The sequence below is a fragment of the Bacillus sp. DX3.1 genome (assembly GCF_030292155.1).
In the GTDB taxonomy this organism is placed as follows: domain Bacteria; phylum Bacillota; class Bacilli; order Bacillales; family Bacillaceae_G; genus Bacillus_A.
The window spans coordinates 4053629-4168971 of record NZ_CP128153.1; the positions used below are offsets into that span (position 1 = coordinate 4053629).

General features: G+C 37.6%; 113 protein-coding genes, 1 pseudogene and 6 other annotated features (2 of these 120 running past the window's edge). Of the genes and pseudogenes, 21 read left to right on the top strand and 93 right to left on the bottom strand.

The window, feature by feature from the left end; all coding sequences use genetic code 11:
• A protein-coding gene (locus tag QRE67_RS20345; protein WP_286122018.1) for an alpha/beta fold hydrolase crosses the window boundary here: on the top strand, positions 1-138 show its final stretch. Its footprint begins 744 nt before the window's first position; 138 of the gene's 882 nt are visible here — the last part of the coding sequence; its start codon lies beyond the left edge, outside the window; it ends in the stop codon at positions 136-138.
• A gap of 41 nt (positions 139-179) precedes the next feature.
• On the opposite strand, the gene QRE67_RS20350 is transcribed toward QRE67_RS20345, so the two are convergent.
• Positions 180-680: a DoxX family protein gene (locus tag QRE67_RS20350; protein WP_286122019.1), complete on the bottom strand. Its 501-nt coding sequence runs from the start codon at positions 678-680 to the stop codon at positions 180-182.
• Between the two features lie 262 nt (positions 681-942).
• Positions 943-1116: pseudogene (locus tag QRE67_RS20355) on the bottom strand (delta-aminolevulinic acid dehydratase); the annotation flags it as partial.
• Positions 1117-1376: 260 nt separating this feature from the next.
• Between QRE67_RS20355 and QRE67_RS20360 the strand changes: the two are divergent.
• The gene (locus tag QRE67_RS20360; protein ID WP_286122020.1) at positions 1377-1499 is read left to right on the top strand and encodes a DUF4023 domain-containing protein; all 123 of its coding nucleotides are present in this window, start codon (positions 1377-1379) and stop codon (positions 1497-1499) included.
• Positions 1500-1610: 111 nt separating this feature from the next.
• On the opposite strand, the gene QRE67_RS20365 is transcribed toward QRE67_RS20360, so the two are convergent.
• On the bottom strand, positions 1611-2846 hold the full coding sequence (locus QRE67_RS20365) for a TolB family protein (RefSeq protein WP_286122021.1): 1236 nt from the start codon (positions 2844-2846) through the stop codon (positions 1611-1613).
• A 393-nt stretch (positions 2847-3239) separates the two neighbouring features.
• Positions 3240-3468 (top strand) — a binding site (T-box leader).
• A gap of 50 nt (positions 3469-3518) precedes the next feature.
• Positions 3519-3745, top strand: a binding site (T-box leader).
• A gap of 160 nt (positions 3746-3905) precedes the next feature.
• On the opposite strand from QRE67_RS20365, the gene QRE67_RS20370 reads away from it, so the two are divergent.
• Both QRE67_RS20370 and QRE67_RS20375 read left to right on the top strand, forming a co-directional pair.
• Entirely contained in the window at positions 3906-5663 is a 1758-nt protein-coding gene (locus tag QRE67_RS20370) for an aromatic amino acid hydroxylase (protein WP_286122022.1), read from the top strand.
• Positions 5641-5955, top strand: coding sequence for a 4a-hydroxytetrahydrobiopterin dehydratase (locus QRE67_RS20375; RefSeq protein ID WP_286125339.1), 315 nt, complete (start codon positions 5641-5643; stop codon positions 5953-5955). The genes QRE67_RS20370 and QRE67_RS20375 overlap by 23 nt, the downstream gene beginning before the upstream one ends.
• Positions 5956-5972: 17 nt before the next feature.
• Here the strand turns inward: QRE67_RS20375 and QRE67_RS20380 are convergent, their stop codons facing one another.
• Both QRE67_RS20380 and QRE67_RS20385 read right to left on the bottom strand, forming a co-directional pair.
• Positions 5973-6830 carry a VOC family protein gene (locus tag QRE67_RS20380; RefSeq protein ID WP_286122023.1) on the bottom strand — a complete coding sequence of 286 codons (858 nt, stop codon included), beginning with the start codon at positions 6828-6830 and terminating at the stop codon, positions 5973-5975.
• A gap of 21 nt (positions 6831-6851) precedes the next feature.
• A complete protein-coding gene (locus QRE67_RS20385) occupies positions 6852-7256 on the bottom strand; it encodes a DoxX family protein (RefSeq protein WP_286122024.1) in 405 nt (134 codons plus the stop codon).
• Between the two features lie 157 nt (positions 7257-7413).
• Between QRE67_RS20385 and QRE67_RS20390 the strand changes: the two genes are divergently transcribed.
• The gene (locus tag QRE67_RS20390; protein ID WP_286122025.1) at positions 7414-7959 is read left to right on the top strand and encodes a helix-turn-helix domain-containing protein; all 546 of its coding nucleotides are present in this window, start codon (positions 7414-7416) and stop codon (positions 7957-7959) included.
• A 151-nt stretch (positions 7960-8110) separates the two neighbouring features.
• Here QRE67_RS20390 and QRE67_RS20395 read toward each other — a convergent pair whose 3' ends face one another.
• Positions 8111-8488: a MaoC family dehydratase gene (locus tag QRE67_RS20395; RefSeq protein ID WP_286122026.1), complete on the bottom strand. Its 378-nt coding sequence runs from the start codon at positions 8486-8488 to the stop codon at positions 8111-8113.
• 213 nt (positions 8489-8701) lie between these two features.
• Positions 8702-9160: a GNAT family N-acetyltransferase gene (locus tag QRE67_RS20400; RefSeq protein ID WP_286122027.1), complete on the bottom strand. Its 459-nt coding sequence runs from the start codon at positions 9158-9160 to the stop codon at positions 8702-8704.
• A 163-nt stretch (positions 9161-9323) separates the two neighbouring features.
• Here QRE67_RS20400 and QRE67_RS20405 point away from each other — a divergent pair, with 163 nt between their 5' ends.
• Entirely contained in the window at positions 9324-9998 is a 675-nt protein-coding gene (locus QRE67_RS20405; RefSeq protein ID WP_286122028.1) for a CPBP family intramembrane glutamic endopeptidase, read from the top strand.
• A gap of 11 nt (positions 9999-10009) precedes the next feature.
• On the opposite strand, the gene QRE67_RS20410 is transcribed toward QRE67_RS20405, so the two are convergent.
• Both QRE67_RS20410 and QRE67_RS20415 read right to left on the bottom strand, forming a co-directional pair.
• Positions 10010-10516: a GNAT family N-acetyltransferase gene (locus tag QRE67_RS20410; protein WP_286122029.1), complete on the bottom strand. Its 507-nt coding sequence runs from the start codon at positions 10514-10516 to the stop codon at positions 10010-10012.
• A gap of 4 nt (positions 10517-10520) precedes the next feature.
• Positions 10521-11540: a LacI family DNA-binding transcriptional regulator gene (locus QRE67_RS20415; RefSeq protein WP_286122030.1), complete on the bottom strand. Its 1020-nt coding sequence runs from the start codon at positions 11538-11540 to the stop codon at positions 10521-10523.
• Between the two features lie 59 nt (positions 11541-11599).
• On the opposite strand from QRE67_RS20415, the gene QRE67_RS20420 reads away from it, so the two are divergent.
• Entirely contained in the window at positions 11600-12355 is a 756-nt protein-coding gene (locus QRE67_RS20420) for an HAD family hydrolase (protein WP_286122031.1), read from the top strand.
• A gap of 172 nt (positions 12356-12527) precedes the next feature.
• On the opposite strand, the gene QRE67_RS20425 is transcribed toward QRE67_RS20420, so the two are convergent.
• The 10 genes from QRE67_RS20425 to QRE67_RS20470 all read right to left on the bottom strand — a co-directional run bounded on the left by QRE67_RS20425 (position 12528) and on the right by QRE67_RS20470 (position 22758).
• Entirely contained in the window at positions 12528-12923 is a 396-nt protein-coding gene (locus tag QRE67_RS20425) for an ankyrin repeat domain-containing protein (protein WP_286122032.1), read from the bottom strand.
• Complete coding sequence (fpuC, locus tag QRE67_RS20430) at positions 12890-13708, bottom strand: petrobactin ABC transporter ATP-binding protein FpuC (RefSeq protein ID WP_286122033.1); 819 nt, start codon at positions 13706-13708, stop codon at positions 12890-12892. The genes QRE67_RS20425 and fpuC overlap by 34 nt, the downstream gene beginning before the upstream one ends.
• On the bottom strand, positions 13695-14723 hold the full coding sequence (locus QRE67_RS20435) for a FecCD family ABC transporter permease (protein ID WP_286125340.1): 1029 nt from the start codon (positions 14721-14723) through the stop codon (positions 13695-13697). The genes fpuC and QRE67_RS20435 overlap by 14 nt, the downstream gene beginning before the upstream one ends.
• Before the next feature lie 5 nt (positions 14724-14728).
• Entirely contained in the window at positions 14729-15676 is a 948-nt protein-coding gene (locus QRE67_RS20440) for a helical backbone metal receptor (RefSeq protein WP_286122034.1), read from the bottom strand.
• 165 nt (positions 15677-15841) lie between these two features.
• Positions 15842-16069, bottom strand: a complete 228-nt coding sequence (locus tag QRE67_RS20445) for a YrhC family protein (RefSeq protein ID WP_286122035.1) — start codon at positions 16067-16069, stop codon at positions 15842-15844.
• Between the two features lie 127 nt (positions 16070-16196).
• Positions 16197-18800: a bifunctional acetaldehyde-CoA/alcohol dehydrogenase gene (gene adhE, locus QRE67_RS20450; RefSeq protein WP_286122036.1), complete on the bottom strand. Its 2604-nt coding sequence runs from the start codon at positions 18798-18800 to the stop codon at positions 16197-16199.
• A gap of 466 nt (positions 18801-19266) precedes the next feature.
• Positions 19267-20400: a bifunctional cystathionine gamma-lyase/homocysteine desulfhydrase gene (locus QRE67_RS20455; RefSeq protein WP_286122037.1), complete on the bottom strand. Its 1134-nt coding sequence runs from the start codon at positions 20398-20400 to the stop codon at positions 19267-19269.
• A 3-nt stretch (positions 20401-20403) separates the two neighbouring features.
• Positions 20404-21327 carry an O-acetylserine dependent cystathionine beta-synthase gene (locus QRE67_RS20460; RefSeq protein ID WP_286122038.1) on the bottom strand — a complete coding sequence of 308 codons (924 nt, stop codon included), beginning with the start codon at positions 21325-21327 and terminating at the stop codon, positions 20404-20406.
• An 82-nt stretch (positions 21328-21409) separates the two neighbouring features.
• The gene (gene mtnN, locus QRE67_RS20465) at positions 21410-22105 is read right to left on the bottom strand and encodes a 5'-methylthioadenosine/S-adenosylhomocysteine nucleosidase (protein WP_286122039.1); all 696 of its coding nucleotides are present in this window, start codon (positions 22103-22105) and stop codon (positions 21410-21412) included.
• Between the two features lie 14 nt (positions 22106-22119).
• Positions 22120-22758, bottom strand: a complete 639-nt coding sequence (locus QRE67_RS20470; RefSeq protein ID WP_286122040.1) for a class I SAM-dependent DNA methyltransferase — start codon at positions 22756-22758, stop codon at positions 22120-22122.
• Positions 22759-22893: 135 nt separating this feature from the next.
• Here QRE67_RS20470 and QRE67_RS20475 point away from each other — a divergent pair, with 135 nt between their 5' ends.
• A complete protein-coding gene (locus tag QRE67_RS20475; RefSeq protein WP_286122041.1) occupies positions 22894-23109 on the top strand; it encodes a YrzA family protein in 216 nt (71 codons plus the stop codon).
• A 31-nt stretch (positions 23110-23140) separates the two neighbouring features.
• Here the strand turns inward: QRE67_RS20475 and QRE67_RS20480 are convergent, their stop codons facing one another.
• Entirely contained in the window at positions 23141-23770 is a 630-nt protein-coding gene (locus QRE67_RS20480) for a YrrS family protein (RefSeq protein WP_286122042.1), read from the bottom strand.
• Positions 23771-23984: 214 nt separating this feature from the next.
• A complete protein-coding gene (locus tag QRE67_RS20485) occupies positions 23985-25748 on the bottom strand; it encodes a peptidoglycan D,D-transpeptidase FtsI family protein (RefSeq protein ID WP_286122043.1) in 1764 nt (587 codons plus the stop codon).
• 113 nt (positions 25749-25861) lie between these two features.
• Here QRE67_RS20485 and QRE67_RS20490 point away from each other — a divergent pair, with 113 nt between their 5' ends.
• Positions 25862-26143 carry a hypothetical protein gene (locus tag QRE67_RS20490; RefSeq protein ID WP_286122044.1) on the top strand — a complete coding sequence of 94 codons (282 nt, stop codon included), beginning with the start codon at positions 25862-25864 and terminating at the stop codon, positions 26141-26143.
• Positions 26144-26181: 38 nt separating this feature from the next.
• On the opposite strand, the gene greA is transcribed toward QRE67_RS20490, so the two are convergent.
• From greA to QRE67_RS20545, 11 genes are all read right to left on the bottom strand, one after another.
• On the bottom strand, positions 26182-26658 hold the full coding sequence (gene greA / locus QRE67_RS20495; RefSeq protein WP_286122045.1) for a transcription elongation factor GreA: 477 nt from the start codon (positions 26656-26658) through the stop codon (positions 26182-26184).
• Positions 26659-27017: 359 nt separating this feature from the next.
• Positions 27018-27656, bottom strand: coding sequence for a uridine kinase (gene udk, locus QRE67_RS20500; RefSeq protein WP_286122046.1), 639 nt, complete (start codon positions 27654-27656; stop codon positions 27018-27020).
• A 17-nt stretch (positions 27657-27673) separates the two neighbouring features.
• Positions 27674-28954, bottom strand: coding sequence for a peptidase U32 family protein (locus QRE67_RS20505; RefSeq protein ID WP_286122047.1), 1281 nt, complete (start codon positions 28952-28954; stop codon positions 27674-27676).
• 17 nt (positions 28955-28971) lie between these two features.
• Positions 28972-29901, bottom strand: coding sequence for a peptidase U32 family protein (locus QRE67_RS20510; protein WP_286122048.1), 930 nt, complete (start codon positions 29899-29901; stop codon positions 28972-28974).
• Positions 29902-29907: 6 nt separating this feature from the next.
• Positions 29908-30549 (bottom strand): O-methyltransferase, encoded by a 642-nt coding sequence (locus QRE67_RS20515; RefSeq protein ID WP_286122049.1) that lies wholly within the window; start codon positions 30547-30549, stop codon positions 29908-29910.
• Positions 30550-30762: 213 nt separating this feature from the next.
• Complete coding sequence (gene mltG / locus QRE67_RS20520; protein ID WP_286122050.1) at positions 30763-31833, bottom strand: endolytic transglycosylase MltG; 1071 nt, start codon at positions 31831-31833, stop codon at positions 30763-30765.
• A gap of 223 nt (positions 31834-32056) precedes the next feature.
• Positions 32057-32341 (bottom strand): DUF1292 domain-containing protein, encoded by a 285-nt coding sequence (locus tag QRE67_RS20525; RefSeq protein ID WP_033672679.1) that lies wholly within the window; start codon positions 32339-32341, stop codon positions 32057-32059.
• 12 nt (positions 32342-32353) lie between these two features.
• A complete protein-coding gene (ruvX, locus tag QRE67_RS20530) occupies positions 32354-32767 on the bottom strand; it encodes a Holliday junction resolvase RuvX (RefSeq protein WP_286122051.1) in 414 nt (137 codons plus the stop codon).
• Between the two features lie 3 nt (positions 32768-32770).
• A complete protein-coding gene (locus QRE67_RS20535; protein ID WP_033672681.1) occupies positions 32771-33037 on the bottom strand; it encodes an IreB family regulatory phosphoprotein in 267 nt (88 codons plus the stop codon).
• A gap of 76 nt (positions 33038-33113) precedes the next feature.
• A complete protein-coding gene (gene alaS, locus QRE67_RS20540; RefSeq protein WP_286122052.1) occupies positions 33114-35756 on the bottom strand; it encodes an alanine--tRNA ligase in 2643 nt (880 codons plus the stop codon).
• Between the two features lie 54 nt (positions 35757-35810).
• Positions 35811-36028 (bottom strand) — a binding site (T-box leader).
• A gap of 37 nt (positions 36029-36065) precedes the next feature.
• A complete protein-coding gene (locus QRE67_RS20545) occupies positions 36066-37124 on the bottom strand; it encodes an AI-2E family transporter (RefSeq protein WP_286122053.1) in 1059 nt (352 codons plus the stop codon).
• Positions 37125-37309: 185 nt separating this feature from the next.
• On the opposite strand from QRE67_RS20545, the gene QRE67_RS20550 reads away from it, so the two are divergent.
• Complete coding sequence (locus QRE67_RS20550) at positions 37310-37522, top strand: hypothetical protein (protein WP_286122054.1); 213 nt, start codon at positions 37310-37312, stop codon at positions 37520-37522.
• A gap of 79 nt (positions 37523-37601) precedes the next feature.
• On the opposite strand, the gene QRE67_RS20555 is transcribed toward QRE67_RS20550, so the two are convergent.
• The 7 genes from QRE67_RS20555 to cymR all read right to left on the bottom strand — a co-directional run bounded on the left by QRE67_RS20555 (position 37602) and on the right by cymR (position 44442).
• Positions 37602-37730, bottom strand: a complete 129-nt coding sequence (locus tag QRE67_RS20555) for a YrzQ family protein (RefSeq protein WP_286122055.1) — start codon at positions 37728-37730, stop codon at positions 37602-37604.
• A gap of 18 nt (positions 37731-37748) precedes the next feature.
• Complete coding sequence (locus QRE67_RS20560) at positions 37749-37937, bottom strand: YrzR-like zinc ribbon domain (RefSeq protein WP_286122056.1); 189 nt, start codon at positions 37935-37937, stop codon at positions 37749-37751.
• A gap of 406 nt (positions 37938-38343) precedes the next feature.
• Positions 38344-40680, bottom strand: coding sequence for an SF1B family DNA helicase RecD2 (gene recD2 / locus QRE67_RS20565; protein ID WP_286122057.1), 2337 nt, complete (start codon positions 40678-40680; stop codon positions 38344-38346).
• Between the two features lie 102 nt (positions 40681-40782).
• Positions 40783-41442 (bottom strand): tetratricopeptide repeat protein, encoded by a 660-nt coding sequence (locus QRE67_RS20570; protein ID WP_286122058.1) that lies wholly within the window; start codon positions 41440-41442, stop codon positions 40783-40785.
• A gap of 270 nt (positions 41443-41712) precedes the next feature.
• A complete protein-coding gene (gene mnmA / locus QRE67_RS20575) occupies positions 41713-42828 on the bottom strand; it encodes a tRNA 2-thiouridine(34) synthase MnmA (protein ID WP_286125341.1) in 1116 nt (371 codons plus the stop codon).
• A 16-nt stretch (positions 42829-42844) separates the two neighbouring features.
• Positions 42845-43990 (bottom strand): cysteine desulfurase family protein, encoded by a 1146-nt coding sequence (locus tag QRE67_RS20580; RefSeq protein ID WP_286125342.1) that lies wholly within the window; start codon positions 43988-43990, stop codon positions 42845-42847.
• Between the two features lie 35 nt (positions 43991-44025).
• Complete coding sequence (gene cymR / locus QRE67_RS20585; RefSeq protein ID WP_286122059.1) at positions 44026-44442, bottom strand: cysteine metabolism transcriptional regulator CymR; 417 nt, start codon at positions 44440-44442, stop codon at positions 44026-44028.
• A gap of 458 nt (positions 44443-44900) precedes the next feature.
• Between cymR and QRE67_RS20590 the strand changes: the two genes are divergently transcribed.
• The 3 genes from QRE67_RS20590 to QRE67_RS20600 all read left to right on the top strand — a co-directional run bounded on the left by QRE67_RS20590 (position 44901) and on the right by QRE67_RS20600 (position 47196).
• The gene (locus tag QRE67_RS20590; RefSeq protein WP_286122060.1) at positions 44901-46187 is read left to right on the top strand and encodes a replication-associated recombination protein A; all 1287 of its coding nucleotides are present in this window, start codon (positions 44901-44903) and stop codon (positions 46185-46187) included.
• A 38-nt stretch (positions 46188-46225) separates the two neighbouring features.
• Entirely contained in the window at positions 46226-46867 is a 642-nt protein-coding gene (locus tag QRE67_RS20595; protein ID WP_286122061.1) for an RsfA family transcriptional regulator, read from the top strand.
• Positions 46868-46974: 107 nt separating this feature from the next.
• Positions 46975-47196 (top strand): DUF3947 family protein, encoded by a 222-nt coding sequence (locus tag QRE67_RS20600; RefSeq protein WP_286122062.1) that lies wholly within the window; start codon positions 46975-46977, stop codon positions 47194-47196.
• A 439-nt stretch (positions 47197-47635) separates the two neighbouring features.
• Here QRE67_RS20600 and QRE67_RS20605 read toward each other — a convergent pair whose 3' ends face one another.
• Both QRE67_RS20605 and QRE67_RS20610 read right to left on the bottom strand, forming a co-directional pair.
• A complete protein-coding gene (locus QRE67_RS20605; protein ID WP_286122063.1) occupies positions 47636-48052 on the bottom strand; it encodes a hypothetical protein in 417 nt (138 codons plus the stop codon).
• 142 nt (positions 48053-48194) lie between these two features.
• A complete protein-coding gene (locus QRE67_RS20610) occupies positions 48195-48962 on the bottom strand; it encodes a tRNA threonylcarbamoyladenosine dehydratase (RefSeq protein WP_286122064.1) in 768 nt (255 codons plus the stop codon).
• Between the two features lie 233 nt (positions 48963-49195).
• Between QRE67_RS20610 and QRE67_RS20615 the strand changes: the two genes are divergently transcribed.
• Positions 49196-50683, top strand: coding sequence for a peptide MFS transporter (locus QRE67_RS20615; protein ID WP_286125343.1), 1488 nt, complete (start codon positions 49196-49198; stop codon positions 50681-50683).
• A gap of 146 nt (positions 50684-50829) precedes the next feature.
• Here QRE67_RS20615 and aspS read toward each other — a convergent pair whose 3' ends face one another.
• The 10 genes from aspS to QRE67_RS20665 form a co-directional block, all read right to left on the bottom strand.
• Entirely contained in the window at positions 50830-52605 is a 1776-nt protein-coding gene (gene aspS, locus QRE67_RS20620) for an aspartate--tRNA ligase (protein WP_286122065.1), read from the bottom strand.
• Positions 52606-52617: 12 nt separating this feature from the next.
• Complete coding sequence (hisS, locus tag QRE67_RS20625) at positions 52618-53889, bottom strand: histidine--tRNA ligase (protein WP_286122066.1); 1272 nt, start codon at positions 53887-53889, stop codon at positions 52618-52620.
• Positions 53890-53957: 68 nt separating this feature from the next.
• Positions 53958-54187, bottom strand: a binding site (T-box leader).
• Between the two features lie 54 nt (positions 54188-54241).
• On the bottom strand, positions 54242-54418 hold the full coding sequence (locus QRE67_RS20630) for a hypothetical protein (protein ID WP_001242606.1): 177 nt from the start codon (positions 54416-54418) through the stop codon (positions 54242-54244).
• A 145-nt stretch (positions 54419-54563) separates the two neighbouring features.
• Positions 54564-55004: a D-aminoacyl-tRNA deacylase gene (gene dtd, locus QRE67_RS20635; RefSeq protein ID WP_286122067.1), complete on the bottom strand. Its 441-nt coding sequence runs from the start codon at positions 55002-55004 to the stop codon at positions 54564-54566.
• 17 nt (positions 55005-55021) lie between these two features.
• A complete protein-coding gene (gene relA / locus QRE67_RS20640) occupies positions 55022-57208 on the bottom strand; it encodes a GTP diphosphokinase (protein ID WP_286122068.1) in 2187 nt (728 codons plus the stop codon).
• Between the two features lie 215 nt (positions 57209-57423).
• Complete coding sequence (locus QRE67_RS20645; protein WP_286122069.1) at positions 57424-57936, bottom strand: adenine phosphoribosyltransferase; 513 nt, start codon at positions 57934-57936, stop codon at positions 57424-57426.
• 60 nt (positions 57937-57996) lie between these two features.
• On the bottom strand, positions 57997-60324 hold the full coding sequence (gene recJ, locus QRE67_RS20650) for a single-stranded-DNA-specific exonuclease RecJ (RefSeq protein ID WP_286122070.1): 2328 nt from the start codon (positions 60322-60324) through the stop codon (positions 57997-57999).
• Positions 60325-60477: 153 nt separating this feature from the next.
• Positions 60478-61371, bottom strand: coding sequence for a cation diffusion facilitator family transporter (locus tag QRE67_RS20655; protein ID WP_286122071.1), 894 nt, complete (start codon positions 61369-61371; stop codon positions 60478-60480).
• A 256-nt stretch (positions 61372-61627) separates the two neighbouring features.
• Entirely contained in the window at positions 61628-63892 is a 2265-nt protein-coding gene (secDF, locus tag QRE67_RS20660) for a protein translocase subunit SecDF (RefSeq protein ID WP_286122072.1), read from the bottom strand.
• A 443-nt stretch (positions 63893-64335) separates the two neighbouring features.
• Positions 64336-64620 (bottom strand): post-transcriptional regulator, encoded by a 285-nt coding sequence (locus QRE67_RS20665; protein WP_286125344.1) that lies wholly within the window; start codon positions 64618-64620, stop codon positions 64336-64338.
• A 289-nt stretch (positions 64621-64909) separates the two neighbouring features.
• Here QRE67_RS20665 and spoVB point away from each other — a divergent pair, with 289 nt between their 5' ends.
• On the top strand, positions 64910-66469 hold the full coding sequence (gene spoVB / locus QRE67_RS20670; RefSeq protein WP_286122073.1) for a stage V sporulation protein B: 1560 nt from the start codon (positions 64910-64912) through the stop codon (positions 66467-66469).
• Positions 66470-66667: 198 nt separating this feature from the next.
• Here the strand turns inward: spoVB and QRE67_RS20675 are convergent, their stop codons facing one another.
• On the bottom strand, positions 66668-67324 hold the full coding sequence (locus QRE67_RS20675; protein WP_286122074.1) for a DUF421 domain-containing protein: 657 nt from the start codon (positions 67322-67324) through the stop codon (positions 66668-66670).
• Between the two features lie 114 nt (positions 67325-67438).
• Between QRE67_RS20675 and QRE67_RS20680 the strand changes: the two genes are divergently transcribed.
• Positions 67439-67822 (top strand): TIGR04086 family membrane protein, encoded by a 384-nt coding sequence (locus QRE67_RS20680; protein WP_286125345.1) that lies wholly within the window; start codon positions 67439-67441, stop codon positions 67820-67822.
• A gap of 31 nt (positions 67823-67853) precedes the next feature.
• On the opposite strand, the gene yajC is transcribed toward QRE67_RS20680, so the two are convergent.
• Genes yajC through ruvA form a run of 6 tightly spaced genes read right to left on the bottom strand, consistent with a single transcriptional unit; the run spans position 67854 to position 72188 of the window.
• A complete protein-coding gene (gene yajC, locus QRE67_RS20685; protein ID WP_286122075.1) occupies positions 67854-68114 on the bottom strand; it encodes a preprotein translocase subunit YajC in 261 nt (86 codons plus the stop codon).
• A 27-nt stretch (positions 68115-68141) separates the two neighbouring features.
• Entirely contained in the window at positions 68142-69281 is a 1140-nt protein-coding gene (gene tgt, locus QRE67_RS20690) for a tRNA guanosine(34) transglycosylase Tgt (protein ID WP_286122076.1), read from the bottom strand.
• A 14-nt stretch (positions 69282-69295) separates the two neighbouring features.
• Complete coding sequence (queA, locus tag QRE67_RS20695; RefSeq protein WP_286122077.1) at positions 69296-70348, bottom strand: tRNA preQ1(34) S-adenosylmethionine ribosyltransferase-isomerase QueA; 1053 nt, start codon at positions 70346-70348, stop codon at positions 69296-69298.
• Positions 70349-70366: 18 nt separating this feature from the next.
• Positions 70367-70567, bottom strand: a complete 201-nt coding sequence (locus QRE67_RS20700; protein WP_286122078.1) for a DUF2905 domain-containing protein — start codon at positions 70565-70567, stop codon at positions 70367-70369.
• Positions 70564-71565 (bottom strand): Holliday junction branch migration DNA helicase RuvB, encoded by a 1002-nt coding sequence (ruvB, locus tag QRE67_RS20705; RefSeq protein ID WP_286122079.1) that lies wholly within the window; start codon positions 71563-71565, stop codon positions 70564-70566. Before ruvB ends, QRE67_RS20700 begins: the two co-directional genes overlap by 4 nt.
• Before the next feature lie 5 nt (positions 71566-71570).
• Positions 71571-72188, bottom strand: a complete 618-nt coding sequence (gene ruvA / locus QRE67_RS20710; RefSeq protein ID WP_286122080.1) for a Holliday junction DNA helicase RuvA — start codon at positions 72186-72188, stop codon at positions 71571-71573.
• A gap of 190 nt (positions 72189-72378) precedes the next feature.
• Here ruvA and QRE67_RS20715 point away from each other — a divergent pair, with 190 nt between their 5' ends.
• Entirely contained in the window at positions 72379-73323 is a 945-nt protein-coding gene (locus tag QRE67_RS20715; RefSeq protein ID WP_286122081.1) for an iron-hydroxamate ABC transporter substrate-binding protein, read from the top strand.
• A 12-nt stretch (positions 73324-73335) separates the two neighbouring features.
• On the opposite strand, the gene QRE67_RS20720 is transcribed toward QRE67_RS20715, so the two are convergent.
• From QRE67_RS20720 to nadB, 7 genes are all read right to left on the bottom strand, one after another.
• Positions 73336-73866, bottom strand: coding sequence for a BofC C-terminal domain-containing protein (locus tag QRE67_RS20720; RefSeq protein WP_286122082.1), 531 nt, complete (start codon positions 73864-73866; stop codon positions 73336-73338).
• A 501-nt stretch (positions 73867-74367) separates the two neighbouring features.
• Positions 74368-74619 (bottom strand): YebC/PmpR family DNA-binding transcriptional regulator, encoded by a 252-nt coding sequence (locus QRE67_RS20725; protein ID WP_483298691.1) that lies wholly within the window; start codon positions 74617-74619, stop codon positions 74368-74370.
• A 96-nt stretch (positions 74620-74715) separates the two neighbouring features.
• On the bottom strand, positions 74716-75429 hold the full coding sequence (locus tag QRE67_RS20730; RefSeq protein ID WP_286122083.1) for a YhcN/YlaJ family sporulation lipoprotein: 714 nt from the start codon (positions 75427-75429) through the stop codon (positions 74716-74718).
• Positions 75430-75571: 142 nt separating this feature from the next.
• Complete coding sequence (gene safA / locus QRE67_RS20735) at positions 75572-77698, bottom strand: SafA/ExsA family spore coat assembly protein (RefSeq protein WP_286122084.1); 2127 nt, start codon at positions 77696-77698, stop codon at positions 75572-75574.
• Between the two features lie 324 nt (positions 77699-78022).
• On the bottom strand, positions 78023-79129 hold the full coding sequence (gene nadA / locus QRE67_RS20740; protein WP_286122085.1) for a quinolinate synthase NadA: 1107 nt from the start codon (positions 79127-79129) through the stop codon (positions 78023-78025).
• An 18-nt stretch (positions 79130-79147) separates the two neighbouring features.
• Complete coding sequence (gene nadC, locus QRE67_RS20745) at positions 79148-79981, bottom strand: carboxylating nicotinate-nucleotide diphosphorylase (protein WP_286122086.1); 834 nt, start codon at positions 79979-79981, stop codon at positions 79148-79150.
• 21 nt (positions 79982-80002) lie between these two features.
• The gene (gene nadB, locus QRE67_RS20750) at positions 80003-81529 is read right to left on the bottom strand and encodes an L-aspartate oxidase (RefSeq protein WP_286122087.1); all 1527 of its coding nucleotides are present in this window, start codon (positions 81527-81529) and stop codon (positions 80003-80005) included.
• Positions 81530-81774: 245 nt separating this feature from the next.
• On the opposite strand from nadB, the gene QRE67_RS20755 reads away from it, so the two are divergent.
• From QRE67_RS20755 to QRE67_RS20765, 3 genes are all read left to right on the top strand, one after another.
• Positions 81775-82914 carry an IscS subfamily cysteine desulfurase gene (locus QRE67_RS20755; protein ID WP_286122088.1) on the top strand — a complete coding sequence of 380 codons (1140 nt, stop codon included), beginning with the start codon at positions 81775-81777 and terminating at the stop codon, positions 82912-82914.
• Positions 82914-83456 (top strand): transcription repressor NadR, encoded by a 543-nt coding sequence (locus tag QRE67_RS20760; RefSeq protein WP_286122089.1) that lies wholly within the window; start codon positions 82914-82916, stop codon positions 83454-83456. Before QRE67_RS20755 ends, QRE67_RS20760 begins: the two co-directional genes overlap by 1 nt.
• A gap of 90 nt (positions 83457-83546) precedes the next feature.
• Positions 83547-84194 (top strand): MOSC domain-containing protein, encoded by a 648-nt coding sequence (locus QRE67_RS20765; protein WP_286122090.1) that lies wholly within the window; start codon positions 83547-83549, stop codon positions 84192-84194.
• Positions 84195-84238: 44 nt separating this feature from the next.
• On the opposite strand, the gene pheA is transcribed toward QRE67_RS20765, so the two are convergent.
• From pheA to QRE67_RS20885, 24 genes are all read right to left on the bottom strand, one after another.
• A complete protein-coding gene (gene pheA, locus QRE67_RS20770) occupies positions 84239-85093 on the bottom strand; it encodes a prephenate dehydratase (RefSeq protein ID WP_286122091.1) in 855 nt (284 codons plus the stop codon).
• Positions 85094-85186: 93 nt separating this feature from the next.
• On the bottom strand, positions 85187-87100 hold the full coding sequence (locus QRE67_RS20775; protein ID WP_286122092.1) for an ABC transporter permease: 1914 nt from the start codon (positions 87098-87100) through the stop codon (positions 85187-85189).
• A 50-nt stretch (positions 87101-87150) separates the two neighbouring features.
• Positions 87151-89064, bottom strand: coding sequence for an ABC transporter permease (locus QRE67_RS20780; RefSeq protein WP_286122093.1), 1914 nt, complete (start codon positions 89062-89064; stop codon positions 87151-87153).
• A complete protein-coding gene (locus tag QRE67_RS20785) occupies positions 89039-89815 on the bottom strand; it encodes an ABC transporter ATP-binding protein (protein ID WP_286122094.1) in 777 nt (258 codons plus the stop codon). Before QRE67_RS20785 ends, QRE67_RS20780 begins: the two co-directional genes overlap by 26 nt.
• Positions 89816-89908: 93 nt before the next feature.
• A complete protein-coding gene (locus QRE67_RS20790; RefSeq protein WP_286122095.1) occupies positions 89909-90991 on the bottom strand; it encodes a sensor histidine kinase in 1083 nt (360 codons plus the stop codon).
• Entirely contained in the window at positions 90981-91688 is a 708-nt protein-coding gene (locus QRE67_RS20795) for a response regulator transcription factor (RefSeq protein WP_286122096.1), read from the bottom strand. The genes QRE67_RS20790 and QRE67_RS20795 overlap by 11 nt, the downstream gene beginning before the upstream one ends.
• Positions 91689-91857: 169 nt before the next feature.
• Positions 91858-93144, bottom strand: a complete 1287-nt coding sequence (obgE, locus tag QRE67_RS20800) for a GTPase ObgE (RefSeq protein ID WP_286122097.1) — start codon at positions 93142-93144, stop codon at positions 91858-91860.
• Positions 93144-93692: a Spo0B C-terminal domain-containing protein gene (locus tag QRE67_RS20805; protein WP_286122098.1), complete on the bottom strand. Its 549-nt coding sequence runs from the start codon at positions 93690-93692 to the stop codon at positions 93144-93146. The genes obgE and QRE67_RS20805 overlap by 1 nt, the downstream gene beginning before the upstream one ends.
• 64 nt (positions 93693-93756) lie before the next feature.
• Positions 93757-94047: a 50S ribosomal protein L27 gene (rpmA, locus tag QRE67_RS20810; protein WP_286122099.1), complete on the bottom strand. Its 291-nt coding sequence runs from the start codon at positions 94045-94047 to the stop codon at positions 93757-93759.
• A gap of 3 nt (positions 94048-94050) precedes the next feature.
• Positions 94051-94395, bottom strand: coding sequence for a ribosomal-processing cysteine protease Prp (locus tag QRE67_RS20815; RefSeq protein WP_286122100.1), 345 nt, complete (start codon positions 94393-94395; stop codon positions 94051-94053).
• 11 nt (positions 94396-94406) lie between these two features.
• Positions 94407-94715, bottom strand: coding sequence for a 50S ribosomal protein L21 (rplU, locus tag QRE67_RS20820; RefSeq protein WP_003200848.1), 309 nt, complete (start codon positions 94713-94715; stop codon positions 94407-94409).
• 14 nt (positions 94716-94729) lie between these two features.
• Positions 94730-94807: a sequence feature (ribosomal protein L21 leader region), on the bottom strand.
• A 73-nt stretch (positions 94808-94880) separates the two neighbouring features.
• Positions 94881-96272 (bottom strand): Rne/Rng family ribonuclease, encoded by a 1392-nt coding sequence (locus QRE67_RS20825; RefSeq protein ID WP_286122101.1) that lies wholly within the window; start codon positions 96270-96272, stop codon positions 94881-94883.
• A gap of 61 nt (positions 96273-96333) precedes the next feature.
• Complete coding sequence (locus tag QRE67_RS20830) at positions 96334-97194, bottom strand: M50 family metallopeptidase (protein WP_286122102.1); 861 nt, start codon at positions 97192-97194, stop codon at positions 96334-96336.
• Positions 97187-97930: a M23 family metallopeptidase gene (locus tag QRE67_RS20835; RefSeq protein WP_286122103.1), complete on the bottom strand. Its 744-nt coding sequence runs from the start codon at positions 97928-97930 to the stop codon at positions 97187-97189. The genes QRE67_RS20830 and QRE67_RS20835 overlap by 8 nt, the downstream gene beginning before the upstream one ends.
• 294 nt (positions 97931-98224) lie before the next feature.
• A complete protein-coding gene (gene minD, locus QRE67_RS20840) occupies positions 98225-99022 on the bottom strand; it encodes a septum site-determining protein MinD (protein ID WP_286122104.1) in 798 nt (265 codons plus the stop codon).
• Between the two features lie 2 nt (positions 99023-99024).
• On the bottom strand, positions 99025-99711 hold the full coding sequence (gene minC, locus QRE67_RS20845; protein ID WP_286122105.1) for a septum site-determining protein MinC: 687 nt from the start codon (positions 99709-99711) through the stop codon (positions 99025-99027).
• 35 nt (positions 99712-99746) lie between these two features.
• A complete protein-coding gene (gene mreD / locus QRE67_RS20850) occupies positions 99747-100289 on the bottom strand; it encodes a rod shape-determining protein MreD (RefSeq protein WP_286122106.1) in 543 nt (180 codons plus the stop codon).
• A gap of 13 nt (positions 100290-100302) precedes the next feature.
• Positions 100303-101157 carry a rod shape-determining protein MreC gene (gene mreC / locus QRE67_RS20855; protein ID WP_286122107.1) on the bottom strand — a complete coding sequence of 285 codons (855 nt, stop codon included), beginning with the start codon at positions 101155-101157 and terminating at the stop codon, positions 100303-100305.
• A 41-nt stretch (positions 101158-101198) separates the two neighbouring features.
• On the bottom strand, positions 101199-102215 hold the full coding sequence (mreB, locus tag QRE67_RS20860; protein WP_286122108.1) for a cell shape-determining protein MreB: 1017 nt from the start codon (positions 102213-102215) through the stop codon (positions 101199-101201).
• A gap of 159 nt (positions 102216-102374) precedes the next feature.
• Positions 102375-103052, bottom strand: a complete 678-nt coding sequence (gene radC, locus QRE67_RS20865) for a RadC family protein (protein WP_286122109.1) — start codon at positions 103050-103052, stop codon at positions 102375-102377.
• A gap of 47 nt (positions 103053-103099) precedes the next feature.
• Complete coding sequence (locus QRE67_RS20870) at positions 103100-103675, bottom strand: Maf family protein (RefSeq protein ID WP_286122110.1); 576 nt, start codon at positions 103673-103675, stop codon at positions 103100-103102.
• 382 nt (positions 103676-104057) lie between these two features.
• Positions 104058-105020, bottom strand: coding sequence for a stage II sporulation protein B (locus QRE67_RS20875; RefSeq protein WP_286122111.1), 963 nt, complete (start codon positions 105018-105020; stop codon positions 104058-104060).
• 159 nt (positions 105021-105179) lie between these two features.
• Positions 105180-106487 (bottom strand): bifunctional folylpolyglutamate synthase/dihydrofolate synthase, encoded by a 1308-nt coding sequence (locus tag QRE67_RS20880; RefSeq protein ID WP_286122112.1) that lies wholly within the window; start codon positions 106485-106487, stop codon positions 105180-105182.
• A 104-nt stretch (positions 106488-106591) separates the two neighbouring features.
• Complete coding sequence (locus QRE67_RS20885; protein ID WP_286122113.1) at positions 106592-109234, bottom strand: valine--tRNA ligase; 2643 nt, start codon at positions 109232-109234, stop codon at positions 106592-106594.
• Between the two features lie 37 nt (positions 109235-109271).
• Positions 109272-109503: a binding site (T-box leader), on the bottom strand.
• Positions 109504-110087: 584 nt separating this feature from the next.
• Here QRE67_RS20885 and QRE67_RS20890 point away from each other — a divergent pair.
• The gene (locus QRE67_RS20890) at positions 110088-110282 is read left to right on the top strand and encodes a YszA family small membrane protein (RefSeq protein WP_286122114.1); all 195 of its coding nucleotides are present in this window, start codon (positions 110088-110090) and stop codon (positions 110280-110282) included.
• Between the two features lie 26 nt (positions 110283-110308).
• Here QRE67_RS20890 and ysxE read toward each other — a convergent pair whose 3' ends face one another.
• The 4 genes from ysxE to hemL all read right to left on the bottom strand — a co-directional run.
• A complete protein-coding gene (gene ysxE, locus QRE67_RS20895; RefSeq protein ID WP_286122115.1) occupies positions 110309-111337 on the bottom strand; it encodes a spore coat protein YsxE in 1029 nt (342 codons plus the stop codon).
• 296 nt (positions 111338-111633) lie between these two features.
• On the bottom strand, positions 111634-112641 hold the full coding sequence (gene spoVID / locus QRE67_RS20900; RefSeq protein WP_286122116.1) for a stage VI sporulation protein D: 1008 nt from the start codon (positions 112639-112641) through the stop codon (positions 111634-111636).
• A gap of 169 nt (positions 112642-112810) precedes the next feature.
• Entirely contained in the window at positions 112811-114193 is a 1383-nt protein-coding gene (locus QRE67_RS20905) for an IS1182 family transposase (RefSeq protein WP_286120780.1), read from the bottom strand.
• Positions 114194-114315: 122 nt separating this feature from the next.
• Positions 114316-115343: the 3' portion of a glutamate-1-semialdehyde 2,1-aminomutase gene (gene hemL, locus QRE67_RS20910; protein ID WP_286122117.1), read on the bottom strand. It continues 262 nt past the right edge of the window; 1028 of the gene's 1290 nt are visible here — the last part of the coding sequence; the start codon falls outside the window, past its right edge — the gene reads right to left on this strand; the stop codon is at positions 114316-114318.

Below are 115343 nucleotides of genomic sequence, written 5' to 3' on the forward strand. Positions count from 1 at the left end.
TATCACCAGTTCTTAAAAAACAGCACCTTCCATATTATAGAAAAGGGCTATCACGCTCCATTTCGTCAGGAACCGAAAGAATTTATGGGATATGTGAAAGAATTCTTTGAAAAAAATCCGATTCAAACAACGAAGTAATAAAAACGGGTATCTCACCTTCGAGATACCCGTTTTATATATTAAGCAGCTTGTTTCTGTTGTTTTTGACTTTTTGATCCTAATAATTTAGGTACAATCCAGCCATCGATTCCAAGTTTTCCTGCGTTCATACCAGCAACGAGAATAAACATGGACAAGATAACCATTTGTGGGTTCACACCTATAGACCCACTAAACAGATAGGAGAAGTTCATTACAAGGCCAAAAAAGACAGCTGTTTTTGTTAAACAACCTACAATTAAACCTATTCCGACTAAAATTTCTCCCCATGTTACTAAAAAGTTAAACAACTCGACGTTTGGAATAGCAAAGTCTTGTAAAAATGATGCCCACCAAGATTGCACTGCTGGTTGTGCTCCTTTTGACTTTTCAATAGCTCCTTGTAAATACCCTGTCGCGTCAAATCCATTTCCTTTTAGTTTACCGATCCCTGCCATCAGCCACTTATATCCAAGATAAATACGTAAGACCGCTAATACAACCGAAACTGCTTTGTTTTCTCTCAAAAATTGAATAACCATATATTCCTCCTAAAATTGTAATCAAGTTAGTTACAGGTTTATAATAACATTAGTTACTAATTTTCCATTCGTTAATTATGAATATTTCGTGACAATTACACAGAATGTTTTAAACTAATAATTTTATAGTTACTTTCATTATCCCATAAAAACTTGAACATATCATATCACAATTGAAAATGACTTTCACTAATGTTTTTGTAAAAAATTTGTGTGGTCAATATGAAACGCATTTACCCTATATTCGAATAAGCACGTTTTTTCACTTTGTATATAATTGAAATGTTTCTGTTTCAGCATCTAACAATTTTTCTTCTTGGAACGTATCTTGAATTGGTTCTTCATGGTTTATCAGTCCATAAAACAAACGTATCGCAAACATAAGCGCAGCATTTCCATCTACATAATTTGTTGAGCCTATATATACTTTTGCACCACCCTCTTTTGATAAAGTGAAACTTTAATCAGTGGGGGTTTTCTTCATCCCCCACTGATTATCAGCCCTCACCAATCGGGCTTTTACGGGCAGTTGATCCCCCACCTAACTTCTTTGTTTCTCTCTGAATCTTGAGGTGGGGGCATTACTGCCCGTTAATGCGGGATAAATATTGAATCGAGCTTTATTTTAACTCATGATTTTCCTCTGAAATGGTTATAGTAACAAAGGATAAAAAGATAATTGAGGAGGATTCATCAATGAGTAACTCAAACGATTTTTTAGACAAATTACACGAGAAACAAGAAAAAGATGAAAAAAACAGACAACATCAAGGTAGAGGAAATCCAGGTAAAAAGAAACCAAATAAAACGCACAAATAAAGTGCCATCGCAGTAAAGAAAAACACCCCTTGTTTCCACTTGGATACAAAGAGGTGTTTTTTTGAGTACAAAAGTGTTTTATCTCTAAAAATAAAGAACTATAATTCCTATCTATTCTTGTATAGAAACAACATCCTCCCAATCAAATTTCTCATAATATCCCACTGGTGCATCTATATTTTCAATCCATTTCTTCGCTTTCGAGCCATCCCCATTCGCAACCCACATATCCGCTTGTTTACGATCAGAACGCATCCATGTCAGCTGATTTTCACGTTTTATATAGAGCGGATTGTAATCTCCATATTTTTTTGGAGGAGTTGTAATTTGACGTTGTCGATTTGTTTGAATATTTACTTGGTATAAAGAAGGTAATGACCTTTTTTCTTGTTCGTTGGACCACTCCATCTCCTTCGCCCTTGAAAGTGTAATAAGCTCATCACTATGCCATGTGAAATCCCAATCGACATACCCTTTTGGAGTAAAGGTATCTTGCTGAAGAACAGGTAACTCTTTTACTTTCAAATGCTTATTTTCTATCGCAAATCTTCCGCTTCCCTCGATGTAAGCTAGTACATTTTTCAATGGATCCCATTGAAACCATTTCTGATTTAGCAGCATTTCATCCACCATTTCAAAGCGACTTCCATCTGCTTTCAAAAGACAAAGTGTATTACTATCCGCCGACCATGAAGCAGTTGGAACCGCTAAAAATGCAATCCATTTCTGATTTTGAGACCACTTAAATCCGCTTGCAACATAAGCTAGAAAAGAATCATGTTCGCTCGGCAATGAGTACAGGTGCTTCATTTTATGCGGATCCATCTCAGCATCAACTTGTACTTCATATAGCTGCGCTCCTGTCCATCCTGTCGGAAGTAAATGAGCATTAGACGATACCAAAAATTTCTTTCCATCCGGATACCATGCATAATCTCCGACACCTGATGATACATTTTCAAAGGTTGCATTGTTTTTTTCGGCATCAAATATGTTTAATGTGCCGGTAAATTCAAATGCAATTGTATTTTCTTTCGGTGACCATTGGTAATTGGTCGCTTCCTCTTGAAATGGAATAATCCTTTTCCCATCAGCCACTCGGTACAACTCGAGCCGCTGTTTTTCTTCCCCTTTGGTATATGCAATCCATTTTCCATCGTGTGACCATTTTGGTTTTGCTATGTATTCCCCTTTTGTTATTTGTTGTTCTTTCCCGCCTATCTTTATCCAAAGGTCATGATTACGAATAAAGGCGACTTTAAGTTGCTTACTCTCCGCAGCGCCAATTGATATCATAAGAAAAAATAAAAATATAGATACGCAACAACTAGCCATAATTTTTTTCACTATATAATCCCACCCTGCTCATTTTTCATAGCATTCCTCGAATTAAATCCACCATATACAAATTTCATTAAAATCCAACAAAATATCATTTTGATTTACGATATTCCCCAAGAAATTTTTAAAACATTTTAAATCCCGAGAAGATTACATGGAATTTTGTCGAATTTATGATGTAATTAGCATCCATTTTGTTTTTGCTAGAACAAATACGAGAAAATTAGCGATACATTTTGAGACAGTTGGTACATGATAGTAAGGGGTGTTTCGGTGAAAAAAACTACATCATCATTACCGCATAATAATTCTCCCACTAATTAAAGTTTCACTTTCACTGTTGACAACTTTTAATTAATAGTTTTATAATACAAAACATAGTTTAGTTGAACGAATTATATATCGGCTTTGAAGGAATCCTAGTAGCGACTTATATCCCTGACTCAGAGAACTGGTGGTTGGTGCAAATCAGTACATATACAAGCGTGAATTACAATTCTGGAGCTTCTTTCCCGTAGTGCAAGTATGCATGAAGAGAAAGACGGATCTTTCCGTTATCTTAAAGTGAGTGGTAAACAATTTTTCTGTTTACAAGTAGGGTGGTACCGCGATTTTTATCGTCCCTATCGGATTTTCCGATAGGGGCTTTTTTGCGTCCTCCCCTTTTAAACAATTTCATATTACGCGTTGAAAGAATCGCAGTAGTAACTTATATCCCTGTTTCAGAGAGCTGATGGTTGGTGTGAATCAGTACATATACAAGTGCGAATTACAATTCTGGAGCTTCTTTTTCGTAGTGCTGCATGGCATGAAGGAAAAGACGGATTTTTCCGTTATCAGTAACTGAGAAGTAAGCAAATTCTTGCTTACAAGTAGGGTGGTACCGCGATTTTTTCGCCCCTATCGGGTTTCCGATAGGGGCTTTTTCTGTTTCTCACGCAAAAAATGTTAAATAATTCCGAATCTTGTGATAAAATTTTATAAACGCTTACAATTATGAAAGGAGGTGATATATGCCATAAGAAACGTCACAATTTTTTACAGATAAAAAAGGAGGATATATCCATGACAAAGAAAACAGAAATTCCATCCCATTTAAAACAATTTGTATCCACGCAGCATTACGATCAATATACACCAGTTAATCACGCTGTGTGGCGTTACATTATGAGACAAAATCATAGCTTTTTAAAAGATGTTGCTCATCCAGCCTATGTAAACGGACTACAATCATCTGGTATTAATATAGATGCAATTCCAAAGGTTGAAGAAATGAATGAATGCCTAGCACCAAGCGGCTGGGGCGCAGTAACGATTGACGGACTTATTCCTGGCGTAGCATTTTTTGATTTCCAAGGACATGGTTTATTACCGATTGCAACAGATATTCGTAAAGTAGAAAACATCGAGTATACACCGGCACCCGATATCGTTCATGAAGCAGCTGGCCATGCGCCGATTTTGCTTGATTCTACATATGCAAAATATGTAAAACGATTTGGACAAATCGGAGCGAAAGCATTCTCAACAAAAGAGGAACACGATGCTTTTGAAGCTGTACGTACGTTAACAATTGTGAAAGAAAGCCCTACTTCTACACCTGAAGAAGTGGCAGCTGCTGAAAACGAAGTAATCGAAAAACAAAAACTTGTTTCTGGCTTATCAGAAGCAGAACAAATTTCTCGTCTTTTCTGGTGGACAGTAGAATACGGATTAATTGGAGATATAGATAACCCAAAAATTTACGGCGCTGGTCTTCTTTCCTCCGTTGGTGAAAGCAAACATTGCTTAACAGAAGCTGTAGAAAAAGTTCCATTTTCAATCGAAGCTTGTACAAAAACAACTTATGATGTTACAAAGATGCAACCTCAGCTATTTGTATGCAATTCATTTGAAGAATTAACAGAGGCACTTGAAAACTTCTCTGAAACAATGGCTTTCAAAACAGGTGGTACAGAAGGATTAGAAAAAGCGATTCGTTCTGAAAACAACGCAACAGCTGAGCTGAATAGTGGATTGCAAATTACAGGAACATTCGCAGAAACCATTCAAAATGATGCTGGTGAAGTCATTTATATGAAAACAAATACGCCGACAGCATTAGCCCTAAATAATAAACAATTACCGAATCACTCTACATCTGTACATCAAGATGGCTTTGGTACACCAGTTGGTTTACTGAAAGGTAATGTGGCATTAGAGGATTGTACAGAAGAAGAGTTGCAATCATTAGGTGTCATCATTGGTAATGGTGCTGAACTTTCCTTTACAAGTGGTGTTCATGTAAAAGGAACCGTAACAGACATCGTGAAGAACGATGAGAAGATTGCCCTTATCTCATTTACAGATTGTACAGTTGTTTGCAAAGATCGTTTATTATTTGATGCTTCATGGGGTGCATTTGATATGGCAGTTGGTTCAAACATCACTTCCGTATTCCCTGGTGCAGCAGATGCAGCCGCATTCTTCGGGGTGGATGAAGAGGTAGAAGAAATACCTGTACCACTTACATTAACTGAGCTTGATCGAATGTATCAAACAGTTCGCGACATTCGAAATGAAGGCGTGTTACAAGATTCACACGTAGAACAATTAGTAGCAATTCAAGAGGTACTAAAAAAATTCTATACAAAAGAATGGTTGCTTCGCCTTGAAATTTTAGAATTACTTTTAGAGCATAACAAAGGACATGAAACATCTGCTGCATTATTACAACAGCTCTCAAATTTTACAGAAAATGAATCTGTAAAACGTCTAATTAACAACGGTCTTTCTTTACTTCCAATAAAGGATGTGAAGAATAATGCAACGACTAACCGATGAAGAAGTACAAGAAGAATTAATGAAGTTGGATAAATGGACAGTGAAAGATGAAAAATGGATTGAAAGAAAATATATGTTTTCCGACTACTTAAAAGGTGTCGAATTTGTCTCTGAAGCCGCCAAACTATCAGAAGAACATAATCACCACCCATTTATCCTTATCCAGTATAAAGCAGTTATTATTACTTTGTCATCATGGAATGCAAAAGGCTTAACAAAACTTGATTTTGAGCTTGCAAGACAATTTAATGAACTCTTTTTACAAAATGAAAAAGCGATTATAAGAAAATAAAAAAGAGAAGCCTTTATTTAGGCTTCTCCTTTTGTAATTAAGTGAATACAGTGACCAAACGGGTCCTCGACTTGCAATATTCCATCTTTGTACATAGCAACTTTGCCAATATATTTTAAGCTTTCATACACTTGCTCTTTTTGTTTTTCATCTGCTAGTACAATTGTGAAATATTTCAAACCAATGGAACTTGGCATTTGCGGCGGTACACCTTCACCCTGCCACGTGTTTAAACCAATATGGTGATGATATCCACCAGCTGACACAAATAATGCACCATTACGAGCTGGTATGGTTACTTCAAATCCAAGACCATCCACATAAAAACGTCTTGCTTCTTCTAAATCAGCTACATGGAAATGAACATGTCCCATTACTGTACCACTTGGGAATCCATTCCATGCACTTCCTTGTTGTAATAATCCTTCACCATCTAATGGGTTACTAACAAACGGAAACTCTCCCTTTTCATCACGCCACACTTCTCTTTGACGATCGTGATAAATTTCAATTCCATTTCCATCTGGATCAGACAAATAAATCGCTTCACTAAAGTAATGATCTGCCCCACCATGTAACGGATACACTTTCTGCACAAGATGAAGAAGAATGTTTGCTAAATCTTGTCTGCTTGGTAATAAGATTGCATAATGATATAAACCCGTGCGGCCTCTTTGTTTTGGAAGAGCATTTTCTTTCTCCTCTATTATAAGAAGCGGTTCATTATCTTCACTACCAAACGTAACGATCGTTTCCTCTTCTTTGATCACTTTCATTCGTAGTACATCCGTGTAAAACGCCAGTGACTTCTTTATATTCGATACGTGTAGATGAACAACGCCGAGTGTTGTATTGGGATGAAGTTGAAAGCTCATATTGTTATACCCTCATTTATATTAGTCTTTTTTCAATACAGTTGCTTTTAAGAAACGATCTACAAATCCTTCAGCTTTCACAACGAATAAGTAAAGACCCATTGCTAATAATGCAAGTTCTAACTCAAATCCAGGATTTTTTCCATCTCCTAGTAAACCTGCTGACCATTTTACTTTTACAATTGCTCCAATCATAACTAATGCAAATAATAATCCAATATATCTTACACCTAAACCGACAATTAATAATAGACCTCCGACTAATTCTACTGTTGCTACGCCGTAGGCAAGACCACCTGGTAAACCGATACTTGTAAACCATCCTGCAATATTATCAATGCCTGATTGAAACTTTGTTAAACCGTGCATAAAGAATGTTACCCCTAACACGATACGAATAATTAAATTACCAATATGTTGATTCATTTTTGTCTCTCCTTTATAGTTTTGTTATATAAAACTTTTATTAACATTACAAAACATACAATAAATTTTTTTATTCGTCAATTCATTTTTCTTGAGAAAAAATGAAAAATATTTGCTATGATACAAATAGTTGTCTACAAAAAGGAGCATGATTCGTATGAATATCGGTTCTGCAATACGTGAAATTCGTCAACGCAGAGGCATAACAATTGCTCAAATTTGTGAAGGAACAGGACTTTCTAAAGGTTTTATGAGCCAGGTCGAAAATAATAAGACATCCCCATCCATCTCAACTTTAGAAACAATTGCTAATTTCTTAAACGTTCCCCTTCCTTATTTGTTACTTGAGCAAAAAGATCGCATGAAAATTATTAAAAAAGAAGAACGAAAATACAGTGTGTATGGAAAAGATGAGCAAAGGATTGAACATGTCGCTGAGCAAGGTGGCCTTCGTTTATCTTTAGTAGAAATCCCAGTCGGTTTTCCAAAAGAAAATACACCAGGTGCTCACGAAGGTGAAGAATGTCATCTTGTTTTACGTGGAAAATTAGAAGTACAGCATGGAGAAGATATCGCAATTGTTGAAGAAGGAGATTCTTTTTCCTGGAGCGCATGCGTGCCACATATTGTACGTAATATCGGCGATGAGCCTGCATTATTACTCATCTCCAGTCATGCAGAAAATCGCAAACGTGTATATTAAAAAGCATTGCAAACAATATGTTTGCAATGCTTTTTTTATTTTGCGCAAAAGTTATATTATATATAAACAATATAAAATGAAACTTTAATCAGCTCGCAAATAGCCGGATAAAAATCTTGTTTTGAAAAAATATCAAAAAAAGGTTCAACAATTACTCACGTATAATTCCATGACTTGTTCCTACTAATACCTCTTTCCCCTTTTGATTCCGATAAACTGACTGTATAGCTACTTTTTTATATCTCTCCATTTGTTCAACACTTGTAAGGGTTAACTCACAAGTAATTGTATCCCCTGTAAAAACCGGCCTAATAAACTCACTTCCTAGCTCTCTTGCTATGTAATGTAAATCCCCACCAATTTTCGTTCCTATACTTGCAGTTAATAAACCATGCACCATTAAGCGTCCTTGCTCATCATGTTCCATATGGTGTCTTCCTTTATCACCTGTGAGATGAGCAAATTCGAGCACCTCTTCTTCTGTAAAAGTTCTTTCATACTTAAACGTATCCCCTACTTTTATATTCATGTTATCCCCCTCTTTAATTTCTGAATTTTCTTTATAATCATACCATACCAAAAAAATAAAATGAATCATGATTCATTTTATTTTCTAGTTATTCTCTCTTTCGCAACTCACTACTTCTTTTTTATACAGTAAAAATATCATCTTTCTATGAGCAAAAAAGGACCTGCCAACACTGGCAGCCCCTTTTTATAGTCTCTCTCATATCAATTACAGTTATCGATGCCCCTCTTTTCTTGCTTCACTATAACCGTAATAAGCACAAGTTCCATTTAATGATAGATCTCGTACTTCAAAACCACAACTACGATAAAAGTCAAAGTTATTTGCTGATGTATGAGCAAACCAATCTCCATGCGGCAGTTTCTGCATACAAAGAGAAACAAGCTTTTTCCCTAAACCTTTTCCCCTATATTCACACTTTACGACCAAGTCCATAATATTTGCAGCCATCACACGATCTGAAATGACTCGAACCATTGCTATCATTTCTTCCTCATCCCAAATCGTAAAAGCCCATGTTGAATTTTCAAACGCAATGGTAAATTTTTCGATTTGCCAAGACGGAATTGGCTGATTGCTCCAGCCTGCATCTTCAAATAAGCTTTTAATTGCATACGCTGGTACACCTGTTGTTCCTTCACGAATAATAAGACCGTTATGGTAAATATACATCCAATTCCCCCTTTTATTGTTATATAATATTCTTCAGTAGTTAAATTTTACCTTTTGATAGGAGAAAAAGATGGACAAATTTCTATTCCTACTTTCTTTTACACTACTCATGATTACTGTTCAAACCAATAATGTACTACTTTTTAGTTTATAGATTATTACATTGCTTCTACTACTTAAAAAGAAAACCTATCATCAATTTGTATGGATTACTCTATTATTCGGAACTGGATTTTCCCTCTATTTATTTGCGATGAGCTATGTTTCATTTTCTTCGAGAGAACTAACAACTATTGTTAAACGTCTTTGTTTACTTCTAGTTTTTATACCAATTTTCATAGATGGTCTCTTACGTAAGTATCCCTACTCTCTCTATTGGAATCGACCACACTGGAACAATACTCTTTCTATGCCATTCATCTGGAGCGGACCTCATAGAGTGAAAATTCCGGTGTTTCTCATCATCGCGATTTCTATCAACATCATCACATTTATACCGTTCCTATTTCAAAAAGGACTTCCTTATATGCAACATATTTTGTTATTTGCTCTTTTGTTTTCTATTGTCAACGGCATGTTAGAAGAATGTATTTGGAGAGGAATATTACTGCATTACTTTTCAAATCAGTTTGGTGAAAAATGGGCTGTTATACTCACGAGTATTGGCTTTGGCTTACAGCATTACTCCTTAGGTTTTTCGTGGCTGATATGTATTGCATTCATTCTAGCTGGCGTATTTTACGGTGGAATTGTTGTGAAATCAAATAGTATCATTCCAGCTATTATATGGCATGTAGCTCTAAATATATTAATGGTATGTAGTGGACTAATTCTGTAAAAGAGTAGGTTTTATCCTGTTCTTTTAATGGCATATACAAGAACATCTATGCCATGAAACGATGCTGTTTTTTCATAAGTCATTCCTGTTTTTCTAGCAACAAAAATAGAAGCTGGATGATCTGGATTGATAAGAGAAATAAGCTTATTTAGCCTTAATGCTTGAAAGCCATAATCTCGAAAAGCTGTCGCCGCTTCCTTTGCATAACCATTACCCCAGTATTGTGGAAGCAACCAGTATCCTATTTCAATTTCTTCCTTTCCATCTACTTGTTGCCGCACAAGCCCAGCATGACCAATCGGTGTGCCTGTATCCTTTTCGATCGTGAGAAATAAACCTAGGCCGTTTTTATAACTAGGAAAGACCCAGCTTTCAAGACTTTTTTTGCATTGTGTATATGTTTTAGGGGTCCCAGTTCCAATGTAGCGCATAACTTTCTCGTTTCCCCATAAAGAAGCGTAAAAATCTAAATCATCCATTGTATATTTACGAAATTGTAACCGGTCTGTATGAAACATATTTCTACTCCCTTCTCGTAGATTTCCTTTCTATAACTGAAATAGGCAATTGTATACGTTGTACAGGTTCTCCTTGTAATTGTTTATGCAATAATACTATGGAATTCTTGGCCATACCTTTAATAGAAGTATGTATTGTCGTTATATTCGGATTAATAATCATCGAAAGTTCTTGATTATCAAATCCTATAACACCAAAATCTTGAGGAATAGTAATTTTCAATCTTTGTGCCTCCATAATAATTCCAGCAGCTATTTCATCACTGCCTGTAAAGATTGCATCTGGAGTATTTTGTATAGAGTGGATGGTTTGTATTACCTTCTTTCCGTCCTTCAATCCATAGCAATTTGGAAATATCCATTCTTTCTGGATCTGTAGACCGTACTCATTTAAAGCTCGTTTATATCCTTGATATCTCTGTCTTTGCGCTTTACTTTTTAATGTATCGTAACAAAAACCTATACGTATATATCCATTTTCTAAAAGGTGCTTGGTTCCTATATACCCTGCCAACTCTTCATCGAATTGCACAGTGGATACAATCTCTGTTTCAACATGTTCATTACAGATAACAATTGCTCCTGAATCTATTGCATGTTCTATTTCCTTTATTGGTAAAGAAAGTGTAGTAAAAATAAGCCCGTCTAACTTCTTCGTCCTGATATATTGTAAAAAGTCTCTTTCTCTCTCAACTTCATAATTGGATTGCAAGATCACAACATCATAACAATCTACTTTTAAAATATCACTTAACTCTTGAATTAACTGACTAAAAAAGGGGTGATGTAAATTTGGTACAACTACACCAATTAAATTTGTTTGCAGACGACGTAGATCTTTCGCCGTTGCCACAGGTACATAATTCTTTTCATCAATAATCGCCTGCACTCTTTCCCTTAATTCGGAACGTACATACGGATGATGATTAATTACACGAGAAACGGTTGCTTTAGAAACTCCTGCTAATTTGGCGATATCTTCGATTGTGGAAATTTCAACTCTCCTCCTTGACCTGTAATGCATTTCAGAATGTACAGTGTATGGTAAGTTTTACATCCATTATAAACGAGGTGACATGAAATATGGGGAAAATTCAAATTTCAGGAGAAATTATTGAAACAATGGCAATTGCCTTTGATAAAGATGGTACATTATTTCAAGCTATTCCATTTTGGCAGGAAATTGATAGACTACGAAAACGGAAATTCTTACAGATTGTTGGTGAAGAACATCAGCTACTTTGGGAAAAAGCGGTTGGATTTGTTCCTCCTAACCAAGTTGATTTTAAAGGTCTATTAGCAGTTGCATCTGAAGAAGATGAAATTATTGTTGTCGCGAGCCTCTTCTATCAAATTACAAAATACCCATGGCATCATTGTAAAGAACTTGCCACGACTATTTTTAAGAATAGTAATGAACAGTTATGCATTACAGAAGCTTTTCATCCTATTGAAGGGGCGGCTGAATGTATATATTCCTTACAAAAAGAAGAAATATATACAGGTATCCTCACCTCAGACAATAAAGTGCGAACAAAAAAATGTATTGATTTACTTAACATACCATCTCTTCATTTTCTCTTGACTCCAGAAGATGTAGAAAACGGAAAGCCTCATCCAGAAATGATTATAAAAGCGTGTAAGCAACTTGATATTAGGCCAAATGAATTAGTGATGATTGGGGATACTGTTGTAGATGTACAGATGGCCAAAGAGGCCGGAAGTATTGCTGTAGGTATTGCAAATCATGAACATGCCATAGAGGAACTAACACCTTATGCAGATTTTATTATTACAGCTTACAGTGATATACAAATTTCAACGAAAAAAAAGCAGTAAACAAAAGCCTGTCTACTGCATCCATATCATAACTAGTATAAAGAAAACTACAATTGAGGGGGGTGTAGGATTTTCAATTATATACTAGGTATTTATCCCGTTCTAACGGGCGGTAAACCTTCCAATCTTCCAAGTGGAAGGTTTACCGCACATACGAACCATTTGCGGTAATTCATGTTAGGGCGGCTAAATACTCGAAAACGAGCTGCGCTTCTTCACCGCCCATTCTTGCATGTTGAAGAAGAGGAATACCATGTGGGCCAGATGCATGCAACGCTTCTGGTTGTACCACTAAAATCGCTTGAACAATTTCAAGTTCTCCAAGCATTGCCGCTGCAAAAACATCCATACGTGCTCCTTTTTCTAATAAATAAAGGACAATATCTCTACGGCCTACATGTGCTGCGGCTCCTAAAGCACTCTCCCAGTCTGCACCGCTCCAATTATAAGAAGCATGCAGCAAACTCGGGTGTTCGTCTAAAAGCTCCTGGACCTTCTCTAAATCCCCATGAGCTGCCATCACAAATTCTCTTACTAATTCATTGGTAATACGTTCCTCTGTTTGCATCGCTCTTCTCCTTTTTCACAAATTCGTTTTGGAGTAAAAAATGGTTTTTCGCTTCCCTGAAAAATGTCGACCTCAATGCCAAAGACATGCTGAAACATTTGATGACATAAAACGCATTCTGGTACTCCATCATATTGAATTTCCCCTTGCTTTAAAACAAGCAAACGGTCACTATATTGAGCTGCTTGGTTAATATCATGAAGAACCATTACAATCGTCATACCAAATTCTTCATTTAATCGCTTGACGAGTTCCATTACTTCTAACTGATGGACAATATCTAAAAAGGTTGTCGGCTCATCTAACAATAAGACATTTGTACGTTGCGCCAATGTCATTGCAATCCAGGCACGCTGCCGCTCTCCACCCGATAAAGAATGTAAGAGACGATGTTCATATCCTTCTAACTTCGTTACACCTAATGCCCATTCCACAATATCTTCATCTTCTTTTCCAAAACGACTATTCCATGATTTATGAGGCTGCCTTCCAAACTCTACTAATTCCCGGACTGTTAAATCTAGCTGATGATCATGCATTTGTGGTAACATTGCTAACTTCTTCGCAACATCTGCGCTTTTCATACCATGAATGTTTTTTCCATCCAAAATAATTTCACCCGTACCAGGATCAAGTAATCTCGCTATTAAACGTAATAGTGTCGACTTACCTGAACCATTTGGACCAATTAAACTAATTATTTCACCAGCTTTAATATATACATTTATGTTTTGAATTTGAAATCGCTCTGAATGCGCATAAGACACCTCTTTAACGGAAAGCACTTTGTTTTCCTCCTCTCTGAATTAAATATAAGAAGAATGGACCGCCTAAGAAGGATAATAAAATTCCAACAGGTAATTCAATCGGATCGAACCAGCTTCTAGCAATTGCATCAGCAAAAACAAGTAACACTCCACCGCCTAAGCAAGAGAGAGGCAGTAAACATCGATAATCATTTCCGACTAATAGACGTAACATATGGGGAACAACAAGTCCAACAAATCCAATAAGTCCAGAAACACTTACCGCGATTCCGGCTAGTAGTGTACTTACTACGATTAAGAAAAAACGACTACGTTCTACGTTGTGCCCAAGTAACTTGGCCATTTCATCCCCAAGCATAAGAACACGAATATGTTTAATACCAAAGAAAGCTAAAATAATAGCGAAGATTGCATAATAAATAATCATATTAAAATGTGCCCAACTTACACCACTAATTCCGCCTGCCAGCCATGGTAATACAGATTGTACTTTATCACTATGAAGTAGCATTAATGCTGAAGTTGCAGCACCAATCAATGCATTTATCGAAACACCGACTAATACAATGCGTGAAGGCGGCGCTCCCTTTTGCCATGATAAAGCGTAAATCACCATCGCTGTAATAAATGCTCCTAAAAATGCTCCAAGTGGTAGGAATGCCATGTGCTGCGGAAATAAAATCATAATCACAATGGCAACGAGTCCCGCTCCTGAGGAAACTCCGATAATTCCGGGATCAGCGAGTGGGTTTCGCATAACCCCTTGCAATAAAGATCCGGATGCTGCTAAGCATGTCCCTACAATAAACCCAATGAGTACACGTGGGATACGCAGATCCCATACAATCCGGTGTACTGTTGAATTTTCATCTTGTATACCTGTTATAATGTCTTGCAATGAATAGGATAAACTCCCTGCAATGAGTCCATAAAAAAGGGCAAGGACGGTTAGTACAACTAAACTCACCGTCAATATCCATCTTTTCTTTGCAAAAGGATGTGCCTTTTCTTTTACTACTGCATTACTCTGCATGTTCATCATTTCCTTACATCTTGTATACTTTTATACATAAAGTCCATCGCTTCAGTTACTTTGGTTCCAGGATTTGAACCAAATAAATCTGGTGGTAAAATAACGACGCGGTTTTGTTTCACTGCTTCTAAGTTTTTCCACGCCTCGTTTTTCATCATTTCCCCTTCAAATGCTTTTTTCACGCCTGCAGGGTCACCATGTGTAATTAAGAAAATAACATCTGGATTTGCTTCAATAATACGTTCTACACTTAGCTGTGCATATTGCGGATACTCTTTCATTTTTGGGAATTCAGCAGCGATATTTTTCCCGCCCGTTTTCTCTAAAATGTCACCTGATAAAGAATTCGGCAATGCCGCTAAATATGTACCTGGTGCTCCGTATACTAGCAATGCTTTTGCATCGCTCTTTTTCTCGTATTTTTTCATTTGATCATCAATTTTTTGATTTAATTCTTTTGATTTATCTTCTTTTTGCAGTAATGTTCCGTATATATCGATACTCTTCTGAATATCTTTTACAGAATTTGCTGAGGAAATCATCACCTTTGTTCCCTGTCCCTCAACTGTTGGAATACTTTTCTGAAACCCGTTATTGGCCACAAGAAGATCCGGTTTTAAACTAGCAATTTGTTCAAAGTTTGGTTGATGAGCATTCCCAATTACTTGCGCCTTCTTTAAATCGTCTGGGAGTGTTAATTTCGTATCTGGACGACCGACAATTTTACCACCTAATTCATGAATGATATCCATATCTCCTACGCTCAAGGTAGCAAAGCTGTTAGGCGTCCTGTCAAATGTTACTTTTCTGCCTGAGAAGTCGGTAATCTCGATTTGTTTTTTTCCTTTGTCTGTTTTTGTTGCAGACGCTTTTTCGTTGTCTTTTGCATTGCAACCGATTAACAAGAAAAAAACAGATAGAATCGCTGTAAACAGCGTTATATATTTTTTCATTCCCTCACCTCTAATTGATAATAATAATCATTAACTACTATTCCACTTTAATTGATAAAGATTATCATTGTCAATATAAATCGCATACATTTTCTCAAAATTTTACTTATACTAAAAAACGCTACAAAAAGGTATACTCTTTTCGTAGCGTTTTATCTAGCAATCTTATTCATATTCGTTCTCCTCTAACTGATCACGCAACACTTTTACACGTTTGAAAAAGAAAAATGACACACCTAAAAATAAAACAATGGCGCTCATCATGGCAAATAATTGTGGTGTTTCTCTTCCCTCATTTGGAATCAGTAACCCAATCATTAAAAATGAGCCTAGTGCAAGAAGAACTTGACCGAAGCGAATATAGTCTGCTATTTTCTGCTGTAATTCTTTCATACATCTACCACTCCTCCTTCTCACTGTATCATATTCTAATAGTTTCAGAGGCAAGTAAATACAGCCAATGAGGGAGAAGTTTTCCAAAGTAAAAAGAGCCGCATTTCTAGCGGCTCTTTCTCATTCATTACACACCTTTGTATGCCTGCATGTATACTTCTTTTAGCTCTGAAATAAGTGGTAATTTCGGATTTGCAGTTGTACATTGATCTTCAAATGCGCGTTCAGCCAACGTACCAACAACTGCTTCAAATGTTTCTTGCTCTACACCTTGTCCAGCAATACTCATATTAATATTTAATTCTTTTCCCAGTGCAATAATGGCTTGCACTAATGATTCCACACCTTCTGCCACTGTGCTTGCTGGAAGTCCAAGCATTCTCGCAATATGTGCATAACGTTCATCTGCAATAAAGTGCTCATATTTTGGGAACAATGCATGTTTTCTCGGTTTAATTGCATTATAACGGATTACATGCGGCATTAAAATGGCATTTGCACGACCGTGCGGAATATGAAACTCCGGTCCGAGTTTATGTGCCAAGCTATGGTTAATGCCAAGAAAAGCATTGGCAAATGCCATTCCAGCAATCGCTGAAGCGTTATGCATTTTCTCACGTGCCTCTTCATCATTTCCATCCTTGTATGCTCTTGGTAAATATTTAAATACGAGATCAATCGCTTTTAACGCCAAACCATCTGTATAATCATTTGCCATAATAGACACGTACGCTTCAATCGCATGTGTTAACACATCCATTCCAGTGTCTGCTGTTACATGCGGTGGTACCGTCATGACAAATTGCGGGTCAACAATTGCCACGTCTGGTGTTAGTTCATAATCGGCAAGCGGATATTTTATATTGTTCTTTTTATCTGTAATAACCGCAAATGGAGTTACTTCTGAACCTGTTCCTGATGTAGTTGGAATCGCAACAAATTGCGCTTTATTTCCAAGTTTCGGATATTTACATGTACGCTTTCTTATATCTAAAAATTTTTGCTTTATCCCAAAGAATGTTGTTTCTGGATGTTCATAGAACAACCACATTCCTTTTGCTGCATCCATCGCTGATCCACCACCAAGAGCAATAATAACGTCCGGTTTAAAGCTTCGCATCATGTCTGCCCCTTTAAATACGGTTTCATCTGACGGATCTGGTTCTACTTCAAAGAACACCTCTACTTTTACATCATTCATATGTTGACGTAAATAATGCGTTACTGTATCAACATAGCCATGCTCTACCATGCCAGGGTCTGTTACAATGAATGCTCGCGAAATGTTTGGCATATTTGCTAAATACCCTGTTGCATGTTTTTCAAAATAAATTTTGGGCGGCAGTTTAAACCACTGCATATTCTTTTTTCTACTTGCTAGCCTTTTTATATTAAGTAAGTGAGTTGCCGTCACATTTTGAGAAACAGAATTCTTCCCATATGATCCGCATCCAAGTGTAAGCGATGGAATGAACGCATTGTATATATCACCAATTCCCCCTTGTGATGACGGAGCATTCACGATAAGACGACATGCTTTCATACGTAAACCAAATTGTTTTTGTACTTCTTTATTAGTTGAATGAATGACTGCGGAATGTCCTAGACCACCAAGATCCAACATTCCTTCACAATGCTGAAATCCTTCTTCTAAGGAATTTGCTTTTACACAAGCTAATACTGGGCTTAATTTTTCACGAGATAGCGGATAGTCTGCACCCACTCCTTCGATTTCAGCAACGAGCATTTTTGTATCTTCTGGTACTGTAATTCCCACTAATGCCGCAATGTAATGAGCGGATTTCCCAACGATATCGCTATTCACTGCACATGTATTCTCATTGATTACAAGTTTCTCTAATTTCCCCATCTCGTCCTGCGCTACAAAGTAACAATTATTTGCTATCATTTCTTTCTTCACGTCATTGTAGATTTCTTTGTCTACAATAATTGCTTGCTCAGAAGCACAAATCATACCGTTATCAAATGTTTTGGATAAAATTAAATCATTTACAGCACGTTTTACATGTGCTGATTTCTCTATATAACAAGGTACATTCCCAGGTCCTACTCCTAAAGCTGGTTTACCAGTAGAATAAGCTGATTTCACCATTCCTGCGCCTCCCGTTGCCAGAACAAGTGCTACACCTTCATGATTCATTAATTGCTTCGTAGCCTCAACAGAAGGTTTTTCAATCCATTGAATACAGTTCTCTGGCGCGCCTACCTTCACTGCCGCATCACGTAACGTTTTAGCTGCTGCAATCGAACAGTTTTGTGCAGAAGGATGAAACGCGAAAATAATTGGGTTTCTTGTTTTCATTGCGATTAACGCTTTAAACATCGTTGTCGAAGTTGGATTCGTTACTGGTGTTACCCCAGCAACTACACCGACTGGTTCTGCAATTTCTATTATTTCTTCATGAGGATCTTCATGAATGATTCCTACTGTTTTGTCTTTTTTCATACTATGCCAAATGTATTCAGTGGCAAAAATATTTTTGATGCATTTGTCTTCATATACACCGCGGCCTGTTTCCTCAACAGCCATTTTCGCAAGTGGCATATGTTGATCTACACCCGCAAGTGCCATTTCATGTACAATGTTGTCAATTTGCTCTTGTGTAAAACTCTCTAATGCTTGTAAAGCTTCCTGACCGTTCTTCACCAACGTATCAATCATTTCTGTTACTTCTTGCATTTCATTTACAACTTTTTCTTTGACTACCATGTAAATTCCTCCTATTCTGCTTTAGGGACTAATTAAGCCCCTTAGGGTCTTAATTGGTCCCTATTAGCTGAAAAAAAATAGAACTATCTTTTCTACATGAATCCCATTGTTTGTGAAACTTTTCACATATTTATGTGTGAAGTATTATTTCATGTTTTCAATATACACGAAATATTTTCATTTGTGTGTGTCTAATTTGTGAAATGCTTCACAAACATCTAAAATATAATAATGGAAAAAGCACCGCTCCATTCAGCAGTGCCTTTTCTATATAAATCCATTTTGATTTTTCGACATACAGCCGCGGCTATAGATAACAAAAGGTGACCTTCTCTTTGTTTTCACTTGGCACGGGGCAGGAAAAGGATCTGACCGCTTCTATGCATGGCCAGATGCTCTCTCCCACCGAAAAAGAAGGGTTTTATGTCGGTTTTTAATTTGTATTTATATAGCAGTGCTTTTTCTATTAAGCTAACGCTTGTGCTAAATCTTCAATCAAGTCTTCTCCATCTTCAATACCGACAGAAATACGAATCAATGTATCTGTAATCCCTAGTTCTTTTCGGCGATCTGCTGGAATAGATGCGTGCGTCATTTGAGCTGGGATAGAAATTAGGCTTTCTACAGCTCCTAAACTTTCAGCAAGTGTAAAGTACTGTAATTTCTCAAGTAGATAATTTAACGTTTCTTCACTATCGACATCAAATGAAATAATTGCACCATATCCGTTTGCTTGTTCTGTTGCTAATGCATGATTTGGATGCGTTCCAAGACCTGGATAGTACACTTTGTTTACTTTTGGATGATTGTTTAAAAACTCAGCAATCGCACGCGCATTTGCCTCATTTTCTTCCATTCGTATTCCTAATGTTCGTAAACCACGTAATAATAAAAAGCTATCCTGTGGTCCAAGAATACCGCCTGTTGAATTTTGAATAAAATGAAGTTCTTCTGCTAGCTCTGCGCTATTTACAACAGCTAATCCAGCAACAACATCGCTGTGGCCACCTAAATATTTCGTTGCACTGTGAAGTACAATATCTGCTCCTAAAGAAATTGGCGTCTGCCAATATGGGGTCATGAATGTATTATCAATAATTGTTAATAAACCTTTTTCTTTTGCAAATGTAGAAATTTGTTTAATATCTGTAATTTTTAACAATGGATTTGTTGGTGTTTCTGCAAAAATGGCTTTTGTATTTGGACGAACGGCTTCCGCTATTTCTTCTAAGTTTGTCGTATCTACAAATGTATGTTCAATACCAAAGCGATTTAATACTTTCGTTATCACACGATACGTACCGCCATATACATCATCTGTTAATATGACATGGTCTCCTTTTGAAAACAACATGATCACTGCTGTAATAGCAGCCATTCCTGACCCAAAAGCAAATCCAGCATGACCGTTTTCTAGCACGGCAATCATTTCTTCAAGTGCTGCACGCGTTGGATTTCCTGTACGTGAATATTCATATCCTTTATGCTTGCCAACTGCTTCTTGTTTGTACGTACTTGTTTGATAAATTGGTACATTTACAGATCCAGTTGAAGGTTCTCCTATGCGAATACCATGAATTAACTTTGTTTTTGCTCTCATTTTTTATTCCCATCCTTTGTATATATGTTTACTTAAATAACGTTCACTACTATCCGGAAAAATGGTCACGATATTTGTACCTGGTTTTGCTTTTTCCGCTTCTAATAAACTGGCATGAAACGCGGATCCTGAAGAACTACCTACAAGAAGCCCTTCCTTCTGAGCCAACTGTTTTACACGCGAAAATGCATCTCGGTCAGCAATCGTATGAATTTCATCAAAATAGGATGGTTTTAAAAATGGTGGTATAAATTCAAGACCAATTCCTTCTGTTTCATGTGAACCAGCTTCACCACCGTTTAAAATAGATCCCTCAGGTTCTACGATAACCGTCTTAATCGCACTATTTTGTTCTTTTAAATAAGATGCAGTCCCCATAAATGTTCCACCTGTGCCAGCACCTGCTACAAATATATGAATGTCTCCATTCAACGCTTCCCATAATTCTGGACCTAGCGTCTTATAGTAAGCCCGTGGGTTTGCTTCATTTGCAAACTGACTTGGCGAATATGAATTGGGAATCTCTTTTCTCAGTTCCTCTGCCTTAGCAATTGCGCCTGTCATTCCTTTTACAGTTGGTGTATGCACAATTGTTGCACCGAGTGCTTTCATCAGCTCTTGCTTTTCAATACTAAACTTTTCTGGGACACAAACGATAACATGTAAATCATGCTCTAATGCCGCAAGTGCCAGTCCAATTCCAGTATTTCCTGCTGTCGGCTCAATGATGGTGCCACCTGGTTTGATAAGCCCTTTCGAGAGTGCATCTTCAATCAATTCTCTCCCTAAGCGATCCTTCACACTTCCGCCTGGATTATAAAATTCAAGCTTAGCAAATAAACGAACGCCCTCTGGAAGTGAAAAACGAGTAATTTCTACGATCGGCGTATTTCCGATCAGTTCATGAACTCCACGATACACCTTCATCGTGTTTTCCCCCTTACTTGCCAATAAAGAAAAGGCAACTGTATGTATTTTCTTTATATGAGACAGTTGCCTTTTTGTTACATTACTTTAACTCTTCTAATACTTTTACAATGAAGTTTGTAGAATGAAGCGCTGCTTGATCTAAAAATTGATCGAAAGAAACATCTGATTCTTTACCAGCAATATCCGAAAGTGCGCGAATAATTACAAATGGCACTTTATACTGGTAGCATACTTGTGCAACTGCCGCTGCTTCCATTTCAACTGCATAAAGATTTTCAAATTTCTCACGGATCGCAGCAACGCGGTTTGGATCGCTCATGAATGAATCGCCTGTTGCAATCATGCCTTTCACAACTTGAATCTTTTCTTCGGTCTGCATGCATTTTTCTGCTAATGCAACTAGTTCTTCATCTGCCGTAAATCCTGCTGGCATTCCTGGCACTTGACCATATTCATAATCAAATGCAGTTACATCCACATCATGATGACGAACTTCTGTTGAGATAACAACATCCCCAACATTTAAAGATTGGTGGAATCCACCAGCTGAACCTGTATTAATTACTTTTTCAGGTTGATATCTCTCTAATAAAATTGTCGTTGACATAGCTGCATTCACTTTACCAATACCAGACTTCAGCAAGATTACTTCATGTCCCGCTAATGTCCCTTTCGTAAATTCACAGCCTGCAACAGTTTCTGTTTCTGCATGTTCTAGTTTGTCACGTAAAATACGTACTTCTTCTTCCATTGCTCCAATTACAGCAATTCTCAATCTAATCCCTCTTTCTATTGCTTAGTTGCCTCCATTACCCAAACGAAATGATTCAATCTCGTAAATGTTACATGGAAGCCATTGTTTTCAAAAATAGATTGCATGATCGGAATACGTGTATAGTATTCTGTCTGCAAATCATTCGCTAACTGATGAAAACCTCTTTCTTTTGCAGTTTCAACAGTTTTATCATATGCTTCTTGATCTGCAAATATCGTATCAGCAAACACTATTTTACCACCTTTGTTTAGCAATTGACTATACTTCGCAATTGCTACGTCTTTTTCTTCATCTGTTAGATGATGAAATGCATAGGTGCTCACAATTGTATCAATAGAATTGGGAACATCAAAATTGAGAAAATCACCTTCTGTAATTGAAAATTCTTTCGGAAGCTTTTCTTTTGCAATCGTGCGCATTTCACGCGACGGCTCTATACCGTAAACGTTGCGCCCAGCAAGTAATAGTTTGTTTGTTAAATTGCCGGTACCAACACCAAATTCTAATACATTTCCAAATGATTTGTTTACTACATCCTCTAAAATCTCCTCATAATGGACGAAAACTTCTTTATATTGTATATCTTCGCCTTGTACGAATGAATCGTACGTATGAGCCCATTCGTCAAATAAACCATTAAATTCTGTACCCATATGAATTCCCCTTTTTCTTATCGGTTTTATCAGTATAATATGCTCTCTTTACAAAAATGTCAATTGAAATGCAAATGGTATTTCCTTCTTTTCTTTGTTACACTTAACTAGATTATGCAGAAAGGGGCGGTCTTCGTGTCATTTACCTTTGAAATGTTAGAAGATAAAGTAGAATTTTTCGAAGCATCAGACTTAGTTTCTTTAGAAAAAAAAATTAATGAACAAGTCGACAATAACAAAGCACTTATGCTAGAAGTTCATCACATTTCTCATCAAATGGTTATGGATCCTGAGAGCAAAAGACCCTATTATAGTGCAGTTGTTCATTTCAAATTGAAAAAAATGCGCTAAAAAAGAGAGAGGTTGTAATAACCTCTCTCTTTTAGTTTAGAGTTTGAACAAGTGTTGGCTTCCAACCCTCATTTTCTACCCAATCAATATTTACATAATATCTTTTACCGCTTTGTTTATCTTGTACATTACCATATGCTTTTTGTTGACCGTTATTACCAATACGGTGAATGACCAATTGTTCTACTGGAACCTCAATTGCAGAGGAAATCGCTTGTTTCATCTCATTCCAATCTGCTGTTCCTTGTTGAAATGTCATTGCTGGTGACGCACCTTGTTCTGTACCAATTGGCTTCCAAGAAGGCTTTGTGTAAGCTTCAGTTGCTTTTGGTTGTGTTTTTTCAGCCGCTACTTTTTCATTTGCCTTTGCTTCTTCTTCAGCCTTTTTCTTTTCTTCTTCTTTCTTCTGCTCTTCTAATTTCGCCTGTTCTTCTTGCTTAGCTTCTTCTTTGTTTTCTGTTTTCGCAGCTTCTTTAGTTTTCGTTGTTTGCTGCGATACTTTCTTTTTTGGAGAAGACGCTTGCTCTGGTGCATCAGAAGTAAATATTAACTGATATGCTACAACAATTACTGTTAATAATACAATAGCAATTGCAATATTTAAAACACCGTTTTGACGACGTTTTTGTTGTTTCTTTTGGAATCTAGATCCTCCTGCCATTCTTCAAACCTCCATGCAGTTTTTTCTACTTGCTATTGTAACATTAAATGCAAGAAGGTTGAACTATTACCGCGATATTTTCATGAAATGAAAAAATCTAGTAATATTTATTGCCTTTAAAAGATCGTAGATGCCCTATTTCAAATGATAACAATGAAAGAAATGAAGTGCTTGCACTCGATTATACAGGGATACAGGCCTAATGATGGCAATATTACTTCATGTCGTTCTCCCACTGAGCAATATCTTGTACAAATTCTTTGAAAATTGGCGTTACAATATTTTGTTCACTATTTGTTTCTATATCGACAACAACTAAAGCATATCGCGGGTTTTCATACGGAAAATAACCAGCAAACCAGCGATTTACCCGGTTTTCTTTCCCAGTTTGTGCCGTTCCGGATTTTCCAGCAACTGATAACGGTAATGATTGAAAAGAAATTCCCGTTCCATGTTCCATCGTTACAACTTTTCTCAATAACCCTTGTATTTTTTTCACTGTACGATATGAAACTCTTTTTCCTGCTAATGTATGATCTTCAAAACGATATAAAGTTGTTCCATTTTTATACCGAATTTCTTTGACCGCTTTTATTTCTTTCTTCTCTCCACCCCTTGCAATAGTCGCCATCATGTTTGCAATAGCCAATGGCGATAATCGTACATCTTTTTGACCAATTGCCGTTTGAGCAATTGCTTTTTGACTTCTGCTATTCTCTTTATCCTTCCAAACTACCGATTCTTTTTCTTCTGGTAATTGTTTAAATGAAGAAGTATGAAAGACAGTTCCCTTCCAACCAACCGTTTTACCTGCCCCTAGAGCCTCTGTATAGGTCTCTATTACTCCCTTATCCCTTTTCATCAATTCATTACCAAGCACAGCAAATGTTCGATTACAGCTTCTTACAAAGCTCTCTGTAAAGGTTCGCTTCCCCATCATTATTTCTGCTTTATTCTCTCCATATGGATCCGTATCACAGTCGAACATACGATGAGGGTAAACAAGATCATAATCAATTGCTGCAGCTGCAATAACGGTTTTAAACACAGAACCTGGAAAATGCGGTGTAAGCATTTGATTTTCCAACCTTTGTTTATATGACTGGTTGTCATTCATCTGCACAGAGGGTTTGCTCACCATTGCTACTATTTCATTCGTTTTTACATCAAGTAGTAGCAGCCCCCCTTTTTTTAATTTGTATTTCTGTACAACCTCTTCCGCCTTTTTTTGCAACGTCTTCTCTATCGTCGTTTGGACTGTCACTGGATAAAATGGATTAGCAGGAGACGTATATTTAACCCGCTTTCCAAAAATCGGTTCTCCCTGTCGATCCACATGATATAGTAACTTCGCTTCCCCATCTGCAACTAAAAACTCATCAAATGATTGCTGTAATCCAGAAATTCCAATCGGTGTTTTGCTTGCAAATTGTTTTATTTCTCCATATCTTTTTTCAAATTCCTTTTCGTTTTCTCCCGCTACGCCAATCAGATGCTCTGCTATATTCGGTGTTTGTTTCATTTTCATTTCGGTTGCTACAATACCTAAAATGTCGGAACGATTCACTTTTTCCATCTGTTCTTTTGTTAATTTATATGGCTTTTCACCTTGTTGAAATATAAGTGGCTTACTTCTACTATCTTGTATTTGTTTCTTTATCTCTCGCTGTGATACACCAATCATATGTGCAACCTGCTCTAGTATTTCGTTTTTCGTTTGTAAAAATGGAAACACAATTAAAGCTGGATATCTTTCTTCTCCCAGCTCTTCTCCATTCCGATCAATAAAATGTCCCCGTCCATCATCTACGACAACAGCCTGTGTGCGCTGAGTAACACTTCTTTCAATCAAATTAATATGCTTATCTGTAAATGATTCGGTGGCGATCAGCTGAATTTGTACGAGTCTACCGAGTAAAATAAGCATCATACATGAAAAAACTAGCAAGGTGATAATAATTCGTTGCTTCATCTTCATAAAAAACACCTCGTCTTTCAGTTTGGACGAGATGTGATTCTTTTTATACAGAAATGTTTTCCTTTTTTATTCCTTCAAAATACACTACCTACTATAATGGATGAAAAAGAGAGGTGAAGTGGTTGTTATATAATCAACTGATGGAACAGGTTGTTTTCTTTACTCCTTTTATTTTTATTATCATCTTCCTTATTCTTTCCTTCAAAATATCCTATAGGAGACGATTTATTCCTGGACTTTCCTTATTACTTCTTACTTTCATATCTTTTATTTGCATCGCACCTTTTGCTTACCAAGAAGGAATTGCTTATATTATCGTATTTTATGTACTCTTATTATTTTTCGGTGGCATTCTAATTCTTGTCGCTGTTTTGTTTCGAAAACAAAACAAATAAAAAAAGTTCCTTCATACGAATATGAAGGAACTTTTTTATTATTTTACAGAGACGATCTCAACTTGCATTTCTCCGCCTGGTGTTTGAATCGCTACTTTTTCACCAATTTGCTTACCAAGTAAGCTTTTGGCGATTGGAGAGTCATTAGAAATTTTACCTTCAAATGGATCTGCTTCCGCACTACCAACGATTGTATAAGCTTCTTCTTCTCCACCTGGTAATTCTTTAAAAATAACTGTTTTACCTAATGTTACGACTGTCGAAGCTTCACCGTTATCTTCGATGATAACTGCGTTACGAATCATATTTTCTAGCTGTGTAATGCGACCTTCTACGAATGCTTGCTCATCTTTCGCTGCGTCGTACTCAGAGTTCTCAGAAAGGTCACCGAAGCTACGCGCAATTTTAATACGCTCTACAACTTCTTTACGTCTTACTGTTTTTAATTGTTCAACTTCATGCTCTAACTTTTGTTTCCCCTCAAGTGTCATAGGGTATGTTTTTTCTGTTGCCATGTTTTCCACTCCTTTTATATACCAATCCCCCGAAAAAAAGAGGAGTTCAATATGAAAACTCCTCCGCCTTATCATATAGCGGAGGTTTCTAGCGCAATGACACTAGTGGAGTTGTCACATACAACCCCGTATTTTCCCAATTCTTCCTTATCCCGTAAAAGCCCGATTAGTTCAACTAACCACCAATGGGGAATGTAGAAACTCCCCCACTGGTGGAAGTTTCACTTTATATAAAGAAGATATGTATGGAAAGTTGATATAAATATGCCCTCACCTATAGAAAGGTGAGGTTGCATGTTTCATTGTATTCGATAGGAAGGGAAAAAATCCCTTCCTATCGTATATCTTTTACTATGCTATTACAAATTCACTTTTTGTTCAAGAATTGTTGCAATTTTTGTGACCATAATATCGATAGCAACATGATTTTGTCCACCTTCTGGGATAATAATATCCGCGAATTTCTTCGAAGGCTCAATGAATTGATTATGCATTGGACGCACAACATTTACATATTGTTCAATAACGGAATCCATTGTACGGCCGCGTTCTTTAATATCGCGTTGCATACGACGTAAAATTCGAAGGTCAGCATCTGTATCAACAAACACTTTAATATCCATTAAATCACAAAGGCGTTGATCTTCTAAAATAAGAATACCTTCTAAAATAATTACATCTTTTGGCTCAACTGGAATAACTTCTTCTGAACGTGTATGCAATGTATAGTCGTACACTGGTTTTTCAATTGGATCATATGCAAGCAATTGATTTAAATGCTCGATTAACAAATCATTATCAAATGCTAATGGATGATCGTAATTTGTTTTTAAACGCTCTTCCATCGGTAAATGATCTTGATTTTTATAATAATAATCTTGTTCCAAAATTAAAATCGAATGACCTTGAAACTGATCAAAGATTGCTTTTGTTACACTTGTTTTACCAGATCCTGAACCACCAGCAATTCCAATTACAACAGGCTTGTTCGTCCCCATTCAACTACCACTCTTTCTTATTGAAGTATGCTTTTTCGCATCATGTTGTTCACATACACTGGTTGATCCACTTTGAATTTCACGATCTGCAACGGATGTCTTGCTGCATCTAATTCGTTTCCATCCTCATCCCAAATTTTTTCCACCGTTTGTGTAAAGTTTTCTATTTCTGGTCCAAAGAACTCGACTTCATGACCTGGTTTGAAGTAGTTACGCTGTTGAATTGTTACAATGCCTGTTTCTTCATTATAATCTAACACTAAACCAGCAAAATCATACGTTGTTTTCTTACTATGATTTCCATACATTTGTTCTTGATATCCAGGAACTCCCTCAAAGAATGCAGGAGCTGTATCACGATTTGCACATTTATCAAGCTCGTCTAACCATTCTTGTTGGAACTCGAAATTATCTGGATCTGCACAATACGCGTCAATCACTTTGCGGTATACAGTTGCAACAGTTGCAACGTAGTGAATGGATTTCATGCGTCCTTCAACTTTCAAGCTGTCAATCCCAATTTCAATCATTTTCGGAATAGATAGTATAAGGTTTAAATCTTTTGGACTCATTGCAAAATGAGCATCATCTTCCTCAAATAAAGGCAGTTCTTGTGCGTCTTTATGTTGTGATACAGTTTGAATTAAGTCATAATCCCAGCGACAAGACTGACAACAACCACCACGGTTAGAGTCACGTGCTGTCATATGGTTACTTAACGTACATCTTCCGGAATACGCAATACACATCGCACCATGGACGAACGCTTCAATTTCAACATCGACTTTTTCTTTAATTTCTTTCATTTCTTCATAGCTTGCTTCACGAGCTAATACAAGACGATGTAATCCTTCTTCTTTCCAATACTGAGCAGCTTTCCAGTTGGACAACGATTGTTGTGTACTTAAATGCACTTCAACAGACGGAGCCACACGTTTACACGTCTCAATAATAAGAGGATCTGCAACGATGATACCTGTTACACCTGCTTTTTCAATTCCTCTTAAATAGTCTTCTAGTCCATCCGTATTTTCATTATGCGCAAAGATATTTGTTGTGACATATATTTTCGCACCATACTTTTTTGCAAATGTAACGCCTTCTGCCATTTCTTCTAGCGTAAAGTTACCTGCATTCGAACGAAGACCAAATTCTTGTCCACCTAAATATACAGCATCTGCACCATAATGGATAGCTACTTTTAATTTTTCTAAGTTACCTGCAGGGATTAACAACTCAGGTTTTTTCACAATAACACGTTTTCCATCTATTACACGTGAAATTTCTTTTACTGTCATTTCCTACACCCTCCTTTTTAATAAACCGTTTCTTTAAAGAAGAATCCAGTATCTAAGGGACGATTAACCGGTTGGATTTCTTCAATTTCTTTATATAAATCGTCTTTTACGTCATCATACGCTTCACGATCTTCTACACATAAATCAATAGCCTTACGATATTTTTCTGTCACTTCAATAATATATTCGGAGCTTTTTAACACACCGTCAATTTTCAAGCTATCAATTTCGGCATCGATTAGCTCTTCTAACTCCTCGATAAAGCAAATATCATTTGGGCTCATAATATGAGTGCCATTTTCGTCTTCAAAAATTGGATATTTATTATTACGTTCTGGATCGTGTAAGAACATGTTCTCTTCATACTTTTTCTTTTCAATTTCCATATTGCGATCTTGATATTCAAAGTAATTTCCTACTAATGAACGTTTTGATTGGAACATACATGTCATGCCGTGGATTTGTACTTCTAGCTCCACTTCCGCATGCTCCTTTAACTCAACAATTTCATCTAAGCTTAATTCACGTGCAAGCACAGCACGCTTTGCACCTTTACGGCCCCAATAGTTACATGTAAACCAGTTTGTTGCTGTCGTTTCTGTATTCCAATGCATTTGCATATTCGGTGCTACTTCACGCACAGTCATTAACACGGCTGGATCTCCAAATACAATTGCATCTACATGCACTTCTTGTAAAAATGCAACATAATCTTTTAAGGCTTCCACTTTCTCATTATGGAACATAGCGTTCATTGCTACATATACCTTCATATCATTCTCATGCGCAATGTGTACCGCTTGCTTCACATCTTCACGAGAGAACTCCCCTGCTAAACGTAAGCCGAACTTTTGCTCACCGATCATCACTGCATTTGCTCCTGCTTTTGCAAGAGGTTCAATGTCCGCCACCACTCTTGGCGTTACTAACAATTCAGGTTTTTTCATAATGCGTCACCCTCTCTTTTTACTTACTGCTACTCCATCACCAATTGGGAAAATAGTTGTATCATATCCTTCATGGTTCATAAGCCATTCGTTATACGTCTTAATACGACGAATCAAACCACGCGTACGTCTATTTTCAATCTTCTCTTTTGTCGTTACAAGCCCATGATACATGACGTTATCTGAAATAATAACACCACCCGGATTTAATAACGGCTCATATAAATCAAAAAAGCGACGATATTGTCCTTTTGCTGCATCAATAAAAATAACATCAAATGTTCCATGAGTTTTCACTTGTTCACCCGTTTCTAACGCATCTCCATAAATAACTGAGATACGTTCTTTTACAGAAGAACGATTTATATATTCAAGTGCTTTTTCATATCGATCTACATTCCGCTCTACTGTTACAATGCGAGAATTTGGAATAGCCTGCATCATACGAATACTGGAATAACCAATGGCCGTTCCAAGCTCTAGTATGCTTTTCGGTCCAATTAATCGTAAAAATTGCAACATAAATTCCATTCCCAGACGATCCATAATCGGCACATGATTTTCACTTGCATAATGTTCCATTTCAAGAATAAGTTCATCTTTCGGATCAATAAATGATAGTAAGTATTCGTTAACTGCATCCTCCATAAATGGTCCTCCTTATTTACATGGAGAAGTGCCTCTATGACGCGTCAAGCCTTGTCTCTTCACACATAGAATGCAATAAAAATACAAGCCCGCTCACCCTTAGCTTGTACGTCCCGTTTTGATATTAAAAACGATTCTTCTGCCAGTTTTTAACCCGATATATTTTATCACAAAAAAGAGGGATATGCGAATCTTTTCGCTTCCCTCCCATTTTCATTTCTTTTGTGTAATATGTTTTTGTTTTAATGCATTATGCTCTTCTAACGTTTTTGCATAATATACTTCACCACTTGGTGCAGCTAAGAAATAATAATAGTCTGTTTTTTCAGGTTCTAATGCCGCTTGCACAGAATTTTTACCAGAATTGGCAATTGGTCCAACTGGTAACCCTTTTACAACATATGTATTATATGGAGAATCTACTTTTAAATCCGCATATAATACACGCTCTTTATGTTTTCCGAGCGCATATAACACCGTCGGATCTGTTTGTAATGGCATTCCTTTTACTAAACGATTATAAAATACACTGGATATTTTTTTTCGGTCCGTGTAACCTGTCGCCTCTTCCTCAATTAAAGAAGATAACGTTAATAATTGATGAACATCCCATTGTTTTTCTTTCATTTTTTGTTCATTTTCAACAATTAACTTATTTGTTTTTTCAAGCATCGGCGTCACAATTTCTTCTAAAGTCATCTCTTTTTTATAAAAAGAATACGTTGCCGGATATAAATAACCTTCTAACGGATATTTAATATTGATATCGAAAATTTTGTTCGTTAATAATACCGGATATTTTTGCTGCAACTTTTGTACAAATGTCTTATCGTTTAATTGGCGAACAACATCATCTTTATTCCATTTCAGTTCCTTCGCAATGATTTCTGCAATTTCAACAACTTGTGCGCCTTCTTTAATTGTTAATTTATAAGCAACCGGACGGTGCACATTACCAGATGACATTTCTCTCATTACTTCATCCACATTCATAGATGGATGTAACAAGTATGTACCAGCTTGTAAATTTCTAGATTTAGCTTTTGCATAAAGGCTAAATACTGTCCCGTTCTTCACAATCCCTTTTTCTTCAAGAACCTCTCCAATTTTACTCGTAGATGATCCTTTCGGAATCTCTACTTCAATTTCTTTTTTATTTCCAATATCAAACGGTTTTAATGCTGATGAGATATAAGCATAGATAGAACCGCAGACTACGAGTAGCGCAATAATTACGATTAAAAACCTTTTTCTGCGCTTCTTCTTTCCTTGATTAGCTACCAAAATTCTTTCCTCCTTATTCAATTGTAGACCGTATATACGTACTCTATACAGCAACCTACAAAATCATAGCAACTACATCTATACCTGATAGACGGTTTTTCTGTTTTTTCTACAATCCGTCTTATTATACTATAAATAATTACGCCTTTTCGACAATAAATCTGTCATGGTGTGTTTAAATACAAAAAAATGAACTGCATTCGCAGTCCATCTTTTCGGAAGATTATTCTTGGCCTTCTTCTTCTTCAGCAAGCGTGTTAAACATTTCTTGTACCATTTCCCACTCTTCTTCAGATTCGATTGGAAGTAATGTTCCACCAGATTCTTCTTCATTTTGCTCAAAAGCCATTGCATCATAAATTTGTTCGCCATCTTCGTCAACTTCACCGATTGGAGAGAAGACTACATAAGATTTTTTGCCGAATTTTTCAGCATCAAATGTGAAAATAATTTCACATAAATGTTCGTTACCTTTTTCGTCAACAATTGTAATTTGATTTTCTTCCATTTTGGTCACCTCTTATTTACTATCTAAGTATCCTTGTAAAATCACGACAGCTGCCATCTTATCAATGACCTGCTTTCGTTTTTTCCGGCTAACATCAGCCGAAATGAGCAGACGTTCGGCTGCCATTGTTGACAGACGCTCGTCCCACATTACAATTTCTAATTGTAACAGCTCATGTAGGTTTTCTGCAAATTGCTGACAAGCTTCGCCACGTGGACCAATCGTACCATTCATATTCTTTGGCAATCCTACTACTATCTTGTCCACATTGTACTGTTTTACTAACTCAGTAATCCGATCAAAACCAAACTGACCTCGTTCTTCATTAATTTTAATCGTTTCCAAGCCTTGCGCTGTCCAGCCCATTTCATCACTGACTGCAACACCGACTGTTTTTGTACCAACATCTAAACCTAATATACGCATAAATTACTCCTCACGATGATGTTTCAAGTAGGACTTCACAAGTTCTTCAATTAATTCATCACGTTCTAGCTTACGAATAATATTGCGTGCATCTTTATGACGAGGTATGTATGCTGGGTCTCCACTTAATAAATAACCGACAATTTGGTTGATCGGATTATATCCTTTTTCTTGAAGTGCATCATACACAGTTAAAAGTACATCATTCACATGGACACTCTGTTTTTCATCTTGGAAGTTAAACTTCATTGTTTTATCAAAACCGTCCATTTCAAGCACCTCACTTTAGTAGTAAGTATAGGGAGAAGAACTTCTCCTCTCCCTACCATTGTACACTACTCTCTCTTTATTTTGAAACAGATTTAACGTACTCTTCTACAAATGCTAGTGCATCATCAACTTGCGCTGGGTTTTTACCACCAGCTTGTGCCATATCAGGACGGCCACCGCCACCACCGCCACAGCGAGATGCTACTTCTTTGACAAGTTTACCAGCATGGTAACCTTTTTCAATTAAGTCTTTCGTTACACCAGCAAGAATATTCACTTTATCATCATTTACAGCTGCTAATACAACAACTGCAGACTCTAATTTAGTTTTCAAGTCATCCATCATTGTACGTAAATTATTCATATCTGCAACATTTACTTTCGTTGCGAGTACATTAATACCATCTACTGTTAGAACTGTATCTGTTAAGTTTCCAGCTTCGATATTGCTTAGTTTTGCTGCAAGAGATTCATTCTCTTTTTGAAGCTGTTTCACTTCAGCAAATAGACCGTCTACTCTTGTTAAAATATCTTTCGGATTTGTTTTCATTTTGTTTGCTGCTTCTTTTAATAAACCAACTTGCTCATTCATTAGTTCGTATGCAGCTTTTCCTGTTACTGCCTCAATACGGCGTGTTCCAGCTCCAATACCAGACTCAGCAACAATTTTGAAAATCCCGATAGAAGATGTGTTATCAACGTGACAACCACCGCAAAGCTCTAAGCTGTAATCGCCTACTCGTACGACGCGAACAACATCACCATATTTTTCACCAAATAGTGCCATTGCACCCATTTCTTTTGCTTCTGCAATTGCTTTTTGAGAAATTTCAACAGCAATGCTTTCCCATATTTTTTCGTTTACGATACGCTCAATTTTTTCAAGTTCGTCAGGTTGTACTTGACCGAAGTGAGAGAAGTCAAAGCGTAAACGTTCTGTCGTTACAAGAGAACCTGCCTGGTTTACATGCGTGCCAAGTGTATCTTTTAACGCTTGGTGCAGAAGATGAGTTGCTGTATGGTTTTTCACAACGCCACTACGATTTTGCGTATCGATAATAGCTTTTACCGCTGCATCTTTCGTTAATGTTCCTTCTTCCACAGCAACTTTGTGTAAGTTTTGACCATTTGGTGCTTTTTGTACGTCTTTCACAAGTACTTTCACACCATCTGCAAGAAGGTAACCACGGTCTGCGATTTGTCCGCCGCTCTCAGCATAGAATGGTGTTACATCTAACATTAATTGTCCTTCTTCACCCGCTTGTAAACTATCTGTGTACTCACCATTTTTCACAAGTGCAATGACATTACTTTCTGTTGCTACCGTGCCATAACCAACGAATTCGCTCGCTACTTTAATCTCACCAAGTACGCCACCTTGCACTTGCATGGAATCTACATCTTGACGAGCAGCACGTGCACGTTCACGTTGTTTTTCCATCTCTGTTTCAAATCCTGCATGGTCAACTGTCATCTCAGCTTCTTCTGCATATTCTTCTGTTAATTCAATCGGGAAACCGTATGTGTCGTATAAACGGAATGCATCTGCTCCAGAAATTACAGTTGAGTTTTCTTCTTTTGCTTTTGCAATTACTTCTGCTAAAATTGCTTCGCCATCATGAAGTGTTTCGTGGAAACGTTCTTCTTCATTTTTCACAACGCGTGCAATGAAATCTTTCTTTTCAAGAACTTCTGGATAAAAGTCTTTCATTACTTCTCCAACTACTGGTACTAACTCATACATAAATGGACGGTTAATGTTTAGTTTCTTCGCATAACGTACAGCACGGCGTAATAAACGACGTAATACATACCCGCGGCCTTCGTTAGAAGGAAGAGCACCATCACCAACAGCAAACGTCACAGTACGGATATGGTCAGCGATTACTTTAAATGCCATATCTTTTTCTACATCACCATCCCGATATTTTTCACCAGAGATTGATTCTGTCGCACCGATCATTGGCATAAATAAGTCTGTGTCAAAGTTTGTTGGCACGTCTTGAACGATAGATGTCATACGCTCTAGACCCATCCCTGTATCAATGTTTTTCTTTGGAAGCGGTGTATATGTACCGTCAGGGTTATGGTTAAATTGTGAGAACACAAGGTTCCATACTTCTAAGTAACGCTCGTTTTCTCCGCCTGGGAATAATTCTGGGTCGCTTGGATCATTTCCGTAAGCTTCTCCGCGATCGTAGAAAATTTCTGTATTCGGTCCACTTGGGCCTTCACCGATATCCCAGAAGTTTTCTTCTAAACGAATAATACGTTCTTTCGGTACTCCCATCTTCTCGTTCCAAATTTGGAACGCTTCTTCATCTTCTGGATGAATCGTTACGGATAGCAGTTCTTTATCGAAGCCAATCCATTTGTCACTCGTTAAAAATTCCCAAGCCCATGTGATTGCTTCTTCTTTAAAATAGTCACCAATTGAGAAGTTGCCTAACATTTCAAAGAACGTATGGTGACGAGCCGTTTTCCCTACATTTTCAATATCGTTTGTACGAATTGATTTTTGTGCATTTGTAATACGTGGGTTTTGCGGAATAACACGACCGTCAAAATATTTTTTCAGTGTCGCTACACCACTGTTAATCCATAAAAGAGATGGATCCTCATGTGGAACTAATGATGCGCTTGGTTCAATTGCATGTCCTTTTTCTTGGAAAAAGTCTAAAAACATTTGACGAATTTGTGCTCCTGTTAACTGTTTCATCTATATTTCCTCCTTTAAGAAATTCCATAAAAAACAAAAAACTCCCGTCCCTATAGAAGGGACGAGAGTTAACTCGCGATACCACCCTAATTATGAACCGAGCTATACATTCTCGATTCATCACCTCATGGTGCCGTAACGTGGCAAGACGGCAGGGATTAGCTGCTCTCAGGACTAGCGTTCTGTCACCCTTCATTTAAAGCTTCTCTCAGCCTATGGAAGCCTCTCTCTAAAAATGGGCTGTAACATACTCGTTCCGTCATCAATTTATACTATATGCAAAAATTGTAGCGAATCCGTTTCCATTTGTCAATGTTTCCAAAGCGGCTTTATATGAACGACAATTGTACGAACTACCGCTAAAATAGGAACTGATAGTAAAAGCCCCACGATTCCCCCTATCTCCCCCCCAACAAGGAGAGCAAGCATAATAACAACAGGGTGCATACGCAATGACTTTCCAACAATATAAGGAGACAAAATATTACTTTCAACAAATTGCAAAATCGCCAGGGCAATGCCAGCCTTAATCAACAGATTCGTTGATACCGTCGCGGCAATCATTAACGTTGGAATCGCTCCTAGAATTGGTCCAAAGTACGGGATAATATCAGTTACACCAATAATAATGCCAAGCAATAGTGGATATTTCATACCAATAAACCAAAATGAAAGAGCAGACATCCCCCCTAACACTAAGCAAACGAATAACTGACCGCGAATATAATTCCCAAGTGATTTATCAATTTCTTTTGCCAATAGCTGGCCATCACTCCGCCATTTACTAGGAACTAGCTTCCAAAAGATATGATAAAATTCCTCATAATCTTTCAGTATGTAAAATACAATGAACGGAATTAAGAAAATAAGAAGAAGCGAATCAAGCACACCACGTGCTGTGCTCATCACTTTATTTAATAGCGCTTGAATTTTCATTTCAATACCAACAAATATTTGTTTTACTTTTTCATGAATAAACGCTGGGAAATTTTCCGTCTGTTCTGAAACCCCATCGAGCCACGAATCATACATTTTCATAAATTGCGGAAATTGCTCATTGATTTCTTGCAGTTGCGCAATCACAATTGGTGTCCCTTTATAAATTCCATAACCAATGCCGCCAAAGAAAAGAAGATAAATAAGCAAGATAGCAATTGTGCGCGGCATCCCTTTTTTATGTAACTTTTCAATTAAAGGATGCAGTAAATAGGCAATAAAACAGGCAATAAAAAATGGTGTAATCGCTACTTTAAACACAAATAAAATAGGTCCCCACAGCGGTTTGATTTTTAAAAAGACAAACAAACAAAGAAATAATAACAACAACAAACCTAATCGATAAATCCAAATAATTTTAAGATTCTTCAACAGAAAAACCTCCTCTACCCTTATTGTGAAAAGAAATAGAGCAGGTTATGTGTAAAAATTTAAAAAACCTCACCGTACTAAAATATTTTCATACAGACCATACTGTTTTTAAGATGAATACATATACTTAACTTAATCAGGACAAGCACTTGGACGATACAGCAACTAAAGTGAGGAGGAACAAAATGGTTTGGTTCATGCTAAGTCTTTCAGCACTTTGTATGATATTAGAATGGATTTGTATCGGATTTGGTATTTGGAAGGGATTCTTTATTCAATCTTCACGAAAAGAACGTGCCAAACAACTTTGGTACTATGGGATATTAGGACTTGGCTGCTATGGACTTTCTCATCTTTTCTCTGAAATTGGACTTTTTTATCTCTATACAGCCACGTAAAAAACTCCCAAAAATAAGGGAGTTTTTTTATTTTAACAAGGCATCCTCCACTAATGAAGGTTTCACTTTACCGTAATAATTATAAATAGGACTTAATCATTTTACGTGCTCTTTTTGTATTTCGCTTTGAAAAAACATCTTGTTTACGTGCATATTGATATGCCGCAGCTCCAATACCTAATGCGATTAATGATGAACGTATATTCAAGGTAAATCCCCCTTTTGATTATCCGATTGTCCGTTCATTCTCATCAAATAAATCATCGAGAGAACTGAGCGAACCATCTTCTTCCACTTGATGCGTATGGATTTTCCCCTTTAAAACCGATAATTCAATAAAGCAGTTCCAGCAATAAAATTGGTTGACACCTATTTTTCCAATGTCTTTTCCTTTGCAATTTGGACAACTGAACATATGGCGTTCATCTCCTTACAATCTCCCGTATTCTATTCGCCATTATGTCCAAACTGCATTCATTTATACATGCTAAAGAACCTCATTACACCTTCCTCGCCCTAGTTCTAAGAAGCAACTTCTACTAACGATAAGAACTCAATTAGCGAACGGCAACCATAGCTATCTATATAAATACAAATTAAAAAACCGACATAAACCCCTTCTTTTCAGGCGGGAGAGAGCATCCGGCCATGCATAAAAGCGGTCAGATCCTTTTCCTGCCCAGACATAGTGAAAACAAAGAGAGAAAACGAGTGCAGGTCACCTCTTGTTATCCATAGCCGCGGCTTATATGTCGAAAAATCAAAATGGATTTATATAGAGGTTTCCGCAATTGAAAGTCTCACTATATAATTTCACCTCGCTACATAAAATCATACGGTGAAATGTTTTCCACATCCATTTCCTCACCATTTATCGTCTCCACTTGCACTTGCCCTTGCGTTCCTTGCAAACGATCGCACAGCGTCGTTTGTCGAAGCGCATCATCTAGACGATTCACACCAGATCGAAAGGCAGGTTCTTCCCCGCAAATAATTAAAAACTTTTTGCTTCTTGTAATACCCGTATAGATTAAATTACGGCGAAGCATACGATAATAACTCTTTACAATCGGCATGATAACAATTGGGAACTCACTTCCCTGTGACTTATGAATGGAACAGCAATACGCGTGAGTAATTTGGTTTAAATCCGGCTTTATATACGTCACTTCAATGCCATCAAACGAAACGACCACCATATCTTGCTGCTCTACATTTTCTTTCGCATAAAACACAGAGACAATTTCTCCTATATCACCGTTAAACACTTGGCTTTCCGGTTGATTCACAAGCTGCAGTACTTTATCTCCCACGCGGTACACGACATCACCGTAGGCAATTTCTCTGCTTTTTTCTTTCTTCGGGTTAAATACTTCTTGCAATGCTTCATTTAACACATTAATACCAGCTGGACCACGATACATCGGGGCCAATACTTGTACATCACGCGCACTAAAGCCTTTTACCTTTGCGCTTTCACACACTTGCTTTACAACTTCAACGATTTGCGTCCCTGTACATCCAATAAATGAACGATCTTTTTTATTTTGCGCCAAATCAGGTGGTAATGTTCCCTTTTTTATCGCATGGGCAAGCTGAATAACGGAGGATCCTTCTGCTTGGCGATAGATTTCCGTCAGCTTAACGGTCGGAATCACCCCTGCTTCTAATAAATCCTTCAGCACTTGCCCAGGTCCTACAGACGGGAGCTGATCTTCGTCACCTACGACAATGACTTGAATCGTAGATGGCAATGATTTGAATAACTGATTCGCAAGCCAAATATCAACCATCGAAAACTCATCAATGATGAGCAATTTCCCTTGCACTGGATCATTCTCATTGCGCTGAAACGATCCTTCTGGTGTCCACCCAAGTAAACGGTGAATCGTGCAAGCTGGAAGTCCTGTAGACTCACTCATTCGTTTTGCTGCTCGTCCTGTCGGCGCTGTTAACAAAATAGGAAACGGATTATCATCACTATAATCTTTCGGATTTAAAGATAGTCCGTGAAGAGATGCATACATCTCAACAATCCCTTTAATAACCGTTGTCTTTCCTGTTCCTGGTCCACCTGTTAACAGCATCATCGGTTTATGAAGAGCCGTTTGAATCGCCTCTTGCTGAAGGGGGGCGTACTGTACACTAAACTGCTCTTCAATTTTGCCTAACGTCAATAATAGCTCTGATTCTGGAAATGAGGGTTCCTCTTCTTGATCCATGAGACGACGAACCGATGTAACAACACCTTTTTCAGAATAAAATAAAGAAGCCAAATAAATACGGTCTTCTTCTACGATTATTTTCCCTTCGCCTTGCATCATTTCTACACATTGTAAAATATCTTCTTCAGTAACTGCTCCATCTTGATGATTTAAAAGTCCAATCGTTTCTTGAACGAGCTGTCCTTTTTCCATAAATACATGACCTTCTTGCAGCGAAACGTGTTCTAACGTATAGAAACATCCCGCACGTACACGATCGCTATGATTACCGGACTTTCCAAGTGCCTTTCCGATATCATCGGCTCGTCCAAAACCAATCCCATCTACTTCTTCAATAAGCTGATACGGATTATTTCGAATTACCTCAAGCGTCATCTCTTTATACGTTTGATAAATTTTAATGGAAAGTTTCGTACCGAACCCATAGCCATTTAAAAAGCTCATCACCTTTTCAAGGCCTTGGTGCTCGATGATTGTATCGTATATTTCTTGTGCTTTTTGCTTATTTACAACGCCTTCTAACGCTGCAGGATCATCCATAATTTTTGAAATGGCATGTTCCCCAAGATGATCCACAATCTTTTCGGCTGTTCTTTTCCCAATCCCTTTAAATAAATCGCTCGCTAAGTATTGCACCATTCCTGTTTTTGTTTGCGGTAGTTCTTTTTTAAACGTTTCAACTTGATATTGTTTCCCGTACTTTGGGTGATCTTTAAAATGACCTGTTAACGTAAACACTTCATCTTCATGCATACGGGGAAAGTGACCGTTTATCATCACTTTTTTTTCGTCGTATGTTTCATTCGTTTCAATGACTTTCATACTGACAACGGAATAGAGGTTTTCTTCGTTGTGGAAAATGGTGTGAAGAACTTGCGCTTTTATAAATTTTTGCTCTTCCTCAAACAAATCCATTGCATGTTGATTTCCCATACTTCCTCTCCTTTCCGGTTTCTCTCACTCTAACGAGCAGTACAGCCCCCACCTCTCTACTTAACATTAGATGAGGGGTAACTGCGCGTTAAGGTACAATTTCTATTCGCCTTCTTGCTCTAATAAACGAATGCCATTCCCTGCTAAAAAGTGATCTGGTTGAATTTCAGTTGCCTTCTTAAATAAAGCAAGTGCTTTCTCATTATTTTCTTCAAACACATACGCTACACCTAAATTGTAGTACGCATCTGCATGTTCTTCGTCCATCTGTAATACCTTTTCAAAGTAAGGTTTTGCCTCTTGAATATGCTCTAGTCTTGCAAAACATAACCCACATTGGAATAAGGCTTCAACATCCGTCTCATTTAGTTCAACTGCTCTTTGTAAAAATGGCAGAGCAAGGCGATCGTTCCCAAGCTCTATGTAGGTAATTCCTAGCATAAATGAAACATCCGCTGTATGCAGCCCAACTTGCATTGCTTGTTCAAATACTTCTTTTGCTTCTGCAAATTTTTCTTGCTGATAATATATATTTCCTAATCCATAATAGGCAGCAGCGGACTTTTCATCTAATTCAATCGCACGTTTATAAAATACAATTGCACGCTCACTGTCTCCAAGTGCATCTAATAAATTTGCAAAGTTTACATATCCAAGTGCATCTTTTGGATTTTCTTCAATTGCTTCTGTAAAATTTTTAGCTGCTTCTTCCCAATTTCCTTCTTGCATATATTGAATGCCTATTTCAAGCTTATTTGACATGTTCTTCACCTCTATACGAATTATAACAAAGAATCTATTTTCACAGCGAACAAAAATTCGCGTTTATTAAAAAGAAACCTCTGACCGATACGAGGCAGAGGTTTTTCTTTCTTATCGTGTATGTTCAAAAAGGAGGATAAAGAGAGCCGAGCAGTTCGAGGCACGGAAGCCAGAAGGATACGGAGTGTAGCTCGAACTACATGAGTACCGGACTGGCAACGTAACGAAGAAATGCGACAGCTATCTTTACCGGACTTTTTGAACTTCCTCTTATCCTAAATAATCAAGTTTCTTACCATTACTGTATACTTCATCAATCGTTGCACCACCTAAGCATTCATCTCCATCATAGAAGACAACTGCTTGTCCTGGTGTAATAGCACGAATTGGTTCATCGCAAAGAATACGAATTGTATTCTCATCAACAATTTGAACTGTTACATCATTATCCGCTTGACGATAGCGGAATTTCGCTGTGCACTTAAATTCTTTTTCTTTTGGCTCATTACTTACCCAGCTTACATTCGTAGCAAATACTTCGTCACCATATAACAACTCATTATGGAACCCTTGGTCTACATATAAAATGTTTTCTTTCAAGTTTTTCCCAACAGCGAACCATGGATCACCATTTCCACCAATGCCAAGACCATGACGTTGGCCAATTGTATAGTACATTAAGCCGTCATGTTTTCCTTTTACTTCACCAGATAATGTTTGCATCACACCTGGTTGTGCTGGTAAGTAATTACTTAAAAAGTCTTTAAAGTTTCGCTCACCAATAAAGCAAATACCTGTGCTATCTTTTTTCGTCGCTGTTGCTAAACCAGCTTCTTTCGCCATTTCACGAATTTGTGGCTTCTTTAACTCACCAAGCGGGAACATTGTTTTTGATAATTGCTCTTGACTCAGCTGATTTAAGAAATAAGTTTGGTCTTTATTATCATCAACGCCGCGCAGCATTTTATATTCGCCATCCATATAAGCGACACGTGCATAATGTCCTGTTGCTACATAGTCTGCACCAAGCGCAATCGCATGCTCTAAAAATGCTTTAAATTTAATTTCTTTGTTACACATTACATCTGGATTAGGAGTACGCCCAGCTCTGTACTCATCTAAAAAGTACGTAAATACTTTATCCCAATATTGCTTCTCAAAGTTTACTGCATAATAAGGAATGCCGATTTGATTACATACTTGAATGACATCATTATAGTCTTCCGTCGCAGTACATACACCATTCTCGTCTGTGTCATCCCAGTTTTTCATAAAAATTCCGATTACATCATAGCCTTGCTCTTTTAACAGTAGTGCTGCTACTGATGAATCGACGCCACCGGACATCCCGATGACAACGCGTGTTTCGTGAGGTAGTTTGTTCATCATGTCACCTCCCATGCTAGTTTTGTGTTAATCGCTTCACGATTTTCACGATTTCGTACGCTGCTTTTTGGATTTGCTCTTTCGTATTACCAAAGCCAAAGCTAAAACGTACGGATGAACGTATTTGATCGGACTGCTTTCCAAACATCGCTACCAGTACGTGTGATGGATTAACAGAACCAGCTGTACAAGCAGAACCACTTGACGCTGCAATCCCTGCTAAATCTAAGTTCACAAGAAACGGTTCTATATCCATTCCTGAAAAACTAACGTTAAACACATGTGGTAAGTGATGTTCTAAGCTTCCGTTTACCTCAAAAGTAATGTCTTCTTCTTTAAAGACAGATACCATTATATCTTTAAATTCTTCATATTGGGCACTTTTTTGCTCACGCGTTTGTTCCGCTAATAAAATCGCCTGTTGTAACCCAACAATACTTGGTACATTCTCCGTGCCAGCCCGGCGTTTTCTCTCTTGCTCCCCGCCTGTCAATAGCGGTCCAAATCTCACTTGCCCTCCAGCGTATAAAAAACCAACACCTTTTGGACCATTAATTTTATGTGCAGAGATTGATAATAAGTCGATGCCAAGCTCTTTCACATCAATTGTTGTTAAACCATATGCTTGTACCGCATCTGTATGAAAATAGGCATCGTGTTCTTTCAATAGAGCCCCGATTTCTGCAATTGGTTGAACAGTACCAACTTCATTGTTCCCAAACATAACCGAAACAAGAATCGTTTCGGCTTTTAATGCTTCTTTTACATCTTGAATGCGAACACGACCTGCTGCATCGACCGGCAAATAGGTTACTTCAAAACCTTCTTGCTCTAACACATTACATGTATGCAAAATCGCATGATGCTCAATCGCTGTCGTAATAATATGATTTCCTTTACTACGGTTCGCACGAGCTACACCTAATAGTGCCAAATTATCAGCTTCTGTACCACCGCTTGTAAAAATAATTTCATTGGGATTTGCATGAATGCTACGTGCACATGTACGTCTTGCTTCATCAACCGCATGACGAGTTTGACGTCCATAAAAATGAATACTAGACGGATTACCAAATGTTTCTGTCATAAATGGAATCATCTTTTCGACTACTTCTGGGTGAGTCGGAGATGTCGCAGCATGATCTAAGTAAATGCGTTCCATCATATCTCCTTCTTTCCAAATCGTTTCACAAGGAATTAAATGTAAAACATATAACCCCCATGGTTTTCTTCCTCATAACGCACTAAGTCTTCTAATGTCGTACTATCTAATACTTCTTGCACCGCATCACGAACGCGCATCCAAAGCTGACGCTGTGCTGGTTCTTCTTCATCTAGCACTTCAACAACGCTAATTGGGCCTTCTAATACCCGAATGACATCTCCAGCTGTAATGTTTACTGGTTGATCAGATAATACGTAGCCACCGTATGCACCGCGTGTACTTTTTACAAGACGAGCGTTACGCAAGGGAGAAATTAATTGCTCTAAGTAATGCTCAGATAAATCATGTGCCTGAGCAATTGATTTTAATGAAATTGGGCCTTCGCCAAATTTTTTTGCAAGATCAATCATAATTGTTAAACCGTAACGGCCTTTTGTTGAAATTTTCATCTATTCCGCACCTCTTTTCAAAATTTCACTTCTATTGGTCAGTTATTCTTTTATTCGTAAGAAGAACACGATTTAAAAATCAAAATCCTATGAAATTATAGCATAATATAGTATTATAAGAAATTTCAACTTGTGTATTCAAAATGATAACATAAAGTGAAACTTTAATCAGCAGGGAGCTTCATCGCCCGCTGATTATTAGCCTTCACCAATCGGACTTTTATGGGCAGTTTATCCCCCACCTAACTTCTTTTCTTTTACTGAATTTTGAGGTGGGGATATTACTGCCCGCGAATAGCGGAAAAAAACACATTGAAAAACTCGGGAATTATTACAATGAATAGAAAAACGAAAAAACTCATCTTGTAATCACTTTCATACAGCTGTGCTGAATTTCATTTTCCCCTTTAAAAAATGATAACATAGAAACAGACTATAAACTAAGGGAGACGGTCATAATGAAACAACCACTTGCACATCGAATGCGGCCGACAAATATTACAGAAGTAATCGGACAAACGCATTTAGTTGGGGAAGGGAAAATTTTATGGCGGATGGTACAAGCGAACCATTTCCAATCTATGATTTTATACGGCCCTCCCGGTACAGGAAAAACATCGATTGCTAGTGCAATTGCTGGCAGTACCGGAACACCGTTTCGTCTATTAAATGCTGTTACTCATAATAAAAAAGATATGGAAGTGGTCGTGCAAGAAGCAAAAATGCATCGTCATCTCGTTTTAATATTAGATGAAGTCCATCGCCTAGATAAAGCAAAACAAGATTTTCTATTACCACATTTAGAAAGCGGCCTTCTCACATTAATCGGAGCCACAACAAGTAATCCGTTTCATGCGATTAACTCTGCCATTCGAAGCCGATGTCAAATCTTCGAACTGCATGCGTTAACAGGGAATGATATTTTAATTGGTTTACAACGAGCACTAGACAACAAAGAAAAAGGGCTCGGTGAGTATGATGTAACTGTTACAGCCGATGCATTGCAGCACTTTGCAAATGCTTCAGGAGGAGATATGCGTTCTGCTTATAATGCACTTGAGCTCGCTGTCTTATCTAGCTTTACAACAGATGACCAGGCAGCCAACATCACGCTAGAAATTGCGGAAGAATGCTTACAGAAGAAAAGCTTCGTTCATGATAAAGGGGGCGATGCTCATTACGACGTCATATCCGCTTTTCAAAAATCAGTGCGCGGAAGTGATGTCAACGCCGCACTTCATTATTTAGCAAGACTCATTGAAGCTGGTGATTTACAGAGCATTGGCAGACGCCTTCTTATTATGGCATATGAAGATATTGGACTCGCGAATCCACAAGCAGGACAACGAACACTAGCTGCCATTGAATCAGCGGAACGCGTCGGTTTTCCGGAAGCTCGTATTCCACTTGCAAATGCTGTCATTGAACTTTGTTTGTCACCAAAATCAAATTCAGCTTATAAAGCTCTCGATGCAGCACTGCACGACTTACGAAATGGACAAACTGGTGATGTTCCGAGTCATTTAAAAGATAACCACTATAAAGGTGCAGAAACACTCAGTAGAGGAATTGGATACTTATATCCACATGATTATCCAAACGGCTGGGTAGAGCAGCAATACTTACCTGATAAAATTAAAAACAAGCAATACTATAAACCCAAAAAAACAGGGAAGTTCGAACAAGCACTCTCCTCTGTTTATGAAAAATTGCAAAGTTCGCATAAAAGTAATTCAAAAGGGTAATATAAGCGAAAACGACATGATATATGGAGGTTTCGCTTATGAAAACACGCCAAGATGCATGGACGGGAGAAGAAGATCTCCTTTTAGCAGAAACCGTTTTACGTCACATTCGCAAAGGCAGTACACAGTTAAAAGCATTCGATGAAGTTGGCGATGAATTAAATCGCACTTCCGCCGCCTGCGGTTTCCGCTGGAATGCAGAAGTTAGGCAAAATTACGAAGAAGCTGTACAAATTGCAAAAAAACAAAGAAAAGAGTTCAAACGTTCTCTTGCAAATGAAGAGACACAACAGCTATTAAAACTAGAGCCGAAGAAACACGTCGTAATTGATGCTGAGTTTTCAGAAGAACCTATAACGAAACAACCTTCACTTACAATGCAAGATGTTGTCTCATTTCTGCAAAACCTGGAACAAAATAGTCCTCATCTAGCAAAGTTACAAACTGAAAATGAAACATTGCACCTACAACTCGCAACATTACAAAAAACAAATGCGGAATTAGAAACAAAACTTGCAGTACTTACGAAACAACAACAAGCTGTGCAAGAAGATTATGAAATACTCGTTAAAATTATGGATCGTGCTCGGAAACTTGTTCTGCTAGATGACCACGAAAAACAGATTGCACCTATTTTTAAGATGGATCAGAACGGAAATTTAGATATTATCTCACAATAAATAAGACTACTTCCCCTTCAGGTAATGAAATAAAACACCTGGTTCAGTACATAGACATAACATGTAAAAGGTAATTCAACTATTATAAAGAAGTGAGATGAATCATTGTGAAAAGTCATTACTTTAACAACGAAAGGCAAGTTGGTTCAGCCATCACACTAGCTGGGGCACAAGAGACACTTCATGCAGTTTATCATGCAATGCAATCTATGCCGTACTATCACCATCCCATCGTACAATACTATCATCATCCTATGTATTTCATACATCAAGATATATATCCAGCTGATTTCTCAACAATTCCATTTGGCCCAATCTACTATTTATAAGGGAAGCCTATCGCTTTCCTTTCATAATCCTTTATTATGTATTATTGTCATTGAACCGAACCATCCCTAAAAAAAACAGAGGGATAACGACTTATAGAAACGTCATTATCCCTTTGCTTTTAATGTTTACTTAAATCCATTTAAACACTTCTACCTCTATAATTTTATAAAAGCTTTTTGCCTCTAAAAATTCAACATATATTTATAAACTATTTCATAAATTATCCTGTCTGTTAGCTCAATAACTTTAATCAAACTTTTTTATAAACGGTGCATCTTTATTTTAAACCTACACCAACAAATCCTGCTTCTGGATCTAGCCATTCCGTACTTTCTCCCCTAGTAAAATGTAAGTGTTTTCGTTTTTTGTTTTAACATCATTTTACATTAACATGAGGTGTTTACCAAATTAATTACGCTGAATCTGAATATATAACGATCAATCTAGACGAGAATATATATTTCCATCCGTATCTTTCAATATAATATTCTTATGCAATTTACTGACACCGATTAAAATAACAGGGTTTTCCTCATTCGATTTCCCTTCCTTTATTTTCACTGTCACGTATGTAGTATCATCTTTTTCCTGAAAGTTTGTTACTTCAATTGTGCTACCTTTATGCTGAGATCCGACTGCTAAAGCAATCATTTTTTTCCCTTCTGAAATCGTATACGTAGCGTATCCTACTTGTGAAGGATTTTTCTGTGCTCGTTCTGGAAAATAATTAACCATATCTGGCACTTCATTATACCTTGATTTCTCTAACACCCAATAATCTTCATATTGATTACATGCGGAAAGCAATAATAGACAAGCAAACAGTATGAAACGTACAACCGATCGTGTATTCATTTCACCACCTCTTTCACAAAATTGTTAATATGTATAAATATTAACAATTTTAAAATTAATAGTAAAATAACTTTCAACAACTCGGTTATACAATCACAAAAAAGCGTATGTTCCCCTAGTGGAACATACGCTTTTCTATCTTTCACTCTTGCCCAACACGTTTTACTTCTACATGTTTCAAACGTTCACGCACAACGTGACTTGCCATAATTAAACCAGCCACAGATGGAACGAACGCATTTGAAGAAGGTGGTAATTTTGCTTTACGAATTTTTGCGTTTTCGTCTGGAACGATTTCTTTACGAACTTCTTCACGAATAACGATTGGGTTTTCATCTGAGAAAACAACCTTTACACCTTTTTTAATGCCTTCTTTACGAAGCTTCGTACGAATAACTTTCGCAATTGGATCTGTATGTGTTTTAGAAATATCCGCAATGCGGAAACGAGTTGGGTCCATTTTATTTGCTGCACCCATACTTGAAATCATTTTAATTTTTCTACGTAAACATTGTTTAATTAAATGAATTTTGAACGTAATTGTATCAGATGCGTCAACTACGAAGTCTAAACCGTATTTAAAGAAATCTTCATATGTTTCATCTGTATAAAACATTTCTAATGTAATGACTTCACAGTCTGGATTAATATCGGCAATTCGCTCTTTCATTAATTCTACTTTTGAACGGCCAACAGTAGAAACTAATGCGTGAATTTGACGGTTTACGTTTGTAATATCTACAACATCTTTATCCACTAGCACAAGACGCCCTACACCAGAGCGCGCTAACGCTTCTGCAGAGAATGAACCTACGCCGCCAATTCCTAAAATACCTACTGTACTATTTTTTAATATTTCAAGACCTTCTTTTCCGAAGGCTAATTCATTACGTGAAAATTGATGTAACATGCGTTCTACACTCCTATTACAAAAATGGTCTACCATGTATTCTAGCGTTTTTCCGACTATTTGTATAGAAAAAGTTATAGAATTCCTAAAAATACATATTCCAAAAACATAACAAAGGAATCCGAATCATTCAATGACTAGATGAAGTAAACTTAAAAATTTGTTTTAAAATCAAAACCCTTAAGTTATACTGAAATAATATCTAAATATATTAAGGAGATAACATTATGGATATGAAAGAAAAAAACGTAATTATTGAGAGTATTCCACAAAAAGGTTTTTTTGGACATCCTAAAGGTTTATTTACTTTATTCTTTACGGAATTTTGGGAAAGATTTTCTTATTATGGAATGAGGGCCATATTACTTTACTATATGTATTATTCCATTGCAAAAGGCGGATTAGGGATTGATCAAGCTACTGCCACCTCGATTATGGCAATTTATGGATCCCTATTATATATGTCCAGTATTATTGGTGGTTGGGTCTCTGATCGTCTACTTGGTTCAAGTAAAACTATTTTTTGGGGCGGCATTTTAATTATGGTTGGTCACCTTATTCTATCACTGCCAGGTAGTATTACTACTTTATTTATTTCGATGATATTTTTAATACTTGGAACAGGATTATTAAAACCAAACATCTCTAGTATTGTTGGAAATTTATATAGTGAATCAGACACACGTCGAGACTCCGGGTTTAGCATTTTCTATATGGGCATTAATCTAGGTGCTCTTGTAGCTCCTCTTGTTGTTGGTACATTAGGTCAACAATATAATTTCCATCTTGGTTTTGGAATTGCGGCAGTTGGTATGATGGTAGGCTTGTCAATATTCGTGTTTACGAAAAAGAAGACTCTTGGTTTAGCTGGTACACAAATCCCAAACCCTTTAACAAGTATTGAACGAAAGAAAACACTTAAACAATTTAGCATAAGTATACTTGTTATAATATTCTTATGTGCTGTTACAATACCCACTGGGTTATTAACTATTAATCGTTTTACTTTTTTAATAAGTATTTTAGGAATTATTATTCCTACTTGCTACTTCATTTATATGTACCGTAGTCCAAAAACTACAAAAATTGAACGCTCTCGCCTTCTTGCTTATATACCGTTATTTATTGCAGCTACAATGTTTTGGGCTATACAAGAGCAAGGTGCAATTATTTTAGCTACCTATGCCGATCAGCGGACCCAGTTACAATTTGCTGGATTTAAAATACAATCTGCATGGTTTCAATCATTGAGTCCTATATTTATAGTAATACTGGCACCATTATTTGCATGGGTTTGGGTAAAACTTAATACACGCCAACCTTCTACTACAAATAAATTTGCTATCGGATTACTTTTTGCTGGATTATCATTCTTGATTATGATTATTCCTGCTTATATTAACGGTACAGATTCTCTAGTAAGTCCTATCTGGTTAGTTCTTAGCTTTTTGTTAATAGTAATTGGAGAAGTTTGTTTATCACCTGCAGGATTATCAATAACAACAAAATTAGCTCCAGCTGCGTTTTCAGCACAAACAATAAGTTTATGGTTTTTATCTACTGCATCCGCACAAGCTATAAATGCACAGGTTGTAAAATTATACAATCCTGCAACAGAAATCATTTACTTTGGAGTTATTGGAGCTATATCTATCGTATTAAGTATAACATTATTTATGCTATCAACAAAAATTCAAAGCTTCATGAAAGGGCTTCACTAATATCCATTTGATCAAAACGAAAAGCTGGTATTGCACCAGCTTTTTCATTTTTACCTTTGTAAACTTACAATATACAATGAAATTTAAAAACACTACCCTAAAAAAAAATCCTAGATGGCTTTAGTATAACCATCTAGGATTCGTTCTTACTTCTCTTCTTTTACGTTTAATTGTAAGTATAGCTCTTCAAGCTGCGCTTCTGCAACTGGGCTTGGAGCATCTGTTAATAAGCAGCTTGCGCTTGCTGTTTTCGGGAATGCAATTGTATCACGAAGGTTTGTACGACCTGCAAGTAACATAACGAGACGATCTAAACCTAATGCAATTCCGCCATGTGGTGGTGTACCATATTCGAATGCTTCTAATAAGAATCCGAATTGCTCTTGCGCTTCTTCTTGTGTGAAACCAAGTGCTTTGAACATTTTTTCTTGTACATCACGCTCATAAATACGAAGTGATCCGCCGCCAAGCTCATAACCATTCAATACAAGGTCATATGCTTGTGCACGCGCTTTTTCTGGTGCTGTTTCTAATAGCTCAACATCTTCACGGAATGGCATTGTGAATGGATGATGCGCTGCAAAGTAACGATCAGCATCTTCATCGTACTCAAGAAGTGGCCAATTCGTTACCCATAAGAAGTTAAATTTACTTTCGTCAATTAACTCGAGTTCCTTACCTAGGCGTAAACGAAGTGCACCTAAGCTATCAGCAACAACGCTTTTCTTATCTGCAACAAATAATAATAAGTCGCCAGCAGTTGCTTCTAATGTGCTTGTCAGCACGTTTGCATCTTCTTCGTTAAAGAATTTTGCAATCGGTCCTTTTAAGCCATCTTCTTCAACTTTTAACCAAGCTAAACCTTTTGCACCGTATACTTTTACGAATTCAGTTAATGCATCGATGTCTTTACGAGAATATTTGCTCCCCGCACCTTTTGCATTGATTGCTTTTACTTGTCCACCATTTTCTACAGCGCTTGTAAACACTTTAAAGCCACAATCTGCTGCAAATTCAGATAGGTCAGTAAGTTCCATTGCAAAACGCGTATCTGGCTTATCAGAACCAAAACGAGACATTGCATCACTATATTTCATACGTGGGAATGGCGCTTTAACCTCCACACCCTTCGCTTCTTTCATTACTTTCGTCATCATGCGTTCCATCATCTCTAAGATCTCATCTTGTGTTAAGAATGATGCCTCGATGTCGATTTGCGTGAATTCTGGTTGACGATCTGCACGTAAATCTTCATCACGGAAACAACGTGCTACTTGATAATAACGCTCAAATCCGCCGACCATAAGAAGCTGTTTGAATAGCTGCGGAGATTGCGGAAGTGCATAAAATTCACCTTCATGTACACGACTTGGTACTAAATAGTCGCGTGCTCCTTCTGGCGTGCTTTTCGTTAAGATTGGCGTCTCTACTTCTAAGAACTCTTCTGTATCCAAGAAATTACGAATTGTTTTTGTTACATCGTGACGCATTTTAAATGTGTTGTACATCACAGGACGGCGTAAATCTAAGTAACGATATTTCAAACGAACATCTTCTGATGCATCTGTATCATCTGCAATGATAATTGGCGTTGTTTTCGCTGCATTTAATACATTAACTTTCGTTGCTTGTACTTCAATGCGTCCCGTTGCCATATTTTCATTGATTGCACCAGGGCCGCGCTCAACAACTGTTCCTTCTACGTGTAACACGTATTCGCTACGAATTGTTTCTGCTATTTCTAGTGCTTCTTTTGATGTTTCTGGGTTAAATACAACTTGAACAATACCTGTACGGTCACGTAAGTCGATAAAAATTAATCCACCTAAATCACGGCGCTTTTGTACCCAACCTTTTAATTGAACAGTTTGTCCAACTGCTTCTACTGTTACTTTTCCACATGTATGTGTTCTTTCAGCCATTGTCTGTTCCCCCTATATTAATTTCTCTGCTACGTATGAAGCAAATACATCTAATGCGACTTCTTCTTGCTCACCTGTTGCCATATTCTTTAAGTTAATGATGCCTTTATCAAGCTCATCTTCCCCTAATACAGCTACAAATTTCGCATTTAAACGATCTGCTGATTTAAATTGCGCTTTCATTTTGCGATCTAAATAATCTTTTTCAACTGATAATCCAGCTTTACGAAGATCGAATGCAACTTTCGCAGCGTGATCCTTTGCTTTTTCTCCAAGCGCTACAACATAACAATCAATGTTATGTTCAATTGGTAATTCAATGTTTTCAGCTTTTAACGCCATAATTAAACGTTCAATGCTCATTGCAAAACCGATACCTGGCATTTCTGGTCCACCGATTTCTTGTACAAGTCCGTTGTATCGACCGCCACCACTTAATGTCGTAATCGCACCGAATCCTTCTGCTTCACTCATAATTTCAAACACAGTGTGCTGATAGTAATCTAAACCACGTACTAGATTTGGATCTTTTTCAAATGGAACATCCATCATTGTTAATAGCTCTTGAACTTTTTCATAGTATGCTGTTGATTCTTCATTTAAATATTCTGTAATAGACGGCGCTGTGCTCATTAATTCATGATTGCGATCCTTCTTACAATCTAAAATGCGAAGTGGGTTCTTCTCTAAACGAGACTGGCAATCAGAACAGAACTCACCGATGCGAGGTTCAAAGTGAGCGATTAATGCCTCACGGTGTGCTTGACGACTCGCAGAATCACCTAAGCTGTTTAATACAACTTTAATATTTTTTAAGCCCATGCCACGGTAAAATTCTACAGCAAGCGCAATAACTTCCGCATCGATTGCTGGATCATTACTACCGATTGCTTCGATACCAAATTGTACGAATTGACGATAACGACCTGCTTGCGGTCTTTCATAACGGAACATTTGACCGATATAATATAATTTCGTTGGCTGCGTTGCATCACCGTACATTTTATTTTCAACGTAAGAACGTACAACTGGCGCTGTTCCTTCTGGACGCAATGTTAAGCTACGTTCTCCACGATCTTGGAATGAGTACATTTCTTTTTGAACGATATCTGTTGTATCACCAACACCGCGTAAAAATAATTCTGTATGCTCAAAGATTGGTGTGCGAATTTCTTTATAGTTGTAACGACGGCAAATTTCACGTGCTTGCCCTTCAATGTACTGCCATAACTCAACAGTTCCAGGAAGGATATCTTGCGTTCCGCGTGGGATTTGAATAGACATATTCAGTTCCTCCTCAAATAGTTATAATTTTATTGCAAATAAAAAACTCCCGTCTCTACTGAATACACAGTAGGGACGAGAGTATTATACCCGTGGTGCCACCCTAATTGAAGCACGTATGCTTCCACTTTTTTAATAACGCTTAAATTGCGTCCACCCTCTACTAAGCTTATCGCTGTTCAAAGTGAAACCTACAGAGTGTCATTCGATCAGTCATCATGTAGAAATGTTTTCAGCCTTGGACATTTCTTCTCTTTTCATGTGTCTCTCATCTACTCTTCTCTATCATCGGTTTTATTCATATGTAAATATAAAATTACTATACGTTTCTTCCTAACAGTTGTCAAGTCTCTTAGGAACGTTCAATCTGCCTCTTTAACCGCTTTACATCTTGTAATGAAATACCAAATTCAGAAGCAAGCTCCATAGAGGTATTGTTTTGTTCTTTATCAATAAACTCATGAAAATTCACATTAAACAATTGGTTTGCACCGTTCGTAACAGAGTGCCCTTTTTCATTCATGCGCATACGTATATCCCTCACATTCAATAATGGACTTCTTATTGACAGTGTTCCATATTGATGAACAGGTTATACAAAAATCAAAAAGGAAAAGAGCTAATAAATAAAATCCTATTCAAGCAGAATTTTGTATTAGCTCCTTCAATCACCATTATTTACTTTCCAAAATTAAGGTCACCGGACCATCATTAATTAAAGAAACATCCATCATTGCTCCGAATTGCCCTGTTTCCACATGCAATCCTTGCTTACGAAGTTCTCCATTAAAGAAATCATATAACGTCTCTGCATAGTCAGGTTTAGCAGCATCCATAAAGTTAGGACGTCTTCCTTTACGACAATCTCCATACAATGTAAATTGTGAAACGGAAAGAACTTGTCCATTCATATCTAGCACAGAATGATTCATTTTCCCGCTCTCATCTTCAAAAATACGTAAGTTTGCAACCTTCTCAGCGATGTACGTTGCATCCTTCTCTGTATCCTCATGTGTAATGCCTACTAATAATGTTAAACCGAACGGAATTTGTCCTACAATCTCACCATCTACTGTGACAGACGCTTCCTTTGATCGTTGCAAGACAACTTTCATGTCGTATACACTCCTTATTAATGCATCATGCGGCGTACCGCATAGATTTCCGGAACTCGCTTAATACGTTCTACAACTTTTTTCAAATGATGTAGATTGCGAATAGAAATGGACATATTAATTGTCGCCATTTTATTGCGATCACTTCTACCTGAAACAGCCGAAATATATGTTTTCGTTTCAGTTACAGCTTGCAAGACCTCATTTAATAAGCCACGACGGTCATATCCAGAAATTTCAATATCAACATTATATTCAATTTCTTTTTCTGAATTACCTTCCCACTCTACTTCTAATAGACGCTCTTGCGCTTCTTCCGTATGCACATTGACACAATCACTACGGTGAATCGATACACCTCGACCTTTTGTAATATATCCGATGATATCATCACCTGGAACCGGGTTACAGCATTTAGATAAACGGATTAATAAATTGTCCGCTCCACTCACTTTCACACCTGAATCCCACTTCCGAATTTTCATCGGCTTACGAACTTCTTTTACTTCAACAATGTCTTGTTCTTCTTCACGCTGTTTGCGGAACTTGTCTGTTAACCTTGTTACGATTTGAGCAGCAGTAATTCCGTTGTATCCAACTGCAGCAAACATATCTTCTTCATTGGCGAAATTATACTTTTCAGCCACTCGCTTTAAATTATCAAGTGCCAGTATTTCTTTCATCTCATACTCTAAGCTTCGTACCTCTTTTTCAACAAGCTCGCGACCTTTTTCAATATTCTCGTCTCGGCGTTGTTTCTTGAAAAATTGACGGATTTTATTTTTCGCATGAGATGTTTGAGCAAGTTTTACCCAATCCTGGCTTGGTCCATACGAATGTTTGGACGTTAAAATTTCAATGATGTCACCTGTTTTTAATTTATAATCAAGCGTCACCATTTTGCTATTTACTTTTGCACCAATTGTCTTGTTCCCAATTTCAGAATGGACACGGTAAGCAAAATCAATTGGAACTGAACCGAGCGGCAATTCCATTACGTCCCCTTTTGGTGTAAAGACAAACACCATATCAGAGAATAAATCAATTTTTAGTGATTCCATAAACTCTTCGGCATTAGAAGCCTCATTTTGCCATTCTAATATTTGACGGAACCACGTTAATTTTTTCTCAAGTGTCCCTGTTGCTTCGGCAGCTTTTCCTTCTTTATACGCCCAGTGTGCAGCAATCCCGTACTCTGCGATTTCATGCATTTCTTTCGTTCGAATCTGCACTTCAAGCGGATCACCTTTTGGTCCGATTACAGTTGTATGCAAAGATTGATATAAATTTGCTTTCGGCATTGCAATATAATCTTTGAAACGACCTGGCATTGGCTTCCAACACGTATGGATAATACCTAACACCGCATAACAATCTTTAATACTATTTACCACGACACGAACAGCTAACAAATCATAAATTTCATTGAATTGTTTATTTTGGAGTGCCATTTTACGATAAATACTATAAATGTGTTTTGGTCGGCCTGAAATATCTGGTTGAATCGCCACTTCTTTTAACTTATCGCGAATTCCTGTCATCACTTCTTCTAAATATTCTTCACGCTCTGCACGCTTACGCTTCATCAAATTGACAATGCGATAATATTGCTGCGGATTCAAATAGCGAAGTGCTGTATCCTCTAGCTCCCATTTAATTGTATTAATTCCGAGTCTATGAGCTAAAGGAGCAAAAATTTCTAAAGTTTCATTTGCAATACGACGCTGTTTTTCTTGCGGCAAATGCTTAAGCGTACGCATGTTATGAAGACGATCAGCTAATTTAATTAAAATAACCCGAATATCTTGAGCCATTGCGATAAACATTTTGCGATGGTTCTCTGCTTGCTGCTGTTCATGAGATTTATATTTAATTTTCCCAAGCTTTGTAACCCCATCAACAAGCATTGCAATTTCTTTGCTAAATTCCCGTTCAATATCTTCCAGTGTAATCTCGGTATCTTCTACTACATCATGCAAAAAACCTGCTGATACTGTAGATGGATCCATGTGTAAATCAACTAAAATACCTGCAACTTGAATCGGATGAATAATGTATGGTTCGCCCGATTTTCTATATTGCTCACTATGTGCCTCACGTGCATATTCATAGGCACGTGCTACCAGTTCAATATCATCGTCCGCTAAATATTGTCCCGCTTTCTCGAGTACCTGTTCAGCTGTTAGTACTTGCTCATTTGCCATCGAATCACCTTTTATTGAAAATTAGTCCTCTTTTTTTTACTCATTAGAATAATTTTTATTCTATCATTATAACCTAATGATTGTGAATTGTGAAAAGGAAAAGATTTTACAGATATTTCACTATACCTTTTTGTACAATGATACAAAAGTACCCGCTCCTCTCAATGAGATTCACGGGTACTTTTTCTATCGCCCTAGTTTTACCTATATAATAATTAGTATTTTTCTAATACTAATACATCGTAACCGCCTAACATTTTACGACCATCTAAGTAAGTAAGTTCTACTAAGAATGCAATTCCTGCCACAACGCCGCCAAGCTCTTCTACTAACTTAATTGTCGCTTCAATTGTTCCACCTGTAGCTAATAAGTCATCTGTAATTAATACACGTTGACCCGGCTTAATCGCATCTTTATGGATTGTTAAAACATCTTTTCCGTATTCTTTACCGTAGTCTACAGTAATGACTTCACGCGGTAATTTCCCTAATTTACGAACTGGTGCAAAGCCTACTTCTAATGCGTAAGAAACTGGACAACCAATAATAAAACCACGTGCTTCTGGTCCTACTACAACGTCGATGTTTTTGTCTTTCGCATAAGCAACGATTGCATCCGTTGCTGCTTTGTATGCTTTTCCATCATTCATTAAAGGTGTGATGTCTTTAAACACAATACCTTCTTTCGGGTAATCCGGTACAATTGCAATATGTTGCTTAAAATCCATATTTTATGAATCCTCCTCAAATATAAAAGGTCTGTAAATACAAATCCTTTACCTTAACTGTTATATTTCTTTATGATTACGAATCTTTTCAAACCATGTATACAATTGTTGATACGTGCTATAAACCAATTCTTGTTCTAATTGCAGTTGGTTCATTTTCTCACGATATGTGTTCGATTCAATTAAATCACGCTTTTTCATTTCTTCTGCTATAAAAATGACACCGTCTTTTATTGTAACAAATTCTAACTCAAAAAACACCTGTGTCATGAAATTTACTGTATCTTTTGACCACCCTTTATGACGACATAATTGTTCGCCATGTTGCCGCAGGGAAAATGGTGCTTTTTGGTGTAAAAAGGAATAGTACCATTTAAAGTGTTCTCTTGTTGGGATTGTACTAAATAAATGATTATTCTCTTGATAAAATAGTGTATAAATACGCGCTGGGAACCCAGCCGTAAATAGCTTACTAAGTTCTTCCGTTGTAGGTGGCAAATCTAGCAATACAACGTATCGATCTTCTAGCCCCGTTACTTCAGAAGCATGCTGCAGTTGCTCCCTATACGTTTCTAAAGAAAACTTGTTCAATACTTCTTCAGAAAAATATATCATTGTTACTCTTTCAAGTGAAAGTTCCGCTATATTCACTTCTACATTACGCATGCTACGCCAATCAAATAATTGCCAAGCATTTACAGCAATATCCTGAACCATAAGCTGCGGCTTTCGGAAATTATTCCATTCATTAATCGACGCTTCCCCCACAACAGATACACGAGCGACTGGAGAAATTTCTTTCGCATAGGCACCAAAACCAAAACCAATTGTATCTAACGTTGCTTGCCCATCACGAAGCGCCATTTTCAAATGGGAACCGTCAGAACCAATAGCACGAATACTTTCAAGTTCCGCATCCTGCACTGCAATACGAGGCTTCGGATTCCCAACGCCAAACGGTGCGAGTTTTTGCATTTCTTCAATTGCTGAAAGTGTTACATCCTTTACTTTACAAATTGCATCAACAGTTGTAATCGGAATGAAATCTTCTGCCGTTAAAATAGCCTCTGCTTGTTCATTCAAACGGCGACGTAGTTCCTCCACATCATTCATATGAAGCGTCATCCCTGCCGCCATCGGATGTCCACCAAAATGAGGCAATAACTCTCTACAATCCGATAAGTTAGCAAATAAATCAAAACCAGCAATACTTCGAGCCGATCCTTTTGCTGTTTGTTTCTCTGGATCGATATTTAAAATAATTGTTGGTCGATAAAAACGCTCTACCAATTTAGAAGCAACAATTCCAATTACACCCGGATTCCATCCTTCTTTTGCCAACACTAATACTTTATTCTTTTCTGGCGGATAGGTGTTTTCTACTTCAGCAATTGCTTCTTCCGTAATTTGCTTCACAATATCTTTTCGAAGCTTATTTAGTTCGTCAATTTCAGCTGCTAACTCACTCGCTTCTTCTGGATCTTCGGATAGAAGGAGATGAACTGCTGGAGCTGCATCTTCTAAGCGACCGATCGCATTAATACGCGGCGCAAGTGAGAATCCAATACTTTCTTCAGTAATCTCATTTTGCGAAATATTTCCTACCTTAAATAACGCTTGTAAGCCAACTCGTTTTGTTGCTCTCATTTGTTTCAACCCACGCTGCACGAGCAATCGGTTTTCGCCGTGAAGCGATACTAAATCTGCTACTGTACCAATGACAGCAATTTCTAATAAATGTTCTGGTACACGGCCCAGTAATGCATGCGCTACTTTGAATGCAACACCAACACCTGCTAAATAATGAAACGGATACACACCACCCTCTAGCTTTGGATGGATAATCGCCAATGCTTCAGGAAGCTCTGGCGGTGGCTCGTGATGATCCGTAATAATTAGATCAATGCCAAGCTCTTTCGCTACCTGCGCTTCATGAACAGCTGCAATTCCTGTATCAACAGTAATGATCAGAGAGAATCCCGCACCATGTGCCCAGCGAAACGCTGCTTCATTCGGTCCATACCCTTCTGTAAATCGGTTTGGAATATAAAACTCAACATCTGCTCCCAGTTCTTGAAGAGCAAGAAACAAGACGGTCGTACTACTCACACCATCCGCATCATAATCACCAAAAATTAAAATTTGCTCGCCGTTCTGAATCGCTTGTTGCACACGTTCTACAGTACGGTCCATACCTTCAAGTAAAAATGGATCATGAAACTCTTGCTTTTCTGTATTTAAAAAGTCCACAATCTTTTCTTCTGTATCTAAGCCTCTATTGAGGAATAACGAGGTAACAAGAGGTGTCAATTGAAGCTTACTCGCTAATTGACTCACAATCTCCTCGTTATAATGTTTTTCTTTCCAACGCGTCTTCGCTTGTAACACGAAATCACCCCTTAACCCGTCCATTATACTAGACAGATTAAGGGGTGACAATTCCTTTCATTCTCGTTAGTTAAACCAAGCGGACCCTTCAACCTAAACAGTTGCTCCTTTAATTCATCAACCACCTTACTGCCCCTTTGAACAGCCTCCATATCAATTAGGAGAATACGGGTTAATATGAACAAAAACATTTTGTACATTGTCTTGCTTCATTAACGTTTCTTTTACACGTTTACCAATGCCATGTCCTTCTTCAACTGTTATATAGGGGTCAACAGACACTTTAATATCTACAATGACGTAATGTCCATGTTCTCTTGCATATAACGAACCAATTTTTTTCACGCCTTCTACTTGCAAGACCGACTCTTTTAGCGGAATAACATCTTCCTCATGAAGCACGTGATCAAGCGTTGTATGAATTGCTTCTTTTCCAATACTCCACGCCATCTTAACAACAAGAAGCGAAACAAATAATCCCGCAACTGGATCGGCATATACAAGCCACTCTAAACCAATTTTATCCCCAATAATCGCTGAAACAATTCCAATTAAAGCTGCGATAGAAGAAAATACATCCGAACGATGCTCATATGCATTTGCAATAATCGCATCACTATTTATCCTTTTTCCCAATCGATACTTATACCGAAACATACCTTCTTTCACAACAATTGAAAGAAGAACAGCAATCACTGTAATTAAGCGTGGCGGTTCAAGTACTTGCGAAAAAGCTTTTATTGAAGAGATTGCAATTTGAATCCCAACAATAAATAAAAGAACCGCTACAATAATTGCAGAAATCGATTCCGCTTTTCCATGACCATACGGATGATCTTCATCAGGTGGCTGCTTTGCTGCACGCAATCCAAATAAAACAGCTAATGAGCCAATTACATCTGATCCAGAATGAACCGCATCAGCAAGAAGCGCCTTACTATTGCCAATATATCCAATGACTGCCTTTACAATCGCTAGCACAATATTACCGACAATTCCAACAAATGCCCCAAACTCTGCCTGTTTAAAACGTTCATCTTTTTCCATAAACGAAATCCTTCTTTCATCAATATACCTTTTTGTTTTTCCCTTTACCCCGCCCAAAGGGACAGTATTTCAACCGCTTACTCAAGAGACATCACTGTCCCTAAGGCCCCGATTGGTTCTACTAACCTTTAGCAAAGAACGCTAAAGGAAGTATCACTTTATTGTATCCGCAAACGAAAAAAGAGATGCCTCCAAAGAGGCATCATCTTTTTCAACTTACTCTTACTTACTTCACCATAATGGTTAACAAGATTTTTTACACTTGTGGCTCAGATACTTCAGTTTCTACTTTTTTCTTCCCTTTTCCTCTTTTTAATCGGCGATTTTCAAATATTAGCCAAAGTTGAGAAGCAACGAAGACAGAAGAATACGTACCTACAACTAATCCAACAAGTAATGCAATAGAGAAGTTTCGCAGTGATTCACTACCAAAAATAAACAATGTAATAACAGGGAATAACACTGTTAACACTGTATTGATGGAACGACCAATTGTTTGACGAATACTTGAGTTTACGATTTCTTCTAAATCTTTTAAATCACGAATTCGCTTTTTCTGTTTATATAGCTCACGGTTTCGGTCAAATGTAACGATAGAGTCATTGATTGAATAACCGATAATAGTTAATACCGCTGCAATAAACGTTAAGTCGACTTCCAATTGGAAGATACTGAATACAACAATCATAACGAACGCATCATGTAACAATGCGATTACAGCAGATAATGCATATGTGAAACGGAAACGAATACTTACATATAAAATGATAACCGCTGAGGCAATCATAACTGCAATAAATGCATTTCGTGCAATTTCTTTCCCGATTGTTGGAGAAACTGTACTTACATTTGGATCTGTCCCATATTTATCGTGGAAGAATGTTTTTGCTCTCGCAATTTCATCTTTCGATAAAACACCAATTGTACGAACAGCAAATCCTTTATTGTCATCCCCTGTTGGGACAATATCTTCTTCTTTTACATCAATCTTCAATTCATGTAAATCTTTTTGTACTTGTGAAACACTAATTGCTTGCTTTGATTGCAAGTCCATGCGTGTACCACTTGCAAAGTCAATTCCAAGATTCATTTTGAAAATTGGTAGTATAATTGCTCCAGCAATAACAACTACAATCGAGAATAAGAAGAACTTGTGACCGATATTTACGAAGTTAATACGGTCAAATCTCGTTGGTGCATGTTCTACACCTTTTGACAACGGAATAATTTCCTTCTGTTTCACACCAAAGTAAGATAATTTCTTATCGAAGTAACGGCTTTTCACAAGTAATCCAAGTAGGAAACGAGTACCGAATACGTTTGTAATAAAGCCGACTAAAATACTCACAATTAAACTTGTAGCGAACCCTTTTACAGAGCTATTACCATATACGAATAACACACCAGCCGCTGCAATTGTCGTAATGTTCGCATCTAAAATTGTCGCTAACGAACGATGATTACCAGCACGATATGCTGACATCATTGACTTACCAATTCTCAATTCTTCCTTGAGCCGCTCATACGTAATGATATTCGCATCAACCGCAATCCCAACCCCGAGCACTAACGCTGCAATCCCTGGTAACGTAAGGACTGCATGCATCCAGTTAAAGACAAGCAATGTTACGAAAATATATAAACCTAACATGATAACCGCTACAATTCCTGGCAAGCGGTAGAATACAAGCATAAATAAGAAGATTATAGCAATCCCGATTGCACTAGCAAAAATCGTTTGCTGTAATGCTTGTTCACCAAATTTTGCTCCAACAGATGTAGAATACATTTCTTTTAAATCAACAGGAAGTGCCCCAGCGTTTAATAAATCTGAAAGCTGTTTCGCACTTTCAACCGTAAAGTTCCCACCTACAATGGATACTTCAGCTTGGTTAAATACTTGACTTACTGTTGCTGCTGATAAATATTTTGGGTTTGGTTTTGCCGATTCTGCTTTATAAGAATCTTTACCTTCTTCAAAATCAAGCCAAATCACCATTAAATTTGTTGGTGGTGGCATTTTAGAGATCTTTTCTGTTACTTCGCGAAATTTATCGGCACTTTTTAATGTCAGCCCAACGCTTGGTCGACCTTGCTCATCGAAAGTTTGCTTCGCTCCGCCACCTTTTAAATCTGCTCCGTCCATGAGAAGGTTATCATCCACATCACGGAATGTTAATTTTGCTTGAGTGGATAAGATTTCACGTGCTTTTTGCTGATCTTTTACACCAGCAAGCTGTACACGAATACGATCTTCTCCTTCAATTTGAATGTTTGGCTCACTAACACCGAGAACATTCACACGATTCTCAAGAGCACCTACTGTACTTACAAGTGCATCTCGATCGATTTTATCTCCCTTTTTCGCTGGCTTTACTTCATACAAGATTTCAAAACCACCGCGAAGGTCTAGTCCGAGACTAATTCCTTTTGTTATGTTTTTCCCTGCCGCACCAATGATTCCCCCGATTAATAAAACGATGAGAAAAAAGGCGACGATTCTAGTGCTACGCTTTGCCATATGTACCTTGTTCCTGCTACTAAATTCATAAACAAATATTACAATTCATTTACGCTAGACAATTTCCTGTTTCATGAATCCGATCTTGCCACTTACACGCAACCATCATTCGTTTTGCTCTACAGGTATTCCTTCACACATACACGTTATCTAATAAAAATTACCATATATGTTTGTCTAGTTAGTAGACTTCCTTTCTGTAGATTTTTAACATCCTCTTTGCTAGCTTACTTCTAGCAATATAGGCAACCTCTCAGTTCTACATGACACCTACGCCGCTTACACAATGTATGGACGTACCATCACAACCTATATTTTTCCCTACAAACCATTATAATTTCGACTTTCTACCTCCTTTACGTAAAATCTCTGACATAATAAATTCCTCTTCATCAATACCTATCATTATACTGTAAAAGGGAGAACAAACCAATTACAGCCGATTATTTATTTTCATATTCTTCAAATGACCAAAGCGGCGCTTGGTACGCCTCCACTGTTAAATATGTCATATACTCATTTATTGTTAACGTTAACACATCATTCACAAGTTCATATAACCTAACATCATTACCTGCTTTTTTCCATTTTCGGTTTTTTAAGCATGTCCAAACGTCTTCAATCGTCACTCGGTCATAACCAAACAGTTGAAATTCCTCTACTTTGCTTTCTAAAACGACTTGTAACTGTTCGCGATAGGCTTCAATCAAATCCTCTTTCTCAACCACTACCATCACATCTCCTTCTTATTTTCAGCACCAAAAGTCGCTTTTATCCCGCTCTAACTGGCAGCAATATCCCCACATCAAAATGATGGAGTGGCAAAGAAGTTAGGTCGGGAATAACTGCCCCTAAGAGTCCGATTGGTTCAACTAACCATCAGTGGGAATGGAGCCTCCACTGATAGAAGTTTCACTTTATATGCTTCTCATCTTAAATGCTTGTCATTCTTGTCTCATAAGTGCATATAAATTATTGTAAATCATTCCATTGATTTTGAGAAGGTAGGAGAAGACCATGACGAGACAAAGCTTTTTACGAGGGGCATTTATTTTAATATTAGCTGGTTTTATTACAAAAATTCTCGGATTTATAAACCGAATTGTAATGGCACGTATTTTAGGAGAAGAAGGCGTCGGTCTTTATATGATGGCCGTCCCCACTTTTATTTTAGCAATTACGTTAACGCAAATTGGACTTCCTGTTGCCATTGCGAAGTTTGTCGCGGAAGCAGAAGCAGTAAATGATAAACAAAAAATAAAGAGAATACTAACCGTTTCATTAGCTGTAACGTCTGTGATTAGTATCATCTTAACCGTTGGGATTATGCTCCTTACTCCAATTTTAGCAGAAACATTATTAACCGACAAAAGAACCTATTATCCATTAATGGCAATATTACCTGTTGTCCCTGTCATTGCTGTTTCATCTGTCCTACGGGGATATTTTCAAGGAAAACAAAATATGAAACCAAGTGCGTATGCACAAGTACTAGAACAAATTGTCCGCATTACGATTATCGCATTATGTATTCGGTTATTTTTACCTTACGGCGTTGAATATGCCGCTGCAGGAGCGATGCTATCAGCTGTACTCGGTGAAGTCGCTTCTTTATTATTTCTACTAACCTTATTCCAGCGTGAAAAACATATCTCCATACGCTCTGGGTTTGTCGGAACTGTAAAGCAAAGTAAACACACCTTCCATTCACTCATGGAAATCGCGCTTCCTACTACAGGCAGTCGCTTAATCGGATCGGTCTCTTATTTTTTCGAACCAATTGTCGTCATGCAAAGCTTAGCAATGGCTGGTGTTGCCGCCTCAGTCGCTACGCAGCAGTATGGAATATTAAACGGCTATGCATTTCCACTTTTATCATTGCCAGCTTTTATTACATATGCTCTTTCTACAGCACTCGTTCCATCCATTAGTGAAGCAATGGCAAAAAAACAACACCGATTAGTCGAGCATCGCCTGCAACAAGCATTGCGCATTTCTCTTATTACAGGCGGCTGGTCAGTTGTCATTCTCTATGTATTCGCTTCACCTATTTTAACGCTTATGTATGGTTCAGATAGCGCAACTCTCTTTATTCAATTGCTTGCACCTTGCTTTTTATTTCACTATTTTCAAAGTCCCCTTACATCCGTTTTGCAAGCTTTAAACTTAGCACGCGCCGCAATGATGAACACGTTTGTTGGGGCCATCATTAAACTACTCGTCATTTTCGTACTTGCTTCAAGGCCAGAGTTTCAAATGATGGGAGTTGCTCTTGCTATCGCTGTTAACATTGTCATTGTCACATTACTGCACTACGCAACAGTCTTAAAAAAAATTACATTTACAATTTATATAAAAGATTATATATATGGGTTGATCGCCATTATTATCGCAGGAGCTTTCGGATTCTATATCCATAAATATATTATTTTTGCACCTTCACTCGGTATACAAACATTATGGGAAATCACATTAACTACAATACTTTATATCTTTCTCTTACTTGTTTTTAAACTCATTCGTAAAGAAGAATTACAACGCGTCCCTATTCTTCGTAAGCTTTCATTTTTAAAATAATGTTATAAAGTGAAACTTTGATCAGTGGGAGTTTTCTTCATCCCCCACTGATCATTAGCCCTCACCAATCGGGTTTCTATAGACAATTTATCCCCCGCCTAACTCCTTTGCTTTTAGCAGAACTTGGAGGTGGGGGTTTTTACTGCCCGCGAATAGCGGGATTAAAAAAGCTTAGTGTTTTCAATAAACAGCAAGATTTTATGTATCTTTTACATCAACAAAAAATTCCCCATTTTGAAAACTACAATAAGAAATTTCCGTTATATCTTTATATCCTATTTTTTCCAACTTACTCATAAGCCATTCATCTGTATGTTCCATCATCTGTAAATGCGACTGCTGAATTTCCCCATCAATAATAAGCGGAAATGAAAAGACCGGTGTATCATTCTTATTGTTCCCACTCTTTTGTTTGTGAAATACAGATAAACTTCCAGAAGCTTCCAAAATAGCGTATTCGACATCACGAATATCACCAATTCCTTCTTCTCTTAACTGCATCAACAAATCGTCTATATTATATCGTTGCTTTCTCATTTGTTTTTCATCAATTTTCCCTTTTCGAACAAGAATAGCTGGCTCACCATCTATTAAATGACGTACTCTTCCACTTTTAAGCGAGGCGTACGCTAACACAATTTGAATAACCACTATCACGCCCATAGGAACAATTTGCTCCCAGACAGATCGATCGGCATCTATAATTCCTAATACCGCAAGTTCTCCTAACATAATAAAAACAACTAAGTCTAAAATACTGAGCTCACCAATTTCACGTTTTCCCATAACCCGAAAAATGATAAGCATTATAAAATATAATAGCACCGTTCGAAAAGCAATTCCCCATAGTTCCATCTTTAATCCCCTTTCTACACTTTTCTTCTACGATGTAGTTTAACCAGCAAAAAAGAAACTAGTCTAACTTATACGAAATGAAAATATGCTTGTATTAAAAAGGAGGAATGCATGGTGGATGGAACGAAAAAATTATCTGTAGCCATTGGATTTGGTATCGTCACTTTATTGATACTGGCTTGTGTTGCTAGTATGTTAATTGCTCTATTACTGAAATTCACAAATATTAATGAAGGTACATTGAATATTACCCTTTTTGTACTTGCGATTCTTTCGACTTTCGTTGCCGGGTTTATTGCTGGAATAAAAGCGCACGGAAAAGGATGGCTTGTAGGATTAACAACGGGACTTACATTTACTATTCTTGTCTTTCTCGTCAATTATTTAGGCTTTTCACACGCTTTATCCACTTCACAGCTTCTCTATCAACTTGCATTAATGGGAGCAAGTACAATTGGAGGCATATTTGGTGTAAATCTCGGGAAACGCACCTATTAAAAAAGCCCTGCATATGCAGGGCTTTTTGTTATTACTTCTTCGCAATTTCGCGAATTGCGTTGCGATCAAATGTAAGGTGTGATCCACCAGCTTTAATTACAATCGTAGTATCGTCCACAGATTCAATTGTACCGTGTAATCCACCAATTGTAACGATTGCATCACCTTTTTGTAGGTTGCTTTGCATTTGCGCTACTGCCTTTTGACGCTTTTGTTGTGGGCGAATTAATAAGAAGTAGAAAATCGCAAACATCGCAACGATCATGACAATATTCATCATACCTGGATTCATGTTTTGTTCCTCCTTTAATTATATGTATTAGAAGTTTTTAGCATTCGGTTTATTAAAGCCATATTGTTCAAAGAACTCATCACGGAAATCACCAAGACGGTCTTCACGAATGGCTTGTCTCACCTGCTCCATTAATTTTAACAGAAAATGCAGGTTGTGATAAGACGTTAAACGAATTCCGAACGTTTCATCACATTTCATTAAGTGACGAATGTACGCACGAGAATAGTTTTTACATGTGTAACAATCACAATTTGGATCAAGTGGACCAAAGTCTCTTGCAAATTTCGCATTTTTCACAACTAAACGACCTTCACTTGTCATGCATGTACCATTTCGTGCAATACGAGTTGGTAATACGCAATCAAACATATCAATCCCGCGAATCGCACCATCAATTAACGAGTCAGGAGAACCAACACCCATTAAATAACGTGGTTTGTTATCTGGAAGAAGCGGCGTTGTAAATTCAAGCACACGATTCATAATGTCCTTCGGTTCTCCAACGGATAAACCACCCACTGCATAACCTGGGAAATCCATTGAAACAAGATCACGTGCACTTTGACGACGCAATTCTTCAAACTCTCCGCCCTGTACAATGCCGAATAAACCTTGGTCCTGTGGACGTTGATGTGCTTTTAGACAACGTTCTGCCCAGCGGCTCGTACGTTCTACAGATTTTTTCATATATTCGAAAGTTGCTGGGAACGGTGGACACTCATCGAATGCCATCATAATATCAGATCCAAGTGCATTTTGAATATCCATCGCCTTTTCTGGTGATAGGAATAGCTTGTCTCCGTTTAAATGATTACGGAAGTGAACGCCTTCTTCTTCAATGCGGCGGAAATCACTTAAACTAAATACTTGGAAACCGCCAGAATCTGTTAAAATCGCACGATCCCAGTTCATAAATTTATGTAAGCCGCCTGCTTCACGAATAATTTCATGACCTGGACGAAGCCATAAATGATACGTATTACTTAAAATAATACCAGCATCCATCGCTTTTAACTCTTCTGGTGACATTGTTTTAACTGTCGCAAGTGTTCCAACTGGCATAAAGGTTGGTGTGTCAAATGAACCGTGTGGTGTATGGACGCGACCTAAGCGGGCACCTGTTTGTTTACATGTTTTAATGAATTCATAACGAATTGCTGTCATATATTTACTCCTTTTTATTTGTTTCCTACTTTAGAATGAGATGCAACAAACATCGCATCACCGAAGCTAAAGAAACGATATTTCTCTTTTACTGCTTCGTTATAAGCATGAAGGACGCTATCTCTATTTGCAAATGCACTCACAAGCATAATTAATGTTGATTTTGGTAAATGAAAGTTTGTAATTAAACCGTCAATTGCTTTAAATTCATATCCTGGATACATAAAGATATCCGTCCAGCCAGATGCAGCACAAAGCTTACCATCGTGGTCTGTAGCAATCGTTTCAAGCGTACGCGTTGACGTTGTCCCAATCGTTATAATGCGCCCACCTTTTTCTTTGACGCGGTTTAATAGGTTTGCTGTTTCTTCTGACACATGATAATACTCTGCATGCATATGATGCTCTTCAATTGTATCAGCAGAAACAGGACGGAATGTACCAAGGCCAACATGAAGCGTAATAAATGCTAAATGAACGCCTTGTTTCTTCAATTTTTCTAACAGTTCTTCTGTGAAATGAAGTCCAGCCGTAGGTGCCGCTGCAGAACCAACTTCCTTCGCATATACCGTTTGATAACGGTCACGGTCTTCAAGAGTCTCTTTAATATACGGAGGAAGCGGCATTTCTCCAAGCTCATCTAAAATTTCGTAAAAAATACCATCATATGAAAACTCAAGCTGACGACCACCTTGATCAGCTGTTCCAATACAAGTTGCTTTTAGCTTTCCTTCGCCAAAAGAAATCACTGTTCCTTCTTTTACACGTTTCGCTGGTTTGACAAGTGTCTCCCACTGGTCTCCCTCTTCTTGTTTCAATAAAAGAACCTCAATGTGTGCACCTGTATCTTCTTTCACACCGTGCAAACGAGCAGGCATAACTTTCGTTTCATTTAGCACGAGGCAATCACCTTCATGTAAATAAGAAAGAATGTCAGTGAAATGCTTATGCTCAATCTCACCTGTTTCACGATCTAACACCATTAACCTTGATGTTTCGCGTTGTTCAAGCGGCGTTTGTGCAATGAGTTCTTCTGGTAAATGAAAATCAAACAGATTAATATCCATAACTATATCCACCTATTTCTATTTAAATCGATTTATTATATACATAATAAAAGATAATACAATACTTATCACAATACATGTAATGATAGGAAAATAAAAGGTAACGTTCCCCTTTTTTACAAAAATATCACCTGGAAGCCTTCCTACGAACTTCCAAGCTAAGCCAACAATAATAAGAAGGGCACCAGCTGTTATAAGCAACTTGGGCATATCCGTCATACTTGCGGCATCTCCATTCCAAAATGTTCATATGCAAGTGGTGTGACAATGCGTCCTCTTGGCGTTCGTTGTAAGAAACCTATTTGTAATAAATATGGTTCATACACATCTTCAATGGTATGAGACTCTTCCCCAATCGTTGCAGAAACTGTTTCTAATCCAACTGGACCACCACGGAACTTTTCAATGATTCCAAGCAATAATTTATGGTCAATATGATCAAGACCAAGTTTATCTACTTGCAGTAATTCTAATGCCTTTTGCGTAATTTCCATTGCAATCGTTCCATCGCTTCGAACTTGTGCAAAATCACGAACACGTCGAAGTAACCTATTTGCAATACGAGGTGTACCTCGTGCTCTTCTAGCAATTTCTAAAGCGGCCAAAGAATCAATTTCAACTTCAAACACTTCTGCTGTACGCTCTACGATTGCCGAAAGCTGATCAACTGTATAATACTCTAATCGTGACAACACCCCAAAACGATCGCGAAGCGGTGCAGATAACGCACCTGCACGCGTTGTTGCTCCAACCAACGTAAACGGAGGTAAATCTAACCGAACAGAACGTGCGCTTGGGCCTTTTCCAATCACAATATCAAGACAGAAATCCTCCATCGCTGGATATAACACTTCTTCAATTGAGCGATGCAAACGATGAATTTCATCAATGAATAATACATCGCCAGGTTGAAGCGCCGTTAATACTGCCGCTAAATCCCCTGGTCGTTCAATTGCCGGACCTGACGTTGTGCGCATATTAACGCCCATTTCGTTCGCAATAATATTTGCTAATGTCGTTTTCCCGAGTCCTGGTGGCCCATATAATAGAACATGATCTAACGTTTCTTCACGCATTTTCGCTGCTTCAATAAATACTTCTAGATTGTGTTTTGCCTTATCTTGGCCAATATATTGACGCAACGTTTGTGGCCGTAACGAATATTCTAAGTCCGCATCTTCATATGCAGATTCTCCTGAGAGGAGACGTTCGTCCATTCTACTCACCTCTTACCATTTAGTAAAAGACTAAGTGCCTTTTTAATATATTGATCCGTCGTAAGTGATTCTTTTAACAATTCTGGTACAACGCGAGAAACTTCTCGTTCTGCGTAACCAAGTGCGCGCAGTGCTTCCAAAGCTTCATCCAGCTCAGCAGATGATCCTTTCTTCTCATCAAAACGCTCTTCATCTGAGAATAAATCAACAAAAGCATCCGGTACAACATCTGCTAATTTGCCCTTTAAGTCTAAAATCATTTGACGTGCTGTTTTCTTTCCGACACCCGGGAATTTTACTAAAAATTTTTCATCCTCATGTTCAATTGCTTGGACAACCTGTCCTGTTTGACCTGAGGCTAAAATTGCTAGTGCACCTTTTGGTCCAATCCCCGATACACCTAAAAGTTTTGTAAATAATAAACGCTCTTCACGTGTCTTAAATCCGTAAAGGGCCATTATATCTTCTCTCACATAATGATATGTATATACACGAATTTCTTGCTTACTTCTTTGAAATACATACGGATTTGGCGTGAAAATTTGATAGCCAATTCCATTATGGTCAAGAACGACATATTCTGGTCCTACATGTTCCACATAACCTGTAATATATTCATACAAAATACGATCTCTCCCTCTCAAATCATGTATTCCATTTTAACATACTTAATGATAGAAAAGCGAGACTACCCCAACAAACGTTCCCTGTATAGAATTTCCATTTTTTTAATATTGACAGAATGATATAAAGCAAATTAATATTACAAAGTCGATAATGATTATCAATACTAATTAAAGGGGTTACATCAAGATGAAACGCAATCTATCTATTCTATTTACTCTCATTCTTGTTATTTTTGCCATTGTTGGTTGCTCTTCTAAACAAGAAGAATCACAGGCAAAAGAACAACCGAAAACAAAAGTTGTAAAACATGCAAAAGGTGAAGTTAAAATTCCAACAAATCCAAAGAGAATTGTTGACTTATCTGGATCATCTGAAGAACTATTACTTCTTGGTCATAAACCTGTCGGTACAGCTAACACGTATAAAGACAAAATCCAAGATCACCTACAAGAAAAACTAAAAGGTGTAAAAGCAGTTGGTTGGTACTGGGCACCTAAAGTCGATTTAGAAGCGGTTACTGCTTTAAAACCAGATTTAATTATTTTAAACAATCGTCAATTGAAGATTTATGATCAATTGGAAAAAGTTGCACCAACAGTTGTCCTAGAAACGAACTTAGAGAATTGGCGCGATAAATTTAAAGAAGTAGGCAACCTATTTGACGAAGAGAAAAAAGCGGATAAATGGATTGCAGACTATGATAAAAAAGCAGCTTCTTTATCTAAGAAAATTAAAGGGAAAACAAAAGATGAAAACTTTATGTTCCTTGCTGTAACACCGCAAAACTTTCGTGTATACGGTAGCTTCGGGTATGGTGATATTCTCTTTAACGATTTAAAACTTCCTGCAACAAAAGGCACAGACTTAAAACAAACGATGGCACAAGTATCATTAGAAGGCCTTGTTGCATTCCAGCCTGATCAAATGTTTATCGTAAACTTTGGCGGCGAAGCAGATAAAGTTTATGATGACTACAAAAACAGCGCTGTTTGGAAAGATAACAAAGCTGTAAAAAATAATCATGTTTACAAAGTAAGCAATGAAGTCTTTAACACAAAAGCATTCAATCCGATCGGTAAAGATATGTTAATTGATGAAATTGCAAAACAAATTTTAGATAAGAATAAATAAGAAAACAGCAGCTCATCCTGAGCTGCTGTTTTTCTTATTTTGCACCGCATACCGCCTCATTTTCTCAATTGTTTTCACAAATCGTTCCTTTGATTTGATACGAATGCCACGTTTTAACTCTGCCCGCTCATAACTTTCTAGCTTTTTCATATCAATTTGAAAAAATGAATGAATCGCATTATCACTTTTTGGTACACCGTTAAAAATTTGCAATATGCCCTCATTTGAAACACCAAAATACCCACTTGTTTTAAGTAGCGGTGAAATATCATCTACCTTTTTTTGCAATATAATTTGTACATCATCACGATCAACAAGCTGCCATTCTTTATACTGCTTCAGAAACTGTTCTAGATTTGCTACCTTTTCAGTAAAAATTTCCTCACTTACTTCTCCATCTACATAAATACGCTCTAGCAGAATTGTAACTTGAGGTTCTTTTTGCGTTACATTTGGAACAGTAGCCGCAGCTGTAGCACTCGATTCATGATACAAACAAAACATAGCAATTACGACTTGAACTGCAATCATCATGAATTTCATTTCCGTTCACCTCTTCTAGGCAATATAAAACTTCCATTTGTAGTTTTTCCGGAAATTGATGTTTTATCCATATGAAAGGTGGAAACGGCCGGAGATTCTAGCCGCTGGAGCTGGACATAAAAAAGCCGAACTGACTGCTTATTAGTTAATGTATAAAAAAATGCAGATAAAGCCGAACCTCTACCTGCACAGATTATTTATTTTTATATAATAAGAAAGACGCCTGCATAGCAGGCGTCTTGATGCGTTTACGGCGAGAAACCGGGCGACCACATTCGCGCGTTTAGCACTTAAGCATATCTCTCGTCTTACGTAAATTAGCTCATCGCTTTGTTAATATAACATTAATATGAAAGGAAAGCAAGATAATCATAAAAATATTTTATACCCTTTGCCTTTCTACCCTCAAACACTCACTTATCAATTATATTCTCTAATACACATGAACACGCAAACCTTTATCAATAACTCTATCATTTTATATGCTTATAACATGATAGATTAGTAACAGTTAGGAATTAAGGAGAAATCAAAAACCTCATCCGAATCCAAATTATAATACACGCCCTGCACAGCGGCATCATCATCTTCAAGTGTGCCGATTAACTTAATCATTTTCTCTAAATCATCGCCAGTTAGTTCATTCAATGGTTGTGGAATCATTGTGATTTTTGCTTGTACAAATGTAAGATCGTTTACTTCTAAAGCATTTTTAACTTCTTCAAATGCATCTGGATCTGTCGTTACTTCCAATAGGCTTTATAGAAAACTTATATATCTTAAGCGAACTTGCGATCCAATACATAAGCCAATAAAAAAGGGAAGGCATAAATCCTTCCCTTCTTTTTACTATCGAATTGTACGATTAAAGTCATCACGCACTGTACGGAACATATCCGTTACGTCACGATTAAGATCGTTTGTAACTGTTCCATTACGTAAACGTGTGCTCATCGCATCAACACGTTCAAACATACCATTTTTAACCGTTACATAGACATTACGGTCTTTTACATGCGGAGTAGCAGCTTGACGAATTTCATTTGCCATTGCTTTTTCATCTGTCACTGTATTACGTGGTTTTACCGCAATTACAACGTCATTTCCTTGCACAACAGTTGAAACACGATCCACATTATTCATACGCTTTACGCGATTTGTGATTGTTTCAGCTGTTTTTCCGTCATTGTTGATATACGAATTGTTCATCGTAATGTTACGAGTTGGATACGGATTTGCAATTTGGCCGTGGTAATTTACATCACGGTAATAATTATATCCAACGTCATTACGACGATCGCGAATGTCCTGATTAATTCTTGAATACTTCACGTTTCCGTAATCATCTGTTCTATTACCGTTACGATATGTCACATAATCAGTATAACGATCTGTACGCGTCACATCATTTCTATACGGATGCGTATCATAATACGATGTACGCTCATAATTGTAAGCTGAATTACGATCATCCATCGCATTTTTATTTGCAGTCGTACCACATGCAGCTAACGCACTGGTAACTAACAAAGAAGCGGTAATGATTTTGATTTTTTTGTTCAATACAAAAACCCCCCTTGTTAGGATGAACTTCTCTCTCGAAAAGCTCCCTCTTATCATGAGTAACAAAGGAGATTTTTACACTGTAAATATTTCACTTGGAAGTTTCTCGCTCTACATCTTTATCGTTCAAAATAATTTCTTGTTATTCGTCCTCTTCTGCAGATGGTGTTCCAAAAATAGCTGGTGGTTGTGGCTGATAATACATTGCATCAGGCTGCGATGTATATGCAACTTGCGGTGGTTGCTGATATGGAGACACCGGATAATATGGCACACCAGGCTGCGGGCTATATAACGCCCTTTCCCCATCACATCCACAATCTTCTTCTACTGGTATTATTGGTGAGGCATTATTATCCATCGGCATTTGATTTGGCATGGAAGTATATTGCATATCGTACATTGGCATTTGTTGTGGCATCATCTGCGCGCCTTGCGGGTAAGGCATTTGATAATATGGATTTTGTTGATGTTGATATGGCATTTGATAATATGGATTTGATTGCGGCATCATCTGCGGTTGATACGGCATAGGCATTTGATTGTTACCCATCATCGGCATTATATTTGGCATTTGATTATTATCCATCATTGGCATTATATTTGGCATTTGATTGTTACCCATCATCGGCATTATATTTGGCATTTGATTATTATCCATCATTGGCATTATATTTGGCATTTGATTGTTATCCATCATTGGCATTATATTTGGCATTTGATTGTTATCCATCATTGGCATTATATTTGGCATCTGATTGTTATCCATCATTGGCATTATATTTGGCATTTGATTATTATCCATCATTGGCATTATATTTGGCATTTGATTATTATCCATCATTGGCATTATATTTGGCATTTGATTATTACCCATCATTGGCATTATATTTGGCATTTGATTATTATCCATCATTGGCATTATGTTTGGCATTTGATTATTATCCATCATTGGCATTATATTTGGCATTTGATTGTTATCCATCATTGGCATTATATTTGGTATTTGATTGTTATCCATCATTGGCATTATATTTGGTATTTGATTGTTATCCATCATTGGCATTATATTTGGTGGTTGGTTATTATCCATCATTGGCATTATGTTTGGTGGTTGGTTATTATCCATCATTGGCATTATATTTGGTGGTTGGTTATTATCCATCATTGGCATTATATTTGGTGGTTGGTTATTATCCATCATTGACATTATATTTGGCATTTGGTTGTTATCCATCATTGACATTATATTTGGCATTTGGTTGTTATCCATCATTGACATTATATTTGGTGGTGTTATTTGCGGGATAACAAGATTTTCTTTTGTTACATCCGGTGAAATCATATTATTGACGTTCTCTTTTTGCACTTGCGGTGAAATTACATTACTTACGTTCTCTTTTTGCACTTGCGGTGAAATTACATTGCTCACGTTCTCTTTTTGTACTTGTGGTGAAATTACATTACTTACGTTCTCTTTTTGTACTTGTGGTGAAATTACATTGCTCACGTTCTCTTTTTTTGTTTGCGGTGAAATTATATTGTTAGGCTTCATCTTATGAATTTGCGGTGCAAGTAACTCGCTTCCTTTTTTTAATACATCTGAAATTTTATAGTCTTTTGCGGGTTTAATTGGTGGTTGTGGTGGTTGCGGTAGTATGTTCACTGAGAATTTTGTACTTTCTTTTTGTGCAGGTTTTCCCTTCTTTTCTACAACCGGTGGCTTTTCTATAACAGCTGGTTTCTCTACAGCGGGTGGCTTTTGCACAGGCATTTCTTTCTGTATTGGTTTTTCTTTTTGCACAGGCACTTCTTTCTGTATTGGTTTTTCTTTTTGCACAGGCACTTCTTTCTGTATTGGTTTTTCTTTTTGCACAGGCACTTCTTTCTGTATTGGTTTTTCTTTCTGCACTTCTTTTTGTGGCTTTACTTGCATTTCCTTTTGCGTCTGCTGCATAGCAGGTTGTTCTGTAATTGGAGCAGGTTGATACGTTATTTCTTCTTCCTCTTCTATCGAAAGCGGTGTAGGCGTCGCTGCAAACTCTTTTTGTTGTACTTCTTTTACATATTCTTTTGGAGGGACTGAGCCAGCGCCCGGATTCTTTTTCATATGAATACTGCTGGATGGTACTTTAATTTTCATACCTGGCATGATGAGATCTGGATTACTAAGCTGTTTATTCGCTTTTTTTACTGTTTCAAAATCCACTCCGTACTTTTTCGCAATTTTCCAAAGGGTATCCCCTTTTTGCACGATATGAATTTTCAAATTTTCCCCCTCCTGTATAACTTATCTATAAATAGATGCAGTTTAAGATAAAACTTCCCTATCAGGAACGTATTTTTTCCCTATATGGTTAATCAAACCATTCAAAGAATAACGAATGCTTCATAAGTGTGGGATAAATACAATGATTTCTTCAACACAATGTATGCTCCTAATCGTCCGATTATGTAAAAATAAAAAAGCGACGAGAATCCGCCGCTTTTATCCCGCTATTCGCGGGCAGTAATACCCTCACCTCAAAATTTGGCAGGAAGTCAAGAAGCTAGGTGGGGGATAAAGAAACCCCCCACTGATCAAAGTTTCACTTTATGCACGCTCCAACATACGATTCAATGCGAGCACTGCTTCTTTTGTGATTCGCTTATCCACTTGAATGACATTTACTTCTTCCCCTTGTTCTATCTTTTCTAACGCCCACAATAAATGTGGTAAGTCAATACGATTCATCGTTAAACAAGGGCACATAAACGGGTTTAATGAAATAATTTCTTTATCGGGATGCTGCTTAATAATACGATTTACTAAGTTCATCTCTGTACCAATCGCCCATTTACTTCCAGACGGTGCTTTTTCAATCATTTCAATGATATATTTTGTTGATCCTGCATAATCAGAAGCTTCCACAACCTCATAACAACATTCTGGATGAACAATAATATTCATATCAGGCTGATTTTTTCTCACACTTTCAATATTTTTCACAGTGAAATTTTGATGAACAGAACAATGCCCTTTCCATAAAATCACTTTAACATCTTCTATATCCCCATTATACTCTAATGAATCCGTATGCGGATCCCAAACAGCCATTTTGTCTAATGGAATCCCAAGATCATATGCTGTATTTCTCCCTAAATGCTGATCTGGTAAGAACACAAGACGTTCTTTCTGTGTAAATGCCCAGGACACCATTTTTTTGGCATTGGAAGATGTTACAGTCGCACCACCGTTCCGACCACAAAACGCTTTAATTGCAGCTGTAGAATTGACATATGTAAGTGGAATCATCGTATCTCCAAATAATTGCTGGAGTTCTTTCCAAGCTCGTTCCGTTTGTTCAATATCGGCCATATCGGCCATGGAACACCCCGCCCGCATATCTGGTAAAATGACGACTTGTTCATCTGTCGTTAACATATCTGCTGTTTCAGCCATAAAATGCACACCGCAAAACACAATATATTTTGCGGCTTTATTGCTAGCTGCCACTTGTGCGAGTTGTAAGGAATCTCCCGCAGCATCTGAAAATTGAACGACCTCATCTTTTTGATAATGATGTCCCGGAATAAATAGCGCTGTTCCTAACTTTTCTTTAATTTCACGAACACGTTCTTCCATTTCTTTCACTGACATCGTTTGATAACGCTCTGGTAATATCGTTTCGATTGGCTCTACTTTCTCTAAAATACTCATCTGTAATCTCCGCCCTCTTTATACTTCAATGTTGAAACTAATGTCTAATGCCCTCACTGAATGTGTTAATAGTCCCAATGAAATGTAATCTACCCCTGTTTGACCATATTTCGCTAAATCTTCAATTGTTATCCCGCCCGAAGCTTCCGTGACAATTGCACTTGGTACAAGCTTAGAAAATGCGCGAACCTCTTCTGGCGTACGATTATCAAACATGATAATATCTGCTCCCGCTAAAGCGGCTTCCCGTACTTGTTCTTCTGTCTCCGTTTCCACCTCGATTTTTACCATATGACCAAGCTTTTCTTTGACAGACGTCACCGCTTTTGTAATTGACCCAGCAAAAGCAATATGATTATCTTTAATCATGACACCATCATATAATCCGAAGCGATGGTTATACCCACCACCACAAACAACCGCATATTTATCAAACATACGCAGTCCTGGCATCGTTTTTCTCGTATCACAAATACGCGTATAATCACTTTGAAGTGCCTCCACTGCACTACAGGTCATCGTCGCCACACCGCTCATGCGCTGAATAATATTCAATATGACGCGCTCTGCTGTTAATAAAGAAGTAATCGGCCCTTGTACAGTCGCTAAAATTTCTCCCTTTTCTACCGCATCCCCATCTTTTTTATGCAAAGTAACTTTGGCACTGTCATCTAATAATCGAAATCCTTGTTCAATTACCGCAGTTCCCGCAAATACACCTGTATCTTTTACAAGAAATGTTCCCCTGGCTTGCAGATTTTCTGGAAAGATAAGTTGAGATGTGACATCACGTTCACCAATATCTTCTAAAAAAAATCGATTCAATGCTTCTTTAACCTTTAACGTATTCATAAAATCCCTCTTTTCCCCTCGTTACACAAGTTGTGGTTTTCTCTTAGCAATAATAATTTCCTTCGTTACTTTATTTCCTGCCGGATAATCATCACGATAATGACCACCTATGCTCTCTTTTCTTTGTAATGCTGCCTCCGTAATGAACTGGCAAACCGTTAACATATTGATAATTGTTATTTCTTCATTTGTAAGGGTGCTATATGGTAGCTGAATGTCCTGAACACCATACTGCCGAAACCATTGTTTTGCATACGATAATCCCTCTTCTGTCCGTACAATTCCTACATATTTCATCATATGTGCCTGTATCTCTTGTTTCGTCGGAAATTTATGGAAGCGGGATGTTCCTTTTATTTCTTCTTTTCTGTTTACATTTCCTAACGTCGGATGAGTTAAAATATGTTTTCCAATTCGCTTTCCAAATACGATCCCTTCTAGCAATGAATTACTTGCTAATCGGTTCGCACCGTGAACACCGTTACATGCTACTTCACCAACAGCATATAAATGAGAAATTGACGTTTCCCCGTCACAATTTGTTTTAATGCCTCCCATATGAAAATGAGCACCCGGTACAACTGGGATCCTTTTTTTGTTCAAATCCACGCCATGTTGCTGACATAATGCTGATACAGTTGGAAAACGTTCTTCAAAGTTTTGAATCGAAGAAATATCCAAGTATACACTTTCACCAGCTAGTAATTGTTCATGAATGGCACGAGCAACAACATCGCGCGGTGCAAGGTCACACTGCGGATGGGTTCTCATCATAAAGCGCTCTCCTTTTCCATTTAAAAGGACAGCTCCTTCTCCTCGTACCGCTTCTGAAACAAGTCCACAGCAACGTCCACCTACATGTAACATCGTTGGGTGAAATTGTATAAATTCTAAATCGACAAGTTCCCCACCAGCACGGTAAACCATCGCTAAACCATCGCCTGTAATTGTCTCGTCGTTTGATGTAAAAGCATAAACTCCCCCTACACCGCCTGTAGCTAACACAATATGGTCAGCATAATAACGTTTTATGTTCCCTTCACTATCACGTGTCAAAACACCACAGCATATTTTATTTTCTATAATTAAATCGAGCACCATTTCTTGCTCCACTACTGTAACGTATGGAGCTACTTCCCCAATGAGATGCTCTAATAAATTTCTTCCTGTTGCATCGCCTCCTGCATGTAGAATGCGTCGTTTTCGATGCGCGCCTTCTTTGCCAAGATGAAGCCCTTGTTCATCTTCATCAAATCGCATACCGTTTGCAATTAGTTTACGAACTTCCTTTGACCCTTCTTCTACTAAATAACGAACAGATTCTTCGTTATTATAGTCACACCCTGCCGCAAGCGTATCTTCGTAATGATCATTCGCATTGTCATATGTAGCAACAGCTGCTGCAATCCCACCTTGCGCTAAATGTGTATTGTTATTTCGTTTCGTTTTTTTTGTGATGATCATCACATTCTTTTCGTGACAAATCTCTCTCGCAGTACTGAGTGCTGCAACGCCGCTTCCGATAATCAGGACATCTGTACTTGGCATTATCATTGCCCCCTAGTTTACACTTTTCAACTGTCTTGACACCTATATTTACATAGTTTTAAAATAATGACAAGAGTTTTTTATAAAGTAATACTTTCATCGGTATCATTTCCATCTTTCCTATCGACGGTTAGTCCGAAACAACCAGGGGCTTATAGGAATTTTCTCTACTTCGATTTCTTTTGGGAAGGGATTAAAACAGAACCAAAACGATTGTAACTCTAGCAAAGAGAGGACTATGCGTTATGATATATCTTGACTATGCAGCGACAACACCAATGAGCAAAGAATCGATTGAAACATATACAAAAGCAGCTCAACAGTACTTTGGTAATGAACAAAGTTTACATGATATAGGGGGAACAGCTTCATCCTTATTACAAGTTTGCAGAGAATCATTTGCACAAATGATTGGAGGAAAAGAACAAGGCGTATTTTTTACAAGCGGTGGTTCGGAATCTAATTATCTCGCAATCCAGTCACTTTTAAATGCAAAAAGCGGAAAGCACATTATTACAACATCAATGGAACACGCATCCATTCGAAACTACTTTCAGTTACTGAAAAACCAAGGATATATAATTACGGAAATTCCCGTCGATTCAAAGGGACTCCTTAATCTTCAAGCTTTAGAAGAGGCAATTACAGAAGATACTGTTTTAGCAAGCATTCAGCACGGAAACTCTGAAATTGGAACCGTTCAGCCCATCGCAGAAATTGGGGCATTGCTAAAAAAACATCATATTTTATTCCATACAGATTGTGTACAAACATTTGGCAAACTCCCAATTGATATAGAAGCGATGCAAATTGATAGCATTTCTGTTTCTGCACATAAGATTTATGGACCAAAAGGTGTTGGGGCTTGCTATATAAATCCACAAATTCGCTGGGGGCAAGTGTTTCCCGGCACATCTCATGAAAAGGGCTTTCGGCCAGGTACAGTTAACGTTCCCGGCATTGCTTCTTTTCTGACAGCAGCGCAGCATATATTAGATGATTGTGAAGAAGAACAGGCTCGTTTCGAGCAATTGCGATCCTATTTTATCGAACAATTGCAGACTATTTCACCGGAAATTCAAGTGGAAGGGCATTCTGCTTCTTGTTTACCCCACATTATTGGGGTTACAATAAAAGGAATAGAAGGTCAGTACACAATGTTAGAATGCAATCGCCATGGCATTGCCATTTCAACAGGGAGTGCTTGTCAAGTTGGTAAACAAGAACCTTCAAAAACAATGCTTGCAATTGGAAAAACGTATGAAGAGGCAAAACAATACGTCCGCTTTTCATTTGGACGTCACACAACGATGAACCAAATTGATACAACCATTCATGCATTACACACAATTGGAAATCAATTTTATAGAGGTGTTAAATCATAATGAAACAAAATGATCAAAAAAAGATTTTAGGAGAAGAAAGAAGACAGCTCATTTTACAATGGCTCCTTGCTACAGATGAACCGTTATCTGGGAATGAATTATCTAAGAAAACGAACGTCAGTCGCCAAGTGATTGTACAAGATATTTCTTTGCTAAAAGCACGCAATGAGCCAATTATCGCAACTGCACAAGGGTACTTATATTTAAAACCGCAGGCAAAGCAAAATACATTTGAACGTGTCATCGTCTGCCAGCATAAACCAGAAGAAGTCCGCCAAGAACTAACAACGCTTGTCGATCACGGGGTTACAATTAAAGATGTGAAAGTAGAACATCCTGTATACGGAGACTTAACAGCTTCTATTATGGTTGGCAACCGCTTTGATGTCGAACAATATTTAAAAAAGATTGAAGATACAAAAGCTGTCTACTTATCACAATTAACTGAGGGCATTCACTTACATACAATTGAAGCTGATTCTACTGCAAAATTAAACGCTGCTTGCGAAGCGCTAGACCGAGCTGGGTTTCTCGTTTATTAATCAGAAGCACAGAGGATTAACAAATTCTCTGTGCTTTTGTATATCATTAGCATGATATAATATGGAAAACAATTATAAAGGAGTTAATATATGGGAATTGAACTCGTTCATTTTAGCATCGGCAAACCAAAACAAATGCAATATGGAGAAGAAAAAGAAATGACGACGGGAATCTGTAAACAGCTTACCGAAGAAGCATTTTTATCAAAAGATGGCTTTCGCGGAGATGGCGTAGCTGATTTACGATTTCACGGTGGTCCAGATCGTGCCGTTTGTGTATATCCATATGAGCATTACGCACTTTGGGAACAAGAATTTCAAACAACTCTACCTTCCTCTACATTTGGCGAAAACATTACTGTTACGAATATGTTAGAGCATGATGTTTTCATTGGAGATACCTATCAATTAGGGGAAGCTATTATTCAAGTAACGCAAGGCAGAATACCGTGTAGTACCATTTCCAAAAGACTTGGCATCCCTGGCATTTTACCTCGCATTGTCGAAACTGGTTACACTGGCTATTTATGCCGTGTTCTTCAAGAAGGAATCGTTCAAAAAGACTCACAGATTCAGCTGCTAGAACGTCATCCTGAACAAGTTTCTATTTTATTTTCTAACGAAGTATATTTTCATAGACGGAAAGATCGAGAAGGTATGGAAAAGATTATTGCCGTTCCAGAACTAGCAGCAGATTGGCGTAAACAATTAACAGACCGTCTTGAAAAATTAAAATAACATAAAAAAATCCCACCTTTTCATTACGGTGGGATTTTTTTATGTTATAGCCAATATGACGAATAGCTTCCCAGCACCGTAACAGAAAATCCAAGTGCCTCCAGCTCCATCGTTACACCCGGCAATAACACATCATCATACGCCTTATCGACATCAATTAAGAAAAAGTAATTACCAAGCCCCGTTTTCATCGGACGAGATTCGATTTTTGATAAATTTAATTTTCTCCATGCAAAAGCCGATAATACTTGATACAGTGCCCCTGCGTAATCAGCAGGTAACGTTACCATGAGCGTCGTTTTCTCTCCACGGTTCTCACCATTTTTTGGTAGTAGCGCCCGCTGTTTTTTATGTAACACAAGAAAACGCGTATGATTATTTTTATGCGTATGAATATTATGCTGCACAATCGCTAAATCATATTTCTCTGCAGCTGCCTCATTCGCAATTGCCGCTATTTTCTCTTCTGGATGCTCTTTCACATACTGCGCTGCTGCACTCGTCGATGTCATATCGCAAACCGTTACACCCTTTAACTTTTCATTTAAAAACTTATGGCACTGCGCAATCGCATGTGGATGAGAATGCACAGCGTATACTTCATTCCAAACCTCTTCATAATTTGCATGAACGAGCAAATGCTGCTGAATAGGTACTGTAATTTCTCCTACAATAAAAAGCGGTTGTTCATGCACAAGATAATCAATCGTAATATTAACCGAACCTTCAATTGCATTTTCTAGTGGTACAACAGCAAAATCAACATTTCCATTTGCTGCTGCATCCATACAATTAGGAATAGTCCGATATGGAACATGGGCTGCTTCTGGAAAAAAGCGACTCACCGCCATATTTGTAAATGTCGCTTCTGGTCCTAAATAACCAACTCGGATTGTCATGTTGTCCCCTCTTTTTCGTTTTCTTATTGTTATACCATAAACTCCTCTATTCTTCTATGTGAATTTTGAATATTATAAAAAGACTAGCATCTGCTAGTCTATATGTTTCATATATTCTTTTTGGGCGAAGAAGAAATAGATGGCACAAGCCAAAAGGTAAAACAGAATCACAAAACATACTTTTTGGAATGAATCCTCTATAAAGATTATTCTATGGAACGTATATAAAGCAACCGCACTATGCATGCTTCCTACTAAAATAGGAGAAAAAAACAATATGCCTAATTGCCAACGAGTAATTTTATATGCTTCTCTTTTTGTCATGCCAATCTTTTGTAATGCATGATACTGTTTTCGATCATATGCAATATCATGAAACCATTTAAAGTAAACGATGCTACATGAAGTAAGGAAGAATAGTATACTAATAAACGAACCAATAAATAAAGTAATGTCTCCGCCTTCTTTCATCTTCATATACAGTTCCATATTATTTCGAAATGCACCGCTACTATTCTGCTTAATATGTTTTCGTAAATCTTCGTTTAATTTTTCTGTATTTTCTATATTATCTAACGTATAACCACGATATACATATTTTTCAGAATCGGAAATTTGACCCGCTAGATTCATAAAATCTTTGTCATTCATAATAAAAAACATTCCATTTATTTGAGAACTATGATTATTAAATAGCGTGCCGCCTTTCTGTCCATTGAATTTATAATCTATCGTTTGTCCTAACACATGCAAACTGATCTTTTTATTATCATACAAGGCTGGTCCATCATACTTATCATAATAAACAAGTGTAACAGTTTCTATTTTCGGATGAAACGTCTTCTGCCCCTGCTCTCTCGCTTCTTTGTTATACTCACTCGCACCTATTATAGTTGCCTGTGTATCTTCCCTGTTATTAGACTGAAATGTTGCTGGTAAACCTACAAAAGTTGTATAGCGAAATTTTTGAATTCCATATTTATGGAACAAATTCTCAACTGTCCCTTTCTCCATTACTTCACTTGAATGGACACCTTTTTCTACATATGAAAAAGCGTGTGCTCCACCTCCACGCCACATATCCTGCATGCTCGAAAAGTACAAGTAAACTGCACCGGTTGCCGTTACGACAACGGTTGTTGCCATTGATAACAGAAAGAAAAAGCGCCCATTTTCCTTCATTCTATGAAATAATTGATTCACTATAAATAGATAAGGGTATCTATACATAATCTTTTTGCTACTTTTTATCATTTGTAATATTTGAATGATCCCATGTGTAAACGAAAAGTATGTGCCAAAGGATACCAAAATGACAACCGGAATGAAATAGATAGCAATCGTCATCATCGTCGCTTGTGACGCTAAGCCATAGCCTATACCTAAACAAACAAAACCTAGCAAACAAAGCCACTTCGAACTTTTTAATTCACTTTTCCCCATACGAAATTCCTTCAACAAGCGAATTACTTTTATATTCCATATACGTAGTGCACTAATGAAAGATAAAACAAAAAATATAATAGAATATGTACCAACCGTTATCATGACAGCTCTTATATCAAAAATAAGAGGTAATTCCTGAGGAAATTTAAGTATCATACCAAATATCATAAAGAAGAGCTTTAAAAATACCATTCCAATACCTACACCAAAAACATTAGCGAGAAGTCCCATCACCATTTGTTCAGCTATAATCATACCGATCAAATTAGACATTGTTGCTCCCATTAACATGTATAACCCTAATTCTTTCTTACGTGTTTGTATGAAAATGGAGTTCGAATACAAAATAAATAAAATAAAAAAGCAAATAACAATTATATTGCATACAATAAGTCCCCATTGTACATTCTGATACCACATATTACGTTGCATATAGGGGTGGAAAATCACGGACATATATATATATGAGGCAAATATAGCAAAACAACTACTTAAGAAAAATACTTTATAACTGCGCCAATTACCTCTTATATTTTGCATTGCCAATTGTCGAACATTCATCTTCATCCCCCTCTGTAACCTGTTACACATGTAAAAAGCTAGAGGTTTCCCTAGCTTTTTACGTGTTTTAAATATCCTCTTTGTGCGATAGCAAAATAAATCGCCGACGCTAAAATATATGCGCCAATAATAATCGCTCCTGATTTCCACAAATCTAAATAAAGCATTTTTCCTAATGTGTAAAGAGCAAATCCGCTATGCACAGTACCAATAAGAATTGGGATAAAGAAAATTGCTCCCATTTGACGAATAGCGATTTTATGAATTTCTTTATCTGTCATACCGATTCGTTTTAATGATTTGAATTGAATCCGATCTTGTTCTTTATCATTAAACCATTTAAAGTATGTCATGCTGCAAGCAAAGAAGAAGAAAAGTACTGTTACGAAGAAACCAATGAACATTGTGATTGCACCTTGTTCTTTTATAGCTTTATAAGTAAGAATGGAATTATGGAATTTCCCCTGCTGCTCTGGTGCAATTTGCTTCTGCAAGTCTACTACAAGATCTTCTGTTCCTTTCCAGTCTTCAATATAGTATCCGTAATATTTCGTCTTTTCAGTATCTGGTACAGCCTCCGCATATTTCGCAAAATCTTGATCATTTATGATAAGATATCCTTCACCATTAAAAATAGATTGGGAAGTTGGCTCATTTAATTTAATAGACTGCTTTTGTCCATTCAATGTAAATTCAAATGGCTTCGTGCGATCAAATTTCATAAAATCATTCATCATATCTATTAAAACCATTGTTGCACTTCCAGGTGCATTATGAACCTCATCTTTCTTTTGCTTACGTGCTTCTGCATTAAATTCTTTTTCTGAAATAAGACCTAAAGGTATATCCCGATCACCATTCATCCATTGCATTTTAAATGTTGCAGGAAGCTGTATATATGTTACTTTCCTTGCATCTTCAAATCCATGCTTTTTCAGCGCTACTTGTATTTTATCTTCACTAATTAATTCATGAGAATTGATGCCTTTTTCCTCATATGAAATAGCTTGTGGCGTTCGAGCTACCGTTTTATAACTCATATCTTCAAAGAATACATACAGCGTACCAATTGTGGAAGAAACAATTGCTGTAATAATAGATATAACAAAAAGAAAGCGGGCATTATCTTTCATTTTATAAATGAGATTGCTAAGCACAAACATATTTGGATACTTATAAAATGATTTTTTTCGTTTTTGTAATACCTTTAATACTACGGTGCTACCTTGTGTAAATAGTAAGTATGTGCCCGCAATTGTTAATCCAACAATTGGCAAGAAATACATAACAAAATTCATAAGTGTAACTTGGAAACAAAGAACATACGCTACAATAATACATAATACCCCTATGACACATAACCATGTAAATGCGAAAGGCTCCACTTTTTGTTTTCTTGCATCACGTAGTAAATCAATAATTTGCAAGCGTGCAATAGTCCAAAGACCAAATAATGATAAGATGAAAAAGAGAACGAAGTACACACCAGCTGTTAGTAGCACTGCTTTTCCATTCCATACGAGCGGAAGCGTGTTATCAATGCCAAGCAATACACTTAATGCCTGGAAGAAAAGCTTTGAACCAAGCATACCAAGAGCAATCCCCACTATAATTGCGATTACACCTAGGATCATTTGCTCTAAGACAATCATGCGACCAAGCTGTCCTTTTGTTCCACCAATTAAAGTTAATAGACCAAATTCTTTTTTCCTTGCTCGTAAAAAAGTTGAGTTAGAATATAAAATAAATAGTGCCGAAAAGACAACAATGATATAATTCATTGATTCTAGTCCCTTTGTGACCATTGATCTCATGCTAATGTTTCCATCCACCACATCCGGATGATAAATAAACGAAGCATACATAAAAAAGACGAGAATTGATAAACAACTGCTAATTAAAAACGCTTTATAATTCCGCCAATTTCCTTTTACATTATTAAGCGCGAGCTGGCGAAAGTTCATGGTATTCTCCCCCTAGCATCGCAAGTACATCTAAAATTTCTTGGAAAAAGGCTTGTTTTGTTTTTCCTTTATGTATTTCGGAGAAAATTTCCCCATCACGAATAAAGAGAATGCGCTCACAATAGCTTGCAGCGACAGGGTCATGCGTTACCATCGCAATCGTTACTTTTTTCTTTTCATGTAAATCTTGAAGTGCGCCCATTAATGATTTTGCTGATTTTGAATCTAAGTTCCCCGTCGGTTCATCAGCTAAAATTAACGTTGGCTCATGAATAATCGCACGTGCCGCTGCAGCACGTTGCTGCTGACCACCTGATACTTCGTACACTTTTTTATTTAAAATTTCTTCGATGTTTAAAAACTTCGCAATTTCAAGCACCTTTGTATCAATTTCTTTTACAGAACGGTTTGCCATCACAAGCGGCAAAATGATATTTTCTTTAATGGATAACGTATCAAGCAAGTTAAAATCTTGGAAAATGAATCCTAAATGTGTACGGCGAAATGCTGCTAGTTTTGCTGCACGCATTTGGTTAATTTCTTCATCATTCATGTACACATGCCCTGATGTCGGTTTATCGATTGTTGCTAACAAATTAAGAAGCGTTGTTTTCCCGCTTCCTGAAGGCCCCATAATCCCAACAAATTCGCCTTCCTCAATTTTAAAATTTATATCATGTAAAGCGGTCGTTGCCACTGAACCTTTTGATTGATAGACTTTCGTCAAACCTTTTACTTCGAGAACACTCATTTCTAATCCCCCTATGTGTTTTCTTCTTACTTTAACTATAGAGAAAATGAGCAGGAGAAACGAGTGATTTTCCTTACAAAATCAATTGTTATCTTACAATTTTGTCATTTTTCTCATTAATTTATGATATCCTTTATCTTTTGAAAATTGGAAAGTAAAGGTTGTCCCTTCATTCTCTATCGACTGTACAGAAATTCCATGACTGAGATGATCACAAATTTGCTTTGTTATATATAAACCCATTCCTGTCGCTTCCCTTGTTTTTCGTCCGTTTATCCCTGTAAAAAACGGTTCAAAAATCCGCTTTGTATCTTGCTTTGGAATCCCGATACCGTTATCACAAATATGTAATAAAATCGTCTTGTCCGTTTCTTCCATTTGAAACTGGATCTCTTTTTTCTCAGTTAGGGAGATTTTTGTATACTTCAGTGCGTTCATGATAATTTGATTGATCGCGATTCCGATCCACTTTTGGTCAGAAGCTATCATATATTGTTCTTTTTCAAACATTATTTTTGGATATACGGAATATTGGATGAATGTTTTTCGATGCTGATTAATAGCATCACGAACGATCTCTACCACATTCACTTCTTCCACTTTATAATCTTTTGCAAACTGTTCAAGCCGTGCCATATGTAGTGCTAAATCTAAACCGTGTAAAATACGATTGTTTTCTTCACGAATACTTTCAACCGTCTCTCGCGTCTCGCGGTGCGTTTGTCCTAACTTTTGCAACAATAATTCTATAACAGACACCGGCGTTTTCATTTGATGAATCCATTGGTTCATAAAAATTATTTGTTGTTGCTCTTTTGCAGACTGCTCATGTACTTGGTTCATATATTGTTGTCTTAGCAATGTAAATGCTTCAACCATTACTTCTTGTTCAGATGAATAAGAAGTATCTATCAATAACGAATCATGTAAAGTATACCCTCCATCAATATATTGTGTTACTCTTTTTAAAAATACGGCCCGCTTTCGATAATCGTAAATCAGGTAAAACAAAAAAACGACTGTCGCTAATAAAAAACCGTATAACCACGTACTCCAATGTATCGATTGCTTCTCTAATAGTGCATGCAATTGTAGTACAAGTCCAAACAAACATAGGCTTACAATATAGGATACAATCAATGGGAAACGATCAATAATATAAGCCTTATGCTTCATTATCATTCCCCCACTCTGTAAGCAGTGCATAACCATAACCACGCTTTGTTACAATTGCATCTGTAATCCCTAGTTCCTCTAGCTTCTTTCGTACTCGCTTTACATTCACCGTTAATGTATTATCATCAACAAAAGCGATTTCATCCCATAATGCCTCTAATAACTCTTCTCGTGTCACGTATTGATTTGCCTGTTTCATTAAACATTCTAATAAATAAAATTCGTTCTTGGTCAGCTCGATTTGTTTTCCTTGCCACTCTACTGTATGTTGTGATGGAAATAACAGCAATCCACTTACACCAAAGCAGTCGCTTTCTGCGGACCCAGCATATTCCCCATATCCGCGTCGCAGTGCGCTCTTTACTTTAGCCATCACAATATCTAAATGGAATGGCTTTGTAATATAATCATCCCCGCCATTTTCGATTGCCATCACTTGATCCATTTCGCCCGTTCGTGCTGAAACAAAAATAATTGGTGCGTTCGAAACAGTCCGAATTTGACGACACCAGTAAAACCCATCAAAGTACGGTAAATTAATATCCAGTAAGACTAAATGTGGATTTATTTTTACAAATTCATCTTTTATACGGCGTAAATCTTCCACACGAAACGACTGATACCCATATTTCCCTAAGTGCTCTTCTAAAATGTGAGCAATCTTTTCATCGTCTTCTACAATTAATATTTTATACATAAACCTCACCCTTTTCTTCTTGCTGTAGAGTACGACTTCCATCAGCCAGTTACCTCGCACCTCATTTCTTTGATTCTTCTGAAATTTAAAGCGAGAGTTATTACCTGTGAACGATGGATATATTCACTCCTTTTTCCATTATAAAAAAAACTGCCGTATTTTGGCAGTCTTAATCAATAAATTCAAATTGATATTCAAGAATTTTTACAATGTCACCGTCTTTTGCACCGCGAGCACGAAGTTCTTCATCAATACCCATTCCGCGCATTTGACGAGCAAATCGGCGTATAGATTCATCACGAGTGAAGTCTGTCATCTTGAACGTTTTCTCAATATCATAACCAGAAATAACAAACGTACCATCACTTTCACGTGTAATTTCATATTTAGAGCCTTCAGACTCATATTTGTACATTACGCTTGCTTCAGATTCGTCTGCAACTTCATGTATTGGGAATTCTGGTGTTGTTTCTAATAGATTTGCTACTTCGAATAGTAAATCACGAACACCCTGCCTTGTTACTGCAGAAATTGGGAAGATTTTAACTTCATCGCCCACTTTTTCTTTAAACGCTTGTAAGTTTTCTTCTGCATCTGGCATATCCATTTTGTTTGCAACAACAACTTGTGGACGCTCTGTTAAACGCAGATTGTACTCTTTTAATTCACCATTAATTGTTACGTAATCCTCATACGGATCACGACCTTCTAAACCAGACATATCAATTACATGCACGATAACACGTGTACGCTCAATATGACGTAAGAATTGATGTCCAAGTCCAACACCGGCATGTGCTCCTTCAATTAGTCCTGGAAGGTCAGCCATAACGAAACTACGATTATCGCCTGTTTCAACAACACCAAGGTTTGGAACAACTGTTGTAAAATGATATTCTGCAATTTTCGGACGTGCTGATGATACAACAGATAATAATGTTGATTTACCAACACTTGGGAAGCCAACAAGTCCAACATCAGCTAACACTTTCAATTCTAACGTTACATCACGCTCTTGACCTGGTTCCCCATTCTCGGCGATTTCCGGAGCTGGGTTCGTTGGTGTCGCAAAACGTGAGTTACCACGACCACCACGGCCACCTTTTGCGATAACTGCTGATTGTTCATGCGTTACTAAATCCGCAAGAATTTGACCAGTAGCTTCATCTTTTACAACTGTACCTGGCGGAACCTTTACAATTAAATCTTCAGATTTTCGGCCATGTTGACCTTTACTCATTCCATGTTGACCGCGATCTGCCTTAAAATGACGCTGATAGCGGAAGTCCATTAATGTACGTAATCCTTCGTCTACAACGAAAACAACATCTGCACCTTTACCACCGTCACCACCTGCTGGGCCACCTTTTGGAACATACTTCTCACGACGGTACGCAACCATTCCGTTTCCACCGTCGCCGCCTTTTACATATATCTTGACCTGATCTACAAACATTATCTCACCACACTTTTTTCGATTAGTTGTAATATAATTGAGATTTCTTCATCTCGTACTGTATAAGAAATGGAACACCATTCATCATCTTGATTTGCAAGCCACGTTTGTAGTTCCTCTACATCTGTTAGCTTACCACGAAAATCAAAAAAGAAACGAGCATCCTGCGCGTCACATTCGATTGTGATACAAACATAATTTTCGACATAAAGGTCTAAACTATGCTGGAGTATTGAGAAAAATTGATTCGTCCATGTACAAACTACCTCATCTAGATGAGATAAGTTATGTATTTTCCCTAATACTTCGTATTCCAATAAGCACGGTTGCTGTTTCCAATTATATGTTAAAATCCATTCTGAAAACATAGGCATCGACAGCCCGATCAGATTAGATTCTTGTCTCGCTTCTTGGACAAAACGATCGATGAGTCCATGAATCTCTTCCGCTTTTCCAAGCGAAAGGTTTCCTTTAATCATCTGCATACGATTGAGCCAATCATGTCTCGAATGACGCAGCGCATCAATAATTGTCCATTTTTCCTTCATCCAGATACCCCTTAATATAGAAAAACTCTAACCTGCACTCAGGTTAGAGTTTTCCGTGAGTTTCTTATGCTTCTTGAGCAACAGGATATACGCTCACTTGTTTGCGGTCACGGCCAAGACGCTCGAAGCGTACTACGCCGTCAACTTTCGCGAATAAAGTGTCATCGCCACCACGACCAACGTTAACACCTGGATAAATTTTTGTACCGCGTTGACGGTAAAGAATTGAACCACCTGATACCATTTGACCATCTGCGCGTTTAGCACCAAGACGTTTTGACTGAGAGTCACGACCGTTCTTTGTACTACCTACACCTTTCTTAGATGCGAAAAACTGAAGATCTAATCTTAACATACGTTACACCTCCTGCACTTTTTCTATTAATCGGATATATTTTCCGTAATCAAGTTCAATCGTCTTAAGCGAAACAACCAATCCTTCTAAAAGTGTTTGTGCTTTTTCTGCTGTATGAGCGTCTAAATCATTAGGCAATTCATACGTTAAGAATCCGCCGTCACTTCCGAGTTCAATAGTTGCTTGCACATTACAAAGTACTTCCACTGCATTTATAGATCCAAACACAACCGCAGTTGTTCCAGCACAGACAAGATCTTGTCCATGCGGCGCATAATCGGCATGCCCAGTCATTTTAAATGATTGGATACTTCCTAATTTCGTGCGACTTATCGTAATTTTAATCATTTTAACCGGAATTAAGCGTTGATTGCTTCAATCACTAGCTTAGTGTAAGGTTGACGATGACCTTGTTTTTTACGATTGTTCTTTTTCGCTTTGTATTTGAAAACGATGATTTTCTTAGCGCGACCTTGTTTTTCAACTTTCGCAGTAACTGTTGCACCTTCTACAACTGGGCTACCAACTTTCACGTTTTCGCCACCAACGAAAAGAACTTTGTCAAAAGTAACAGTTTCACCAGCTTCAGCATCTAATTTTTCAATGTAGATTTCTTGACCAGCTTCAACTTTAATTTGTTTTCCACCTGTTTCGATAATTGCGTACATACTTGCACCTCCTCATAATTACTAAGACTCGCCAAAACGAGGTAGACATAGCATGTCTTTTTAGAACCTGTCCTGTGCGGTTGTAGCATATAGCAGTTTAGGTGCTATAAACTATAACATAAAGATGTTATCATGAAACATTGACGGTTGTCAATAAATGTTCTGCTAACTATTTTTCCGTTCCATAATTTCTTGCTTTGTTCCAAAACGAACGATAGAATATTTCGTAGATTTCTCATCTATGAAATGAATCTGAAATGGTATGTTTTTTTGCAATCCTTTATGTAAAAAGGTTTTTTGTACATCCGCATGCGCTGCGATTAAAACCGCCTCATCATCCATACCACTATATGCAATGAGCTCTCTTTCCAGTTCATATGCAATTGTTTCATAAGAAGCCACATAGCCGGTCGTTTGACAATGAGAACAGTCTTCTAATAATACATCACGAAGCGAATGTTTTTTGCGCTTACGTGTCATTTCTAAAATACCTAGTTCTGTAAAACCAAGCACTCTCGTATATGTACTATCCTTCTGCAAAGATGCCATCAAAGCTTCTCTAACTTTTTCTTTATCCGCCTGCTTCTTCATATTAATGAAATCAATTAAAATCATACCACCAATATCCCGCAAACGTAATTGACGAGCAATTTCTTTTGCAGCTATTTCATTTGTGCGCAGCACCGTATCTTGTAAATTCTGTTTTCCCGTAAATTTACCAGTATTCACATCGATGACAGTCATCGTTTCCATTTGTTCAATGAGTAAATAGGATCCATTTGGTAGCCATACTATTTTTTGCAGTGCTTTTTCAATAACGCGATCTACACCATATCGATTAAACAAAGAGGACTTTTCCTTGTATAGCGATACTTTTTCTTTTCCTACCTTGTCTTCTAACTCCTTTAGCACACCGTGTGCATCTACGATCACTTTTGAAATAGTTTCAATCGGAATTCCTTGAAACACTCGATCTAAAAATGTTGCTGGACGATGAAGTAACAGTGGTGCCTTTCCTTGTTTTTCCTTCTTTTTTAGTTCCTCAAACAGCTGCTGAAAATGATGCATCTCAGCCTGTATTTCATCGATAGGGCCTCGTTCACATGCTGAGCGGAAAATATATCCTCCCCCACCATCCACTTGAAGCTCAAGCAATTGTTGTCGTTTCTTGTTCTGTTTTATTTTCCGGGAAACTGCACACATTTCGTCATAAGGCATATAAACGACATATTTCCCGGTGAATTCTATGTTTGCTGTTAGTTTCGGACCTTTTGTATCAATCGCTTCTTTCACAACTTGTACAAGCAATGCTTGGCCTTCGTGCACCCGGTATGATGCTGGGACATCATCATAAGAGAGATATGCTTGTTTCTCTAAACCAATATTTACGAAAGCAGCATTCATTCCAGCAATGGTCCGAATCACACGGCCAACAAAAATATGCCCTACAATTTCTTGTTCTTCATTTCTTTGCCATAGAAGTTCAACAATCTCTTGTTCTTCTTCTACAGCAACTCGTTTTTCCGAACCGATGTAGTTGATGTATAACGTCTTCAAGATGTCTTCCTCACTTTTTCTTTTTTCTTTACAATATAAAAGGTTAGTGTCATCGTCAACACTAACCAATCAACTCTTCTACAGATGAAGTTGTTCGCTTTTCAGTAAAGTACGCGTAAAGCAGCTCATTTTCATCTAATGTATAGTGCTCTTTATCTTTTCCACGGACGACAATAGAATGTTTGTATCCTCTACGAAACTGTGTGAAAATAGTAAATAACCGATCTTCCGTTGTCACCTCAATCGGAGCAATCTTTTCAATACCTCGTTTGTTTCCGTAATAACGTTCTAGCAAAAAACGCATAAATGCATAGTGACGTTTCTTCCACTCCTGGTATAAAGAAATAACTAAAAACAGAAGTAACATCCACATCATAATATTATTACTATTCCAAAACAGTTGCCATCCTAGTATCACGCTAAAAAAAACACACGATAGTTTCATCATTTTTTCATGTGCTTGTAAATAAGGAAATTGATGAGATAAAACATTGAAGAGAATCTTTCCTCCGTCTAAAGGCCAAATCGGCAGTAAATTAAAACATAAAATAATTAAGTTATTCCATACAAAAAAATGATAAAGTTCTTCACCCACCCATCCTGCCGTATACAATACATAGGCTAACCCTATCATCCATATATGTTGAATGGGACCTGCTATCACAACAATTAGCTCTTCTTTCAACGGTTTATTCCCGTATTCCTCAAGCTCTGCTACCCCACCAAATGGCAAGAGCTGTATTTGCTTTATACGCCATTTATAATGGGCAGCAGCAAACGCATGCCCTAACTCATGCAGAAAGACAATACAAAACAAAATAAGTAACTCTTTAAAACGCGCCGTAAAAATCCCGATTGCTATAATACCCCAAAATAAAGGATGTATCTTAATTTTTGACAATACTTCGCTATATTTATTCAAATGAAATCACCTGAATTGGATCGATAAATTTTTCATTTTTTTTGATTGCGAAATAAAATTTTCCATTCTTGTCATCCCCGCTACTACCCACTGTTCCAATCTTTTGTTTTTGTTCAACATAATCATATAATTTAACAGTTGTCTCACTCAAATTTCCATACCATGATTCCGTGCCATCTGCATGTTGGATTTCAACTGTATTCCCAAATCCTTCTTTCTTGCCAGCGAAAATGACAACACCTTCATTTACAGGCTCAACAGTTGCATTTACAGCTGTTTGTACAAATACACCTTGACCATCTTTTTGAAAACTTTGCATAACTTTCCCTGAAGCTGGAACTGCATAATCCTTTTGCTTCACTCCCTGCTTCTTTTCACTTGAAGGTAAGAAAGCAAGTGGCTTTCCAAATTGTCCTTCATACCATTTTGACACAGCAGCAAATTGAAACTCTTCTTCCATCACCTGCTTTACAGCTGTTCGTGCCCCATCAAAAGAGGAAGGGGCATTTTTAAATAAAATGGCTACGGCGAGAACGAGAATTGCTGCTAGTAAAAACTTAAATAAAAATACATCCTTGCGAAATAGAGGATGTACCTCTTTTTCACCTTCTTCAATCAGCAATGTTTCTCCCTCGTAATCCCCTTGGGGAAAATATTGTTCTTCCTCCAGTCGCTCTTGCTCTTCTTTTCTCTTCGCAATCCGCTTTCGAATCTCATCTACACGTCTATTCTTCATCCTGTCCCCTTCCTTTTCTCTCCCCCTATAAAAGAGGGAAATAAAGTGAAACTTTTCTCAGTAGATGGTTTTCTTCATCTCCCACCTAACTTCTTTGCTTCCTGTAGAACTTTGAGGGGGGATTACTGCCCGTTAGAGCAGGGTAAAGTGAAACCTTCAGCAGTGCAATAAAGGCTCTTCCTCCCCACTTATCGTCAGTTGAACTTTATATGGTTTGTACATATGTATGAGTTGTCTAACCAAGATATTCATGAGAAGAAAAAAGAAAGCACTTCGCATGCATGCGAAGTGCTTTTAACGAATTCCGAAGAATTTTTTCATTTTTGTAAAGACAGATTGTCTTTCCTGTTCAAACGCCTGTAACGGTACAGACTCACCTAACAGACGTCTTGCAATATTACGGTAAGCTAGAGCTGCTTTGCCACTCGGCTGCAATGCTACAGGTTCTCCTGTATTTGTAGCGCGAATAACTGCATCATCATCTTCGACAACACCAAGTAACTCAACTGAAAGTGTACGTACAATTTCATCTACATCTAGCATATCCTGTTCTTGTAGCATATGACTACGTACACGGTTTATAACAAGTTTTGGTGGTTCAATATCTTCTTTTTCTAAAAGTCCAATAACGCGATCTGCATCACGCATAGAAGATACTTCAGGTGTCGTTACAACAATTGCTTTATCCGCACCAGCTACCGCATTTTTAAATCCCCGCTCAATACCGGCAGGACAATCAATTAATATGTAATCATAATCTTGACGTAATTGTTGTATTAACTCATCCATTTGTTCAGGTGTTACCGCTGATTTATCACTCGTTTGTGCTGCAGGTAATAAATAGAGCTCATCAAAGCGCTTATCTTTAATAAGAGCCTGATGTAAACGACAACGCCCTTCGACGACATCGACAAGATCAAATACAATACGATTTTCCAGCCCCATTACTACGTCTAAGTTTCTTAGACCAATATCCGTATCAATTAAACATACTTTGTTTCCGGATAATGCTAAGGCTGTACCAATGTTTGCAGACGTTGTAGTTTTTCCTACTCCGCCTTTTCCAGATGTAATTACTATTGCCTCTCCCACAGCTATACAATTCCCCTTTCTAACTTTGTTAAATTAGGTCTAAGATGAGTGAGAAGTTGAAGGCGATCGACAACAATGTGATTGTTCTCATCAATATACGCACATTCCGCCGGGTCTGCTCCGTCTTCTTTCTCTTCCGGAGCCCGCATCGTCACATCACTAATTCGAAGTTGCATTGGATTCATAACAGATGCCGCAATAACGGCCTCTGCATCCCCATAATATCCTGCATGTGCAATACCTCGTAATGCTCCGATGACAAAAATATTTCCTCCAGCGATAACCGTTCCGCCTGGATTAACATCTCCAATTAATAATAAATTTCCTTTTACATGCAACACTTGACCTGAGCGAACAATTTTGGAAACAGGGACAATTTCCGTTTCTTCTTTCCACGCTACAGCTTCTGCTTTCGTTATAACATCACTCTCAATCGAATCAACAACAAGATTTTTTTTATTACGAACTAAAGTACGAAGCTCTTCCTGTTGTACTTCTGTCAAATAGCGATTGCCAACTTTGGCATGCACTTCGATTAACGAGCGTCCATCGCCATCGTAATAGTGAGTTGAAAGTTTTTCATCCAGTTCTTGCAGTAATTCCGAAAATGCACAGCAATCATCCAGGTGCAGTGTCAGTCCATCTTTTGTCCCTTTTATCGTTACATTTTGTTGCTTTTTTTCTTCCACTAAAGTTCACCCCACCGATTCAATTCGACATAAAGTCAGAAAATCCTTTTTTCTTTTTCCTCCGTGGCTTTTGAAAGACGTACAAGATATCGTCTCAGCGGAAAACAAAATAGCAATAAAAAAATTCCATTTAGCAATAACGTAGCAAGGAGACGATCTGAGAAAAAGATATGCGCTGGTACATGAATACGACCTAATAACGTTAAAAATCCATATACATAATACTCTAATGCTGCAATACTCGCGAACACGATAAAAGAAACAATGAATAAATTCAATTGTAAAACTCTCATCGCATTGTAAACAAGATACGTTAAAATCGGATAAGCAAATATATATACACCAACAAGTTCCGTATATACAGTATCAAATAAAAAACCGAATAACAGCCCATAGTAAATACCTTGCAATGGGCTAAAATAAACGGTAATAAAACATAGTACAATCATAAAAAAGTGCGGCGATGCAATACTGCTCTTCCAAAACAATTCCGTTGGAACCACAGTAGAAAACATATTTTCAAGTAAAAATACGAAAAGAAGCAGGAGAGGAAGAATGGTCCTTTTTAAAATAGTCATCTCTTCTACCTCCTTACTGTTCTAACACTGCTGACGGCATAACTCTCTTTGTAACCATAATATGGTCTACGTCATTTAAATCCGCTGCAGGTTTTACGTAAGCTGTTTGTGTTAATCCATATGGATCTGGTGCAACATCTACAATTTTCCCGATTACTAATCCTTTCGGGAAAATATCACTTAATCCGGACGTCACAACCGTTTGATCTTTTTCTACTTTTACGTCAGATGGAATTTTTGTGAAAATAAGCGTTTGTTTTTCCTTGTCGTATCCTTCTATTAATCCAAAAATACGATCTTGTCCTTCCACGACAGCAGAAATACGATTTGTTCGATTCATTGAACTCAATAATTCTACTGTTGATGTAAATTGAGAAACACTTTTTACTCTTCCGACTAGTCCTTTTGAAGTCATAACAGCCATATCCTTTTGGATTCCTTGCTGCGCTCCTCTATCAATCCCGATTAAGTCATACCATTTATCTGGATTGCGTGCGATGACAGTTGCTTGAATCGGCTTATAGTCGCGAAGAGAATCTTTTTTATCGATTGTTTCACGTAGCTTTGCATTATCTTTTTCTAAATCTTTTACTTTTACGGATAACTCCGCATACTTATCTAATTTTTCTTTTAGTGTTTTATTTTCTTCATACGTGCGCTTTACATCTTCTACATTCTCAAAGAATCCGGCAACATAATTCGCTGGCTTTTGGAATACACGCTCTACAACACCGACAGTATCTTTTACAAACTGCTCTGGCCATGTTAAACTGTTCCGTTCTTTCAATGAGATTCCAATCAATGCCACGAGAAGAATAATACTAACTAACAAAACAATTAATCTTTTGTTTAAGAAAAACTGTGGCACGTTCACACCCTCTTAATTTCATTGGTTTTTATTTTGAAATATTATCGAGCATTTTTGAAAAGATCGATATTATCTAACGCTTTACCTGTTCCAATCGCTACACAATCCAATGGATTTTCTGCAACAAGAACTGGCATTTTCGTTTCATCACTAATTACTTTGTCCAAGTTGCGAAGTAATGCGCCACCACCTGTTAATACAATTCCACGGTCCATAATATCCGCTGCTAATTCAGGTGGCGTTTTTTCTAATGTATTCTTAACAGATTCTACAATTGCATCTACTGTATCTTTTAATGCTTCTGCAATTTCTTCAGGTTTAATTAAAACTGTTTTTGGTAAACCACTTACTAAATCACGGCCGCGAATTTCCATTGGTTCAATACCTTCTGGCTCGCCAGCAGAACCTATTTCTAATTTTAATGCTTCTGCTGTTCTTTCCCCGATCATTAAGTTATAACCTTTTTTAATGTATTGAATAATTGAATCATCCATATCATCACCAGCAACACGAACAGATTGACTTGTTACAATCCCGCCTAAAGAGATAATTGCAACTTCTGTTGTACCGCCACCGATATCAACAACCATACTTCCTGTTGGTTCCCAAACAGGTAAGTTTGCACCGATTGCTGCCGCAAACGGTTCTTCAATTGGATATGCATCACGCGCGCCTGCTTGGCGAGTTGCATCAATTACTGCACGTCTTTCTACCGCAGTAATACCCGATGGTACACATACCATTACGTAAGGTTTACGAGAGAAAAATCCATTTGATTTTTGTGCTTGTTGAATATAGTATTTCATCATTACTGCTGTTGTTTCATAATCAGCAATTACACCATCTTTCATCGGACGAAGAGCCACTACGTTTCCTGGTGTACGACCAATCATTTGTTTCGCATCGCCACCAACTGCCACGATTTGTTTCGTATCCGTTTGCAATGCTACAACGGAAGGTTCGCGTAGAACCACACCTTTTCCTTTCACGTATACAAGCGTATTCGCTGTTCCTAAATCTATCCCAAGATCACGAGTAAAACCACCAAATCCAAACATATTATATATCTTCCTTTCTCATTTTCACGGACTCATTTTCTTACTTTATATTTATAATAAAACAGTACGTTTTTATATTTTCTACCCTACATTGTAGATGAATGTCTACAAAAAACTCATAAAACACATTATAAAACAAAATAAGTAAAAAGAATAGTCTTAAATATGACCTTTTTCCTTTAAACTCACGAATTTATGGTCGCCAATAATAATATGATCCAAGACTTCAATCCCAATAATCCTTCCGCATTCTACTAATCGTTTTGTTACTTCAATATCTTCGCGGCTCGGCGCTGGATCGCCTGAAGGATGGTTATGAAGACATATAATAGAGGCTGCTGCACGGCGAAAGGCTTCCTTGAACACCTCGCGCGGATGTACAATTGAGACATTTAGACTCCCGATAAAAACTGTTTGACGATGTACCACTTGATTTTTCGTATTTAAGTACAAACAAACGAAATGCTCTTGTTGTAAAAAACGCATCTCTTCCATCATGTAACTTGCACAATCTTCTGGACTACGAATGCTATATCTATTTTGATACTCTAAGCGTACCATTCTTCTTCCGAGTTCAAAGGCAGCAATAAGCTGAGATGCTTTCGCTAATCCTACACCATGAAGGCTTGTCATCTCTTCTATTGTAGCATCTTTTAACATTCGTAATCCATCAAAATGATGCAAAATTCGACCCGCTAATGTTAGAACTGATTCGTCTTTGGAACCAGTTCTAAGTAAAACAGCGAGAAGTTCTCTATTCGATAAACTGTCTGCCCCTTCTAGCAATATACGCTCCCGTGGCTGTTCCTCTTTCAAAACATCACGAATGCCGTTCATATTGTCACTCCTTTACAAATTTTTTGCAAAGAAAACCCATGCAACTGTTACGCATGGGGCGCATCGCTATCGAATTGTTTTAATTCACGAACGAGACGCGCGATTGGCAAACCAACTACACTATAGTAATCGCCTTGCATATGATGAACAAAAACTGCTCCCTTTCCTTGAATACCGTAGCTTCCAGCTTTATCAAGGGGCTCTTTCGTTCGGATATACGCATCGATTTCCTCTTCTGTTAAATCCCAAAATGTTACTTCTGTACGCTCATAAAAAGTTGTTGTTTTTTCCTTTGAAACAAGTGCAACACCTGTATATACTTCATGTGTTTTTCCTGATAACAGCTGCAACATTTCTTTTGCTTCAGCCTCATCAGCAGGCTTTCCAAGAATACGCGACTCGTATGTAACAATTGTATCCGCTCCTAATACAATGTTATCTCCATATGTTTCTGCTACAGCCGATGCTTTTTGTAAAGCAAGCGACATTACGATATCAGCAGGCGATGAATACGCACCAATTGTTTCTTCTACTTCACTCACAACAATTTCAAAAGATATATCTACAAGTTCAAGTAGTTCCTTACGACGAGGGGACCCAGAAGCTAAAATAAGATTTTTCATATGTTCTCCTTTTCATTTTTAAAATTAACAGGAAAATACAACTTAATCGTATCAAATGAATATCTTCCCCACAAATTTTAAAAATATCATTTTCTTTTTCATAAAGTAAAATTTTTATCACTCCTATATAAATCCATTTTGATTTTTCGACATATAGCCGCGGCTATGGATAACAAAAGGTAACCTGCACTCGTTTTCTCTCTTTGTTTTCACTATGTCTAGGCAGGAAAAGGATCTGACCGCTTCTATGCATGGCTGGATGCTCTCTCCCACCTAAAAAGAAGGGGTTTATGTCTGTTTTTTAATTTGTATTTATATAGTAAAGTACAAAAGAAAAGAAAGAAGTATCGTACACTTCTTTCTTCTTTGGTTTATTATCCTATTATTTCACTTTTTGCGAAACCATTTTTTCATAAGAAAGCAAACTATCAATTACAACTTGATTTAATTTTGCTATCGTCTCCTTATCATTTTTCTCCTCTTTTATCGTCTGCACGGCCACCGATGCATACGTATATAGTTTTTTTATATCCTCTCGTTTAATAGCATCGCCCTCTTTTTTAATCGCCTTCCATTCATTTTCAATCGCCGCCATTTCTTTTTGATTGCCTTTACTCCCAGCTTGTACATCAGACATATATTTCACAAAATGTGCACATATGGACTGTAACTTTACAAGCAATGAACCATATTCTTTATCATTCTTTAACAATGCCTGATCCGTAATTTCCCATTTCTTTTTCACGACCGATATGCCGTCTTTCTTATATTGTGCCATTAATTTATCTACAGATGCCTCATCACTTGCAATTCCAACTACAAGTGAATATTTATCATCAGTTGGTTTCATAGCTGCAGCATTCCCATTCTCTTTCCATTCTTCAAGCGATGCCTGTCCTTTTTCTTGTGTAGAATACAATCCCCCTTGGACGAAATACAACGTGAGGGGTGCTAAGGCAGCAGCACTTCCTGTATTTGGTTTTGCTTCTTCTTTTTTCTCTTCACCTACTGGCTCTTTTTGTTCTGTTCCACCATTCTTTTCTGTACTTGTTACCGTTGCCACCCGTTCTTCACCCGATTTTTGTCCTGTTAAAAGATGTAGCATTCCCATACCAAAAAATGTACCAATTACTATAGCAGTCGCAACTGTTACGATAATTGCACTGCTCCATTTCTTTTTATATTTTTTCACTGAAGATAATTTTGTTTTTTGAAATGGTACCACATTATGTGGTGGCGCACCGTCTACCAGCATCCAATCAAACTCTTCTTTTTCCTTCTTCTCTTCGTACTTTGCTTCCGTTCCATTTACCTTAATTGAGATTGTTCGTGATTGCTTGTCCATAGCCCCACTCCTTACCTCTTATCGTTGTCCGCATCGTATCATATTTATTTCAAAAAAAAAACGAGTTATTTGTCACAGGGATTCGTCAAATTGTCCCATATAGTTATCTTATATGTATGCATTCGTCTTCATTTGTAGAACAAAAAAACTAGACAACACCTACTGTCTAGTTCTTTCACGTATGTATTTACGAACTTCTGAAATAAAATAAAGTGAGCCCGTTATAATGAAAACATCATTTTCTTGAAGTGCTCTCATCTTCGTATCAATTGCTTCTTGCCAATTCTCAAAGACTTCTTTCGATTCCTTATGCGAATAAGCTGCAAGTTGTTCAGCAGAAATAGCGCGATCAAATGTAAATGTTGTAAAGATCAGTTCATCCGCAATCGTTTCTAACTCTCCAACCATTTTGTCTAACTGTTTATCACCAAGTGCTGTAAATAAAACAACGACTTTTTTATGCTTGTAATGAGCACGAACTGTTTCAACAAGACTCGTAATTCCTTCTGGGTTATGAGCACCATCGATAATGACATCTGGATTGTTCTGCAGCTGTTCAAAACGACCAATCCAATACGCCTCACTTAACCCTATTCGAATTTGCTCTTCTTCAATCAAAAATGATTGATATGTCTTAATATACATAATCGCCATAAGGGCGAGTGCTGCATTACGAACTTGATGGCTTCCTTTCATTGCAATGCGAACTTCTTCATACGAAGAAAACGGGCAAGAAAATGCAAAATGCTCTCCATCTTCATCGGAACGTTGATGCACCGCTGTAAACTGCTGTCCAAGTCCATAGAGTTTCGCCTTTTTTTCCTTTGCAACGTCTTGAATAACCTGCAATGCTTCTTGCTCTTGAACCCCCGTTATAACAGGGACACCAGATTTAATAATCCCCGCTTTTTCATAGGCGATTTCCGCTAACGTATCTCCTAAAATATGCATATGATCATGACCGATATTTGTAATAACAGTAAGTACGGGATGAACGACATTTGTAGAATCAAAGCGACCACCCAGCCCTGTCTCAAACAAGACGATGTCACAGAAATTCATTTTACCAAAGTAACATATCGCCATCGCTGTAATAATTTCAAATTCTGTCGCTTCTCCTAAATCTGTCTCATCTAATTTTTCAACAACAGGCTTCACCATGTTTACTAGTTCTGTAATTTCTGCATCAGTAATGGGCATGCCGTTAATGCCAATGCGTTCATTAAACGTTTCAATATATGGAGAAGTAAACGTCCCAACTTTATAATCTGCTGCCTCAAACATGTAACGCATATATGTTAAAGTTGAACCTTTTCCATTCGTTCCGGCAAGATGAACACATTTTATATGGCGTTCTGGATTCCCAAGCTCCCCTAACATCCACTGCATGCGTTCTAATCCTGGCTTAATGCCAAACTTTAATCGGCTATGAATCCATTCTATTGCTTCCTCATATGTATGTACCATGTATGCCATTCCCCTTTCAAATCAAAAGGGCAACAGATTGCCCTAGCTCTATTATACGCAAATAAAAGAGACTCACCAATATGGTGAGTCTCCTTAGAACGATTTTATTTTTGAAGATCAGCTAGACGTTGGCGAACTGCTTCACGTTTTTCTAGATAATCTTGCTCTTTCGCACGCTCTCCTTCAATAACTGTTGCTGGAGCTTTTGCTACGAAACCTTGGTTTGCAAGTTTCTTCTGTACGCGTTCTACTTCTTTATCGAACTTCTCAAGTTCTTTTTCAAGACGTGCTTTCTCTTCATCAAGATTGATAAGATCTGCTAACGGTAAGAATAGCTCTGCACCTGATACAATTGCAGTCATCGCTTTTTCTGGTGCTTGTAAATCCGTTTGAATTGTTAATTCACTTGGATTACAGAAACGCTCGATGTAAGAACTGTTTTTCGTAAGTTGTGCTAGTACCGCTTCGTCTTTTGCTTTAATTTGCAATTGAACTTTTTTGCTCATTGGCGTATTTACTTCAGCACGAATGTTACGAACAGAGCGGATGATATCAACAAGAAGGTGCATTTCTGCCGCTGCTTCTTTATCTTGTAAATCTTCGCGAACTGTTGGCCATGCTGCTACTGTAATAGATTCACCTTCATGAGGTAAGTGTTGCCAAATTTTCTCTGTTACGAATGGCATGAATGGGTGTAATAAACGCATCGTTTGATCTAGTACATATGCTAAAACAGAACGAGTTGTTTTCTTCGCTGCTTCATCTTCACCGTATAATGGAAGCTTCGCCATTTCAATGTACCAGTCACAGAAATCATCCCAAATGAAGTTGTATAATGCACGGCCAACTTCACCTAGTTCATACTTATCAATATTACGCGTTACACTTTCAATTGTTTCATTTAAGCGAGTTAAAATCCACTTATCTGCAACTGATTTTTCACCAGTTAAATCGATGTCTTCGTACTTCATGTCATCCATGTTCATTAACACGAAGCGTGACGCGTTCCAAATTTTATTAATGAAGTTCCAAGTAGATTCTACTTTCTCCATGCTGAAGCGTAAATCTTGACCTGGTGCACCTCCTGTTGATAAGAAGAAGCGCATTGCATCTGCACCGTACTTTTCAATAACATCCATTGGATCAATACCGTTACCAAGAGACTTACTCATTTTACGCCCCTGCTCGTCACGAACAAGACCGTGAATCAATACGTCTTTAAATGGACGCTCTCCTGTAAACTCTAAACCTTGGAAAATCATACGAGATACCCAGAAGAAGATAATATCATAACCAGTTACAAGAACGTCTGTTGAATAGTAATGCTTGAAGTCTGCTGCATCTTCATTTGGCCAACCAAGTGTTGAGAACGGCCATAGCGCTGAGCTAAACCATGTATCAAGTACGTCATTATCTTGATTCCAGTTTTCGATATCTGCTGGTGCTTCTGTACCTACGTATACTTCACCAGTTTCTTTATGATACCAAGCTGGGATGCGGTGTCCCCACCATAATTGACGAGAAATACACCAGTCATGAATATTTTCCATCCAGCGTAAGTATGTGTTCTCGAAACGATCTGGTACGAACGTTACTTTTTCTTCTTTTTGTTGTAATGCAACTGCCTTTTCTGCAAGTGGTGCCATTTTTACGAACCATTGTGTTGATAAATAAGGCTCAACAACTGCTCCGCTACGTTCACTATGACCAACCGCATGCATATGAGGCTCGATTTCTACTAATACGCCTGCTTCTTGCAAGTCTTTTACTAATTGTTTACGGCATTCAAAACGATCCATACCGTTATATTTACCAGCTTTTTCATTCATTGTACCATCTTCATTCATTACTAGAATGCGTGGTAGGTCATGACGGTTACCTACTTCAAAGTCATTCGGGTCATGAGCTGGTGTGATTTTCACAACACCTGTTCCGAAATCTTTTTCTACATACTCGTCTGCAATAATCGGAATTTCACGGCCTACGATTGGAAGTGTAACTGTTTTTCCGATTAAATGTTTGTAACGATCATCTTCTGGATGAACCGCTACTGCTGTATCACCAAGCATTGTTTCTGGACGAGTTGTCGCAAGACGAATGTGACCAGAACCGTCTGTTAATGGATAGTTCATATGGTAGAATGCACCTTGAACATCTTTATGGATTACTTCAATATCAGAAAGGGCAGTACGCGTTGCTGGATCCCAGTTAATAATGTATTCTCCGCGGTAAATTAAGCCTTTTTCGTATAATTGAACGAATACTTTATTAACCGCATCAGATAAACCTTCGTCTAATGTAAAACGCTCACGAGAGTAATCTAACCCTAAACCAACTTTTCCCCACTGCTGACGAATGTGAGAAGCATATTCTTCTTTCCATTCCCATGCTTTTTCAAGGAATTTCTCACGGCCAAGATCGTAACGTGAAATACCTTCTTCACGAAGTTTCCCCTCTACTTTTGCTTGCGTTGCAATACCAGCGTGGTCCATTCCTGGAAGATATAATACATCATAACCTTGCATACGCTTTGTACGCGTTAAAATATCTTGAAGCGTTGTATCCCAAGCATGACCTAAATGCAACTTACCCGTTACGTTTGGAGGCGGAATTACAATCGTATACGGCTGTTTTTCTGTATCTCCTTTTGCTTCGAAATATTTGCCATCAAGCCACCATTTATAAAGGCCTTCTTCAACGGACATATGATCATATTTAGTTGCTAAATTCTTTTCCGTGTTTGACATTATTTTCCCTCCTTAAAATAAAAAATGCCCCTCATCCAAAAAGGACGAGGGACATCGTGGTACCACCTTTATTTACAAACAAATTCAAAATTTGCTTATACTCTTAGTTTGATAACGGACAGATCCGTCTTTTCCTAATGAGAATGATTCCGTTCAGAAAAGATGCTCCAGGGCTACCTTCTAACATGACTATCTAGAGAATTTCACAGCTAATAATTCTCCTCTCTGCAGACGTTTAATGTTATACTCTTCCCCTTCAACGCATTTATATAATTGTTATTTATTATATACAATAGTGTAAAAAACGAAACCACATTCGTCAAGATAAAAATAATTTTCATCAAACGCCTATATAAATGCAAATTAAAAAAACGATATAAAGTGAAACTTTAATCAGTGGGGATTTTCTTTATCCCCCACCTAACTTCTTTGCTTTCTGCAGAAATTTGAGGTGGGGGTATTACTGCCCGCAAATAGCGGGATAAAACCCTTCTTTTTAGGTGGGAGAGAGCATCCGGCCATGCATAGAAGCGGTCAGATCCTTTTCCTACCCAGACATAGTGAAAACAAAGAGAGAAAACGAGTGCAGGTCACCTGTTGTTATCCATAGCCGCGGCTTATATGTCGAAAAATCAAAATGAATTTATATATGATTATTAGATTCAATATTTTCTTATTTTCGCACCTCTTGTAATTATCAATGAACTTAACCAAGTTTTTTGTAACATATATGAAAAAAGTGCAGCACAAGCACCTTGGGTACTTATCCTGCATACTGTAATAGTGCCTTCACCTTTCACATATGATAAAAAAATTGATGTGCAACGAAAGTTTTCTGTACGGAGGAATGATTATGCGACGATACCGACGCACCTACAATTTTTCAGCCCCTTCATGGGTTAGAAATTTACAAACAATGTTTTCTGATTTTGCAATTCCACTCACCATTTTCCAAGGAATTCGCACTTTATTATTTCCAACCTTTTTAGACTTTATCATCCTTATTATTTTGATTGTAGTGACAGTTCGCTTACATTTTCAGCCGTAATCTCAGGGTTTTTGAGACTACGGCTATTATTCATTTCCTTGCTGCTGCGTGGCTTGTAACTGCGAAACAAAATATTCTATATTACTTACTAGCCAATGTGTTTGTTGTAACATTTTCACGCCCTGTAGTTCATTTTTGTCATTGCGGTTATTTTTTGTATTTGTATAGGAATGGATTTGCTGAATAAACGGGGATGGATACGCCAAATAAGCAAACATAAGTAATTGCTCCTCTTTTGTAAACGGAAAATATTTTTGGTACACTTGATACCATTCATAGCGGTCATTTCTCGCAATCGGATACGTGTTAAGCGAGCGGGAGTAAAAACGGACAAGGTCTTGAACTGGCGTTGCAAATTGCGACCGTTCCAAACTAATAAAATAACCATTTCGTTCATGATCAAATAAAAAATGATTCATCGATACATTTCCATGTATAAAAGAAACTCTTGTTTTTTCTTTCTCTTTCATCGCTTCATGCCACTCTGTTAACTGTTTCGTTGCAAATTCACGTGCACGGAGTACATGATGGAAATACGTACAATATTGTAATTCAAACGGAGACATATACCATTTTGCTTCAGACTCTACAAGAAATTGCTCTAACAAATTTCCATCTTGCTCCCAGCGATCGGATACATTCGTATAATGCTTCTCTAGCGCTTCTTCCGTATATGTTTCCTCTTTCACCGTTCTTTGATGAAGCGTTGCTAGTGTCTGAAACATTTTATGATATTGATCATTTTCCTCTCCATTTCCCTCAGCTTGCTGTAGCCAAGGCATTAAATAATAATTATATGTCCCATCACTCAAAATATGTCTGCCATCTACAGCATGGTAAATCGGTGCATAATGTGTAAATCCCTTTTCACGTAAAAATTGAACATGATACATTAAATTATTTCGTTCTAAACGCTGAGTCGGTAATTTTTTCAATGCATATGGACCTTGATTCGTATAAATTTTTATGACATTCCCGTGCTCTTCCATATGTTCAGGAGCCAATTGATATCGCTGTAATATTGGTGAATAACGATCTCGCAATTCCATATCCATACAATTGATCCTTTCTCATTCAAAAACGCAAAGTAGAGCTTTCTTTCCGCAGAAATAATCATGTTCCACTTTTACTCATATAAAGATTCTATTTGCTTAAGTTTGATAAAGTGAAACTTTGATCAGTGGGGGTTTTCTTCATCCCCCACTGATCATTAGCCCTCACGAATCGGGTTTTTACGGGCCGTTTATCCCCCACCTAACTTCTTTGCTTTTTGCTGAACTTTGAGGTGGGGGTATTACTGCCCGCGAATAGCGGGATAAAAAGAAAAGAGGTGAAGAAGAACTTTCTTCACTCACTTTGTCTTCACTTTTGATACAGGTATATATATAATTTGTCCTGCCGTTAAATAAATATCGTCTGTTTGATTCACGCGGTGCAGATGCTGAACAGTAGTCTCATAACGCTCTGCAACGGATTCAATTGTATCTCCTTCTTGCACGAAATACATACGTAATTTTGTAAACTCTTCCTCTGGCTCTTTCGTAAACAATTTTGTTAAATATAGCGCATTTTCATCTCGCTGTGAGTATGCGGGTTCTTCCTGTTCTTCCTTCAATTGCTCTGCTTTCCCTTTCTTGGAATCCTTCCGCCCAAACAATTCAAATTGAGGTGTAGTTTCTTTTTGTTCTTCCCGCTCTTCAATCTCGTGCTCTTCTTCCTCTTCCTCTTCTAACTCTTGTTCTTTACGTTCCTCTAGTTGAAACGGCTCAAATGCATAATCTTCCCATCCATCTGATTCTGTATGAACCGTAACTTCTTCAGCCTCCACTGGCACTGGTACTTCGACCTCATCCACTGCTGTTATTTCCTGGTCTCTCTCAACTTCCACATGCTCGATTTCTTCCTCTTGTACTTCATCCTGCAGTCTCTCTTCATCGCATAAACCAGAGATTGATATATCCGCTAATAGTTGTAAACAACCATTTTCCTTTAATTCATAATCAAATTCCTCAATGGAAACATACAATTCCTCAATTTGTTTCACTCGATTTCGCGGGATCGAAATTTCTAACGGAAAAGAATGTACGAGCTCGTTCACACCATCTTCTCGTGTTTCTACATAATCGATTGATTTGGCCGGAGATAAATCTCTTAACGAAAACGCAGAATCATCTTCTCTTGCAACATATTCCCCCGTTAAATCCAACTGCCCTCTTACAATTACTTCATAATCAAGCTCTTCTATCTCAACGTCTGGATCTAACGAAATTGACAAAAGTTCTTCGACTTCCTGTCCCTTTTGGAACCAAACCGATTCTTTTAATGAAAACCGCAATGAAGTATGCTGATCTGCTGCCACCTCTATTTCCCCCTCTCAAACTATATGTCATTACAGGTTTATGTGCAGAGGAGCGACTTTATGAATAAAAAAATCGCTCTCCTGTGGAGAGCGATTCTCACGTTGTTGAAAAAAGATTATGTTAAGAAAATGCCGAATTTTTTTGGCATTTTCTTGATTTCTATTTGTTTTATAGAATGGTTTCTTCTATAATTTGATGTGTTAGGTGTAAACCAACTTGCTTAAGCGAGCGTAGTTTGGTCCACTTTTTTAAGTTTTGTATGATGGCGGTCATCAAAACTTGTACTTTAACCTTTTGAACTCCACGGTATCGTGCATAGCGCAAACCGTGGAGTTCTTTACTATGTGCGAAACTCAGTTCAACCGTAGACGGACGAACGGAACGGAGAATTTTTCCTCTTATTGATAAGCGCTGTTCTCTTAACTGATCGTAAATTTCTTGATGGATAGAAATTCGCAACACACGATCTTGGTTTTCTTTTTTCGCAAATGGACAGGATTGACAACTTCCTTTAGGTGGTCTGAATTCATGATAACCTTGACGATTCGTTGTTTTATAATAAAACGGTACACCGCAAGGACAGGCGTAGAGATCCTCGTTTACTTGTTTAAATTGATAACGACGGCACTTTGGATGATCCTTCGTTGTAAATCGACGATAAGACATGTAGACGAAGAAGCCACGTTGAAACAACCTTCGCGCGAGGGAAGCGTTGTAGTAGCCTGAATCAAGGGCGATTTCTTTCGCATACTTCCCCAATAATTGATTTAACCGTTCAACTTGTCCGATCAATTTACGATGCCCAGGCACATTCGCGGCGGTGACATCTGTGGCGATGATAAAGTTATGAAGCGAATCCACGATACGGTGCTCAAAATAGGCAAAGCGTCCGCGTTGATCGTGTTTGACGGACAAGCGAGCGTCAGAATCTACAGGGCTAATGTTTGTCTGTTTTTCTTCTATTTTTGAGCCTTTCGCTTGTAAAGGTTTCTTCCCATGACGCACACGGTGATCGTTAATCATCACTAAATCCTCATCTTTTTCTTCTATTACTTTTTCTTCCGCCAAGATTTCGCGTACACGCTTATTCGCATTCGCTTTTAATTCTGTTTCATCCGCCACCCATGTTTCGTTTGCGATAAACCCTTCTTGTTGAATCACACGAAGGCAATGCTGAAAAAGCTCCTCCCAAAACGTCGCATTTCGTAGACGTTGCGAGAGAAACTTAGAGATTGTTGAGTGATCTGGAATCTTCTCATTCGAGGAAATCCCTAAAAACCAACGATACGTCGCATTCTGTTTTACTTGATTACATGTAAAACGAACCGAGCGAAAGCCTTCCAAATACTGAATTAATAAGATTTTCACTAACATAATCGGATCTTTCGTTGGTCGACCGATACGATGTGGATAGAACACTTCCAATCGCCTTGTCACAAAATCCCAATCCATCACTTGATCCATCTTTACTAAATGATGCGAAGCATCATACATCATTTCATAGTACTTTCGATTTTCTTCAATTTCTTTCATGGAATATGTAACGTACATAAAAAATCTCCTCGCTTCATTTCATTCACGAGGAGATTTTATCGAAATTTTCAGGTTTTGTCTATTGACTAGATTGTTTTTCAACAGTATGAAAAATCGCTCTCCTGTGGAGAGCGATTCTGTTACGCCTTTAATTTTGACATCGCAATTTCTGCTGCCGCACTCGTTGCTTCGATATCAGCATCACTATGTGCCGTCGATAAGAACAAACCTTCAAATTGAGAAGGTGGTAAAAATACGCCTTGTTCTACCATTTCACGATAATATGCCGCAAAGAATTCTAAGTTTGAAGATTTTGCTGTCTCGTAATTAATGACTGTTTCATTTGTAAAGAAAATACCAATCATAGAACCCGCACGGTTAATGTGATGTGGAATGCCGTGCTTTTCAGCCGCTTTACGTAATCCGTTTTCTAACATTTCCGCTTTACGTTCAAACTCTTGATAGCAATCTGGAGTTAATTGCACAAGCGTTTCATAACCCGCTGTCATTGCAAGTGGATTACCAGACAATGTGCCAGCTTGATAAATTGGTCCGCTCGGTGCAACTTGGCGCATAATTTCCGCCTTACCACCGTATGCCCCTACCGGCAAACCACCACCAATTACTTTTCCTAAACATGTTAAGTCAGGTGTTACACCGTAATACCCTTGTCCACAATTATAAGCAACGCGGAATCCTGTCATTACTTCATCAAAAATAAGCAACGCACCGTTTTGTTCTGTCACTTCACGAAGCCCTTCTAAAAATCCAGGAAGCGGTGGAACAACCCCCATATTTCCTGCTACTGGTTCTACAATGATACAAGCGATATCATCGCCGAATTGCTCAAAAGCATATTTTACGCTTTCTAAATCGTTATACGCCACGGTAATCGTATTTTTCGCTACACCTTCTGGTACACCAGGACTATCTGGTAAACCCAGTGTCGCAACACCTGAGCCTGCTTTAATTAATAAAGAATCACCATGACCATGGTAACAGCCTTCAAATTTTAAAATTTTATTACGGCCTGTATAACCACGTGCTAAACGGAGTGCACTCATTGTCGCTTCCGTTCCAGAGTTCACCATACGTACAATTTCAATGGACGGCACACGCTCGATTACAAGCTGCGCTAATTTATTTTCAATTTCTGTTGGCGCACCAA

Coding starts and splice junctions, on each gene's coding strand:
- queA (WP_286122077.1), bottom strand. CDS start 70,348: ATGGATATTAATCTGTTTGATTTTCATTTACCAGAAGAACTCATTGCA.
- QRE67_RS20445 (WP_286122035.1), bottom strand. CDS start 16,069: ATGAAAGAATTACAGCAGAAAATAGCAGACTATATTCGCTTCGGTCAA.
- QRE67_RS20485 (WP_286122043.1), bottom strand. CDS start 25,748: ATGAAGATGAAGCAACGAATTATTATCACCTTGCTAGTTTTTTCATGT.
- QRE67_RS20720 (WP_286122082.1), bottom strand. CDS start 73,866: ATGAAATTCATGATGATTGCAGTTCAAGTCGTAATTGCTATGTTTTGT.
- QRE67_RS20395 (WP_286122026.1), bottom strand. CDS start 8,488: ATGAATATAAAAGTAGGGGATACGTTTAAGTATGAAAGAACTTTTACA.
- QRE67_RS20385 (WP_286122024.1), bottom strand. CDS start 7,256: ATGAATCAACATATTGGTAATTTAATTATTCGTATCGTGTTAGGGGTA.
- QRE67_RS20510 (WP_286122048.1), bottom strand. CDS start 29,901: ATGAAAAAACCTGAATTGTTAGTAACGCCAAGAGTGGTGGCGGACATT.
- dtd (WP_286122067.1), bottom strand. CDS start 55,004: ATGAAAGTTGTCTTGCAACGATCAAAGGAAGCGTCTGTCACAGTAGAT.
- radC (WP_286122109.1), bottom strand. CDS start 103,052: ATGAACGGCATTCGTGATGTTTTGAAAGAGGAACAGCCACGGGAGCGT.
- greA (WP_286122045.1), bottom strand. CDS start 26,658: ATGGCAACAGAAAAAACATACCCTATGACACTTGAGGGGAAACAAAAG.
- QRE67_RS20380 (WP_286122023.1), bottom strand. CDS start 6,830: ATGAGCTTTCAACTTCATCCCAATACAACACTCGGCGTTGTTCATCTA.
- nadB (WP_286122087.1), bottom strand. CDS start 81,529: ATGCCAAGTACAGATGTCCTGATTATCGGAAGCGGCGTTGCAGCACTC.
- QRE67_RS20440 (WP_286122034.1), bottom strand. CDS start 15,676: ATGAAAAAATATATAACGCTGTTTACAGCGATTCTATCTGTTTTTTTC.
- QRE67_RS20480 (WP_286122042.1), bottom strand. CDS start 23,770: ATGGCAGGAGGATCTAGATTCCAAAAGAAACAACAAAAACGTCGTCAA.
- rplU (WP_003200848.1), bottom strand. CDS start 94,715: ATGTACGCAATTATCGAAACAGGTGGAAAACAAATTAAAGTTGAAGCT.
- ysxE (WP_286122115.1), bottom strand. CDS start 111,337: ATGGATATGGAATTGCGAGATCGTTATTCACCAATATTACAGCGATAT.
- QRE67_RS20595 (WP_286122061.1), top strand. CDS start 46,226: ATGAAAACACGCCAAGATGCATGGACGGGAGAAGAAGATCTCCTTTTA.
- QRE67_RS20605 (WP_286122063.1), bottom strand. CDS start 48,052: ATGAATACACGATCGGTTGTACGTTTCATACTGTTTGCTTGTCTATTA.
- QRE67_RS20885 (WP_286122113.1), bottom strand. CDS start 109,234: ATGTCAAACACGGAAAAGAATTTAGCAACTAAATATGATCATATGTCC.
- QRE67_RS20755 (WP_286122088.1), top strand. CDS start 81,775: ATGATATATCTTGACTATGCAGCGACAACACCAATGAGCAAAGAATCG.
- QRE67_RS20420 (WP_286122031.1), top strand. CDS start 11,600: ATGGGGAAAATTCAAATTTCAGGAGAAATTATTGAAACAATGGCAATT.
- QRE67_RS20645 (WP_286122069.1), bottom strand. CDS start 57,936: ATGGATTTTAAGCAACATATTGCAATTGTACCGGATTACCCGAAAGAA.
- aspS (WP_286122065.1), bottom strand. CDS start 52,605: ATGGCTGAAAGAACACATACATGTGGAAAAGTAACAGTAGAAGCAGTT.
- QRE67_RS20550 (WP_286122054.1), top strand. CDS start 37,310: ATGGTTTGGTTCATGCTAAGTCTTTCAGCACTTTGTATGATATTAGAA.
- QRE67_RS20460 (WP_286122038.1), bottom strand. CDS start 21,327: ATGAAGGTGTATCGTGGAGTTCATGAACTGATCGGAAATACGCCGATC.
- QRE67_RS20815 (WP_286122100.1), bottom strand. CDS start 94,395: ATGATTAAAATTACGATAAGTCGCACGAAATTAGGAAGTATCCAATCA.
- ruvB (WP_286122079.1), bottom strand. CDS start 71,565: ATGGACGAACGTCTCCTCTCAGGAGAATCTGCATATGAAGATGCGGAC.
- QRE67_RS20400 (WP_286122027.1), bottom strand. CDS start 9,160: ATGTATATTTACCATAACGGTCTTATTATTCGTGAAGGAACAACAGGT.
- udk (WP_286122046.1), bottom strand. CDS start 27,656: ATGGGGACGAACAAGCCTGTTGTAATTGGAATTGCTGGTGGTTCAGGA.
- QRE67_RS20615 (WP_286125343.1), top strand. CDS start 49,196: ATGAAAGAAAAAAACGTAATTATTGAGAGTATTCCACAAAAAGGTTTT.
- recD2 (WP_286122057.1), bottom strand. CDS start 40,680: ATGGGAAATCAACATGCAATGGATTTGTTTGAGGAAGAGCAAAAATTT.
- QRE67_RS20525 (WP_033672679.1), bottom strand. CDS start 32,341: ATGGAAGAAAATCAAATTACAATTGTTGACGAAAAAGGTAACGAACAT.
- QRE67_RS20505 (WP_286122047.1), bottom strand. CDS start 28,954: ATGACAGTAAAAGAAATTTCACGTGTAATAGATGGAAAACGTGTTATT.
- QRE67_RS20455 (WP_286122037.1), bottom strand. CDS start 20,400: ATGAGAGCAAAAACAAAGTTAATTCATGGTATTCGCATAGGAGAACCT.
- QRE67_RS20760 (WP_286122089.1), top strand. CDS start 82,914: ATGAAACAAAATGATCAAAAAAAGATTTTAGGAGAAGAAAGAAGACAG.
- QRE67_RS20835 (WP_286122103.1), bottom strand. CDS start 97,930: ATGAAGAATAGACGTGTAGATGAGATTCGAAAGCGGATTGCGAAGAGA.
- yajC (WP_286122075.1), bottom strand. CDS start 68,114: ATGAATCCAGGTATGATGAATATTGTCATGATCGTTGCGATGTTTGCG.
- pheA (WP_286122091.1), bottom strand. CDS start 85,093: ATGACAATCCGAGTTGGTTATTTAGGACCAGAAGCGACATTTACAAAT.
- QRE67_RS20535 (WP_033672681.1), bottom strand. CDS start 33,037: ATGGACGGTTTTGATAAAACAATGAAGTTTAACTTCCAAGATGAAAAA.
- secDF (WP_286122072.1), bottom strand. CDS start 63,892: ATGGCAAAGCGTAGCACTAGAATCGTCGCCTTTTTTCTCATCGTTTTA.
- QRE67_RS20905 (WP_286120780.1), bottom strand. CDS start 114,193: ATGTACGTTACATATTCCATGAAAGAAATTGAAGAAAATCGAAAGTAC.
- rpmA (WP_286122099.1), bottom strand. CDS start 94,047: ATGTTAAGATTAGATCTTCAGTTTTTCGCATCTAAGAAAGGTGTAGGT.
- mreD (WP_286122106.1), bottom strand. CDS start 100,289: ATGACTATTTTAAAAAGGACCATTCTTCCTCTCCTGCTTCTTTTCGTA.
- QRE67_RS20790 (WP_286122095.1), bottom strand. CDS start 90,991: ATGAAGCATAAGGCTTATATTATTGATCGTTTCCCATTGATTGTATCC.
- QRE67_RS20875 (WP_286122111.1), bottom strand. CDS start 105,020: ATGGACAAGCAATCACGAACAATCTCAATTAAGGTAAATGGAACGGAA.
- adhE (WP_286122036.1), bottom strand. CDS start 18,800: ATGGTAGTCAAAGAAAAAGTTGTAAATGAAATGCAAGAAGTAACAGAA.
- QRE67_RS20425 (WP_286122032.1), bottom strand. CDS start 12,923: ATGCAAACAGAGGAACGTATTACCAATGAATTAGTAAGAGAATTTGTG.
- QRE67_RS20570 (WP_286122058.1), bottom strand. CDS start 41,442: ATGTCAAATAAGCTTGAAATAGGCATTCAATATATGCAAGAAGGAAAT.
- QRE67_RS20675 (WP_286122074.1), bottom strand. CDS start 67,324: ATGGAACTATGGGGAATTGCTTTTCGAACGGTGCTATTATATTTTATA.
- cymR (WP_286122059.1), bottom strand. CDS start 44,442: ATGAAAATTTCAACAAAAGGCCGTTACGGTTTAACAATTATGATTGAT.
- hisS (WP_286122066.1), bottom strand. CDS start 53,889: ATGTCTATTCAAATCCCACGCGGAACGCAAGATATCCTTCCTGGAACT.
- mreB (WP_286122108.1), bottom strand. CDS start 102,215: ATGTTTGGATTTGGTGGTTTTACTCGTGATCTTGGGATAGATTTAGGA.
- QRE67_RS20415 (WP_286122030.1), bottom strand. CDS start 11,540: ATGCATTACAGGTCAAGGAGGAGAGTTGAAATTTCCACAATCGAAGAT.
- QRE67_RS20890 (WP_286122114.1), top strand. CDS start 110,088: ATGCGACGATACCGACGCACCTACAATTTTTCAGCCCCTTCATGGGTT.
- QRE67_RS20435 (WP_286125340.1), bottom strand. CDS start 14,723: ATGCAGAGTAATGCAGTAGTAAAAGAAAAGGCACATCCTTTTGCAAAG.
- QRE67_RS20795 (WP_286122096.1), bottom strand. CDS start 91,688: ATGTATAAAATATTAATTGTAGAAGACGATGAAAAGATTGCTCACATT.
- obgE (WP_286122097.1), bottom strand. CDS start 93,144: ATGTTTGTAGATCAGGTCAAGATATATGTAAAAGGCGGCGACGGTGGA.
- ruvX (WP_286122051.1), bottom strand. CDS start 32,767: ATGCGTATATTAGGTTTAGATGTTGGTACAAAAACAGTCGGTGTTGCA.
- QRE67_RS20590 (WP_286122060.1), top strand. CDS start 44,901: ATGAAACAACCACTTGCACATCGAATGCGGCCGACAAATATTACAGAA.
- QRE67_RS20785 (WP_286122094.1), bottom strand. CDS start 89,815: ATGAGTGTTCTCGAAGTAAAAGGTTTGACGAAAGTCTATCAATCAAAA.
- QRE67_RS20390 (WP_286122025.1), top strand. CDS start 7,414: ATGAATATCGGTTCTGCAATACGTGAAATTCGTCAACGCAGAGGCATA.
- QRE67_RS20580 (WP_286125342.1), bottom strand. CDS start 43,990: ATGGAACGCATTTACTTAGATCATGCTGCGACATCTCCGACTCACCCA.
- QRE67_RS20610 (WP_286122064.1), bottom strand. CDS start 48,962: ATGTTACATCAATTTTCACGTAATGAATTAGCCTTCGGAAAAGAAGGT.
- QRE67_RS20350 (WP_286122019.1), bottom strand. CDS start 680: ATGGTTATTCAATTTTTGAGAGAAAACAAAGCAGTTTCGGTTGTATTA.
- QRE67_RS20700 (WP_286122078.1), bottom strand. CDS start 70,567: ATGACGGATATGCCCAAGTTGCTTATAACAGCTGGTGCCCTTCTTATT.
- QRE67_RS20410 (WP_286122029.1), bottom strand. CDS start 10,516: ATGTTTCATACAGACCGGTTACAATTTCGTAAATATACAATGGATGAT.
- QRE67_RS20515 (WP_286122049.1), bottom strand. CDS start 30,549: ATGGAGGATGCAGTTAACGAATACTTACTATCATTTATTGATCCGAAA.
- tgt (WP_286122076.1), bottom strand. CDS start 69,281: ATGACAGCAATTCGTTATGAATTCATTAAAACATGTAAACAAACAGGT.
- QRE67_RS20765 (WP_286122090.1), top strand. CDS start 83,547: ATGGGAATTGAACTCGTTCATTTTAGCATCGGCAAACCAAAACAAATG.
- QRE67_RS20370 (WP_286122022.1), top strand. CDS start 3,906: ATGACAAAGAAAACAGAAATTCCATCCCATTTAAAACAATTTGTATCC.
- QRE67_RS20470 (WP_286122040.1), bottom strand. CDS start 22,758: ATGGGTACAGAATTTAATGGTTTATTTGACGAATGGGCTCATACGTAC.
- QRE67_RS20655 (WP_286122071.1), bottom strand. CDS start 61,371: ATGGAAAAAGATGAACGTTTTAAACAGGCAGAGTTTGGGGCATTTGTT.
- QRE67_RS20780 (WP_286122093.1), bottom strand. CDS start 89,064: ATGAACTTTCGCCAGCTCGCGCTTAATAATGTAAAAGGAAATTGGCGG.
- mnmA (WP_286125341.1), bottom strand. CDS start 42,828: ATGAACAAACTACCTCACGAAACACGCGTTGTCATCGGGATGTCCGGT.
- spoVB (WP_286122073.1), top strand. CDS start 64,910: ATGACGAGACAAAGCTTTTTACGAGGGGCATTTATTTTAATATTAGCT.
- nadC (WP_286122086.1), bottom strand. CDS start 79,981: ATGAATACGTTAAAGGTTAAAGAAGCATTGAATCGATTTTTTTTAGAA.
- QRE67_RS20880 (WP_286122112.1), bottom strand. CDS start 106,487: ATGGTACATACATATGAGGAAGCAATAGAATGGATTCATAGCCGATTA.
- QRE67_RS20775 (WP_286122092.1), bottom strand. CDS start 87,100: ATGAATGTTCGACAATTGGCAATGCAAAATATAAGAGGTAATTGGCGC.
- QRE67_RS20870 (WP_286122110.1), bottom strand. CDS start 103,675: ATGAAAAATCTTATTTTAGCTTCTGGGTCCCCTCGTCGTAAGGAACTA.
- QRE67_RS20360 (WP_286122020.1), top strand. CDS start 1,377: ATGAGTAACTCAAACGATTTTTTAGACAAATTACACGAGAAACAAGAA.
- QRE67_RS20630 (WP_001242606.1), bottom strand. CDS start 54,418: ATGCGCATGAATGAAAAAGGGCACTCTGTTACGAACGGTGCAAACCAA.
- QRE67_RS20715 (WP_286122081.1), top strand. CDS start 72,379: ATGAAACGCAATCTATCTATTCTATTTACTCTCATTCTTGTTATTTTT.
- QRE67_RS20805 (WP_286122098.1), bottom strand. CDS start 93,692: ATGAAGGAAAAATGGACAATTATTGATGCGCTGCGTCATTCGAGACAT.
- alaS (WP_286122052.1), bottom strand. CDS start 35,756: ATGAAACAGTTAACAGGAGCACAAATTCGTCAAATGTTTTTAGACTTT.
- QRE67_RS20560 (WP_286122056.1), bottom strand. CDS start 37,937: ATGTTCAGTTGTCCAAATTGCAAAGGAAAAGACATTGGAAAAATAGGT.
- nadA (WP_286122085.1), bottom strand. CDS start 79,129: ATGAGTATTTTAGAGAAAGTAGAGCCAATCGAAACGATATTACCAGAG.
- relA (WP_286122068.1), bottom strand. CDS start 57,208: ATGGCAAATGAGCAAGTACTAACAGCTGAACAGGTACTCGAGAAAGCG.